The sequence below is a fragment of the Rhizobium sp. BK619 genome (assembly GCF_014195245.1).
GTDB classification, from domain to species: domain Bacteria; phylum Pseudomonadota; class Alphaproteobacteria; order Rhizobiales; family Rhizobiaceae; genus Rhizobium; species Rhizobium acidisoli.
Map to the genome: position 1 here is coordinate 171033 of NZ_JACIBH010000014.1, position 90232 is coordinate 261264.

Sequence of the window (90232 nt, forward strand, 5' to 3'; positions counted from 1 at the left end):
TATCCTCGAACGCGTCGGCGAATTCACCGCGGCGCTGAAGGCCTCGGCCGCTCTTGCCGACAATGCGGCAGCGGCCGTGCAGGCCGGTCTCGACCGCGGCCGCGACGTGACGGCGCGCGAGCGCGGCGAGGCGGCGGCCGAAGCCTATGCCGCCAAGGTCCATGCCACCCATGTCTCGCTCGACATCACCTCGCGCGTCTTCGAACTGACGGGCGCGCGCTCGACGGCCGACAAATACCGCTTCGACCGGTTCTGGCGCAATGTCCGCACCCACACGCTGCACGACCCGGTCTTCTACAAGGCCAAGGAAGTCGGCGAGTTCGTGCTGAACGACAGGATACCGGAGGTCAGTCTCTACAGCTGAGGCTGGTGTGCCATATCGAAAGCAAAACCCCACAGCCGGGCCCGGCAGCGGGGTTTTCGTTTGGAACGAGGCGCAGCCTCAGAGCGCGCCGTTCTTCGGCGGCGTCACGCCGTTCAGATGATAGTTGCCGACGACGTGGTATTTCCAGCGCACCGGATCATGCAGTGTGTGGGTGCGGGCGTTGCGCCAATGGCGGTCGAGATTGAGGCCTGTTTGTACCGACGAGGTTCCGGCAAGCTCGAAGAGCGTATTCGACGCCTCGAGCGCCACCTCCGTCGTCAGCACCTTGGCGGCGGCGACCGCAAGCGTTGCCTCGATCACTTTCTGCTCGGTCGTCTCGACCTGCGCGGCATCGACCTTGTGGCCGGCGCGCTCGACAAGGGCGGTTGCCGCTTCGAGCCGGATGGCGATCTGGCCAACCTTGGCGATCGTCAGCGGATCGTCGGAGGCGCGGTCGAGGCCGCTATCCATCCAGGGGCGCGATTTCGTCCTGACGAACTCCAGCGTTTCGGCGAAGGCCGCCCGAGCAATGCCGAGATCGACGCCCGCATGGATGATCTGGCCGACGGAGCCGATCGTCGTCGGCCGCTCGAAGCCCTTGTGATGGAAGACGACGGAATCGGCGCTGACATAGACATTGTCGAGAACAGTCGTGCCGCTGCCGGAGGTGCGCTGGCCGAAGCCGTCCCAGTCGTCGACGATCTCGACACCCTCGGTGCCCTTCGGGACGAAGGCCATGGTCAGCCGCTCCTCGGCATCGAGCGCGAAGACGGTGATCCAGTCAGCGAAGAGCACGCCTGTGGAATAGAATTTGCGGCCGTTGATCCGGTAGCCCGGGCCGTCACGGGTGATACGCGTGTTGTAATGGCCGACCGTCTTCGTGCCGCGCTCGGAAAGCGCATTGCCGAAACGGTCGCCGGCAAGCACCCGGCCGAAGAAATAGCGCTGCTGCTCCTCGCTGCCGTCGGTTCTGAGCGCCTCGAGAATATAGAAATGGTTCTGCGGGATCTGGCCGATCGAGCCGTCCGCCTGCGACAGGATCGCCGTGATCTCGGCAAGCACCGCGTTCGAGACGTCGAGCCCGCCATATTGCGCCGGCACGGTGATCGCCAGAAGACCGGACCGCGCGAGGAGATCGAGTTCGCTGAAAGGCAGGATCCGATCGGCGTCGCGCGCGGCAGCGCGCGCGGCAAATTGCGCCGCCAGCTTTCGGGCGGTTTCAACCGCCTCCTCATCGCTGCCGATACGGTCGGCCACGGGCCGGATCTGATCTGCTTGCCTCAGCACGGTATTCATCGATGTCTCCAATTCTGACGATCCTATCGGTGAAAGAAATCGAACGCCGAGATAAGAGTACAAATTCTATAGATGTGATAGAAAATAAAAAGTGTTTGCTTATTCCCTTCGACGGCCGTGGTTAGGGTTGCGCTCCAACCTTCGCGCGGCGACGCGCCCGGGGGACGATGAAATTTCCACCTTCTAATATTCTGCAAATGGAGAAGACTGAGGTATTTGAGAAGCATCAGATGCTCCCGCGTCGCGCGCCAGCTTAATCGAGTGATGCGAGATCACGCCTGCCGTGAAGGACGCGCACGATATTGACGGTTTGGATGGGTCCTTCGTCCGTGTCCGGAACGGTCTCATAGAGCACAACAAACGGCGCTTCGACCAACATGCGCGCGCCCGGCCGGATTTCCGGTCGGCGCCTGCCGATACGCGGCTGCTCGATCAGCAACTTCGCCTTCCGCTCGAAGTTATCAAAAAGCCGCTCGGCTGCCTGCGGCTGTTCCAGACCGACCTGGACATAGATGTCACGAACGTCGGCCAGGGCCTGGGGCAACCAAACGAGATCAACGGGCATTGTTCAGGGCAGCGCTCAGTTCCTGACGAGCCTCTTCGCGGAGTTTGTCGAAATCGACCCGCACGGGGTCGCCGCTGGCCTTGCCTTCGTCCCAAAGTTCCCGCAAGCGTTTGGCATCAGCCTGCCGAGCTTCCCATTTGGCCTCCCAGTCGCGGACTGCTTCGCGCACGATTTCACTTGTGGTGGCGTAGGCGCCGGTCTTGACCGCGTCGCGAAGCAGGGCCGCCTGATGCGTGGTAACGGCCACGCTCACTTTCTCGACATTCGGCATTTCACGTCTCCTGGACCTTATAGTAGTAAAGTTTACTACCGTCTCGACACTCTGCCAAGTACCCATCTCAATTCGATTCCGGAGATTTTCCAACCGTAGTCGCCGGTCGCTCAGCGCCGCGTGCCGGCAAAACGTCAGGGCCGGATGCATTCGACGCCAAGCAGGATGAAATACGCGACATTGCGGGTCACGAGTTTCAGCCCATGTTCCAGCGCCGCGGCGGCGATCCGCTTCATAAGATCGGCAAAGAGCGATCAGGCCATGGCTCCCACGTGAAAGGCATCGCTTTCGCCCGGCACCAGTTCAAGCGGCCAGACAATATTGCGCCCCCCTTCAGGATAGAACGCGCGATAGGCCGGCATGTTGGCGAGAAGCATTTGGCCGAGCGCGACGCCAAGATCGTAGAGCGACATGCGGAAGCAACTGAGCGAGGGTTCCAGGAACCGCGCACGCGGCGCGTCACGGAAACCGATCACCGCAAGGTCGCGGCCGGGCATGACGCCCGATTCCATCAGGCGGCGATAAAGACCGATCGCCATCAGTTCGTAGATCAGGATCACCGCCGTCGGCCGTCCTTCAAGCAGAAGCAGTTCATGCGCCGCCTGATAGCCGCCCTGTTCGCTCGACTTGACGCGGATGACGAGCGACGGATCGAAAGCAATATTGTGGCGTTCGAGTGCGCGGCGATAACTCTCGAGAAAGAGATAGCCGAGGTTGACCTCGCTCGACGGCGCCGTGATTGCAATCCGGCGGTGGCCGCGCGCGACCAGCCGGTCGACGGCGCGCTCGGCCACGCCTTCGAAATCGAGATCGATCCAGGGGAAATTGCCTGGGGAAAGGCTGCGGCCGACCGCAACGAAGGGGATCTTTGCCCGCGACAGAAGATCGATGCGCCGGTCGATGCGCTGCGTATTCGAGATGATCATTGCATCGACGATGTGGCGCGCCACAATGCGCTTCAGATATTCGTGCGGATCCTCGTCGCTCGGGCAGGGCAGCATGATCAGGTCGAGTTTGTGGCGGGCAAAGACGCTTTGCAGGCCGCTGGTGACGCCGAGGAAGAAGTTGTCGGCATTTTCGACCGACTCCATGCTGGATTCGATCATCAGCCCGATGACCTTTGTCTCTCCTTGTCTGAGACTCCGTCCCGACTGGTTGGCGACGTAACCGAGTTCCTCGGCCGCCGCCAGCACGCGCTGCCGGGTTTCCTCATTGACATCGGGCTTGCCATTCAGCGCCCGGGAGACCGTGCCGATCGAAATATCCAGGTGTTCGGCAAGCTGGCGAATCCCCTTCATCGGCCGCTTTTTCCTGGAGCATGATGTCGTCCTAAAACTGCGCGGTTTTCGGACGACATCATGCTCCTCCTTCTCTGATTTAGATCCATCCGGATCCGGGTCCGCAATTTCGTATTTGGCGTCTCTTGACATCGCAAAGTCTTTCCGCCAACATTCGTAAACGTTTACGGAGTGCGTGTCACCAGGAGAGTTGGCGCCATTCCCCGGAGGAAATCGTGAAATTCAGTGCCATTCTGTGCGGGTGCGGAGCTATGTCCAAAGGTTGGTTGCGCGCCATCGCGTCCAACCCTCAACTGGCTGACTCCATTGCCATTGTCGGCCTCGTCGACCTCAACCGCGAGACGGCGGAAAAGCTTGCCGCCGAGTTCGGCCTCGAGAGCGCCGTCATCGGTTCGGATCTCTCCGAGGTCATCGCTGCCACCAAGGCCGACCTGGTCTTCGACATCGTCATTCCGGCCGCCCGTTACGATGTCGTTTCGACGGCGCTCGAGGCCGGCTGCCATGTGCTCAGCGAAAAGCCGATGGCCGCCTCGCTCACCGAGGGCGCCGCGCTGGTCGATCTCGCCGCGCAAACCGGCCGCATCCACGCCGTCATCCAGAACCGTCGCTTCATATCCGGCATCCGCCGCCTGCGCCGTTTCGTCGACAGCGGCGCCATCGGCGAACTCACCGGCATCCATTGCGACTTTTTCCTCGCACCGCATTTCGGCGGTTTCCGCGAGGAGATGGACAATGTCCTGCTGCTCGATATGGCGATTCACACCTTCGATGCCGCCCGCTATGTCGCCGACTGCAAGCCGCTTGCCGTCTATTGCGTCGAGCGCAATCCGAAGGGGTCGTGGTACCGGCACGGTGCTTCGGCCAATGCCATCTTCGAGTTTTCCGACGATATCGTCTTCACCTATCGCGGCTCCTGGTGCGCCGAGGGTGAGCGCACTAGTTGGGAAAGCCGGTGGCGCCTCGTCGGCTCGAAGGGCATGCTCACCTGGGACGGCGAGGAGAAATTCAACGCGACCGTTGCCGGCAAGGAACCCGGCCTTTTGCGCGGCTCTACTTCCGTAAACGTTCCCGGCCCGGAACATGACGCGGAAACCCACGGCCACGCCAGCGTCATTGCCGATTTCATCGCGGCGATCCGCACCGGCAAACAGCCCGAGACGGTCAATTCCGACAATATCAGAAGCCTCGCCATGGTCTTCGGCGCGATCGAAAGCGCCAAGACCGGCAAGCGTATCGAAATTTCAGCATAGGATGACGTGACGTGAGCAACCCTGCAAAATCCATTCGCATCGGCACCATGGTCAGCGGCAACAAGGGCGATGCCGCCACGCGCATCGGCGAGATCGCCGACATGGGCTTCGAAAGCTTCGAACCCTTCTTCTGGCAGACGACCAAGGGCCAGAACCTTGCCGAGCTCGGCAAGCGTTGCCTCGACGCGATCGGCGACCGCGACATCACCATCTCGACGCTCGGCATGTTCGGCAATCCGCTGGAAGAGAGCGCCATCGACCTCGAGACCCTGCAGGGCTGGAAGGACTGCATCGACAATGCCCATCATTTCGGCGCGACCTGCGTTGCCGGCTTCACCGGCCGCGTCCGCGGCAAGCCGCTGACCGACAGCCTGGCCCGCTACAAGCAGATCTGGAGCGAGCTTGCCAAGCGCGCCGCCGACAAGGGCATCAAGATCGCCTTCGAAAATTGCGCCATGGACGGCAACTGGCAAAGCGGCGATTGGAACATCGCCCATAATCCAGATGCCTGGGAACTGATCTTCAACGAGACGCCGGATGATCATATCGGGCTGGAATGGGAGCCGTGCCATCAGATGGTCTATCTGATCGACCCGATGCCGCAGATCCGCAAATGGGCGCATAAATTCTTCCACGTTCACGGCAAGGACGCGACCATCCGCTGGGAGGTCATCAAGGAACACGGCATTTTCGGCAAGGAAAAATTCGTCTTCATGCGCACGCCGGGCTTCGGCGACAGTAACTGGACCGACATTATTTCCGAGCTGCGGCTTGCCGGCTGGTCCGGCTCGATCGACATCGAAGGCTGGCACGATCCGGTCTATCGCGACGAACTCGAAATGACCGGCCAGGTCTATGCGCTCAACCATCTCAAGCATGCCCGGGGCGGCGAATTCGTCGCCGATCCGGCCTAATGAAATCGGTTCCGGCAAGGAGGAATCGCCGGAACCGGGGATAACCACAAAGGAGGAGAACCATGGCTATCCGCAAATATGCAATTCTCGGCGCTCTGGCGCTTGCAGGCGTTTCACTCTTCGGCCTTTCGGCCAAAGCCGAGGACGTCACGCTGACGCTCTGGTCGCTGGACAAGGACACCCAGCCGGCGCCCAATCTCGTCAAGGAATTCAACGCCCAGAACAACGGCATCAAGATCGAATATCGGCTGATCCAGTTCGACGACGTCGTCACCGAGGCGATGCGCGCCTATGCCACCGGCCAGGCGCCCGACATCATCGCCGTCGACAATCCCGAGCATGCGATGTTCTCATCGCGCGGCGCCTTCCTCGACCTCACCGACATGATCGCCAAGTCGACCGTCATCAAGCCGGACAATTATTTCCCCGGCCCGCTGAAATCGGTGGAATGGGACGGCAAATATTACGGCGTGCCGAAGGCGACGAACACGATCGCGCTCTACTACAACAAGGACATGTTCAAGGCCAAGGGCCTCGATCCGAACAAGCCGCCGCAGACCTGGGACGAACTGGTCGAGGATGCGCGCAAGCTGACCGACCCCGCCAAGAACGTCTACGGCCTGGCTTTTTCGGCCAAGGCCAACGAGGAGGGCACCTTCCAGTTCCTGCCCTGGGCGCAGATGGGCGGCGGCAGCTATGAGCATATCAATGCCGACGGCGCGGTGAAGGCGCTCGGGATCTGGAAGACGATCATGGACGAGAAGCTCGCTTCTCCGGATACGCTGACACGCGGCCAGTGGGATTCCACCGGCACGTTCAACTCCGGCAATGCGGCCATGGCGATCTCCGGTCCCTGGGAACTCGACCGCATGACGCAGGAAGCGAAATTCGACTGGGGCGTCACCCTGCTTCCGGTTCCGAAGGAAGGGGCTGAGCGCTCCTCGGCCATGGGCGACTTCAACTGGGCGATCTTCGCCAGCAGCAAACATCCGGCCGAAGCCTTCAAGGCGCTCGAATATTTCGCCTCGCAGGACGACAAGATGTTCAAGAACTTCGGTCAGCTTCCGGCCCGTTCCGACATCTCCATCCCCGAGAGCGGCCAGCCGCTGAAGGACGCCGCCCTCAAGGTCTTCCTCGAACAGCTGAAATACGCCAAGCCGCGCGGGCCGCACCCGCAATGGCCGAAGATCTCCAAGGCGATCCAGGACGCCATCCAGGCGGCGCTGACCGGCCAGATGAGCCCGAAGGACGCGCTCGACCAGGCCGCGGATAAGATCAAGTCTGTATTGGGCTAGCTAGCGTCGAGCCAGCCGTTCGCTCCCTCTTCTCCCCGGCGGGGGTCCGAAGGACGGGGCGAGACACGTGGCTCGACCCAGGTACGGATGCCCGAAGGGCAGATGAGGGGGGTGAGGGACGCCAGCGACGAACGTTCTGAACGCAAGTGAAGAACAATTGCCGCCGAACTCGCCGCCCCCTCATCCGACCCTTCGGGCCACCTTCTCCCCGCTGGGGAGAAGAGACAGATCAACCATTTCCTCCCGGCAGGGGCCGTCTATCGCATCATGCGCCAGGCGGCCCCGATCGGAGCATCGGAGGACGCATGAAGAGGATCCTGATGAGCGTCAGGGACGGCCGCGGTTTCGATATCGTGCTCGTCGCTTTCCCGCTCGGCTTTCTGTTCCTGATGGCGGGGCTTCCGCTCATCTACAATGTGGTGATGAGTTTCCAGGAGGTCGACATGTTCAGCCTCGGGACCTTCTCGCGTCCCTTTGTCGGCTTCAAGAATTATACCGACCTCTTCGCGCAGCCGGAAACGCTGCCGATCCTCTACAACACCGTCATCTTCGTCACCGGCTCGATCGCCGGACAGTTCCTGATCGGCTTCGGCCTGGCGCTGTTCTTCTGGGTCAATTTTCCCGGCGCCTCGTGGATGCGCGGCCTGTTCCTCGTCTCCTGGGTGATGCCCGGCCTCGTCGTCGGCGCCATCTGGAACTGGATTCTCTCAGGCGATTTCGGCGTGCTGAATTTCATCCTGAGGGAAAGCGGCATCATCTCCGGCAATATCTTCTGGCGCTCGGACCCGCATTATTCGCTCTATGCGGTGATCATCGCCAATATCTGGCTCGGCACCTCGTTCAACATGATCCTGCTGTCCGTCGGCCTCGCCGGCATTCCCGCCGATCTTTATGAAGCGGCCGAACTCGACGGCGCCAATGTCTGGCAGCGCTTCTGGACGATCACGCTGCCGATGATGCGCTCGACCATCGGCGCCATCATCGCGCTCGGCCTGATCTTCACCCTGCAGCAGTTCGATCTTTTCGCCGCCATCACCTCGGGCGGGCCGAACAATTCGTCGAACGTCACGCAATATTGGGCCTGGGATCTTTCCTTCCGGCAATATGATTTCGCCAAGGGGGCGACGATCTCCGTCATCATGATCGTCTTCGTCATGTTCGCATCGGTAGTCTATGTCCGGTCCACACGCCATGAGGTGCGCGGATGAGCACGACGACGAACCGCGACCGCCTGATGCTGGCAATATCGATCATCATGGCGGCGATCTACCTCTTCCCCCTCTACTGGATGTACATCACCGCGCTGAAAAGCGGCTCGGAAATGTTCGCGACGCCACCCAGCTTCTGGCCGGCCGCCCCGCAATGGGGCACCTACACCACTGTCTGGGAAAGCCGCGACATGGGCCGCTATCTCTGGAACTCGCTGGTCATCGCTCTCGGCTCCATGGCGCTTATCACCGTGCTCGGCGTCGGCTGCGCCTATGTGCTCGCCAGATACCGCAATGTCTGGGTGGATATCGGTCTGTTCCTGATCCTGATGCTGCAGGTTCTGCCGGCCTCGCTGATGATCACGCCGATCTTCGTCGGCTTCTCGCAGATCGGCATGCTCTCCTATCCGCGGCTCGCCGTCATCATCGCGGTCGCGGCCAAGAGCATGCCCTTCTTCGTCATCCTGGTGCGCGCCACCTTCATGAGCGTTCCCCAGGAACTGGAGGAAGCGGCCCTCGTTGATGGCAATTCGCGCGTCGGCGCCTTCTTCAACATCGTGCTGCCGCTCGCCCGCAACGGCATTCTTGTCAGCGCCATCCTCATCTTCATGCAGGCCTTCGGCGAATTCGTCTATTCGAAGTCGATGATCCAGGCGGTCGACCTTCAGCCGGCAAGCGTCGGTCTCAACTCCTTCATGGGACCGAACACTAATGAGTGGAACAACATCATGGCCTACGCCACGATGTATGTGACGCCGATCCTTGCCATCTTCGTTCTCTTGCAGCGCCGCATCGTATCCGGCCTCACCTCTGGAGCCCTCAAATGACCACACAGATCGAGCTCAGAGGCGTCAACAAATATTACGGCGCCTTCCACGCCCTGAAGAACATCGACCTTTCTATTGCCAAGGGCACCTTCGTCGCACTCGTCGGCCCCTCGGGCTGCGGCAAGTCCACGCTGCTGCGTTCGCTTGCCGGCCTCGAAAGCATCTCGACCGGCGACCTCCGGATTGCCGGCGAATTGATGAACGGCGTGCCGCCGCGCAAGCGTGACGTCGCCATGGTGTTTCAGTCCTATGCGCTCTATCCGCATATGACGGTCGAGGAAAACCTGACCTACAGCCTGCGTATCCGCGGCATTGCCAAGGCGGAGGCCAAAAAGGCGGCGGAAGAGGTGGCGGCGACAACGGGTCTTTCGCATCTCCTCAAGCGTTATCCGCGCGAGCTCTCCGGCGGCCAGCGCCAACGTGTGGCCATGAGCCGCGCCATCATCCGCCATCCCAAGGCCTTCCTGTTCGACGAGCCGCTTTCCAACCTCGATGCGGCGCTGCGCGTTCATATGCGCAAGGAAATCCGGTCGCTGCACGACCGGCTGAACGCGACCTTCGTTTACGTGACCCACGACCAGGTCGAGGCCATGACGATGGCCGACCATGTGGTGGTGATGCGCGACGGCATCATCGAACAGCAGGGCGCGCCGCTCGAACTTTACGACCGGCCGGCAAACCGGTTCGTCGCCGGCTTCATCGGCTCGCCAGCGATGAATTTCATCCCCGCGATCGTCGCCGAGGATGGAAAGAGCCTGATCCTGGATTTCGGTGCGGTGAAAGAGACGCTTGCGATATCGCGCGCCGTCGAGCCCGGGCGCAAGCTCGTCGCCGGCATCCGGCCGGAACATATCGGCGTCGTCGAAGCCGGGCATGGCAGCTTCGACGTGCCGATCGCCTTCGTCGAATCGACCGGCTCGTCGACCTTCATCGTCGCGGAAACCCAGCCGGAATTGACGATCGTCGAGACGCGCCGCGACAGGGTCAAGACCGGAGACAGGATCGGACTTTCGATCGATCCGGGGCAGATCCATCTGTTCGACGCATCGACGGACCGTGTGATATAACATCGCCGACGCAGAGACGCTGACGGCTTCATTAAACCATCATCAGCCTCTGCGAAGGGATTGCTCCCGCGCGAGTCACTCCGTCACATCTGCAGCATCCGGATCTTCATCATGACATCCTCCCCGATTTCAGCGCGCCTTTCCCCAACGGCGTCGTCCCGTCTCGTCGTGCTTGCCGAAGCGGTGGTGAAGGCCGGCGAAACCGCTCGCGGCTCGCTGCGGCGGCGAACCTCTCGGGAAATGCTCGCCAAGGCGCCGCGCGACTATCAGACCGAGATCGATGTCGCCGTCGAGCGGATCATCGTCGACGAAATGACCAAGGCCTTCCCGGACTATGCCATTCAGGGCGAGGAAGCCGTCGGCAACCGCACGGCGGGGCCGGAAACGCCGATCATCTATATCGATCCGATCGACGGCACCACCAATTACGCCTGGGGCCTCCCGCATTTCGGCATGACGATCGCGATCGCCGAGGGCGGTAGGCTCGTCGCCGGCGTCGTCTATGACGCCATGCAGGACGAGCTGTTCAGCGCCGAGCGCGGCGGCGGCGCCTATCTCGACGGTGAGCGCATCCGCTGCGCCGATGTCGGCGACATCGAAAACGTGCTCATCGGCGCCGGCCTGCCGATCCCCGGCCAGGTCAAGGCAGTTGCCGAAGAGACCTATTTCGACGCCATCAAACGGCTGATGGCCAATACGGCAGGCGTGCGCCGGCTCGGCTCGGCGGCCCTGTCGATCGCCTATGTCGCCTGCGGCCGGCTGGACGGATTTTTCGAGGACGGGCTTTCGATCCATGATTTCGGCGCCTCGGCGCTGATGGTCGAAGAGGCGGGCGGCATCGTCACCCGGTTTTCCGGCGCAGACGTCAAAGGTCCGGGCGATATCCTCGCCGCCAGCAAGGCGCTGTATCCCTGGCTCAGGGAAGGCTTCCTGGCGAAGGCGTAATTGCTTTATACCGGCAGCAACCGTCCGAGCTCCGCACTGGTCCTTGCCGGCGCTCCCTGGTGAACGAGCGTATTGTCGCGGAAGACGAAGAAGCTCGTAAAACGCGGCTCGACCTTCATCCCAGCCTCTATCCGATCGTCGGGCGCCACCATTGCCTTCAGGCGGCTGCCATCGGCAAGATCGACATCGACCATCTTGTGCGTGCCGAAATCGACGATGCGATGGACGCTGGCCGCGTCCGCTCGGTCCGAAGGACGGATGGTCAGCGCTTCCGGGCGGGTGGCCAGCGTCACCGGCCCGTCCTCGACGGGAACGGCAAGCGGGAAGAGCGGATGGTCGCAGACGCCGTTTCGGGTGCGGCTCTGGACGAAATTCATCGAGCCGATGAAACCGGCGACGAAGGCCGTCTGCGGCTGCCGGTAGATGGTGCTCGGCGGCGCGATCTGCTCGGTGCGTCCGTCGCGCATGACGACGATGCGGTCGGCAAGCGCCAGGGCCTCGTCCTGGCCATGGGTAACGAAGAGCGTGGTTATGCCGAGGCGCTGCTGGATATCGCGCACTTCTTCCCGCAGCCTTTCGCGCAGGTGCTGGTCGAGGCTGGCGAAGGGCTCGTCGAGCAGCAGGATCTTCGGCTCGAGCACCAGCGAACGCGCAAGCGCCACGCGCTGCTGCTGCCCGCCCGACAGCTGCGTCGTCATCCGCCGCCCGTAATCGGCAAGGCCGACCATATCAAGTGCGTTCTCGACGCGCGCACGGATTTCGGATTTCGGCAGCCGCCGCAGCTTCAGGCCGAAGGCGATATTGTTGAAGACATCCATATGCGTCCAGAGCGCGTGGCTCTGAAACACCATGCCGGTCGGACGTCGCTCGGGCGGCAGGTTCGTCACATCCCTGGCATCGATGCGGATCGTTCCGCCGCTCGGACGCTCGAAGCCGCCGATCATTCTGAGAAGCGTCGACTTACCGGAGCCGGAGGGGCCGAGCAGACAGACAAGTTCGCCGTCGCCGACTTCGAGCGAAAAGTCGTTCACGGCAAAGGTGGTTCCGAACAGCTTCGAAACGCTCTCAATCGCCAGATGTGCCATTCTCAAACCTTTCCTCAATTGAGGCTTCTCAGGCGCCAAAACCTCTGGCAAAGGCGCCGGTGCCGATAACGCGGCGGGCAAACGTCAGCGCGATGAACGACGGCACCCACAGCATGACGGAAAGCACGGCGCCGTATTGCACGACGATCTGATTGTTGATGAAGCTGATCATCAGCACCGGCATGGTGCGGATCCCCGGCGCGCCGATCAGCCAGGCGCCTTCGGTCTCGTAGAAGGTGCCGACGAAGGTCAAGAGCAAGGCGGCTGATATCGTCGGTGCGGCCTGCGGCAGGGTGATCGACCAAAAGACGCGCAGCGGTGCAGCACCGGCATCGCGGGCCGCCTCTTCCATGCGCCGGTCGACATTCTGGAAGGCTGCGACCGGGATCCAGATCATCAGCATCAGCGTGCCGACGAGCTGGATCAGCACGACGCCCCAGAAGGTGCTGATCAGGCCGAGCTGCAGGAAGATGCCGGCAATGGCGACCAGCAGACCGAATTTCGGGAAGGCATGCGATGCGAGAAATGACAGGAACAGGATGTTCCGGCCGGGAAAACGCAGGCGCGCAAAAGCATAGGCCGCGGGAAGGCAGATGACGGCGGACAGGAGCGTCACCGTCGTCGTCAGCCGCAGGCTGAGAAACAGGGCATCCCAGACATCCGGTCGCGCCAGCGTCTGGCCCCAGAAGCGCAGACCGAACTGCTGCGGGATCACCGACGGGTAGCGCCAGATCTCGGTGAAGGCCCAGGTGCCGACGACGATCAGCGGCAGCGCGATGAACAGCGTCAGCAGGCAGGCGAAGATGAGGCCGAGCCAGTCGAAGCGGAGGCTGATGCGCGATCTGCCGGCACTCATGGCCGGGCCTCGCGGTTGCGGGCGATCGACCGGATGTAGAAAATGCCGAAGACCAGGCAGAAGCCGAATGTGATGACGGCCTGGGTCATGGCATCAAGCGGATCGTTCATGTCGGCGAAGGTGCGCTGCATGAACGGCCCCATCATTTCAGGCGATGCCGGGCCGAGCACATAGGGAAGGGTGAAGGCGGAGAAGATGCCGAGTACGGCGAAGGACGCGGTGACCAGCAGCGAATTGCCCATGCGCGGCAGGATGATCGAGATGAAGACCCGAAGCGGCCTTGCGCCGACGTCGCGGGCGGCCTCGATGGCGCTGTTCGAAACGGAGGAGAGGCCGGCCGTCAGCATCAGCACCGTCAGCGGAAGATTGTCCCAGACGAGGCCGATGACCGGTCCCCATGGCGTCAGATAGGGCGTGCGCAGCTTGGGCAGGCCGACGGAATTCAGCAACAGGTCGACGGTGCCGTTCGGCCCGACGGTCCTGATCAGCGCATAGGCGAGGATGATCGACGGCACGAACATCGGAAAGATCGCCAGGCCCTGCACGTAAGCCGCAAGGCGCCCTTGCGAGAAACGGAGGTAAAGCGCGATCGGAAAGCCGATCGCCAGCAGCAGGACGCCGCAGACGGCGGTGGTCCAGAGCGTCAGCCACAGATTGCCGAGGCTGTAGCCATCGGTAAAGAAGAAGCGGTAGGAGGCAAGTGAGAAGGCCGTCGCGCCATCTGGGCCTCGAACAAGAATCGTGCCGAAAACCGCCGAAAAGATCGGAAAGACGATCAGCCAGGCAAGCAGGAAGACCGGCAGGGCGACGAGGAGGAGCCCGATCGAGCTCCCCCTGCTGACGGATTGGTGACGGCGCGGTGCCGCCAGCGCGGTCTCGGCGGACATCAGGTGCGGCTGATACCGGGAGCGACGCTGCGGTACCAGCCGTCGTTGATCGCCTTTTCCCAATCGCCGCTCGGGAAGGTCGGAATGGTCGACGGAATGACGTCGGCATATTTCTTGCGCAGATCGTCGGAAATATGGTCCCAGGAGATGGCGGGGAAGCCGCCGATCTGGGTGATGATTGCTTCCTGCATCTCCTTCGTCAGCATGAAGGCGGCAAGCTTCAGCGCCGCATCCTTGTTGGCGCCGTTCGAGAAGACCGTGATGCTGGAGAAGCCGCCGCAAAGGGCGAGATCGCCAAGCTGCACCAGGCCGGTCGTCTCAGGCAGCACGCCCTGGGCGATCGCCTGCAGCACCTGGTCCGACCAGACCGGCACCATGGTGACGACACCCTGGGCAAGCAGCTGGATCGACTGGGTATTGCCCGATGTATAGGCGCCCTTGTCGTAGAGCGAAGGGGCGAGGTCATTGAGGATCTTCCAGGCCGGCGTCAGCGCCTCGGTGCCGTAGTCCGCCGTGTAATTGTCGACCTTGAATTTCTTCGGATCGCGGCCGTTCACCTCATGAATGGCGCGGCGGACGAAGTTGCTGCCCGAACCGCCCTTGTCCGGACGGTTGTAGATGAACTGGCCCGGATTGGCCTTGATCCAGGTGGTGAGCTGCTCCCAGCTCTTCGGAGCATCCTTCGGATCGAGCTTGGTCGTGTCGTAGGCAAGCAGAACCTGCGAGCCGCGATAGGGAAGCGAGTAGGGAGTGTCGAGGGCAAGCGGATTGATATGGTCGTAGCCTTCGATGTTCTCGGAGGACAGTTTCACCCAGAGGCCGGCATCGATGCCGCCCGCCGGCAGGCGCGGATCGAACTGCTCGAAAAGATCGGCCTGCGGATCGGTTTTGGTCTTGAGCGCCGCGAGCGCGCGGTCGGCGATGGCGCGCAGGCCGTTATTGTCGCCGGCATCGGTCACCTTCAGGGCGACTTCAGGATGGGCCTTTTGGAAGGCCGGGCGGATGATGTTGTTCCAGAGGTCGATGATATTGGCGTCCGAACCGCTGTAGAGATCGATCGTGCCGGCCGCCGCCGATGCGAAGCGCGGAAGGGCCAGAAGACCGGCCGCAGCCGACGATGTGATCAGAAATTCACGCCTGTTCATAATCCATCTCCATCAGGTATCGAGGCTCTGCCTCCGCAGGATTGTTCAGGACTTTGCTAGCGCCGGCGCGTAACATCGACATGACAGGATTGGCGCTATTCGGAGAGAATTGCACAGCTGTGCTGATTTCCGCCCATATGGAAATCGGCGGCTGCAGACACTATCTCTGGGCAAACAAGGAGACACCCAATGACCGAAGAACGTGCAGTGCTCGCCGGTGGCTGCTTCTGGGGCATGCAGGACCTCATCCGCCGGTACAAAGGCGTGATTTCGACCCGCGTCGGCTATACCGGCGGCGACGTGCCGAACGCCACCTACCGCAACCACGGAACCCATGCCGAGGCGATCGAGATCATCTTCGACCCCGCAAGGATCAGCTATCGCGAAATCCTCGAATTCTTCTTCCAGATCCACGATCCGAGCACGCGCAACCGCCAGGGCAACGACGTCGGCGCGAGCTACCGCTCGGCAATCTTCTACACCAGCCCCGAGCAGGAGCGCGTCGCAAAGGATACGATCGCCGATGTCGACGCATCCGGCCTCTGGCCCGGCAAGGTCGTCACCAAAGTCGTGCCGGTGAGCGATTTCTGGGAAGCAGAGCCCGAGCACCAGGATTATCTGGAGCGGATCCCCAACGGCTATACCTGCCACTTCGTCCGGCCCGGCTGGAAACTGCCGATCCGCCAGAAGATCGCCTGACGCAATCATGCGTGCATGCCGGAAGCGACGCCGGCATGCACGGCACGTCCCGTCGGGTCAGAACCAGTATAATCGGCCAATGACGCACCATCTCATCGATGTCGTGCCCTCCACCGGCAATCGCAGATTGCAGCGGATCTTCACCTTGCTAAACTGATCCTAACATGCAACCTGTTTGCGTAACGGGTCCTCGGACTGGCCCATCGAATAAAGTAGAGTGAGTGTTATGGCGTTGGATCGTGCCGACTTTTATGATGCGGAATTGGCAAGACATAATCGGCATCTGCAAATTGCCGCCGGCGTTGGCGCGGATGATCGCGTGCTCGATATCGGCTGCGGTGCAGGGCAAACGACGCGCGAGGCCGCCCGCGCCGCAGCGCAAGGAGAAGCGCTCGGTGTGGACGTTTCGGCTGAGATGCTCGAGGTCGCAAGGCGGCGGAGTGCCGCGGAGGGTTTGCGAAATGTGGCTTTCGAGCAGGCAGACGCGCAGTCCCACATCTTCCTGCCGGCCAGTTTCGACCTTTGCATCAGCCGGTTCGGGGTAATGTTTTTTGCCGATCCGGCGGCCGCCTTTGCCAATATCGGCCGGGCGCTGCGGCCGGGCGCGCGCCTTGTGTGGATGGTGTGGCAGAGCCGGGAGCGCAACGCATGGTCCGGCGCCATCCGCCAAGCCCTCGGGACCGAAACTGCCGTTTCCGCAGGTGCTCCCGATCCGTATTCGCTCGGCGATCCCAGCGTTGCCACGGAGCTACTGAGGACGGCCGGCTTTACCTCGATCGACTTTGTCGACGTGCGGGAGCCGGTCTTCTATGGACCGGACGCCGATGCCGCATCCAATGCACTTGCCGGCCTCTATCTTGTCACGGACGCGCTCGACCGCACGAACGAACAGCCTGACAGGCCATTGCAGCGGCTGCGCGATTTAATGGAGGCGCATATGACCCCGGAGGGCGTGTTGTTCGATTCGCAGGCATGGATCATCACGGCTCGCCGGGCGCCGGGATAACGGACAGCGCGCCAATCTCACCGACAGTCAGCGCCATCCCCTGTCAATAGCGAGGAATATAGTCCAGGCCGCCATCGATCCGGGCAGGGCGCCCGTCCAGGAAAAGCTCGCCGATGCGCGGCGCCGAGCGGGCGACGACCTTGCCGCGCCGGATCACCGCCAGCCGGTTCGGCTTCAGCCGCAGCGCTTCCAGCGTGTCGCTCGCCTGGAGGATGACGAGGTCGGCGTTGCATCCCTTTTCCAGGCCATAGCCTGCAAGCCCCATCGTCCTCGCCGAATTGACGGTCAGCGCCTCGAAGATCCTCTTCTTGTCGTCGATGCCGGCCATCTGCGCGACATGGATCGCCATATGGCCGACCTCAAGCATGTCGCCCGATCCCATCGAGTACCAGGGGTCCATGACGCAATCGTGCCCGAAGGAAACATTAAGCCCCGCATCCATCAATTCGCGCACGCGGGTCATGCCGCGGCGTTTCGGATAGGTGTCGTGCCGGCCCTGGAGCATGATGTTGATCAGCGGATTGGGGATGACGTTGATCTCAGCCTCCGCCATCAGCGGAATGAGCTTGGAGACATAATAATTGTCCATCGAATGCATCGAGGTCAGATGCGAGCCGGCAACGCGCCCCTTGAGCCCGAAGCGAATGGTTTCCGCAGCCAGCGTCTCGATATGGCGCGAGTGCGGATCATCGGTTTCGTCGCAATGCATGTCGACCGGCAGGCCACGGTCGGCAGCGATGCGGCAGAGCGCCTCGACCGACGCCGTGCCTTCGCCCATCGTCCGTTCGAAGTGGGGAATGCCGCCAACGATGTCGACGCCCATGTCGAGAGCGCGGTTGAGGGTGTCGATCGCGCCGGGCGAGCGGTAATAGCCATCCTGAGGAAAGGCGACCAATTGCAGGTCGATATAGGGGGCGACCTTTTCGCGAACCTCGATCATCGCCTCGACGGTCACCAGTCTCGGATCGCTGGTGTCGACATGGCTGCGAATGAAGAGCAGCCCCTGGGTGACAGCCAGGTCGCAATAGCGCAACGCACGATCGACCAGCTCTTCTTTTGTCACGATCGGGCGAAGCTCGCCCCAGAGCGCGATTCCTTCAAGCAGCGTGCCGGATACATTCATGCGCGGCAAGCCGAGAGACAGGGTGGCATCCATATGGAAATGCGGATCGACGAAGGGTGGACTGACCAGCCGACCGGTCGCGTCGATCTCTTCACCCACCTGCGCCTGGAGATTGCGCTGAAGAGCGATGATCTTGCCGCCCTGGATGCCGATATCGACGTTCTTTCGGCCATCGGGGAGATTTGCATTTCTGACGATCAGATCGAACATCGGAACCTCGTTGGATGTGAGCGGTTTCAGCGTTCGCCGCGTCGATAGGGCTGCATCAGCGCCTGCGGAACGCGGGCGCGGCGGGCCATGACGGCAAGGGCGGCGATGGACAGGATATAGGGGGTCATCAGGAACAGCTGATAGGGCACAAGCCCGCTCAGCGCGGTTTGCAGACGAAGCTGAAAGGCGTCGAAAAAGGCAAAGAGCAGGGCGCCGAAAAGCGCGCGGCCGGGGCGCCAGGAGGCGAACACGACGAGTGCGATGCAGATCCAGCCGCGTCCCTGCACCATGGTCGGGAAGAAACTGTTGAACGCCGACAATGTCAGGAAGGCCCCGCCGATTGCCATCAGCGCGCTTCCCGCGATCACCGCGCCATAACGCACCTTCATTGGATTGACACCCTGTGCTTCCGCCGCATGCGGATTTTCACCGGTCATGCGGATCGCAAGCCCCACCGGTGTGCGAAAGATGATGTAGGCCATCAGCAGGGCGATGATGATCGCGAGATAGGTCGGCGCCGTCTGCGTGAAGAAGGCCGGCCCGATGAAAGGCAGGGTCGAAAGCCCAGGAATGGCGATCGGCTGGAACGGCACGATGGTGGGTGGCGTATTGGCAAGCGGCACGATCAGCCGGAAGACATAATAGCTGAAGCTGGAGGCAAACAGCGTGACGCCGAGACCGGAGACATGCTGGGAGAGACCGAGCGTCACGGTCAGCGACGCGTGCAGCAGGCCGAAGACGCCGCCGGCGATGCCGGCGATCAGAAGGCCGGTCCAGAGATCGGCGCCGTGATAAACGGAAAGCCAGCCGATCATCGCGCCGAAAGTCATGATGCCTTCTATGCCGAGATTGAGCACGCCGGCCCGTTCGCAGAGCAACGCGCCAAGCGTGCCGAAAATCAGCGGCGTGGCGATGCGCAGGATTGCCGCCCAGAGCCCCGCGGAACCGATGATGTCTAACAGTTGCATCATCGCCGGATCCTGTATTGGGTGAAGAACAGTGCGATCAGCATCGTCAACAGCGACAGCGCCACCGTGACATCGGCGATATAGGTGGGGATACCGAGGCCCCGGCTCATGCCGTCCGCGCCCACGAACATGGTGGCCGTGAAAATGGCGGCGAAGACGACCCCCAGCGGATTGAGGTTGGCAAGCATCGCGACAACAATGCCGGAATAGCCGAAACCCGGCGACAGATCGGTCGTCACGTAGCCCTTGACCCCCATCACCTCGATCGCTCCGGCCAGCCCCGCAAGCCCGCCGGACAGGCAGGCGACTTTCACCAAGGTCTTGCCGAGCGGGACGCCGGCGAAGATCGCGCCGGTGGGATTGAGGCCGGCGGCGCGCGACTGCATGCCGAACACGGTGCGGGACTGAAAAAAATGGACGACGACGGCCAGCCCGATGGCGATCGCAAAGCCGATATGCAGGCGTGAGCGGGCAATCAGCTTCGGCAGCATGGCGTGATCGCTGACCGATTGCGACTGCGGCCAGCCGAAGGCGAGGGGGTCCTTAAGAACGCCATCGATCAGCATCGAGACGAAAAGCACGGCAATGAAGTTCAGCAGGAGGCTGGTGACGACCTCATCGACCGAGAAGCGCAGCCTGAGCCAGAGGGGAATGAGAATGAGCACCATGCCGGCAATGGCGCCAATCAGCAGCAGCAGCGGAATCAGAATCGGGGCCGGAAGATTACCCAGCAGTTTCGAGCTCGCCGCGGCAACGGCGATAGCGCCGAGATAAAATTGGCCCTCGGCGCCGATATTCCAGAGCCGCGCCCGAAAAGCAACGGCGGCGGCAAGCCCCGTCAGCATCAGCGGCGTTGCCCGCGTCAGGGTTTCGGTTGCCGACAGCCGCGAGCCGAAGGCGCCGATCAGGATACGCCAATAGGCATCGAGCACCGGCGCGCCGGCAATGGCGATCAATATGCCCGCCAGCGCCAGCGCTGCGATCACCGCGATAACGGGCGTGACGATCAGCAGATAAAGCGGACGATGTTCGCGGCGTTCAAATCGCATGGCTGGTCTCGCGGGTCTCTTGCCATTCGCCGGCCATCATCAGCCCCAGCCTGCGGGCATCCGCGTCGTCGGCCTCGACGGGCGGCGACAGGCGGCCACCGACGATTGCCTGTATGCGATCGGCGAGCGCGATCACCTCGTCGAGATCTTCGGAAATCAGCAGTACGGCGGCCCCCTGCCGGCGGGCTTCGAGCAGGCGCGCGTGCACGGCCGCCACGGCCCCTTCGTCGAGTCCACGTGCGGGCTGCGCGGCGATCAGGATACGCGGCCGCCGATGCAGGTTGCGGCCGAGGATGAGCTTCTGCATATTGCCGCCGGAGAGCACCCGGGTACGCACGGCCGGCCCGCCGCCGCGAACATCGAATTCGTCGATGATCGCCCTTGCGAAGGCCATGCCGGCCTTGCGGTTGACAAGACCGCGGCGCGAGAAGGCCGGTGAGGCAAGGCGCTCCAGGACGGCATTCTCCCAGACCGCCATCTCGCCGATCACTCCCTCCGCGTTGCGGTCTTCAGGAATGCGGCCGATACCGGCGTCGACGACCTCAGCGACGCCGAGATTGCCGACGGCTTCGCCGAACAGCCGAAGGTCGCCGCCGCTGCGTGCCAGCGTGCCGGAGAGAAGGTGCGCCAACGCCGCCTGACCGTTGCCCGAAACGCCGATGATGCCGAGGATCTCGCCCTGGTGCAGCCGAAAGCTGATCGCTTTCAACCGATCGATGCCGTTCATGCGCACTGTGACATCGGCAGCTTCGAGCGCAACCGCGCCGGGCGTCGACGGCTCTCGCACCGGCCGCGTCACGCGGCGGCCGACCATCAGTTCGGCGAGTTCTGCCTTGCTGGTTTCGGACGCCTTGCGTTCGGCGACCATCTTGCCGCCACGCAGCACGACGATGCGGTCGGCTGCCGCCATCACCTCGTCGAGCTTGTGGGAAATGAAGATCAGCGACAGGCCCTGGCGGGCCATCTCCTTCAAGGTCGTAAACAGCCGTTCGGCCTCGATATTGGTCAGCACTGCCGTCGGCTCGTCGAGGATCAGGATGCGGGCTTCGTTATAGAGTGCCTTGAGGATCTCGACCCGTTGCTGCTCGCCGACCGACAAGTCGCCAACACGGGCATCCGGATCGACCTTGAGGCCGAAGCGCCCGGAAATCGCCAGGAGCTTCTTTCGCGCCGCTGCTGTTCCCGAGCGCCAGACCCACAGGCTTTCGGTGCCGGTCAAGACATTTTCGAGAACGGTCAGATTGGGTGCGAGCGAGAAGTGCTGATGCACCATGCCGACGCCGGCGCGGATCGCCGCACGCGGCTTGCCCTGCGGCACCTCCAGACCCTCGATCAGAATCCGGCCGGCATCGGGCATGTAATGGCCGAAAAGGATGCTCATCAGCGTGGTCTTGCCGGCGCCGTTTTCGCCGAGCAGAGCGACGACCTCACCCCGGGCAAGGGTCATGGAGATATCATCATTGGCAAGATTGTCGCCGAAGCGTTTGCTGACCCCGATAATCTCCAGCACAGGTCCAGTCATGACGGTAGTCCTGCGACTGGAAAAAGGTGCTGCCATCGCTCCTCGGCCTCCAGGCGTGCGGCAAGCAACAGTAACCGCGGCTCGTGAGCCATCGGCGCCATGATCTGCACCGGCAGCGGCATGCCATGCTCATCCTGTCCGAAAGGCAGCGTCAAAGCAGGAAAACCCGAAATATTACCGAGGCAGGCAAGCGGCGCGAATGCCGTCATCCGCTCGAGATGCAGATCCGTGTCGCCATGATCGGACGGAAAGGTGCCGATCGCAAGAGGCGCAGACGAGAGCATCGGCATCACGATGCAATCAACCCTGTCGAACAGCGCCCAGAGGTTATGGCTCACCAGGACGGCCTCGTTCAGCGTATCCCAGAGCATGGTGGCGGGAAGCGCCCGTCCGCGCGCCGCGAAGGCCTGCGTCAGAGGCTCGGCCCTGCTTTCATCGAGAGCTAGCGCCTTGATCAGCGCCGCGAGGTTGACGGAAACGATATCGGCGAAGGCGCGGCCGCTTGACGTGGCACTCCGTTCGAACTCGGCCCAGCTCAGCGGAACGAGCTCGTGTCCGTCGCTCTCGAAGGCGCGCGCCGCAGCCTCAACGGCTGCGAGCCGATCGCCCTCGGTCGGATAGACCGATCCGGTATCTGCCAGCAAGCCGATCCGCAAACGGCCGTTGCCGATGTCGACAGGAGAAGGATCCGGAAAGGGCCCTCGTGAATTGCCGCTCAGCCTGTCGAATATCCGCGCGGTATCCCGCACCGAGCGGCAAACCGCCAGTTCGCTGGCGATCCCGGCGAGGTGATTTCCAAAGGATGGTCCGCCCGGCATGGCGCCGCGTGTCGGCTTCATTCCGACAAGGCCGCAGCAGGCTGCGGGCACGCGGATCGAGCCGCCGGCATCGGTCGCGTGCGCAATGGCGACGATGCCTGCCGCAACCGCCGCTGCCGCACCGCCGGATGAGCCGCCTGGCGTCCGTGCCGGATCGAGTGGATTGCGGCAGATTGGCCCGACCGCCGGTTCGCTGGCAAGCGACAGTCCGAATTCCGGGCTCGTCGTCAAGCCGAACAGACAGAAGCCGGCGTCGCGGAACCGGGAAGCGAGGTCGGAATCGGCTTCGCCGCCTTTTCTTTCGAAGAGGCAGGACCCGGCCGCGACCGGCAGGCCGGCGAAAGGCCCGCCAAGATCCTTCGCCAAGGTCGGCACGCCGGCAAACGGCCTGGCGGCAAACTGTTCGGGCTCGCTCTGCCGTTCCCGGTCGCGGCCCTCCGCCGAGGCGAGGCCCATCGCTGCATCGAGATAGGCGATCGCGCCGAGCTGCTCTTGCCGCCGAGCGGCGTCAAGAGAAGCCCGCATCGCCTCTGCGGCGCTCAGCCTGCCATGCCTGATCGCTGCCGCCAGGTCTGTTGCATCGCCCTGCATGAGCCGAATTACTTCGGCTCTTCCATCATCTTCGGGACTTCGAAGGTGCCGGCCTTGATTTCCGCCCGCTTGGCTTCCATCGCAGCCTCGGCTTCAGCGGGCGCGACACCCTTGACGAAGACGATATCGCTGCCGCCTTCCTTCATCAGGCCGTAAGACGTGTAGTTTCTGCCGACCGGCTTTCCGGCAGCGACATCGGCAATTGCCGCATTCAGGATCGGGCGGAAGTACCACATGGCGTTGGCGAAGACTGTATCCGGGTAGCGCGGCGTATAGTCGATCAGCGAGCCGACCGACTTGATACCGCGCTCCTTGGCGGCATCGGCAGTGCCGATGCGCTCGCCGAACAGGATGTCGGCGCCGGCATCGATCTGGGCAAGACCAGCTTCCCGTGCCTTCGGCGGATCGAAGAAGGTGCCGATGAATGAGACCAGGTGCTTGGCGTCCGGATTGACGGCCTTGACGCCGGCAGCAAACGCATTGATCAGCATGTTGACCTCGGGGATCGGGATGGCGCCGACGGAGCCGACAACATTCGACTTGGTCATTTTGCCGGCCAGCATGCCGGCAAGATAGGCGCCGTCATGGTTCCAGGTGCCGAAGACACCAAAATTGTCGCCGGCCTGTTCGCCGCTCGAACCCAGCACGAAAGCGGTATCGGGATAATCGGCTGCGACCTGTCTGGCCTCTTTCTCCACCGCATAGGCTTCGCCAATGATCAGCTTGTTGCCCTGTTCGGCATATTCGCGCATGGCGCGCGGATAATCGGTGCCGGAGACGCCTTCGGAGAAGACATATTCGATGGCACCGTCCTTGGCTGCGTCCTGCAGGGCCTTATGCAGACAGGAGTTCCAGGCATTTTCGACCGGCGATGCATGGATGCCCGCAACCTTCAGCGGTGCGGCAGCTCTCGCCAGCGGGACAAAGCCGCTGACGCCAAGCGCAAGGCCCGACGCGATCACTGCCCGGCGTGAAATAAGGATGTCTTTGGTCATTGACTGCTCCCCTTTTTTTACCGTTTGGTTCAAAAATCATAGGTAGCGCCCAAAAATGTGTCAAGCGTCGAATGGGCTTAAAAATCAGGCTGTTCGATCCATCGCCCGGGTCCTTCAGTCGATTTTCTGAACTCGTATCGCGTCGGGATTCGGCCGAAAGAACGGGGCATGGCGCGAGAGTGACCTCGAGCCGAATTTACAGAGCGCGACGGCTTGGCGCGACGACATCGGCAGGATATGCAAGGAGATCGGGTTTGGGGAAATGAAAATGGGGGAAGAAGAGGACGCCTCACGGCGACCGATCGCGAGCCGGTCGTCGCGCTGGGCGATCGGCATGAGCGCGTGGCTGGCGCGCACCGGCGTCACGCCGAACGGCATTTCACTGCTGTCGATCCTCTTTGCCGGCATCGGCGCGGCGCTGATCCTGCTCACAACGCACCCGATCGCCATGATCGGCGCCGCGATCTCCGTGCAGCTGCGGCTCGTCTGCAACCTGCTCGACGGCATGGTCGCAATCGAAGGCGGCAAGAAAACCAAGAGCGGGCCGATCTATAACGAATTCCCCGACCGGATCGCCGACAGCCTGCTGCTCGTCGCGGCCGGTTATGCCTGCGGCTTTCCCTGGCTTGGCTGGCTTGCTGCGCTGCTTGCCGCACTCACCGCCTATATCAGGGTCTTCGGAGGATCGGTTGGTCTTGCCCAGGACTTCAGCGGCATCATGGCCAAGCAGCGCCGCATGGCGGTGCTGACGGCCGGCCTCGTTGCCCAGAGTGTCGAGACACTGGTCTTCGCCAGCCATCGGTCGCTGATCCTGACCTCCGCCATCATCGCGGCCGGCAGCCTCGTCACCTGCGTCACGCGCACGATAACGCTTGCCCGTTCGCTGGAGAGACCATGATCCCTGTTATCCGTCGTCTTCTCGTGCTGTTCGTCCGTATCATGGTCGGCGCCCGAAGCGAGTGGCGGGGCTGTTCGCCCGACACGCGCCGCCGCATCTATTTCGCCAATCACAACAGCCATGTCGATACCGTCGCCGTCATGGCCGCCCTGCCGTATCAGGTACGGCGGCTGACCCATCCGGTGGCGGCGCGCGACTATTGGGGAACCAGCGCCTTTCGCCGCTTCATCGCCGAGAAAGGCTTGCGCGCCGTGCTGATCGACCGCAAGCCTCTGCCGGACAGCAACCCGCTGGAGCCCCTCGAGCGCCTGCTCGAAGAGGGGCGTTCGATCCTGATTTTTCCCGAAGGCACGAGAAGCGCCACCGAAGAGATCGCCCCGTTCCGCAGCGGCATTTATCGCCTGGCCTGCCGTTTTCCCGATGTCGATCTCATACCGATCCATCTCGACAATCTGCAGCGCATCCTGCCGAAAGGAAGCTGGCTCATCGTGCCGATCACCTGCACGGCGCGTTTCGGCAAGCCGCTGCGCGTCGAACCCGGCGAGGAAAAGAATGCCTTCCTGGCCCGCGCCCGGGCCGCGGTCATCGAGCTCGCAGACGGAGGGGCCGCCAGATGACCAGCCTGTTTGCCCTGGTGCTTGCCGCCATCCTCGGCCTGCTTGCCGTCGCCTCGGCCATCGGCTTCATCCTGCAGCGGCGCGCGACCGAGCCCGGCTCCGTCGCCACCGTCCACAACCTCAACGCCCGTATCCGTTCCTGGTGGATAATGGTCGCCATATTCGGCGGCGCGATCCTGCTCGGCGATACGGCGGTGGTCATCCTGTTCGCCTTCCTCTCCTTCATGGCGCTTCGCGAATTCTGGACGCTGACACCGTCGCGGCGCGGCGACCACCTAGCATTGTTCCTCTCCTTCTTCGTCGTCCTGCCGGTGCACTATGTGCTGCTCGGAACGCTATGGTACGGCCTTTTTGCGATCTTCATCCCGGTTTACGCCTTCCTGATCCTGCCGGCGGTGGCGACCCTGACCGGCGATGTCAACGAATTCCTGGCGCGCAGCGCCAGGGTGCAATGGGGCCTGATGCTGACGGTCTATTCGATCAGCCACGCGCCGGCGCTGCTGATGCTGCAGACCGGCACACCGTCGGCACTTCTTCTCGTCTATCTCGTCATCGTCGTGCAGCTCAGCGACGTCTTCCAGTATGTCTGGGGCAAGCTTCTCGGAAAGCACCGCTTCTCGCCGAACATCAGCCCGTCGAAGACGCTCGAAGGCCTGATCGGCGGCGGTGCCTCGGCCATCCTTGTAGGAACGCTGCTCTATCGCCTGACGCCGTTCCCGCCGCTGCAGGCTGCGGCCGTCAGCACCGTCATCGTCGTCGCCGGCTTCTTCGGCGGCTTCGTGCTGTCGGCGATCAAGCGCGATCTCAACGCCAAGGACTGGGGCTATGTAATCGAAGGCCATGGCGGCGTGCTCGACCGGCTGGATTCCATCACCTTCGCCGCACCGCTGTTCTTCCACATCGTCCGCTACTGGTTCACCGCCTGAGGTGAGGCCTGCGGGCGATCGTTCAAAACCGGTCGATATCCTCGAGACTCTCGAGCAGCCGGCGCTGAACATCCCGCTCCTGTCTGTTGATGGCGGTCACCAGCCTGTCCATCGTTCCCCGCAAGCCGTGCAACTGGTCGACCAGGTCCATGACGACATCGACGCCGGCTTCGTTGACGCCCATGTCGCCCATCAGGTCCAGGATGAGCCGGGCGCGTGCGACGTCGGCGTCGTGAAACTGACGCCCTTCGTCCGACATCTCCGGGATCAGCCAACCCTGTTCGATCCAGAGATCGAGCTGGACGACATCGATTTTCAAGCAAAGACGGAATTCGAGATCATCCATGATCAGGCCTCCATGTTCTTCCTCGGATCGTATGGATTTGCCGTCGCCCATTCTTTCATCAGGGCCGTCAGCCGTTCGTCGGGCTTGTCGGGCAACATGATCTTCAGGGCGACATAGACGTCGCCATGCCCGCCGCCGCGGGTGGCAGCCCCCTTACCTTTGAGACGCAGGACCTTGCCGGTATTCGAGTGCGGGGGCAGCGTCAGATTGACGGGACCCGACGGTGTCGGCACGCGGACCTTGCCGCCGAGCACCGCCTCGCCAAGCGAGATCGGCAGTTCCAGGCGGATATCGTCGCCGTCGCGGGTGAAGAAGCGGTGAGGGCTCACGCGGATTTCGATGAGGGCATCGCCCGGCGGCCCGCCTCCAATGCCCGGCTCGCCCTTGCCGCGCAGTCGCAATGTCTGGCCATCGCGAGTTCCGGGCGGGATCTGCACATCGAGCTGCGGTCCGTCCGGCAGCTTGATCTCGGTCCGGGTGCCGTTGACGGCCTCGAGAAAATCGACGTCCATGGAGAAACGCCGATCCTGGCCTTGACTGCGCATCCTGCCGCCGCCAGCGCGGCGCGAAAAGAAATTGGCAAAGGAATTGTCGGCATCGGCGAAATCGGCAAAGCCGGAACTGTTGCGGTAGGGATTGCCGGCATCACTCGCCGAGGCATAGTCGCGGTAATAGCTCCGCTGCGCCCGCTCGGCGCCGGTCATATCGATCTCGCCGCGATCGAAGCGCCCGCGTTTTTCCTCATCGCTCAGGATCTCGTAGGCGGTCGAAATTTCCTTGAACCGTTCCTCGGCCTTTTTGTCACCGGGGTTAAGGTCGGGGTGAAGTTTCTTGGCGAGCTTGCGGAATGCGCTTTGAATATCCTTCTGCGTCGCATCCCGTTTCACGCCCAGAAGCTCATAGGGATCCTGGCTCATGCATATCTCCGGTCAAGGCAGTCGGTACTGCCGGTTGGCTTACCAGAGATATAGGCTCTTCGGCCGCCGCAGGGGAGGGGAGGCCGCATTGGATTAGAGCAGCGCTGTGTCTTCCGCTTGCGCCTCCGAGCCGGAGTGCCTGCGATCGACCCGCCGATCGATGAGAACCGAGCATCCGGCGTGGCGTACGACCTTGTCGACGATCGAGGAGAAGACGTAGTCGGTGATATCGCTCACATGCGATGACAACAGAATTAGATCGGCCGACATCTCCCTGGCGACTGCAACGAGCAGGGAGGCGGCAACGCCGACGCGAACCTCGATCGTCGCCGGAATCCCGAGTTCTTTGCAGAGCGCTGCAAGTTTCCTTTCCGCCTCGGCGATGGCTGTCGTTTCGAATTCCTCGGGAAGCTCCGTCAGATGCCGGTGCGGGATATTTTCGATGACGTGCATGACGACGATGTTTCCGCCGTCCTCCACCAGCGCCGCCGCCCGGCGCAGGAGACGGTTTGCGGTTTGTCTGGAACCCATGCCGATGCCGCAGATGATCGTTCGATACATTGAAATCTCTATCCTGGAATACAATGGCCGACCCGATCATACCCCTATCGACCGTGTCTGCTTTGACCAAAATCAACCGGAAATACGCAGGACCCATCGGCGGGCCGGACGGAAACGCCCCTTCAAGACCAGAGTTCTGCCGGTTTGTCGCAGTTGACGTCGGCCCGATCGGCGATAGCTCTCATGCAATACCGTCACACCACGAGGTTCAAATGCCGGATTTTGCGATTATCGGAGCGGGCGCGATGGGGAGCGCTGTCGCCAAACGGCTGATCGACCATGGCGCCACGGTACTGACCTGTCTCGAAGGCCGCAGCGAGCGGACGATCGCACGGGCTGCGGCAGCCGGCATGGTGCCGGTCGACAGGCAGGATCTGGCGAAGGCCGCGCTCATCCTGTCGATCGTTCCGCCGGCGGAAGCGATCGACGTTGCCGAGCGCGTCGCGGAGATATCGTCGGGGCTGCAAACGCCGCCACCCTTCATCGACCTCAACGCGATTGCGCCGAAAACCATGCAGGCATTGGCGGCACGGTTCGGCGGCAGCACTGTGGAAGTGTTGGACGGCGCCATCATCGGCGGACCGCCGGTTGCCGGCAAATCAGGTCCGACCCTCTATGTCAGCGGCGATAGCGCGGAGCGAAGCGGGCTGCTCGAAGATTACGGGTTGCGGGTCCGCAGGCTCGATCGACCGCTCGGCGCGGCTTCGGCGCTGAAGATGTGTTATGCCGGCATCAACAAGGGCTTTATCGGCCTCGGCGCCGCGATGCTGCTTGCCGCATCCCGCTCGGGCGCGGCCGAAAGCCTGAAGGCCGAACTCGCCGAAAGCCTTCCAGACGTCGACCGCAAGTTCTCGAAATCCATTCCCGACATGTATCCGAAAGCCTATCGCTGGGTTGCCGAAATGCAGGAAATCGCCGATTTCCTCGGGGAGGATGATCCGGCGGCAACGATCTTCCGGGGCATGGCCGAGGTCTTCTCCAGGCTGGCCGACGACGTCGCGGGCGACCACGCGCTGGTCAGGCAGTTGGACGAGATCCTTGGCTCCCCGGAAACCGGCGGCGCAATGGTCGTGCCATAGCTCCTCGTCGCTCCCGGCGCCCCGTAGCGAAGGCGGCGACTGACCGCAATAGTCAAACAATCCCCGCAACAGCCCTACAAGTGTTTGGCTACATCCATTCTTTGATGAAGGATGCGTACAACGATGATTTGGCCCGCATCATTACTTTTGAAATACAGAAAATGAGAGCCAACGGAGAGCTTTCTGTACCCTTTCCGAATGTCTGAGGGACGGCTCATCCGTGTTCTCTGCGCCAGTTCGTGACAGGCGTCTCTTATGTCCTGAATGTAACGCTCTGCCTGGTCGACATTCCAACTCGTCGCTGTGTAATCCCAAATCCTGTCAATATCGGTCTGCGCGGCGGGGGAAAATATGATCCCTGTCATTTCGCCTCGAACGTCGCCCGTTTGCGAGCGTTGAACGCATCGAAATCGAAGGGTGTGGCAGGGCCGGATTCCTCGCCTTCTATCAAGGCGTCCTGTAATGCCTTCACTTTGGCTTCGTGTTCTTCAAGGAGGCGAAGGCCGGCCCGAACAACGTCAGTGGCTGAACCATAGCGGCCAGCCTGAACTTGCGTATCGATGAAGCTGACGAAATGGTCGCTGAGCGATATGGACGTATTTCTGGCCATGCTGAATCTCCTTTAAGCCCAATATACCAATTTTTGGCACATAACAAAGCCCAGTCTTCACGCCGTGAATCTGATCCCTGGCCAGCTTTGACGATTGTGTGAAGCCGCCCCGACCCCTCTGACAAACCGCATCGCCTCTGCTATGTCAGGAAAAATGCGGCGGCCCGACCGGGCGCCGTGCTCTATCCGACCAATGCCAGGAGTTTGAAAGATGAGCGGTTCTCCCGATTACGTACCCCCGAAGGTCTGGACCTGGAACAAGGCGAATGGCGGCCAGTTCGCCAGCATCAATCGCCCGATCGCAGGGCCGACGCATGAGAAGGAGCTTCCGATCGGCCGTCACCCGCTGCAGCTTTATTCGCTCGGAACACCGAACGGCCAGAAGGTCACGATCATGCTCGAGGAACTGCTGGCGCTCGGCCATAGCGGTGCTGAGTATGACGCCTGGCTGATCAGGATCGGCGATGGCGATCAGTTCGGAAGCGGCTTCGTTGCGGTCAATCCCAACTCGAAGATCCCGGCGCTGATGGACCGCAGCGGCGAAAAGCCGATCCGCGTCTTCGAGTCCGGCGCCATCCTCACCTATCTCGCCGAGAAATTCGGCGCCTTCCTGCCGACCGAGCCGGCCGCCCGCGCCGAATGCCTGTCATGGCTGTTCTGGCAGATGGGCAGCGCCCCCTATCTCGGAGGCGGCTTCGGCCATTTCTATGCCTATGCGCCGACGAAAATCGAATATGCGATCGACCGCTTCGCCATGGAGGTGAAGCGCCAGCTCGACGTGCTCGATCGCCGCCTTGCCGAAAGCGAGTATCTGGCGGGCAGCGACTACACGATCGCTGATATTGCCGTCTGGCCGTGGTATGGCGGCCTGGTGAAGGGCTGGACCTATGGTGCGGCCGAATTCCTGCAGGTCGAGGACTATAAGAACGTCCAGCGCTGGGCCGACGCGATCTTCAGCCGCCCGGCCGTGCAGCGCGGACGCATGGTCAACCGCACCTCCGGCGAGCCGGCGAACCAGCTGCACGAACGTCACGACGCCAGCGATTTCGAAACCAAAACGCAGGACAAGCTCGCGGCCGCCGAGTAAGCGGGCGGCCCAGCCACGTTTTGCAGTCATAAACGATGCTCCGCCGCCTTTACGGCGACGGAGCATTTGCATGCTGCCGGACTTAGTTCTTCACCGTGTCTTCCAGGAAGAAGCGGCCGAGCGGGTTCTGGTAGAAGTTCTCGATATTCTTGCGCGTGACGTTGATATAGGGGCTGTAATAGAGGTCGATCCAGTTGACGTCGTCCTTGGCCATCTTCTGCAGATCGACATACATCGCTTCGCGCTTCTTCGGGTCGAGCTCGAGGCGCGCCTTGGCGACCAGTTCCTTCACGGCCTCGTTCTTGTAGTTGGTCGCATAGTTGTTGTTGGAATCGTGGCCGAGCACGAAGGTGGTCTTCTGGTCCGGATCGAGAATGTCGTTAGTCCAGTAGTTGACCGAGACGTCATAGTCGCCGGCGACGATCATGTCCCATTCCTGGCTCGGATCGACCTTCTGCAGATTGGCGGTGATGCCGGCCTTCTGCAGCTGCTGCTGGACCAGCACCGCCGTCTGTTCGTCGACTTCGTCGCCAGCGCGCACCAGGTAATTCAGCGTCAGGTCGGAAGCGCCGGCCGCGGCCAGCATCTCCTTGGCCTTCGCGGGATCGTAGGGCCGCTGCAGATTGTCGGCGTAATAATAGAGGGCGCCCTTCGGAATATAGGAATTGGCGACCGTGCCCTGGCCGAAGGTGACGGTATCGACGATCGCCTTCTTGTCGATCGCCAGATCCAGCGCCTGGCGGACTTCCTTCTTGCCGAGCGCACCATGCGCATGGTTGATCAGCAGATGATCCTCACGGGTCGACGCGTCGATATCGACGTTGAGGTTCGGGTCCTTCTTCAGCTCCTCGACGCGGGAAAAGGGCACGAAGATCGCCGCATCCAGTTCGCCGGCCTGGACGTTCAGCATGCGGGTATTGTCGTCGGGCACCGAGATCCACTCGACGCCGTCGAGCTTAACGCGGTCGGCCTGCCAGAAATTCGGGTTCTTCTTCAAAATGACCCGGTCGCCGCGCCGCCACTCCTCGACGGTGAACGCGCCGGATGCGATCGGCTTTTCGCCATAAGCGTCGGAGCCCAGCGATTCCATGCCCTTCTTGGAGATGACGGAGGCATTCGGCAGCGCCAGCGTCGACAGGAACGGTGCGGACGGGTTCTTCAGCTTGATCGTCAGCGTATGCGCGTCGGTGGCGACCGCCGTGTCGATCACCTTGTAGGAATCGCTCCACAGCGAGGCGGCATCGTCGCGGATGCGCAGCAGGCTGTAGGCGGCGTCCTCCGCCGTCAGCGGCGAACCGTCCGAGAATTTCGCGTCACGGATCTTGAGCGTATAGGTCAACCCGTCATCCGAGGCGGCCCAGCTTTCGGCAAGGCCCGGCTCCAGCTTGGTGCCTGTCTTGTCGACGCGGATCAGCACGTCGTAGACGTTTGAGAATACCCAGTTGTCGATGTTCTGGGCTGTTTTGATCGGATCGAACGTCGTCGAATCCTCGCGGCGGCCGATGGTGAGCACGCCGGCGGCCTCGGCATAGCTTACGCTGAGCGTCAGGCCGGCGAGCAAGGCTGCGAGCCCGATTGATTTCCACCTATTTGTCATGAATTCGTTCCCTTCGTTGTTATGGCATGCGTTTGATGGGTTGAATCGGTATCGATTGCCGATCGTCCTTGCCGCCGGCGTCTTGCAGCAGCGGCTTGTCAGGATCGATGTCGGGAATGGCGGCGATCAGCGACGCCGTATAAGCATGGCTCGGCCGCGCGAAGACCTCTTCGGAACGGCCTTGCTCGACGATCTCGCCGCGATACATCACGACGACGCGTTCGCAGAGATTGCGGACAATCGCCAGATCGTGGGCGATGAAGATCAGCGTCAGGTTCATCTTCGCCGTCAGTTCGCGGAAGAGCTCGATGATCTGCGCCTGGATGGTGACGTCGAGGGCGGCAACGCATTCGTCGGCGATGATCAGCTTCGGGTCGACGGCGAGCGCCCGGGCGATGCCGGCCCGCTGGCACTGGCCGCCGCTCATGCTGCGCGGTTTGCGGCCGGCGAATTCGCGTTCGAGGCCGACGAGATCGAGCAGTTCGTCGATCCGCGCCGGGATGTCGGCCTTCGCTACCTTGCCCTGCACCTTCAACACCTCAGCCAGCATCTGCCCGATCGTCAGCCGCGGATTAAGCGCATTATAGGGGTCCTGGAAGACCATCGCCGTCTCGCGTCTGAGCTTTGCCAGGCCGGCACTTTTCTGTTGGGCCAGATCGACGCCGTCGAAGGTGACGTGACCGGACGAAATCCGTGTGAGGCCGAGTACGGCGCGGGCAAGCGTGCTCTTGCCGCTGCCGGATTCGCCGACGATGCCGACCGTCTCGCCGGGCATGATCCGCAGGCTGACGCCGGCAACGGCGCTGACATTCCTGGCACCGCCCTTGAACAGGCTGCCGCCGGCTTTGAAGCGCACGTGGAGATCGTCGATTTCAAGCAATGGCCTCGCCGGCTGGCCGGCTTCGGCAATGTCCGGCAGCGGCGCTGCCGTCTCGGCCGGCAGGGAAGGGTGGCTGTTGATCAGGTCGATCGTATAGGGATGCTGCGGCCGCGCCAGGATCGCCCGCTTCGGCCCCTCTTCGATGAGCTTGCCGCCGCGCAGCACGGCGATGCGGTCGCAGGTCTGAGCGACGATGCCGAGATCGTGGGTAATCAGAATGATCGACAGCCCGCGCTGGTCGCGAATCTCCATCAGCAGCCGCAGGATCTGTGCCTGGATGGTGACGTCGAGCGCCGTTGTCGGTTCGTCGGCGATCAGGATCTTCGGGTTGCAGGACAGCGCCACGCCGATCATCGCCCGCTGCCGCATGCCGCCGGAAAATTCGTGCGGATAGCTGTCATACTGGCGCACGGGATCGGGGAAGCCGACTTGCGCCAGGATTTCCGTCGCGGCAGTCCGGGCTTCGCGGGCGCCGAGGCCTTGGTGATAGCGGATGCCCTCGGCGATCTGGTTGCCGATCCGCATCACCGGGTCGAGATGGCTGGTCGGGTTCTGGAAGATCATGCCGATCTCGCCGCCGCGCACCTCCAGCATCTCGCCGTCGCCGATCCGCATGAGGTCGCGCCCGTCGAGCAGCACCGAGCCGCTTTCGATCTTCAGCAGCGGGGAGGGCAGCAGGCGCACCAGCGAACGGCAGAACAGGCTCTTGCCGGAGCCGCTCTCGCCGACGAGACCGAGGATCTCGCCCTTGCCGAGATCGAGCGAGACCGCATCGAGCAGTGTGCGCCGGCCGGAATCCAAATGGGCGCTGACTGTGAGATCGTGGACGGACAGCACGGAGCCGCTCATTCATGCACTCCCAGCAGTTCGCCGAGCGCATCGCCCAGCATACTGAAGCCGAAGGCGAGGCAGACGATCGAGAGGCCGGGAAACAGCGTGATCCACCAGGCAGTGGTGATGAAACTCTGTCCTTCCGCGACCATGACGCCCCATTCGGCGATCGGCGGCTGAACGCCGAGGCCGAGATAGCTGACGGCGGCGCCGCTGAGCAGCACCAGCGTCGCATCGGACATCGAAAAGACGATCGAACCGGCGACCGCGTTCGGCAGCAGGTGGCGGAACATGATGCGCGAGCGGCTGAAGCCGAGGCTGACGGCGGCAACGGCGTAGTCGCTGCTTTTCAGCACCAGCATCTGCGCCCGGATCAGCCGCGCGTAGGAAACCCAACCGACCAGCGCCATGGCGATATAGAAGCTGCCGAGGCCCGGGCCGAGGATTGCGATGATCGACAGCATCAGCACGAGGAAAGGGAAGGCGAGAATGATATCGACGAGGCGCATGAATATGTCATCGACGATGCCGCCGAAGAAGCCGGCAATCGTGCCCACGATCGTGCCGATCAGGAAGGGGAAGATGATGCCGATCAGCGCCATCTGCAGGTCGAGGCGCGTGCCCCAGATGACGCGCGAGAGGATATCGCGGCCGAAATTGTCGGTGCCGAACGGGTGCAGTAGGGAAGGCGCCTGCAGGCGCACTTCGGCGTTTTGCATGATCGGGTCGTAGGGCGCGATAACAGGCGCGGCGATCGCCAGCAGGACGAAGAACAGCAGCAGGCCGGCACCGACGGCAAGCATCGGCCGCCGGCCGAAGAGCCGGCGCCAGGCGGAGGTAGGGGCGATCGCCTCGATGCTCATAGCGTCACTCGCGGATCGACGGTGACGGTGACGATGTCGGCGATGAAATTGATGAGCACGGTGGCGCAGGCAAAGACCATGGCGACGCCCTGGACCACCATGTAGTCGCGTGAAAAGATCGCCCTGACGAGCAGTTGCCCCATGCCGGGCAGCGCAAAGACGGTCTCGACCACGACGCTGCCGCCGATCAGCCAGCCGATGTTGACGGCAAGCAGATTGATCGTCGGCACCAGCGAATTCGGCAGCACATGCCGCCAGAAGACGATGCCTTCGGGCATGCCGCGGGCGCGCGCCGCCGTCGCCACATCCGATTTCAGCTGCTCGATCATCGCCGCCCGCAGACTGCGCGTCAGCACGGTCGAGAGCGACAGTGCGACCGTCAGGCTCGGCAGCGCGAGATGCGACAGCTTCTCGCCGATCGTCGCACCATAGCCCGAAACCGGCAGCACGCCGAGCTCGACGCTGAACAGAATGATCAGCATCAGCCCCAGCCAGAAGGGCGGGAAGCCGATGCCGAGGGTCGAGACGATGCGCACCGCATGATCCGGCGCCCGGCCGGCATTGCGCGCGGCGATCGAAGCCATCGTCACCGCGATCAGGACCGACAGCACGACGCTGGTAACGACGAGCGCCAGCGTCGGCTCGATGCGGGTGACGATCAGCTTCAGCACGTCGATCTTGTAGAGGATCGATTTGCCCATCTCGCCGTTGGCGAGGTTCTTGAGGAAATAAACATATTGCAGCCACATCGGCTGATCGAGGCCGTACTGGGCGCGGATGCTGGCAAGCGCTGCCGGCGTCGCGCGCGTGCCGAGGATATTGCGGGCCGGATCGCCGGGGATCAGCCGGACCAGAATGAAAGTGATGACGCTGATGCCGAAAATGACCGGCAGGAATTGCAGCGGTCGCGTCAGAACGAATTTATAGCGATGCATGACGGCGATCGCCCCTCTGTCTTCGTCGGGTTGGAGCCGCTTTCATTTGCATCAGTCAGCCTTGTGCCGGGCTAGAAAATCGAGAAGCGCCGGATAGTAATCCTGCGGGTTCTCATAAAACGGCATGTGGCTGGCATTGGCAAATACCTTGAGCTCCGCCTTCGGCAGCGCAAGCTTCATCCTCAGCGCGCAGGCCGGGGTCAGCTCGTCATGCTCTCCGGTCGTGATCAGCACCGGCAGCGTCAGCCGCGGCAGATCGGGGATGCGGTTCCAGTCCTTGAGGTTGCCGATATAGAGAAACTCGTTCGGCCCCTGCATGGTCTCATAGGGCGCCATGTTCCAATCGTCGAGCGAGCGGCGCACCGGCGCCGGCCATTCAGGCAGACGGCAGACATGCCGGTAGTTGAGAATGGTGACGGCTGCGAGATATTCCGGGTGATTGTAGGTGCCCTGCGCCTCATGCTTCTGCATCATCGAAACGGTTTCGGGACCGAGTGCCGCCCGCAGCCGCTCCAGCTCCGAGATCAGATGCGGCATGTCGGCGACGGTATCCTCGAGGATCAGCGTCTTCAAATTCTCCGGATAGGTCAGCGCGTATTCGATCGCCAGCCACCCGCCCCAGGAGTGCCCGAGCATATGGACCTTGCCGAGCCCCAGCGCCTTGCGCACGGTCTCCGTCTCCTCGACGTAGCGGTCGATCGTCCAAAGCGAGAGATCGTCGGGCCGATCGGAGGCGCCGGTGCCGAGCTGATCGAAGGCGATGACGCGGTAGCCCTTGTCGATCAGGCAGGAATGCGCCTCGCGCAGGTAATCGCAAGGCAGACCCGGTCCGCCGTTCAGGCAGAAAACCGTCTCGCTGCCGGCCCCGAAGCTATAGGCAACGACTCGATGGCCATCGACATCGATCTCGAACCGCTGGTCCGGCCGTATTTCACGCCACATTGATCGCTCCGCAAAAGATTTCGCTTGCTCAATATTTGGGCATGGTTAATTTTTTATCGAAAATCGCGCGCCATGCCAGCTATAAGAAGTGATAGGGTGGGGCGCATGGTGTATCGCGGAGCCGCCCATGATTGACGACATCGGAACGATCAGACGGCAGTTTACGGCGCACGAAACGCTGGATGGCCGGATCGACCAGGCTTTCGAGGCGATGAAGCAAATCGGCTTCGAGGCGCTGATCTACGACTATACGCCGGTGCCCTACGATCTCGACGGCGCGATCATGATACCGTCGCTGCTCAAGCTCCGGAACATCGCCGACGACATGCACGACTATTGGTTCGACCGCGGTTATTTCCGCATCGATCCGGTCCAGCAGGTGGCGCTGCGCAGCACGGCGCCGTTCTTCTGGAACTACGACACCGATGCCGACACGCTGATCAACCGCTTCATGAGCGACGACACCGCGCCGGTAGCGCGCTACTTGAACGAACGCGACATGTCGACCGGCGTCACCGTGCCGGTCCATATGCCGGGCGGCGACTATGCGACGGTGACCGGCATCCGCTTCGGTGGGAACAGTGAGTTCGAACGGCATGCGCTGCGTTATATCGCCGACTTCAACCTGCTGGCCCATGTCTTCCACGAGACGGCGTATTCGCTTTTCGACAAGAAGGCGTTGAGCGTCGGCACGGTCCGCTTGACCGAGCGGGAACGCGAGTGCCTGCGCCATTCCGCGGAAGGTTTTTCCGCCAAGGAAATCTCCCGCATCATCGGCCGTTCGGTGCCGACCGTCGTGATGCATCTCAATGCCGCAGCAAAGAAACTTGGTGCGCGCAACCGCACCCAGGCCGTGGTGCGCGCCACCCATTACCGCCTACTCGAGGAACGGCCGGCCGATTAATGGCACCCTATAAGTTGTGATAGCTGCCTTCGCCGGAGCCGCCGCGTTATGGTTTCCGATATGCCAAGAGATGGAGACGCCGGTGTCCGAAATCGTGACGAATGAAGCCTATTTGCCTTTTCACGACTATCGCACCTGGTATCGTGTCACCGGATCGCTGGAAAGCGACAAGCTGCCGCTCGTCGTCGCCCATGGAGGGCCCGGCTGCACCCATGATTACGTCGATTCCTTCAAGGACATCGCCGCGCTCGACGGCCGCCCGGTCATTCATTACGACCAGCTCGGCAATGGCAACTCCACCCGCCTTCCCGACAAAGGACCGGATTTCTGGACGGTCGGCCTGTTTCTCGAAGAGCTGGACGCGCTGCTTGCCCATCTCGGCATCCAGCATCGTTATGCCTTTCTCGGCCAGTCCTGGGGCGGCATGCTCGGCGCCGAACATGCGGTGCGCCGGCCGCAAGGCCTGAAGGCGCTCGTCATCGCCAACTCGCCGGCCAACATGCACACCTGGGTTTCGGAAGCGAACCGGCTGAGGCGGGAACTGCCGAAGGAGGTGCAGGACACGCTGCTGAAGCATGAGCTGGCGGGAAGCCTCACCGATCCGGATTATATCGCCGCCTCGCGCGTCTTTTATGACCGCCATGTCTGCCGCGTGGTGCCGTGGCCAGCCGAAGTGGCGCGGACCTTCGCGATCATGGACGAGGACAACACTGTTTACCGCAACATGAACGGACCGACCGAATTTCACGTCATCGGCACGATGAAGGACTGGACGATCGAAAACAGGCTCGACCGCATCGAAGCCCCGACGCTGCTGATCTCCGGCCAATATGACGAGGCGACACCCCTGGTGGTAAGGCCCTATCTCGACCATGTTCCCGGCTGCGAATGGGTGCTCTTCGAAAATTCCAGCCACATGCCGCATGTCGAGGAAAAGCAGCTTTGCCTGGCGACCGTTTCCGCTTTCCTGTCACGGCACGATTGAGAAAAGCGCTGCCGGTCCATGGCGATCATTGATCGCCAGCTGGCGGTGGCCTATCGACGAACCAGCCATTTCTTGGCGACGCGGCAGGCCATCGTATAGGCCGGATCGAAGACGTTGCCGACGTCGTAGCGCACGACCTGGCCGAGCAGATGGCTGGCCGCCGTCCTGTCCAGCCCATAATCCGACGCCAGCCAATTCAGCATTTCGGTGGTGGCATGCTGGAGCGCCTGGTCGAGGGGCCGGGCGTTGCCGATCGTGAAGATGTCTTCGGCGGTTTCTCCGCGTGGCCAGACCAGCCCGGCCTTCTTTTCCACCGTCAGCCGCACAGTGACTTCGAAGGTGGTCTCGATGCCGGTTCCGACAATCTCGCCATCCCCCTGCACGGCATGGCAATCGCCGAGAAAGAACAGGGCGCCGGGAGCCGATACCGGAAAGCGAACCGTGGCGCCGGGACCGAACAGCCGATAGTCCATGTTGCCGCCATATTCGCCGCTGGTCGCGGTCGAGATCGCCTGGCCGAGACCCGGCGCCACGCCGAAACAGCCGATCATCGGGGCGAGCGGCAGAACGAAATTTTCAAGGCCTGCGACCGGCTCGGACAGCCGGACGGTCAAGGCCTCGCGGTCGATGGCCCAGATGGCGATATCGCGCGGCGGCAGGTCGCGCACCGTCTCGGCATCGACCACGCTGGCGGCGACGACGCTTCGGGTGAACCCCGTGTCCCTGGTCGGGATCATGCTGATGATCTCGACCTTCAGCGCATCCCCGGGCTCGGCGCCTTCCACGAAGATCGGACCGTTCATCGGATTGCCGCCGGCTGCCTGCTTGATGCCGTCCTCGTCATGTCCGGCGGCGTCGAGCGTCTCGGTCACGACGGTGTCGCCCTCGGCGATGCGCAGCGCCGGCGGAAGGGAGCCGATGACATTGTGAAAGCTTGTCGGAATGAAGCGGTGCGTGGTCATGAGAATACAGCTCTCGCTCGTTTCGAATATCATGAGGCCTGCGGCTCAACTGCCGGGCAGACTAGATCAGAGATCCCCAGCAATGCCAATATCCACCGCGACGTTCTGACGGGAGGAAGATAATCGGCAAGCGGCAACAGACCCGCACAAGCTTCAATTGGAAGGATCGGCAATGGGATGGTTTGAGATGGACCATTCCGATCTAAAACCGCTTCCGAAAGATGCAAACTAGTCCGATGATCAATACAAGCTTCGAGGAGTCCTGCGCGCGGATTCGTCGTATAATCGTCGAAACCGCGTTTCGGTGCGGACAGTCCGCGCATATCGGCGGCAGCCTGAGCATGGTAGAATTGCTGAATACGCTCTTCAGTGACGTGCTTACGCATCGCCCACACGAGCCTCAATGGGACGGCCGCGACATCTTCATTCTTAGCAAGGGCCATGCAGTGCTCGGCTATCTCGCAGTGCTGCATCACTTCGGATACTTCGATGCCGAAAAGCTTGCGACCTTTCAGACGAACGGCAGCGATCTGATCGCTCACCCGGTCAAGAAGGTCGCGCTCGGCATCGAAAGCTCCAACGGCAGCTTGGGCCAGGGCCTTGCCTATGGCATGGGCATCGCACTCGGCATGCGCAAGCGCAAACAAGACCGTCGTGTTTATGTGCTTCTCGGCGACGGCGAGTGCAATGAAGGATCCGTTTGGGAGAGCGCCGCTTCCGCCTCGGAAATGGGCGTCGGCAACCTTACCGCGATCATTGATGAGAACGGATTCCGCAACGACGGGCCGAATGCCACCTATACCAATAGAATTGCATTGACGAACATCTGGAGAGCTTTCGGCTGGAACGTCATCAATGTCGATGGCCACGATCACCAGCAGATCCTGTCGGCCCTCCAGCAGGCAAAGCAGGTCGCGGATATGCCGACCGCCATCGTCGCCCGTACCGTGAAGGGCAAGGGATTGCCATTCATGGAGAATAACAACGATTGGCATCACAATCGCATCACGGGAACCATCTATGAAGAGTGCCTGAAGGCGCTCGGCGAGAGCACTGGGCCGGAGCTGGAAACGGAAGGAGAATTCCGTGGTTGAGCTGTCGAGCCGCAATGCCCGCACATGGTCGCGCCTCGGGCCGCGGGCTGTTTATGGCCAGGCGCTGACAGCGCTTGCGGCCGAAAACGAGAACATTATCGCCATGAGCGCCGATCTCGGCCGGTCTTCCGGTCTTGACCGCTTCTCCAAGGAATATCCGGACCAATTCCTGAATACCGGCATTGCCGAGCAGAACATGGTGGGCTGCGCTGCCGGTCTCGCTCGCATGGGGTTCGATGTGTTCGCCTCGACTTTTGCGCCCTTTGCTTCAATGCGGGCAAGCGAACAGGTCCGCATGAACATGGGTTATATGGGCGAGCCGGTGAAGCTCGTTGCACTTGGCAGCGGTCTGGCGATGGCTTATCTCGGCAACTCCCATTTCGGGCTGGAGGATGTCGCGGTCATGCGCACTGTGCCGGGCCTGACGATCATATCGCCTGCCGACTGCTCGGAAATTTACAAGACGTTGGAGGCTTGTGTCGGCTTCGACCAACCGGTCTATATCCGCCTGACCGGCACGCCCAATGCGCCGGTCGTCTATACGGAAGACTACACTTTCGAAATCGGCAAGGCCGTTTGGCTGACGCCGCCACGCGAGGTGATGCTGATCTCGAGCGGCACCACGGTCGGGCATTGCCTTCTGGCCGCTGAAAAGGTGAAAGAAACCGGTCTGGATGTCGGCGTTCTTAACATGCATACGATCAAGCCGCTGGATGCGGTCGCACTGGCTGACGTCGCCCGCCATGCCAGCACAGTTTTCGTCATCGAGGAACACACGACGGTCGGTGGTCTCGGCAGCGCAATTCTTGATCACTACAATGCCTTGGGAATGCCGTTTCCGCGCATCGTTACGCACGGCATTCCGGATCGCTTCGTCGAAGCTGGCGACTATGCCTTCATGCTGAAGGCTGCCCGCTTGGATGGCGAGAGCATCGCCGGTTTCCTGCAGGAAAAGTTATCGCAACAGGCAATCGAAGCATGAGTATGGATCATTGGTACATCTACGGGGCAGGGGGCCTCGGCATTGAAACCATGGACATACTGCAATCGGCAATCCGACGAGGCCAGCAGAAACCTCACCATTGTGCATTCATCGTCGATCATCCGACGGCGACGGAAGTGCTCGGGTTTCCGGTCGTCGCCGTGGGGGATCACGTTCCCGGCGCCAAAGTAACGATCGCGGTCGGTGAACCTTTTGCCCGGAAAGCTCTTCTCGAGAAGGTGGAAGGGCTGGGCCTCGTGCTTCAATCGATCTTCTCCCCCGATGCCTTCATTTCCGGGTACGCGGAGATTGCCGACGGCGTGATCGTCGCGCCGCATGTCTCCATTCAGGCGACGGCAAAGATCGGTCGAAACGTTGCCGTCAATACGGCTTCGATCCTTGGCCACGACATTGTGGTAGAAGAAAACTGCGTCGTCTCATCCATGGTCAATCTGGGCGGCGGCACGCAAGTCGGGATGTTGAGTTATCTGGGCATGGGCGCACTCGTCAAGGAACGCGTGCGGATCGGACACTCTTCGATTGTCGGCATGGGCTCGGTTGTGCACACCGACATTCCGGATGAAGTCATTGCGCTGGGCAATCCCGCGCGCGTCGTTCGCAGGAACGAAGACAAAAAAGTGTTCAAGTAGGAGCAAGACATGAGCAACAAAGAAAAATACGATGCCGCTTTCATCGAAACTTTCGGCATTGGCACCGCGGATTTGAGCGACGGCCTCCAGTATCAGAGCATCCGCGCTTGGGACTCGGTTGGTCACATGGCGCTTATCGCATCTCTTGAGGATACGTTCGACATCATGCTGGACATGGACGATGTGGTCGATTTCGGTTCCTACAAGACCGGCCTGAAGACGCTCGAGAAATACGGCGTGTCGTTCTGAATGTTCTGGCAAAGTCTCTCGGATGGCGCCGATGACAGGACGTTCCTGATCGCCGATGGACGCCGCTATAGCTACAACGACGTTTTCGGACTTGGAGATGCGCTATTCGCAGAGGCCGACAGGGCGATCGTACTCATTCTGTGCGATCGGTCGCCCGAAACCGTTGCGGCCTATCTGGGAGCCTTGCGGAAAGGCCTCGTGCCCATGTTGGTCGACGGTGAATTGACCCGTCACTCGCTGGAACGTACCATTGGAGCCTATACCCCCCGTTACATCGTCGCCCCCGCAGAGATGACGCTGGAAGACTACGCGCCAAACGGGCGATTGGGCACAAAGGCTCTGTTCGAGCGATCGTCGCTCGTCAACACACCGCTGCATCAAGATCTTGCCTTGCTCATTCCCACCTCGGGTTCGACGGGCGACCCCAAATGTGTGCGACTAACTGCCAAGAATATCGATGCCTGCACGCGTTCGATCGTCGAGTATCTCGGCATGACCGGAGAACGCATTACGGTCAGCCTTCTGCCATTTCATTACTCCTACGGGCTTTCCGTTCTCCACAACACGATATTCGCGCGCGCCTGCATGGTGTTGACTGATAAGTCCATCCTCGACAGGAGCATTTGGCAAATGATCGAAGAGGAGAGGGTTACCGATCTTGCCGGAGTGCCCTTCACGTTCGAAACATTGCGGCGCATTCGCCTGAGCGAGGCCTGTCTTGGCAATCTCGTCTGCGTGACCCAGGCCGGCGGGCGCCTGGCACCGGAACTGACCCGCCATTTCTGGCAGTATTTCGCCGACTATGACGTGCGCTATTTCACCATGTATGGCCAGACCGAGGCTGCCCCGCGCATTTCCTACGTTCCTCCCAGCCAGGCGATGGAGAAGCTTGGAAGCGTCGGGATTCCGCTGCCCGCCGGTCGAGCTTTGATCGCGGAGACCGGCGAGCCGATCGGCGAAGGTGAGCTGCTGTATGTCGGCCCGAACGTGTCGATGGGGTATGCAAGCTCCGATCGAGACCTTGAAAAGGGCGACGAATTCCAGGGCAAACTTTATACCGGAGACTATGCCAAAATCGATGAGGACGGGTTCATCACGATCGTCGGCCGTAAGAAACGCTTCATCAAGCTGCACGGAATTTCAGTCAATCTCGATCATGCGGAGTCAGTGCTGAAGTCCGGCGGGCTCGATTGCATCGTCATCGGCGCCGAAAACCGGCTGATTGTCTGCATCAGAGAGCCGGACGCAGAGCGCGCGCAGACGGCGTTGAAGGACAACTTCAATTTCCACCCGTCTGTCGCAAAGGTTGTTGTCTCCGAAAACTTGCCGCTCACCTCCGCCGGAAAGCCGGACTACGTTACGCTGTCGGAGCGTTTCCTGTAGAATCTCTGCGAAATCAAAGGCAGCAGAGCCGCCGCCGCTTTAGCTCCTTGCATGCCAGTATCCCGGATACCCTGCACACTTCCAGGCGATAGGTATTAGCCTATCGGCAATGATCAGAGCTTCGCCAGCATGGCCTGCACTTCGACGATCCGAGCCCTCAACTGCGGATAAGCGTTCTGCCAGTAGCCGTAGTGGTCGAGCAGACGGCGCATTGAGATCGGCAGGTCTTCTCTCGACATATAGCCCTTTTCGAAGGCCATCTTCATCACTTCCTCATAGTAAAGAATGCCGTTGATGAAGAGCGGATTGATCTCGTGATTGGAGGTCGAATTGGCATGCTGGCGGAAATAGGAAAGCGGATGCGGATGTCCGATGATCGGGCCGCGTTTGGCGAGATCGATCCATGCCGATAGATCAAGGATGCCGCGGAAGATCCCGTCCTCATCGACCCGAAACAGGCGGAATTCACCGTTCTCGTCGAAGCAATCTTCCTTTCGGAACATTACGCTTGAGAACTCGCCGATCAGGTTCATGTGATTGACAGCCGTCACACGGATGAAGGCGCCGCCGTCGATGACCTTTGTCTCGTCGGCGATGCCGAAGTGATTGACCAGCGACGTGATGCGGTTTGTCTCATTGATCAGATAACGCGGCGAGAAGGCGAGCCTCGTGCCGAGATGACGGCTCCCTTCCAATGTCTCCAACAGGAACTGAACGCAGAATGGGTTGAGAATGTCATCATCGAACAGAAACTTGATGTATTCGCCGTTCGCAAGATTGGCCAGCCGGATGACATTGGAAAACTCGCTCGGCTTGGGATTGCGACTATAAGAGAGATGTTGCTGATATCGCTCACAGATATTTGCGATTGCATCCGTTGGACAATCGTCTGAAACGATAATCTCCATATCGCCATAGCTTTGCCCGATGGCACTCTTCAAGGCTTGCTCGAAGAAATCCGGCTTGTAGGCGGGGATGCAGATCGATACTCGCGGCATTGCTACGTCCTTTTTGCGGTTGTCTCGCCCGTGAGCGTAAAAGTGGCAGGATGCCGGCGCTGCAGGTTTCGCGCTCGCAATTCCACAGCAAGAGATTCAATGTCTGATGAAATCGACACCTGGCGACTGTCGATGGGGCGGGAGGGCCAGCACGTTCAAATGCCCTGATTTTCTGCAATCGTCGCCGGCTCAACGCGCTTGAAGAGCAGCTAGCTGCGGCATTTTCCGCGGGCGCCTCATTGACGACGATACGGCGACCACTCGAGGCGTGTGAGATCATCAGGTGGGCTGCATCTTTCGGAAGCGGTTTCTGTGCGGAAACGGCCCATCTCAAACCATCTCGCCGCCGATTTTTCCAATTCAACCTTGTGCGAGTCTTTTGGCCTCTTCCTCGCCGTCGCGCACCCCGCGCGCAAGCCACGAGAAAGCTAAACCATCTAGTCTGCGGAGACAATCGAGGCCCGGTTTCCGCCTTGTGGCATGGCCACGGCAGCATGGGACGAAGAGGCTGAAACGCGATGACTATGGACGACCAACGCGCCAACAATCCTGTTGTGTTCCTGAACGAAATCAATTCGTTGACTGAGCACCACAAGGCGTATTGCGATCTTTACAGCCATTATGTGTCCACGATGTTCGGCGACCGCGCGGCGACTTCGCTCGCCGAAACGCCCTATCTGCCAGTCCGTGCCTTCAAGAATTTCATCCTGAAAAGCGTCCCCGATAGTGAGGTCGTCAAAATCATGACCTCCTCCGGCACGACTGGACAGGTCTCCAGGATCTATCTCGACAAGGAAACCTCACACGCGCAATCGCGCAAGCTCGTCGAGGTTTTCTCGATCGCCTTCTCGAAAAGCCGCTTTCCGATGCTTGTCATCGATGCGGAGAACACTGTTGCCGATCGTCAGAAATTTTCCGCGCGCACGGCAGCGATCAATGGTTTCAGCATGTTCTCAAGAGGACGCGATTTCGCGCTCGACGACGAACTTTCCGTCGACATCGATCGCGTGCAGGCCTTCGTCGAAAGCAATCGCGACAACCGCATCTTCATCTTCGGTTTCACCTCTATCGTCTGGCTGAACTTTGTTCAGATGCTGCGCCGCCAGAATGTGCGGCTCGATCTGTCAAACAGTTTCCTGCTGCACGGCGGCGGATGGAAGAAACTCGCCGACCAGAAGATCTCGGATGCGATGTTCAAGGACGAGGTCCGCGAATGGACCGGCTGTACCGACATACGGAATTATTACGGCATGGTCGAGCAAACGGGTACGATCTTCATGGAGTGCGAACACGGCAATATGCATGCCGCACCCGGCTCGGACGCTCTCATTCGGGATACTTCGTCGCTCGATGCGCTCCCGCACGGCCGGGAAGGGCTGATCCAGGTCTTCTCCTCCATTCAAAAGAGCTATCCGGGTCACTCGTTGCTGACCGAGGATGTCGGCTTCACGCTCGACGGCGCATCCTGTTCCTGTGGCAATCGAAACACGATTGTCAAAATCAACGGCCGGCTACAGAAGGCGGAAATTCGAGGATGCAGCGATGCCTATAATTCGTGACGACAGGTTCGAAGCGGGCGACTGGCTGAAGCAATTCGATCTTTCGTCACGCCACGCTTTCTTCGATGAGCTGGTTGTCGATTTTCTGCATGAGCTTTCCCGCCGTCTGATGAAGGACAACGATGCCCGACACTATCCGGACCTCGTTACCTTCGCCTATTTCTGCCGCAAGGCGAATCTGGGGACACTCTCGCAGCAATATCGAGATGCAGGATATCGCAGTGGATGGGGTACTGTGGCCCATATCGCGCCATCCAATATTCCCGTCAATTTCGCCTTCTCGTTGGTCTTCGGCATGCTGTCGGGCAATTCGAACATCGTGCGCATGCCGAGCAAGGCGTTTCCACAGACCGATATCTTCCTGCGGGCATTCGACGGCGCTGCAGCGTCGGAAACATTCCGATCGATCGCAGTTGGCAATGTATTCATCCAGACGATGCGGGGAAGTGCCAGGCTCAAGGAGATCGTCGCCGCGGTTGATGGCCTGACAGTTTGGGGAGGCGACGCGACCGTCGCCGAATTCCGCTCGCTGCCGAAGAAGCCTAGATCCGTCGAGCTTTATTTTCCGGACCGGACATCATCGGCCGCGATCGACGCCAGCGCCTATCGCGCGCTTGAGGCGGAAGAGAAGACGAAACTGGCGCGAGATTTCTTCAACGACACCTATCTGGTCGACCAGAATGCCTGCTCCTCGCCAAGTCTGATCTTCTGGCTCGGCGAGCCGGCGACGATCGCAAAAGCCAAGGTCGATTTCTGGCATCATCTCGACGAAGAGCTCCACCGCCAGGATTTCCATTTGGATACGGTCGCACGACTGGACAAGTTTCTCGACCTGATGGATGCAATACGCACGACCGGGGGAACCCTGGCTCTCAGCCGCTATTCGCCTGATATCTGGTGTATCGGCCAACCCCTGCCGAAGGAAACACGGCTGCGCTTCGGCCAGTTTGCAGAAATTGAAGTCCGGGCGCCTTGCGATATCGCAGCGTTTCTTCGTCCGCAGGAACAGACCCTGACCTATTTCGGACTGCAACCGCAGACGCTCTTCCTCGCTCTCCGGTCGGGTTCTGCCAATCACGCAATCGACCGTATCGTCCCTATCGGCAAGGCGCTCGATATCAACCCCTTCTGGGACGGCAAGGATGTTCTGTCGCTTCTATCCCGACGTGTCGAAATAGTTGAAGGGCGCGCGAGAACCCAGTAACATCCGCACCGGCCTCGGCGAGTTCCAAGAACTGAGCGGTTCAGCTCAATGCAGCCCTCTGTCCAGCCGGAGGATCTGTCCGGTCATCTTCGATGACGCGTCGGACACCAGATAGGCGACAAGTTCAGCCACGTCGGCCACTACGACCACTCCCTGCAATGACGAACGCTCATCCAACGCTGTTCTTGCTTTTTCATCCATCTGGACAGCCATGTCGGTCTCGACCACCGCGGGCGCAATGGCATTGACGCGAATTCCGAATGGCCCCAGCTCGGTCGCCATCACCTTTGTGGCGTGGATCAGCGCAGCTTTGCTGCCACCATAAGCGAGCGTTCCCGCGTCTGAAAGCAGTCCGGCGGTCGATGCGATATTGACGATGGAGCCCGCCTTCGCCCGCACCATTCTCTTCGCCACATATTGAGAAAACAGAATCTGGTTGAAGTAATTGACGTCGAATACCCGTTTCAAATCCTGGATCCGAGCCATCGAAAACAGTCCGCCGGCAGCGACACCGGCGCAATTCACCAGCGCATCGATGCGCTGGTATTGCCGGTGAATTGCCTGTGCACATTCCTTCACCGAATCCGGGTCGGCAAGATCGAGCTGGAAGAAGCGGACATTGCCTTCATTCCCGGTCGGAAGCGCGGGAGACGGATGGCGACTGCAGGCGGCGACTGAGAACCCGTCCCCGACCAGTTTCCGAACAACGGCGAGACCTATACCTCTGCTGCCGCCTGTTACGACCGCAACGCGTTCAGGATCGTTCGGCATCTGCAAGCCCTCCGCAATTGGCGATCACCGGTTCCAGGAGATCATAGTCGATATCGTCCATTACGGTCCGGTTCGGGAAAAGCGGAACCGGTTTGCCGGTGAGCGCCCTCGTGACGGCCGGCGTCGAAAAATAGACGACCACCGATTGCTCTATGAAATGGTCGACCAAATCCGGTGCACCACTACGCAGCGCCTTGAGCAGGACATTGACGTCCTCAGGCCATGCAACCTCCGTCTCCTTCAGAATCAAGGCATCAATCTCGTCGAGACCCGCAAACCGTTCTCCCAGGCGCACGGCCGCAATTGCATCGAATGCCGGGACCGATCTTTCGCGCTCACCGGGAAACATTCTTGCCAGCAGTTTATAGGATGGTCTGTCTGACACGTTCATCGATGCGATCCGAAAGGAGAAGGGCGACTGCCTGGATGGTATTGGCAGGATTAACGCAGGAACCGGTAACGAAGACGCTGGAGTCGATGACGTAGAGGTTGTCGGTATCGTGAACTTTTCCCGATGGATCGACGACGGAGTGCCGCGGATCGTCGCCCATCCGCGCGGTTCCGAGCAAATGCCAGCCGGTGTTGCGGACCGGGCCATAGGCCGAGCTTCTCACGGCTCCCGCCGCCGCCATGAGTTCGCGCCCGCGGGTCATGCCGCGCACCATCATCTTTTTCGTATTTTCGTGCAGCTTGTAGTAAACCTTGATACCCGGATCTCCGAAACGATCCTGTCGTGTTTCGTCCAGCTCGATTCTGTTCTCCACTTCCGGCAGATCTTCGCAGATGATCGCCACAACGAGCTGCTTGCCATAGAGCGCATCGAAATCGCCATAGATATCGCTCCCGAAACGCAGCTTGCGTTTGCCGAGCGCAGACATCGCCGTCTCGACAGGCCCGGTGCCCCGCAACGCGTGCATCATATAACCAAGCTTGTATCCCGTGTCTTGCGAACGGTAAAACTGCAGGCTGTAAAGCATGCACCCCTGCGGGCCGGCGTCCGTGTCCATCCGCTCGGCAAAGATGCCTTCCACGTAACCAAGCGGATGGATCATCAGATTGCGGCCAACGAGACCCATCATATTGCCAATCCCTGTCGGGCGCTCGGCATTCCTCGAATTGAGGAGAATGCGCGGCGTACCGACAGCACTCGAAGCAAGGATGACGTTGTCAGCGAAAAACGCATGGCGCTCGCCGCTCGCATCAAAACCCTCGACGCCGTAAGCCACACCATCCTTGACAAGGACGCGCGACACAGCGAATTCGGGAACAACCGTTAGTCCTTGCCTCAAGGCATCCGTGAGATAGGTATTGTCGGCACTCGCCTTGGCCCCTTGCGGGCACCCCGTGTTGCAAGGGCCAAGATTGAGACAGGCGCTGCGCCCGCCTTTATCCCGCGTGGCGATTGCGGCAAAGCTTGGCCACCAGTGCCAGCCTTTTTCATTGAATGCCCGAGCGAGCCGGGCACCCGCCACGCCCAGCGGCACAGGAGGAAGCGCCTCCTCGATGTCCGGATAATAGGGATCGCCGACGAGACCGGACATGCCTATCTGCCGTTCGTTCAATGCGAAATACGGCATCAGTTCGGCATAGCTTAGCGGCCAGTCCTCCCCTAGGCCTTCATTGGTCTTCAACGCGAAATCCGGCTCAAGAAACCGTGGAAAATGACCGGAATACAACACCGTTGAACCACCAACGGCGTTGAAGTTGCATACGGCAATCGGGGAATCTGCGTCATCAACCGGGTAATCGAAACGGTTTTGCCGTTCTGCAATTGCTGGATTAAACTCCGCCTTCTTTCGGATCTCCCAGTCCGGGCCCGTGGATGGGTAGCTGGAGGCCTCCATTCGCGGGCCGCGATCAAGGCACAACACCCGATATCCCTTCGACGTCAACCGCCAGGCCGCTGCCGCTCCCGCTGCCCCGGCTCCGACAATGATGAAGTGGAAACGGTCCATTACTTCGGAAGAAACTGTTCTAGGATTTCCGGTATCGTAATCAACATATCGGCCTCGCAGGCGACAGTGCCGTTGGTATAACCCGCCGCGTGACCCTTACATATGCCGCGTCGCCAGCTGTCCACATAAGCCTCGATCTGCAGGCACTCTCCCGGCAGAACTTCCTTGCGAAAGCGCACCGTATGCTGAAGCGCATGAGTGATCATTCCCTTCAACCCTTCCTGCGTGGTGATCGCGACCGTGAGCATCTGCGCCATCGCCTCCAGCTGCAGCGCGCCGGGCATGTTCGGACGACCGGGAAAGTGAATGGGAAAATACCACTCGTTGTTGGAGAGGTTCTTGTAGCCCTTTGCATGTTTACCTGGCTCGACGTCGGTAACGCAGTCGATCATCAGGAAAGGATATCGATTTGGCTGATAATCCTTCAGCGCCTCACCGTTCAACATGAATCCCAATGTTCTTACTCCTGCTCTTTGTCGGACAGCTAAAGCATATTCGGGCGCGCGATCCCGGAAACACAATGTCCATCGATCTGACTCGCGAAATTAAGGCGTACTGGGACTTAACAAGCCAACCCTGCCGCAGCCTTGCGCAGAAACCCGCCCAACTTGCGCGGCAAAAGCGCCTGGCGAGCGACCAACATCGGAACCCCGCCGCTATCAGCTCGATAGCTTTCATGACCCGGACGGCACCCGGCAGATGACCACGGTGGAATGGTCGCACCTACTAACACATCCGCCCGAAAATCGGAATCGATTTTCGGGCGGATGTGTAGATTCAAAGTGTTAGGAGCGTCCTGCGTGCGTCCGAAAGGCTAACCGTCCCTTGCTAAGGCAACTCACGAAAGCTGGCCGAGGGTAAAGACAGAATGCTCGCCAGCGTTCGAGAAGCGGGAAACTTCACGCGCCCTTTCGCTTTCGCAGGACATAGCTGCTCTCGTACTCCGGCAATTGACCCAAAACATCATAACCTTCGAACAAGCCCGCTGCATTTATCCTATCTACGGCGGGTCCTACTTCCGGGGAATGGGCAAAATCGCCGTAGTCGTCGAAGACGACATACCCGCCAGGTACAACAAATCGCTCATAAAGAAGGAAATCTGCCCATACGTTCTCGCTCGCATGGCCGCCATCGATATGCAAAATCTTGAACTGTTTGGAAGCCTGAAGCGTGCGCTCGATGGCATTCTGCGAGTAGCCTCTTACCAAAATGCTGGTTCTATAGAGAGCGTTGCGAAAATAATCGACTTCTTGAAGCTGCCCTGGCAATTCGAATGGATCGATTCCAACGAGTTTTGTTGACGGTGACGAAAGCCTTTGCATGAAGGCGAGAGACTTGCCTTTCCAGACGCCGATCTCGACGATGTCTCCCTCGATCGAGGCCACGTCGATACTGAGAAATCCCAAAAGCTTGACGTAAGAATGAAAGGACAATTCTGTGCGCGACATGTATTTGACTGGCATCGCAGCATAAGCTGCGGCAAAATCTGTCCCCAGCTGATCCCATTCATTGTCGATACGTGCCCGTATTGCAGGATCCGTCATCAGCGTTTTTAGACTGTCCATTGCCCCGTCCATGATTGGCCTGCCAGATTTTGTTGTCTTTCCCTATCGACCAAGGGACCCAACCCACCCTCCCTTCGATGTGTTATTGCTCTGATTCTGTCAATATGGAGTGGCCCCATTTCGCCGGACAGATCGGCTGTCGGGAGCAGGCCTCGTAATCATAGCGTGCGCCGAAATTACGGGCCGCCCTGACAAGCTGTCGTCTAAACATGGCTTGGCCTCCGTGCGAAAATCGCAAGCGGCAGCAGCGCCGGGCCCACGATCAGTGCACGATCGTGCGCGATTTGGTCGAGTTCGGGCCCATGCATGCCAATCTCGGTGAGATGCGGCCAATCATGGCAGTTGGTGGATAGTCACGTTCGGAACGACGTCCCGTGCGATCTCGCAGAGATGCCAGTGATGCGTGAGGTAGATGACCTGTCCGACCTTTGCCATGTCGCCGAGCAGGCGGAAAACCTCTTCGGAGCGAGGATTGTCGAAGCTCTCCATAATGTCGTCGGCGACGAAGGGCACGGGCCTGCGAAGCGCTGCGAATTCCTCATAACCTGCCAGCCGAAGCGCGAGATAGAGCTGGAACTGCGTGCCCGTCGACATCGCGTCCGCAAGCTTCGAGCCACCATCGCGTGACACGCCGATCAGTATTTCCCTGTCCCGGTCGGGCTGAGTCGTCAGGCCGGAATAATTGCCGCCGGTGATCAGGCGGAAGGCTTCCGATGCGCGGTTCATCATCGAGCTGCGATGTTTTTCGCGATAGATATGCAGCGCCTGCTCGGCCGCAAGCGTGCCGGCACGAAGCGTCAGATGCCGTACGGCCAGTTCCTCGATCTCGAGGAAGATGGTTCGGCGCTTGGCCTCGATGCGTGCCACCGCGTCGTCCCCGCCGACGGCCTCGAGCTTCTGCCGCGCCAGCGACACATCGGAATAAAGAAGCTTCGCCCGCTCGGTGAGATCCTCGATCCGGGCGTCGAGCTCCATTGCATCGCGCTCGACGGCATCGGCGTCGACATGGGCAAGGCGCCGTTCGGCCTCGGCAAAACTCGTCGCGCGCAATGCTTCAGTGATCTGGTCGCGCAAGGTGGCGGCCCGCGCCTCCAGCCGGTCCCGATCCCGGGCCTGGCTCAGGAATGCATCGACTGAGGCAAGCGAGTCCGTGCCGAAATAACTGGTCAATTCGTTCCTGCGGGCATTGTGAACGGCCAGTTCTTCCTCCAGCGCCCGCTGTTTCTCCAGATGTTTTTCGAGATCCGCCTGCCGGTCTGCCCGAAGCTGAGCCGCATGCCGGGCGGCCTCATGGCGTTCCACAAGTGCATTGGCGGAGGCGAGCGTATCGGCTGCCAACGGGCTGAGGCCGCAGTCTGCGAGAAGACCGGCAATATCCCCGCGGAATTGCGCCCGGTCGCGTTCCATAGCGGCAACGCGGCTTGCGAGGTCATCCCGTTCCTTGAGGATGGCAGGCAGTGTGCCGAGCGCATTCAGCATGGCGCGGACGGCTGCCATCGAGCCGGCCTTGTCGGCAAACCAGCTGCGCGACAGCGCCTCCGCCCATTCCCGGTTCCAGGCAGCCATGGTGTCTTCCGCCTCCTGCCGGTCGCGCTCGCGTTCCCTGAGATCGTGGCTGAGATCGCCGATGGCCTTCGCATGCGCCTGCCGCGCCGCCCGCTCGGCTTTGCCGGCGGCAAGCATATCATTTGCAGCCTGCATCAGCTCGGTGACCGGCAGATGGTTTGCGTCACCAAGACCGGCATCCGCAAGACTGGCCGCAAGCGTCGCGACATGCCCGTCCAGTTCGCCGCGAAGCGCGTCCACCGTCTCTTCGGCCCGCTGCAGATCGCCCCAGGCGGCCAGCGCTGCGGCCCGCTTGGTGCTCCAGGTCTCAAGTGTCGCAATACGCGCTGAAGCTTCAGCATCATATTCGATGGCGCCGGGCAGCAGACCACGGATGCGTTCGGCAAGCGCATCATGTTCGGCGCGCGCCTCGGCGAGCAGTTCCCGTTGCCGCTCGATCGCTGCTGCCGTTGCCGCTTCCGTCTGGCGGAGCTGGCGCAGTTCCGCCAGTTCTTGTGCCCGCGACAGCCGGCCGGCGGATACCATGTCGTCCTGCCGCATCCGATCCTCGAATGCCCGGGCCGTGGCGGCATCCAGACTGGCGAGATGCACCTGCCAGGCGGCATCGCGTTCATCGCGCAGCCTCACGGCCTCGGCGTCGTCTATCGAACCACCGGCGACGAAGGTTGCGATCCGGGCTCCGGTCAGCGCCTGTTCAGTGCCGAGATCGCGGAGCCGCGCCTCGTGATCCTCAATGCGCCTGTCGATAGCAGTCACCTGACCGCGCCAGGCCTCGATCTGTCGAGGCTCCGCCGCGCTTGTCAATTGCAGGGCCACGGCGTCGCCGGTCCAGGGTACGAGCTGTGCGAACTGGTTCGCCTGTATTCGTCGCGCCTGGACAAGGGCCCGTTCTTCCATGGTGAGCCGCACCGCGAGATCGGACCCGCTCAGCCGGCTCAGCGCCGCCTCGATGCGCCCAAGCCGCGCGGGATCGAGAACCGCAGCTCCGTTTTGCGAGCCGTCTTCCTTGCCCAGCCTTTCGAGATTCTCCCGCGCTCGCACCAGTTCGCGGCTCGCGGCGGCCAGCTTCGTCTCAACGCCGGAGCGTCGTTCGATGAGATCGCGGATGATGCCGATCAGCGAGGCGGGCAGCAGCAGCGCCTCGGGCATCGCATGGCCCGGCTGTTCGAGATCGGCCAGAAGCCGCACCAGCACAGCTTCCTGTTCGGCGAGCGCCAGCCGGCGTTTCGGCAGGTCGCTTTCGGCCGCGAGATAGCGCGCCCGGCCCTGATCCAGCATGTCCCTATGCGCGGCGACCGTCAGCGCCTTGTCGTCGATCGCGATCGCCTCGATCTCGTCCGTAAGCTGGCGCAGCGTGCGGTCGGCAGTTTCGAGAAGCGCCTGCAGCCGCGTCTCATCGCGGGAAAGCTGCGGCAGCAGCGTGAACCATTCGGATGGCGGCCGCGGCAGATCGCCCATGCCGGCTACATCCGCGTCCAGCCGCCGGAGCTCCAGCGCCGCGGGCAGGGCGCCGAGAAGGCGCGCCAGCTCCTGATGCCGGGCCTTGGCCCCGGCCAGTTCCCGCGCGGTCGCGGTATAGGCGACGTCAGCCTGCTCGTAGGTCGATTTCAGGGCCGAATAAGTGGAGACAAGTGTGTCGATGGCATTGCGCTCGACCTTCAGCGCCTCGAGCGAGCGTTTGAGTTCCGCGAGCTTCGTGCTCGACGACCGCTTCTTGTAGATCACATTGGCTTCGTCGGCGGCCGTCACCAGCGAACGGCTGAGGCCGGCGAGGCCCGAACTTGCCGAGAATAGCAACTCGCCGAGTTCGCCCTTGCTTTGTATGATGGCGTTTCCGCCTTCCTTGAGCGACTGGTCGTCGAGTGAGAACATGGTGCGATAGGCCTCGCGACCGATGCCGCCGAGCACGCCGGCGAGAAGCGCCTCGTTCACAGCCTGCCCCCGATCGTCGACGAGACTGCCGGTCCGGAGCTTGAGCCGCGCCAGCTCGTATTCCGTGCCATCGAATTCCAGCCGCGCGCCAACCTTCATCGTGTTGTAGGGATGCAGGAAATTATAGGTGCTGCGCTCCCCTATGCCGTAGAGCAGATCGAGGTAGGCGGCAAAGGTGGTCGATTTGCCCGCTTCGTTCAGGCCGTAGACGATGTGCAGGTCGGGCGAGCTCGGACGGGCCGCGCCGAAATCGATCGAGTGGTCGGTGAACTTGCCATAGCGGGTAAGGTCGAGGCGGCGCAGGCGCATCAGCTTTCCACCCGGTCCGCAGCCTTCATCCGGGCGGCGATGTCCTCGGCGCCGTCGGCGAGAAGGCCGTCGATGAAGCGTTCGAAGCCCGCCTCATCATGCCCGGCGAATGCCCGGCTCTCGGGCGGCAGGTCGGCGAGCAGGTCCCGGACCATCTCCCTGACATCGTCGCGAAACCCGCTGCGGGCGATGACCTCGTCTCGCATCAGCGCAGCCAGCCCCACGACGGGATCGGCGGCGGATTCGCCTGCCAGAGTCGACGGCGCTTCGAACGCGAGTTCCAGCTTCTCGATCCAGGTCCGGCCGATCAGATCGCCGCGCTGCTCGGCTTCCGCTTGCATCAGGTCGATATCGCGGCGAAGCTGCCAGGAGAGCGGCGAGCGGCCGGAAAGCCTGAGGCGGGCGACGAGATGCGGCGACACCGTCCGGTCGCGCTGTGCCGTCAGTGCCGCTTCGACCGCCATGGCCGCATCACGCCAATCATCGACACCCGTGAGATCGACGTCAACGCGCTCGAATTGCGCGATGCTGGTGCGCCGCTCCTCGACCGTCACCGTCCGGTCGTCCGCGAGGGTCACCAGCGATACGGTCTTGACGCCCGACTCGTTGATGTCGCGGCCCTGCGGCATGCCCGGCATGATGACCGTCGCCGCGCCGGGATGATGGCTGCGCTGATGGAGATGGCCGAGCGCCCAGTAATCGAATCCCGAGGCGTGAAGGTCGAGCACGTTGCAGGGCGCATAGACGTCATGGCCGGCGGAGCCGGCGAGGCTCGTATGCATGATGCCGATATTGACCGCGCCCGCCACCGGCGGCTTGAACTTCGGCAGAAGCGGGTCAGGCGCGTGCGGCTTGGCGAAGCTCAGGCCGTGGATCGCAACCGACAGGCTACCCTTGGTGGCCTCCACGATCTCGGCATGGCCGCCGAAGATCTTCACCGTATCGGGCATCACCAGTTCCCTGGCGATCTTCGACATCGCATCGTGATTGCCGCGGATCTTGAAGACGACAATTCCCGCCCGGTGCAGCCGTTCCAGCTGGCTTGCCAGGAAGCGTGCCGTCTTCATAGACGTCTGCTCGCCGTCATAGAGATCGCCGGCGATGACGAGCGCATCGACCTGTTCCTCAAGGCACAGGTCGACGATCGCAACCAGCGCCTGCCGGCTGGCGTCACTCACGAGATCGGCCAGATCGGCGTTGCGAAGCGCCAACGACCGCAGGGGAGAGTCGAGATGGAGATCGGCGGTGTGGACGAAACGATAAGCCATGAATGCCGAACGCGTTGCGATAGGATGATGAGCGGGGCCTCGGCCAGATAACCGCGCGGTCGCTGTCACCTGGCCGTAAACATTAGAATATGGAGCACGCGCCCAAGCGGCGCGAGCGAAATGGGCCTGGCAAACCGGCCCATCCACAATCAATATTGGTCGATCAGCGACGGCGCCGCAGCCGATCCACCCTGCTGCCATGCCGCCTTTGTTCCATAACATGCATTACGCCGCTTTGTTATGTTATAACGCCGGTCTCAGATGTTAAAGTGCCCTTGTCGAGAATCCCTGACATCTTCCCGCGGAACCGGATTTGAAGATTTGATGCAGCATGAAACTCATTGTATTTGTCGTGTCGACAAGAGGAGTTTTTATGTCCGACATCGATCCCAGCTCTTTTCCCGAACGCAAGCGCGGCTCCGGCGTGAAGCTGGTCTACGACCTGCTGCGCGACGAGATACTCGACCTGAAGCTCGCGCCCGGCAGCCCGATAGACGAGGTGCAGTTGGCGGAGCGGTTCAAGATGTCGCGGACACCGATCCGCGAAGCGCTGGTGCGCCTCGCCGGTGACGGGCTGATAGAAACATTGCCGAACCGCTCGACTATGGTGTCGAACATCGATTTTCTCAATCTCAGTACATTCTTCGACGCCCTCGTCCTGATGTATCGGGTCACGACGCGGCTGGCGGCGCAGAACCATCGCCGCGAGGACCTGCCCTCTATCCATCGTTTCCACGAGGACTATGCGGCTGCAATCGAAGCGCGCGACACGCTGGCGATGATCGCCACCAACGCCGCCTTCCACGCCGCCATCGCCGAGGCCGGGCGCAACCCTTATTTCACCGGGCTTTTTCGCCGGCTGCTCGATGAAGGCCGGCGCATTCTCCGCCTTTACTACCAGTCCTACGACGAACATTTTCCGCAGCAATTCGTCGACGAACATGCAGAGATCATTGCCGCGATCGAGGCGCGGGATGTCGAGGCGGCCGATCGTCTGGGCAAGGTCCACGCCGAACAGATTGTCGCCCAGGTGCAAGAGCTTTTCAGTCGCAGCGGCAAGCTCGACATCGCGCTATAAAAGGCTTTGTATTTTTCTTGTCGACAAGTAGAACGCAGGATGTTATCTCCATCCGCGAACAGGTCGGCGACCTTTGCCGATCAAGCCTCCCCCAGCGCTGAAGGAAATCGACATGAAGGCCACAATTTTTTCCGGCGTCATTCCTGCCTTGATGACGCCCTGCAAGGACGATCGTACACCTGACTTCGACGCACTGGTGCGCAAGGGCAAGGAACTGATCGAAAAGGGCATGTCCGCCGTCGTCTATTGCGGCTCGATGGGCGACTGGCCGCTGCTGACGGACGAACAGCGCATGCAGGGCGTTGAGCGCCTGGTGCAAGCCGGCATTCCGGTCATCGTCGGCACCGGCGCCGTCAACACAGCTTCGGCTGTTGCGTATGCTGCGCATGCCCAGAAGGTGGGTGCCCAGGGCCTGATGGTGATCCCGCGCGTCCTGTCGCGCGGCACGGTCGTCGCTGCCCAGAAGAACCACTTCAAGGCGATCCTTTCGGCCGCCCCGAACCTGCCGGCCGTCATCTACAACAGCCCCTATTACGGCTTTGCCACCCGCGCCGACCTGTTCTTCGCGCTGCGCCAGGACCACAAGAACCTCGTCGGCTTCAAGGAATTCGGCGGCGCGGCCGACATGCGTTATGCGGCCGAAAACATCACCAGCCGCGACGATGACGTCTCGCTGATGATCGGCGTCGACACCTGCGTCTTCCACGGCTTCGTCAACTGCGGTGCTGTCGGCGCGATCACCGGCATCGGCTGCGTGCTGCCGAAGGAAGTCATCCACATGTGCAAGCTCGCCCAGGCTGCGGCCGCCGGCGATCCTGATGCCCGCCAGCGTGCGCTGGAACTGGAATCGGCGCTTGCCGTGCTCTCCTCCTTCGACGAAGGCCCGGACCTCGTTCTCTACTTCAAACACATGATGGTGCTGAAGGGCGACAAGGAATACACGCTGCACTTCAACGAGACGGACGCGCTGTCCGAAAGCCAGCGCGGCTATGTCGAAGCCCAGCTGAAGCTGTTTGACACCTGGTACGCCGAGTGGAGCAAGCTGCCGGGCGCCGTGCAACAGTACAAAGCCGCTGCATAATTCATCGACTTAAAGGCTGAAGGCCCTCCTCGCGGAGGGCCTTTTTATTTGTACATCAGACAAAAAGGACGACGTCGTCACGAGACCGCTTCGAGACCTTTTTCGAAAAGACGGTCAAGCAGCTCCAACTCGGCGGCCGTCAGTACGACACCTTCCGCCTCGGATTTCTCGCGGGCGGCGAAGCGGCGCTGCGAAGGCAGGCGGGCGCCGCTGCCGACAATCGCCTCGAAAAGCAGCTCGGCGCGGGCGAAGGGATCGCCGGGGCGGCCGGCGGCAAAGGCCTGCGGTGACATCGCGATGATGAGTTCGCCGTGGAAGGGGGCAAGTGTCGTCGTGCCGAGATAGTCGAGCACTTCGGGGCTGGTCAGATCACCGATCATGATGCCGGCGAGCAGTTCGATCATCGTGCCGATGGCCGATCCCTTGTGTCCGCCGAAGGGCAGCATGGCGCCGGCAAGGGCGGCTTCCGGATCGGTCGTCGGATTGCCGTCGGCATCGATCGCCCAGCCCTCGGGAAGCTGCTTGCCGGCGCGGCGGTGCAGCTCGATTTCTCCGCGGGCGGCGACGGAGGTCGCAAAGTCGAAAACATATGGCGGGGCGTCCTGGCGCGGCCAACCGAAGGCGAAGGGGTTCGTGCCGAGCAACGGCTTGTTGCCGCCGGCGGGCGCGACGGTCGCATAGCTCGGGCACATGACGAGGCCGGCAAGGCCCTCTTTGGTGACCGCCTCCACTTCGGGCCAGAGCGCGGAGAAGTGGGTGCAATCATTGATGACGAGGGCGGCAATGCCGAGTTTGCGTGTGCGTTCGGCCAGCGCCGGCACGCCGAGTTCGAAGGCCGCATTGGCAAAGCCTCCGTCGGCATTGACCTTGACGATGGCGGACCCTTCATTGAGGTCCAGTTCCGGCACCGCGTCCGGCTTCACCTTCCCTGATTTGACGGTGCGCAGCGCGCCCTCGATGCGGTAGATGCCGTGCGACTTGCAGGCGTCTCGCTCACCGGCGACGATGACCCGAGCAAGCGCCCCGGCCTGCACGGCATTGAGGCCGGCCTTGAGGAAGATGGCTTCGACACGGCCATGCAGGTCGGCAATCGTCAGGGAGGTGTTCGTCATGCTGCGTTCTCCTCGGCCAAGTTTAAGGGACGTTTATCCTGCATACATATAGTATGCAAGATTTCAACTCTAGCAGTTCCACAACTTACGCGACCGCGCCTTGAGACAAAGCTCCAAGTGACCGAAAATTCCGATTCCACCGGATTGCCTTGCGATGTTCAATCACGAGGAACGCAGCACGGCACTGATCTCGGCGCGTGAAGGCATGGCTGGGCTGTGCCGACCGTGTTACGGCGATTGCAGCCGTCGCACAGCCGAAACGGATGGCCTCGATCGGCGGCTGTCCTGTCAGAAATCGCCGTCGCAAAACCAGGTGGGCGGGGTCAAAGGCCAGCAAGCGAATGCTTGCCGGACTCCCCCTTCGGCCTTTGCGCGGTCCTATTCCCGCACCTGCTCGTTCCGGTCGTCGGTCTGGTTGTTGGTGATAGATCTGCATGGTTGAGATCGGATTCGGCTACAACGGCTGGGCTTCAATCGGTTCGCCGATGTCCTCCAGGCGGCCCGCACCAAAATCACGCCGATCCACGGCACCTTCTACCGCCCGGGAGGCGATTTCTACAACTTCTTCCAAGGTGCGACGGTCGGGCGTTCCGAGCCAGCCGGCAACGAACTGCAGATCCGGGAGGCTGGGAGAGATTTCGAGATCCACCAACCTTTTGGCCGCCAGTTCAACTGTGACAATGGAAGGCGGTATGACGGCAATTCCCAGGCTGTCCAATGCCATGCGAATCAGCGTCGCCAGCGACGAACTCGCATATATTCTCGGCGTCGGCAGGGCCGGATCGGAAAAAAGCTCAGTGACCTGGACGTAGGGCTGCGTGTTGCGCGCAAAAGTCAGGATCGGCCAACGCGCGATTTGCTCCAGTGAGCCGTCTTTAAGATCCGCCTTGATTTTTGGGCTGGCGACAAAACTGATTGGAAACCGACAAAGCGGGCGTTGAATGACGGCCGGCGCGCTTAAAGGTCCGACGAGGAAGGCCAAGTCGATTTTCTGCTGGAGCAATCGTTCTCTCAAATGGGTGGAAATGTCGACTTCGATCTCCAGCGCAAGCTTTGGATAGGTGCTGCTCACCTGTTCGAGAAACCGCGGAAGCCATGTGTGAACGACCGTTTCTGCCACACCCAGCTTGAATGTGCCGCTGAGATGGGTTCGGTCGGCGACTGCGTGAATCATTTCCGCCCGGAGCCGAAGGAGCCGATCTGCATAAGCCAGCACCTGACGCCCGGCGGGCGTAACAGTCAATGCCCGGTTTGAGCGATCGAACAACTGCGTTCCGAGCTCGTCCTCCAACTGCGCCACACGCACGGAAATGGCTGGCTGGGTTGTATTCAGCTTGTCTGCGGCTGCGCGGAAGCTTTCGAGCTGTGCAATCCACAGCACTGTTTCGAGGCCCTTGAAGTCCACCATTCCTACATCTTCTTCAATAAACAGAATTTATCATTATTCATGAAAAACGACAATTTGCAATTATCACGGTTTCGAAGATGCTTGTACCCGGAGAAACGAGGTACTTTCATGAACATCTCTTCGACGCTTCAGAAACAGGCTTTTTCCGATCCGCTCGCGATCCGGGCGATCTGCAGGAATGGCAGCTGGAAACGAGAAACCAGTGGCGCAGCGCCTGGCTATGTCCAAGCTAATCTGGCAATCTTGCCGAGTGCTCTTGCGGATGATTTTCTGCGCTTCTGCGTGCGCAACCCCAAAGCATGTCCGGTGGTGGGAATCTCGGAGAAGGGATCACCTCGTATTCCGGAACTAGGTCTCGACCTCGATGTCCGAACGGACGTGCCGAGATATCGGGTCTGGAAAGACGGAGTGTTGGCGGACGAACCAACGAATATCAGGGATCTGTGGAGCGACGATCTGGTCGCCTTCGCCATCGGTTGTTCCTTTTCATTTGAAGAAGCGCTGATCTCAAACGGAATAAAGCTTCGCCACGTTGCAGAACGGCATAATGTCGCGATGTACCGGACCAATATCGAATGTGTCCCGGCAGGACCCTTTTCAGGTCCGATGGTCGTGTCCATGCGACCGCTCGTTCCAGCCGACGCTATCCGCGCGGTCCAGATCACGTCGAGAATGCCGGCGGTGCACGGCGCCCCCATCCACATCGGCTTGCCCGCGTCCATCGGGATCGTGGACATCGAGCAGCCAGACTACGGCGATCCAACACGCATCATGCCCGATGAACTGCCCGTTTTCTGGGCATGCGGGGTAACGCCGCAAGCCATCATCGAGGCTGCGCGCCTGAAATTTGCGATCACGCACGCGCCCGGCTGCATGCTGGTGACGGACAAGCCGAACGCCGCTCTCGTCGCCTTCTAGATGGAGCAATGACACCCGCCAATAAAAACTGGGAAAACCGCGGGATAATGACAGACTCAAGAACGAAAAGGGGAATAGCATGACAGACAATTTCGCAGTCTCCACGCGCCACGAGCAGCGCGGTTGGTATGGTGAACTGACGCAACCGGGGAGGCGCACGTTTTGGGCTTGCTTTTCCGGATACGCGCTGGATGCCTTCGACGTCCAGATTTACAGTCTCGCAATACCGGCGATCATTGCCACGCTGGCGATTTCCAACACTGATGTCGGCATCATCGCCACGGTGACGCTTCTTGCGTCCGCGCTGGGTGGATGGTTTGCCGGCATTCTCGCCGACCGGTTCGGGCGGGTGCGCACATTGCAGATCACCGTGATCTGGTTCGCCGTGTTCACCTTCTTCAGCGGTTTTGCACAGAATTTCGAGCAGCTTCTCGTATGCCGTGCACTGATGGGGCTTGGTTTCGGTGGCGAATGGTCGGCCGGCGCGGTGCTGATGGCCGAAGTCATTGCGGCAAAGCATCGCGGCAAAGCGGTCGGCATGGTCCAGAGTGCTTGGTCCGTCGGCTGGGGCGCAGCCGTTTTGCTGTCGACCGTCCTGTTCAGCCTGATGCCGCAGGAGGAGGCTTGGCGCGGGCTGTTCTGGGCTGGGCTCGCACCGGCCATTCTCGCCATCATCGTGCGCCGGTTCATCCAGGAACCCGAGGTGTACATCACCTCGCGGAAAAACCTGAAAGCCTCTGGCGAGGTTGTGCGCATTACCGAAATCTTCGCCCCCTCGATGATCGGCCGCACCATGCTGCTGTCGTTGATGACCACCGGTGCGCAAGGCGGCTATTATGCGATCGCTACCTGGCTCCCGAGCTTTCTGAAGTCAGAACGGCAATTGAGTGTCATAGGCAGCGGCGGCTATCTCGCCGTCATCATCGTCGGTTCATTCTTCGGTTATGTCACGGGCGCCTATTTGTCCGACATCATCGGCCGCCGCAAAAAGTTCATGTTGTTCGCCATCGGCGCGATGGTGACCGTCGTGGTCTACACCTACTTGCCGATCAACAATACGCTGATGCTGTTTCTCGGTTTTCCGCTAGGCTTCTTCGCTTCCGGCATCTTCGCCGGAATGGGAGCCTTTCTCACGGAGAATTTCCCAACCCGCACTCGCGCGGCGGGCCAGGGCTTCACCTATAATTTCGGTCGCGGCGTCGCCGCCTTAAACCCGACGCTGGTCGGCATTGCGACGGCTTCCATGCCGCTTGGCAAGGCGATAGCCATTTTCGCGGTTATCGCATACATGCTGGTCATCGTCGCAGCTTTCGCGCTGCCCGAAACGAAGGGCAAGGAACTGGCGGCCGACTGATCCTATCGGTGGACTGCGGCAAGCCGCTGCAGTCCACTCTTCTTCCACGATCAAAGAAACAAGGACCGTGCATTTCGCGCGGATGGATGAGTCATGAGTCAATCACATTGGGATTTCTGGATCGATCGCGGCGGCACGTTTACCGATGTCATCGGACGCGATCCCGCAGGCCAGTTGCACGCCCGCAAGATGCTTTCCGAAAATCCGAGTGCCTACCGGGACGCAGCTGTTGCCGGCATCAGAGCTTTGATGAAGCTCGATGCCAATGACCCGATACCAGTTGGTGCAATCGGCGAGGTCCGCATGGGAACCACGGTTGCGACCAATGCCCTGCTGGAGCGCAAAGGAGAGCCAACGGCTCTCATGACCACTCGCGGCTTCCGCGACGCGTTGGAGATCGGCTATCAGGCGCGACCCGATATTTTCGCCAAACATATCGTCAAACCCGACCTTCTCTATGGCTTCGTCGCCGAAATCGACGAGCGGGTTCTCGCCGACGGCGAGGTCGAGAAGGAGTTGAACGAAACGGAAGTCCGCAAAGCCCTCGAAGAGATCATCGCCCGCGGGTTCAAATCCCTCGCTATCGTCTTGATGCATGCCTATCGCTACCCTGCCCACGAGCGGGCAATTGCCGCGATCGCCCGCGGAATGGATTTTTCGCAGATTTCGGTCAGTCATGAGGTTTCGCCGCTGGTCAAATTCGTCGGTCGCGGAGACACGACGGTCGTCGACGCCTATCTGTCGCCGATCCTTCGCCGCTATGTGGCGCAGGTGGCTGAAGAACTGGATCTCGAGCGAACTGGAGCCCGGTTGATCTTCATGACATCCGCCGGCGGATTGACCGCCGCCAGTCTGTTCCAGGGCAAGGACGCCATTCTGTCGGGACCTGCCGGTGGCGTGGTCGCGCTAGCCCAGACCGGCGCGGAGGCCGGTTTCGCAAAAGTGATCGGCTTCGACATGGGGGGCACTTCGACGGACGTTGCGCATTTCGCTGGAGAATATGAGCGGACGTTCGAAACCCAGGTCGCCGGCGTGCGGATGCGTGCACCGATGATGCAGATCCATACCGTCGCTGCCGGCGGCGGCTCGCTTCTGCGCTACGACGGTGCGCGTTTCCGCGTCGGCCCTGAATCCGCCGGCGCCAACCCTGGACCGAAAGGCTATCGCAAAGGCGGCCCGCTTGCCGTCACGGATGCCAATATCATGGTCGGCAAACTCATTCCTGACATGTTCCCGGCGATCTTCGGCGAAAACCAGGATCAACCCCTGGACTATCCCGCGGTCAAGGCTGCCTTCGATGAACTCGCCGCGGAAATCGGCGATGGGCGCAGCGGCGAGGAAGTGGCCGACGGGTTCCTCAAGATCACCGTCGCGAACATGGCAGAAGCCGTGAAGAAGATCTCCATCGCGCGCGGATATGATGTCAGCGGTTATGCGTTGAATGCGTTTGGTGGGGCCAGCGGCCAGCACGCATGCATGGTCGCCGATGCGCTCGGCATGACCAAGGTGCTTGTCCACCCCTTTTCCGGCCTGCTTTCCGCCTACGGCATGGGGCTTGCCGAAATCCGCGCCATGCGCCAGGTCTCACTCGATCTCCCTCTGTCTGCGGACAACATTGACGCAATCGCTGCGGCTGCTCAGCCCTTGTCCGAGGAAGCAATCCGGGAGGTCGGCGAACAAGGGGTCGACGCCAAGGAAATCGCCGTCAATCTGCGGCTCCTTATCCGCTATGCCGGTGCCGACGCTGCGCTGGAAATCAGTGCTGCCCGCATCGAAGCAGAAAAAGGCGAGATCACCATCAGCGACTTCAACGGCGATACCCTGAAAAGGAGATTCGATGCCGCGCATGAATCTCGCTTCGGATTTGTCGACCACAACAAGCCGCTGATCGTCGAAACGCTCGTCACCGAGGCAGTCGGAGGCGGACGGCACGTCGAGTTGTTGGCAGACCCGGTCGCACACGCTATCGATCCACAGCCCTTAGCCCAAACACGGTTCTTTTCCGAGGGGGAATGGCACGACGCCCCCATCTATCGGCGTGAGAAGCTTTCCTCTGGTCAGAGGATCACCGGTCCGGCCCTGTTGATCGAACCCAATCAGACCATTACCGTCGAGAACGGATGGACGGCCACGCTGACAGCGCGGGACCACATCGTACTCGAACGCAGAGCCGCCAAATTGCGGTCGGCTGCTCTCGGGACTGGCGCCGATCCGGTCATGCTTGAGATATTCAACAACCTCTTCATGTCGATTGCGGAGCAGATGGGCTTCACGCTGCAGAACACGGCCTCCTCCGTCAACATCAAGGAGCGCCTCGACTTCTCCTGTGCGGTCTTCGATCGCCATGGCGCGCTTGTCGCCAATGCGCCTCACGTTCCCGTACATCTCGGATCGATGGACCGGTCGGTGGAAGCGATCATCGCGGGCAACCCGATCATCCACCCTGGAGACGTCTTTGCCATCAACGCGCCCTATAATGGTGGCACGCACCTGCCCGATATCACCGTCTGCACTCCGATCTTCGACCACGCGGTGCAGAACATCCTGTTCTGGGTCGCATCCCGTGGCCATCACGCCGATATTGGTGGCACCGCTCCGGGATCAATGTCGCCGAACGCCCGGACCATCGACGAGGAGGGCGTTTATATCGACAATTTCAAGCTCGTCGACCAGGGCCGGTTTCGGGAGACGGAACTGACCCAATTGCTGACGAAAGCACCCTACCCTGTTCGCAATCCCGATCAGAACGTCGCGGACCTCAGGGCCCAGATCGCCGCCAATCAGAAGGGTGCCGACGAATTGCGAAAGATGGTGGCGGAATTCGGCCTCGATGTCGTGGAGGCCTATATGGGATATGTGCAGGACAATGCTGCGGAAAGCGTCCGCCGGTTGATCGCCCGTCTCGATGATGCCGAGTTCACCTATCCGATGGACCAAGGATGCGCGATAAAGGTCCGCGTCAGCATCGATCGTGTAAAACGCGAGGCTACTGTTGACTTTACCGGGACATCGGGGCAGCAGCCGGACAATTTCAATGCGCCCGAACCGATCACGCGTGCGGCAGTCCTTTATGTCTTCCGTGTTCTGGTGGAAGACCGTATCCCGATGAATGCTGGCTGCTTGCGGCCAATCAGAATCATCGTCCCTGAAGGGTCGATGCTTGCTCCCCGCCGCCCTGCAGCGGTCGTCGCTGGAAACGTCGAGGTGAGCCAGGCCGTCACCAATTGTCTCTTCGGCGCGCTCGGGATGTTGTCCTCGTCGCAAGGCACGATGAACAATCTGACCTTCGGTGATGAGGCGCACCAGTATTACGAAACGCTTTGCTCGGGCGCGCCGGCGGGCGAAGGTTTTGCCGGCGCTGCCGGTGTCCATTCCCACATGACGAATTCACGCCTAACCGATCCGGAAATCCTCGAATTGCGCTTTCCCGTCGTGCTTGAGGATTTCCACATACGTGGAGGTTCGGGGGGCAGAGGTCGCTGGAATGGGGGAGACGGCACCAGCCGCACGATCCGTTTTCGGCGCGCGATGGACTGCGCGATCCTGTCCGGCCATCGTATCGTGAGGCCGTTTGGGCTCGCTGGCGGGGAAGCGGGAGAAACAGGCGAAAACCGTATTCGCCGCCTCGACCGACAAATCGAAATCCTTCCGGGGTGCGCACAGACGCGACTTCGCGACGGAGAGGCAATCACGATCATCACTCCGACAGGGGGGGGCTATGGAGTTCCCAGCAGCAGGTGAGGCTTGACACACACGAGGTGCGGGGTCCCGCGCCGATCGACCCGACGCCAGCTGACGAGGCTCGAATTCTTCCGCTTGCCCTCAAGCTATGGCAAACCAATACAGCCCTAACCGCTACGCACTCGATTTGGAGTAGAGGCCGAGGTTGCTGCCGATGGCGAACCCGCAGCGCTGATAAAATGTCGACAACGCACCTTCTCGCTGCGAGACCAACCAGACGCTGTTGCATCCCTCGGCCTTTGCTGTTTCGAAAACTGCTGATAGCAGCGCGGTCCCTATTCCCGCGCCTTGGGCTTCGGGCAGCACCGACAGCTCATCAAGATAAACGACCGGACCGGCATGGCGGCGCTGTCGTATGCCCAGCGCGATCCCCAGTACCTTGCCTTCGTCAAAGGCCGCAAGCGCAATGGATTTCGGCGTTTCAAGCACGGTGTTTACATTTTCAAACGCCGCTTCAAGCGACCAGTTCTCGTTCCACGGAGGTCCCGAATAGGCACTGACCAGCACACTGGCGGCGCCATGGAGATGTTCTAGCGTAAGACGTTCAATCCGAAACGACATAAATCCACCTGACGTTGAGTGAGTTGACATTTGCCGCAGTTCGATCGGTAACGCAACAGGCTCGAGACAGACGATCTACGGAAACGACAAAGCTGTAAGCTTGACACAACCAGCGACCGCGCTTTACGACTGTCGGCATTCACCAGGGGAGTCCCGCAAGGGGCTGAGATACTGCTGGACAATAAGGCTTAGCCTGTTGTGGCGCAGTGACCCGTTGAACCTGATCCAGTTCATACTGGCGTAGGGACGGTGCAAGCGCTCGAAGGCTGCGGATTCACGCGTGGAATCCGTGCCGGCGTCTTTCCATCATTCCGGCTGATTGACTGGGTCTCCAACTTACAACTTGGAGCCTCAAACCATGACCATTGCCGTAGAGAATCTCACCCCGACCGTCACCACCGGCCCGCTGCCGGCATCGCGGAAGATCCACATTCCGGGAGATATCCATGGCGATATCCGCGTGCCGATGCGCGAAATCAGCGTCCATCCGACCGCCGGCGAACCGCCTGTCATCGTCTATGATTCCTCCGGCCCTTACACGATCGAAGGTGCGGAGATCCGCATCGAGCAGGGCCTTTTCCCACTGCGCCGCGACTGGGTGCTGGCCCACGGCGACGTCGAAGCCTATGACGGCCGCCATGTCCGCCCCGAAGATAACGGCTTTGTCAGCGGCGACCGGCTGACGCCGGAATTTCCGGGGCGGCGCAGGCCGCTGCGCGCCAAGGACGGCAAAGCCGTCACCCAGCTCGCCTATGCACGGGCCGGCGTCATCACGCCGGAGATGGAGTTTGTGGCCATTCGCGAGAATCTCGGCCGCAAGGCGAAGGCCGAAGCCCTGGTGCGTGACGGCGAGAGCTTCGGCGCCGATATTCCCGATCACGTGACGCCGGAATTCGTCCGCCGGGAGGTCGCCGCCGGCCGGGCGATCATCCCGGCCAACATCAACCATCCCGAAAGCGAACCGATGATCATCGGCCGGAACTTTCTGGTGAAGATCAACGCCAATATCGGCAACTCCGCCGTCACCTCATCGATGGCTGAGGAAGTCGAGAAGATGGTCTGGGCTGCCCGCTGGGGCGCCGATACGGTGATGGATCTGTCGACCGGCCGCAACATCCACAATATCCGCGAATGGATCATCCGCAATTCGCCGCTGCCGATCGGCACGGTGCCGCTCTACCAGGCGCTGGAAAAGGTTGGCGGCATCGCCGAAGACCTCACCTGGGAGATCTATCGCGATACGCTGATCGAGCAGGCCGAACAGGGCATCGACTATTTCACCATCCATGCCGGTGTCCGGCTGCATTACATCCCGCTCACCGTCAATCGCGTCACCGGCATCGTCTCGCGCGGCGGTTCGATCATGGCCAAGTGGTGTCTGCATCATCACCGCGAAAGCTTCCTCTACGAGCATTTCGAGGAAATCTGCGATATCTGCCGGGCCTATGACGTCTCCTTCTCGCTCGGCGACGGCCTTCGCCCCGGCTCGATCGCCGATGCCAATGATGCGGCGCAATTTGCCGAACTCGAAACGCTGGGCGAGTTGACGAAAATCGCCTGGGCCAGGGATTGCCAGGTGATGATCGAGGGACCTGGCCATGTGCCGATGCATAAGATCAAGGAAAACATGGACAAGCAGCTCGCCGTCTGCGGCGAGGCGCCCTTCTACACGCTCGGACCGCTGACGACGGATATCGCGCCGGGCTACGATCACATCACCTCCGGCATCGGCGCGGCGATGATCGGCTGGTTCGGCACGGCCATGCTCTGCTACGTCACCCCGAAAGAACATCTTGGCCTGCCCGATCGCAACGACGTCAAGACCGGCGTCATCACCTACAAGATCGCCGCCCATGCCGCCGACCTTGCCAAGGGGCACCCGGCCGCCCGCCTGCGCGACGACGCCCTGTCGCGGGCGCGCTTCGAATTCCGTTGGGAAGACCAGTTCAACCTGTCGCTCGACCCCGACACCGCCCGCAGCTTCCATGACGAGACCCTGCCGAAGGAAGCGCACAAGGTGGCGCATTTCTGTTCGATGTGCGGCCCGAAATTCTGCTCGATGCGCATATCGCACGACATCCGCGCCGAAGTGCAAAAGGAAGGGCTGGATGCGATGGCGGCGAAATACCGTGAGGGCGGCGATCTCTATATGCCGATCGATACCCACGCCAACGGGGCGGAATGACATGCGCGTGCTTGTGAAAGGGGCCGGCGTCGCCGGCCTCACCGTCGCCCGCGAATTGCATGCCCGTGGTGCCGATGTGACGGTCTTCGATCCTCATCCGGACTTCGCTCATGCCGCCTCCTGGCTCGCCGGCGGCATGCTGGCGCCCTGGTGCGAGCGGGAAAGTGCCGATGAGGCGGTGCTGACGCGTGGTCTCGATGCCGCCGACCGCTGGGAAGCGATCCTGCCGGGCAGCGTCGTCCGCAACGGCACGCTGGTCGTTGCCTCGACGCGCGACCATGGCGAGCTGAAGCGGTTTGCCAGCCGCACGACCGGTTACGAATGGGTGGAAGAGGATGATATCGCCGCCCTCGAGCCCATGCTCGCCACCCGTTTCAGGCACGGCCTGTTCTTCCCACGCGAAGCGCATCTGGACCCGCGTCAGGCGTTGCGCGGATTGAAAGAACAACTGTCGGCAAACGGCATCACCTTTACCGACACGGATCCGAGCGAAGACGATTTCTCCGATATTGTCGACTGCACAGGTGCTGCCCGCATCGGGCAAGAGCGCGATCTGCGCGGCGTGCGGGGCGAAATGCTCTATCTCCATACCGATGAGGTCAGCCTCGCCCGACCCGTCCGCCTGCTGCATCCGCGTTTTCCCGTCTATATCGTCCCCCGCGGCAACGGGTTTTTCATGGTCGGCGCGACGATGATCGAAACCGATGCCGACGGCCCGATCACCGCACGTTCGCTGATGGAACTGCTGAACACGGCCTATGCGCTGCACCCGGCCTTTGCCGATGCCGCCGTCGTCGAAACCGGCGCGGGCATCCGCCCTGCCCTGCCCGACAATCTTCCGCGCGTCGTGCGGGAGGGGAAGGTCGTCGTTTTCAACGGTCTTTATCGCCACGGTTTTCTGCTGGCGCCAACCATGGCGGCCGAGGCCGCCGATCTCGTTTTTTCCAAATAGCCGAAGAAAGGAACACCGATGCAGCTGATCATCAATGGCGAGGCCCAGACAATCGCCGCCACCACGCTTTCGCAGCTTCTGGCCGCACTCGATTACGAGGGCGACTGGCTGGCGACCGCCGTCAACGGCGAACTGGTTCATCGCGAGGATCGCGACGAGCATATGCTGACCGACAATGACAGGATCGAAATCCTGACCCCGATGCAGGGAGGCTGAGCATGCTTGATCTTTACGGAAGCCAGATCGCCTCACGCCTTCTCCTTGGAACAGCGCGTTATCCCTCGCCGGCGATCCTGACCGAAGCCATCACGCGCTCCAAAACCGAGATCGTCACCGTGTCGCTGCGCCGCGAAATGGCCGGCGGGCGTAACGGCGGCGCTTTCTTCGACATGATCCGTGCGCTCGGCGTTCACGTTCTTCCCAACACGGCCGGCTGCCATGGCGTGTCCGAGGCGGTGCTGACGGCGAAGATGGCCCGCGAAGTGTTTCGCACCGATTGGATCAAGCTGGAGGTGATCGGCAATCACGACACGCTGCAGCCGGATGTCTTCGCGCTCGTGGAAGCAGCCCGCATCCTGACCGGCGAAGGCTTTCAGGTCTTTCCTTATACGACGGACGATCCGGTCGTCGCCGAGCGTCTCATCGACGCCGGATGCCAGGTGCTGATGCCCTGGTGCGCGCCGATCGGATCTGCGGCGGGACCACAAAATCTTTCAGCCCTTCGATCGATGCGGGCGCATTTTCCCGATGTGCCGCTGATCGTCGATGCCGGCATCGGCCGGCCTTCGCATGCGGCTATCGTCATGGAGCTCGGTTTCGATGCCGTACTGCTGAACACCGCGGTTGCCGGCGCCGGCGACCCGGCCGCAATGGCGGAAGCCTTTGCCAAAGCAATCGATGCCGGCAGGCAGGCGTTCGGCGCCGGCATGCTGGAGCCACGCGACATGGCCGTGCCTTCGACGCCCGTAATCGGAAAGGCGGTGTTTGCATGAAGGTCGAGCGCTTCTGATTGCTGGCGACATCGCTCGGCATCGAGATTGCTCCCGGCTCAAAGGCGATCGGGCAACCCGCCTGCAAGGCGGGCCGGAGTTAGAGAGCGCTCGCTGCGACATAGATTGCTGCGAGCGCCTCGAACCCGGCCTGATCCTCGGCATCGAAACGATGAGGCGTGGGGCTGTCGAGATCGAGCACCCCGACAATTCCGCCGTCCTTGACCAGCGGGATCACCAGCTCCGATCGGGAAGCGGCGTCACAGGCGATGTGCCCGGGAAATTCGTGTACATCCGGAACCAGCACGGAGCGCGCTTCCGCAACCGCTGTTCCGCAGACGCCCTTGCCGACGGCAATGCGCACACAAGCAACCCTGCCCTGGAACGGGCCGAGGACCAGCTCGTTTTCGGATCTCAGGAAATAGAAGCCCGCCCAGTTCAGATCGGCAACGAGTTCGAAGACAAGCGCCGAGAGGTTTGCGGCATTGGCGACGGCATCGCGTTCGCCTTGCAGAAGCCCCTGAAGCTGGTCTGCGAGTTCGCGATAGAAGCTGCGCTTGTCACCCTGCTCTATGTTCTTCGTGGCGTACATGATGGTTCCTCAACGACTGTTCGGGAGCTTCGGCGGCTATCCCTTTTTACAAAAATGCGCCGTTTCGCTTCCAACCTGAAAGTCTCCGGCCTGCGGCGGCGCGATCAGCTTGAACATGGTGCGATCGGGCTTGATGTCGAGGAGCGGCGTTCCATCAAGGCAATCGAGCCCTCGCACCAACAGACAGGCGTTCTCCACTCTTTCCAAAACAACGATCGACGTGCCGATCGGATTGGGCCGAACGGGCGATCGCAACGAAAATGTGCCGTGTACATCGCCGTCGGATGCCGGGCTCTGCAACACCAGATCGCGACGCGAACGATCGAGCCAATAGAGAACTTCCAACCGTTCGCACTTGTCGACACCGCGCAAGGCAGCCACCCACGGCTCGAAGATCTCGATCGTGCAGACCGGGCCGTCATGGCGTCCCTGCCGCGGCGTTTCCATGCGCGACGTCCAGGGCGTTCGAATTCGACCGATGAAGACCAGCCCCGCATCCCCGGCCGCCGGCGCCTCCACCGCAACTTCGTTTTTCGGATTTCGTTTTCACGCACCATGCGGCGTCCTCCTCGGCGTGGCTAGAACAGCCGGGGCGCAGACCCGCAAAGGGCTTCCTTCTATCCGCCCGATCGTCACCTCGATGGCATAGATGTCCCTGAGCGCCTCAGCTGTCAGAACGATATCGGTCGGTCCAAGCGCAATTAGACAGCCGTCCTTCAGCAGCGCAACGCGATCGGCGACCTACAAGGCGTGGCCGGGACTTGGGTGGAAAGCACAATGGCAAGACCCCGCTCCGCCAGCACCCGGGTATGCTCGAGCAGGCGAATCTGGTTGTCATAGTCGAGATTGGCTGTGGGTTCGTCCATGCTATGCCGGGGGATCCCACGGATTCACGAGTGCAATGCCCATGCCCTCGAAATCTCTGATATTGCGCGTGACCAGCGTCATACGGCGGGTGAAGGCTGTCGCCGCGATATAGGCGTCATTGATCGGTTTGGGATTGGGCACATGCCATTTCGCCGCCTGAACTGCCGCCGCCTCGTCCAGAGGCAGGATGCGGCCGGAAAACGCAGTGAGAACGGTATTTTCCAGCCATTTGCGCAGCACCTTCCCGGCGGCTGTATCATTATGCTCCACCAACCGAACGCCAATCTCCAGTTCATGCAGGACGACAGATGAAATGAAGGTCTCGGCCGGATCGGCGGTTTCATTCCAGACCACGACATTGGGATCAGCCTTGTCGCTCGCGACCTTGCGCAGTTCGGACACGACATTGGTATCGAGCAACAGCATCAGGACAGATCGACCGGCCGGGCACGTTCCGTGCGCTGCGGGAGCGGCAAGTCAACGTCTTCCGCCCCCGGCGCTGCCAGCATGTCACCAAGCGTCCGCATTTTGCCGGTAAGCCGCTTGTACTCGTCGAACGACAAAAGGACATGCGCAGGCCGTCCCCTGTCGGTGATGATGACAGGCCCGTCTTTGGTGGCTCGCTTTGCGCGGCCAAGGTCCTGATTGAGTTCTCGTCCTGAAAGCGTGGTGACGGTCATGACGAGCCTCCAAAATTTGTGGTTACGTAACCACATCTAACCCGCATAGACCGGAATTGCAAGATGCAACAGCGCGGCCAATTGGATCGGTTGCCTCGGGCACATCAGAGATTGACGCGTGGGCCAGGAGCTTGTCTTTGCGGCTGATGATGCCGCCGCTCTATCAGATCGACCGCCGGACATGTCGAGGTTCTTTGCCGGCATCGGGCGCGGGTCGAATGCGGACGGCGAGGTTGCCAGCTTCTTCTCCCGACCGCACGGGCCGGCTGCTCGGATGCAGCGACAGTTTCAAGCGGCGCGGACCCGATCGCGGCCGCCGAGTTTGGCGGCGTATAGTGCTTGATCGGCGCGTCTATAGAGTTCAGCCGCGGTATCCTCTCTGAGGGAGGCTGCAACACCTGCCGAACAGGTATAGGCAAAATCGGGGGATTCCGTCAGCGGGCGGGAAAAGCGGATCATCGTCAACATGTTTTCGATGATCTCGACGGCGTCCTCCAAAGCCGTGCCCGGCATCGCCAAAACAAACTCTTCTCCTCCGACGCGCCCGAAACAGTCGCTGCGCCGCACATGCTGGTGGATTCGTTGCGCAAAGTCCTTCAGCACGAGATCACCGGCGTGATGGCCAAGCCTGTCGTTGATGTGCTTGAAGTTGTCGATATCGAGCACGGCAAGACATCCCTCGCTACCGTCTTTGGCGGCAACGAGCATGTCCTCTATGCGCGCCATGACGAACCGCCTGTTTGCAACCCCGGTCAGCTCATCGGTCTGCGAAGCCTTGACCGCAAAGTCGCGGTCCTGCCGGACACTTCGCTCCTCTGCACGCAGGGTCGTGATATCGCTCGCAACACACAGCATCCAGCCGTTTTTCTGGACAGCCTCGGTCATCCAGAGCCAGCGGCCGTCCATCAGGTCGGTTTCGAACGCCCGATAGCCGATTTTCCCCCGGCGAGACTGCGTCGATCGCAGCCACTCGTCGAAATTTTTTGCGTGAATGACAGTGCCCTGGCCGCGTTCGAAATTGCGTCGCATGAGATCCGGCCAAAGCGGGGTCTCGTCCCGCTCGATGAAATACGCCGAACGGAACGCCAGGTTGGCGTAGCGCAGCCGGTCGCTAGAGTCATAGACCGCCATGAGCGTCGAGGTGTTCGCGGAGAGCTGCAGAAGCTGTTCAGCGATCTCGTCCATATCGGATCCCGTCTGGTTGCCGAATCCATACATATCGCGTCATTTCTACGTGAAAAGACCCGCGAGACAAAGGCCCCTCAGCCGGTTATCTCCCTCTGGATGCCGGGCGGGCACCAGAGATGTCCCGATAAGCGCTGGCTCCAAGTGCATGTTGCAGATATCGCCCCGCCGTCATTGCGCGCAACCGGCCGACATGGACGTGCCCAAGCTGTCCATCGGCCGCGGATCTGTTGTGGCTAGCCAGCGCTCTGTGGAAAAATATGTCTTCGTCCTCACCTGCGAATCTGACGTCGCCTTTAGACCAAGGACAAAATTATAGTTATTTCCGCTGCCGGCTTCGCGCGTGAAGCTGAGATAGGCGCCGAATCGCTCGTATTCGACATCTCGAAGGTTTTGGATCGATGCAAGAGTATCCTCGAAATCGCGCCAGCACGCCTGCTTCACGATGATCTCGAAAATGCGCAGGACGGCTGGGGCGAGATGCCCCTTCGCATCTGTCGCCGGCCCAATGATCTTGGCGCGGATATCGACGATATCGCCGATTTCATTTCCACGAACCTTGACGAAGGTGGAACTGAGGGGACGCACCTCGTCCCGTTCATAGATGCGCTGAAAATAACATTCATAACTGCGATTGCGCATCGATGCGGCTTTCCAGTCGCTCATCTCGATGCCGGCCTCTCGAAGAGCACCGCAAATATTCGGCCCCGAAACGCGCCACATCCGCAGAAACTGACTTGCCCATTCCGGCTTCGGCACCTCGATCAGCGGCAGCGATATAGACATCGGCGGGGGAGAAGGAGCCGCCGTATCGGGGCCGACGGCTACAGGCGCCGATCGGACAGCAGTGTCGAGAGCGCGATCGTCAGAGAGCCCGACCGGATCGTTGAGGTGGTGGAGGCCACGGTAAAAGACAACCATGCCTGCAAAAAGCGAACCGGATATCAAAAGCATCGACCAAAGCAGCCAGCGGCGGCGGCTCCGCAATCGGGAGTTCCAGCGCCGATGGGGGATGTCGGGAGGAGGATCGACTGCTGATAACATTTTATCCACGGCGACCTCACAAGCAAAATCGGAGCGGATGCGAGTTTGAACCCAATCAACCTCGATCCCGTTTGCGACCAGCCGCTATCGGTCGGCGCGTCAGCCAATGCCCCTGCTGAGCAACGCATGTGTAAAACGGTACAGTCTGTCCGACTCACCTTCGACACTTGGAATGTGAGGTCACCTGTGTGGAGCGTCAAGCAGCCAGCTCGGCGGACGGCGCTCACCCCTCAAAATTGATGGGACGAGCGCAATGGCGGCCTCAGGACAACATCGGACAACGTCACGACAACTGCGCTGTTCCAGCATCGTGACCAAGCCCATGGATCTTCTCACACTCGGGATCGCGTACAGGGCGGACTAGTCCCCTACGGTTCGCGTATCGCGTTATCCAGCCCCCGCAGCAACGGATACAGGAAATAGGAGATCACCGTGCGCTTGCCGACCTTGATTTCCGTGGACACGGTCATGCCGGGAAGCAGCCGCACCGGCACATCTGCGGCGTTCAGCCTTGTATCGGCAAGCAGGATTCGGGCCTTGAAGAAGGGCGCTGCGGGCTGGCTGGGAGTGGCGGTCTGCTCCTGTTGGCCGGTGACGAACGTGTCCTGGCTGATGGTTCTCACCTCGCCCGTGGCGGTGCCGTATTTCTGGAAAGGATAGGCGTCGAGCTTGACACGCGCGTCCTTGCCGACGGCCACCCGGCCGATATCGCGGGTGTTGATCGAGACTTCGGCTTCGAGCGGCACGTTGATGGGCACGAGTGTGACCACCGGCTCTGCCTCCCGCACCACCGAACCGACCGATCGTTGCGCCAGATCGAGCACGATGGCGTCGGCAGGTGCGGTCAGCGCCACCATGTTGCGGCGCAGCTTCATCTTTTTCAGTTCCTCGTCGGCCATGTCACGCTGGCCGCGCAGCTCCACCAATTGCTCCATTGCGGCGCGGCGGAAATCCTCGATGAAGGCCTGGCGGTCGGCTCGGAGCTTGGCATAGGAGTGGGCGGCCTCGTCGGCCCGACCGCGGACGGCAGTCAGATCGGATTCGACGTCGAGGCGGGCGTCGCGCGAGCCGAGCAGCGTGATCAGCGAACCGCTCTGGTTGTCATAGAGCCTCTCCCGGGCGGCTTCGATCTGCGAGAGCCCATCACGCCTGTCATTGAGAACCGCCTCCTGGTTCTTGCTCGCCACGAGAGCGGCCGATTGGCCGGCGATCTGCTGATCGAAATTCTGCAGCTGCGCCACGTAGAAGGCCCGTCGCTGGCCAAAGAGCTGCGCCTGCAGAATCTGGTCGGGCGTATCTCCCGCCATCTTTGTATAGTCGTCGCCGGCAAGCTCGGCCTCGATGCGTCTCACCTGGGCGTCGAGAGCGGAGGATTTCGCCTGCTGCTGGTCGACATCGGCCTGGCTGAAGGTTGCGTCGAGGGTCGCGAGCGTCTGACCGGTATGCACGACCTCGCCGGCCTTCACCTCGATCGTGCGGATGATCGAGGTTTCGAGCGGTTGGACGACGATGGTCGGCTGGGTGGTGACGAGCTTGCCGGGCGCAATCACCACCTCGTCGATCGAGGAGACCGAGGCCCAGGTGATCGCCGCGGCAAGCAGCGCCGTCACGCAGTAGAGCGTCATGCGCGCCACCCGCGGCGGCGCGCGCTCCTCGAGCTCGACGGCATCGGACTGGAATTCGGCAATTGCCGGCGGCAGCGGCGGGCGGGCCGTCAGTGCCCTTCCCTTCTCTGGCGGGGCCTTGTCCGAGGGGCCCTTGTCTGAAGGGACCGGCAGGTTTTCGCTGGGTTTTCTGGCGTGCGCGTTCATGCGACCTGCCTCATTTGCTGGGCCCACAGGTGGCGATAGGTCATGCAGCGCGATACAAGCTGATCGTGCCGGCCGATGTCGGCGACCTTGCCCCGGTCGACGACGAGAATGGCATCGGCATCGACGAGCGTCGAAAGCCGGTGCGAGACGATGATAACGGTGCGGCCGGCGGCGATGCGGCTCAGATTCTCGCGGATGATCGCCTCGCTGTCGGGGTCGAGCGCGCTCGTCGCCTCGTCGAAAATCAACAGCTTCGGATCGGTGATCAGCGCGCGAGCGATGGCCAACCGCTGCTTCTGGCCACCGGAGAGGTTGGAGCCATTTTCCTCCAGCATCGTGTCGAAGCCGCGCGGCAGGCGCTCGATGAACTCTTCGGCGCCGGCGATGCGGGCGACCTCCATGATCTCCTCGATACTGGCATCGGGCTTGGCGGCGGCGATATTCTCGCGAACCGAGCCGCGAAACAGGAAATTATCCTGCAGCACGACGCCGATGCTGGTTCTTAAGTGCACGAGGTCGATCTCGCGGCTGTCATAGCCGTCCATGCGCACCAGTCCTTCCTGGCTCTGATAGAGCCCCTGGATGAGCCTGGTGATCGTCGTCTTGCCCGAGCCGCTCTTGCCGACCACGCCGAAGACGCAGCCCGCCGGAACGGCGAAGGAGACATTGTCGAGCGCCGGCGCACTGTCCGGGGAGTAGCGGAAGGAGACCCTGTCGAATTCGATGCGGCCCTGCAGATGCGGCCGCACACCACGCCCGCGGCCTGCCTGCTCCGGCCGCTGGTTCATGATCTCGCCGAGCATGCGCACGGAGAGCGCCACTTCCTGATATTCATGCGCCATGGTGACGATCTGGACGAGCGGGCCGGAGACCCGGCCGGCGAGCATGTTGAAGGCGACAAGCGCGCCGATGGTCATCGCGCCGCTGAAGACGTCGAGCGCGCCGAGGCCGATGATCGCGACACTCATCAGCTTCTCCAGCAGCCCGGTCATCGCCTGGGCGATGGTCGAGATCTTGTCGACCCGGAACCGCACGGAAATCGACTGCGCCGAATAGTCGTCCCACACCTTGCGCTGGCGCGGCTCCAGCGCCAGCGATTTGACGGTGCGCATGCCGTGCACGGTTTCCACCAGCAAGGCCTGGCGGTCGCCTTCCGCCTGGTAAAGCGCCTGCAACCGGCGCTGGAACGGCCCGACGAGCATCATCACCACCAGCCCGACAAGCGCTGCAAAACCCAGCACCACCAGCGTCAGCTTGACGCTGTAGAGAAGCAGGATCGGCACGAAGACAAGCAGGGAAACGCCGTCCAGAAGTGTGAGGAACAGCCGCCCGGTCAGGAATTCACGGATGCGCCCCGTCTGCTGCATGTGCTTGACGAGAACGCCGGCCGAAGCCTGCTCGAAGAGCGCGATCGGCAGGTTCAGCAGATGGCCGAAGGTGCGTGTCGCGACGCGGATATCGATCCTGTTCGTCGCGTAGAGCAGCAGATAGCGCCGCAGGAAGGTGAAGGTCGCATCGAAGACGAGTGCGATCGCAATGCCCGCCGTCAAAACCGTCAGCGTCGCATAGCTCTGATGCACCAGCACCTTGTCGATGACGAGCTGAAAGAAAATCGGCGTCGTCAGTCCAAGGCCGTAAAGCACGATGGCTGCGAGCGCGACATCGCGGAAGAAGCTGCGCTGCTTAATGATTTCGGGGACGAACCAGCGGAAGCCGAAGGGCCGGTCCTCATCGGACATGCGATAATTGCGCTTCAGCAGAACGACCGATCCGAGCCAGGCCTTGGCGAATTGCTCTTCGCTGAGCATCATCACTTCGGCACGCGACGCCAGCGGATCGAGAACGCGAATTCTCTCATCCTCACCGCTCCCGACAGCGCCGGCGATGACCACCCAGTTGCCGTTCGTCAGTTCCGCCAGCGCCGGAAAGGCCTCGCCGAGTTGAAACAGCGATCGCCAGTCGAGCGTCAGATGCCGGGCCCTGAGGCCGGCATCCTTGGCCATGCGCAGCAGCTGCCGCACGGCAACGGGATCGTTGCCGACGGCATAGTCATGCTGCAATCGCTCCGGCGCAAGATCGACGCCATGATGACGCGCGACGAGCGCCAGACAGTGCAGGTTGGTATGCAGAAAACCACTCATGGCCCACCCGAAACAATACGAGACCGAGTCAATATTCGTTCTGTCAGTTGAAGTTCGGCGAAGCGTTCGACGCGCCGGCCTGCTGGATATCGGCCGCCGCCGCCGCTGACATATCGCCGATACGACGGACCGCACCCGCCTCGACCAAGCCGCCGAGCGCCTTCTGCATCAGATCGACCGCATTGGCGAAAGCATCGACAGGCATGATGATGCGCTGGCGGAAGACCGGCTTCGGGTTGTTGTTGTCGTCACGATCGGTTGCCGAAAGCGACATCAGGTCGATGCGCACGATCGTTCCCGTAATGGTGATTTCGCCGATGCCGTCTGCGTAAAGTTCGTTGCTCATTGTTCTCTCCTCCGTTGATAATCAATACGTCTTCACTTAAGGCGCTTTACGTTCCTAATGACAATCTAACTATTTGAATGCGCAGGGATATGGCCGTGCTGCCAGGCCGGAAACGGATCGCGAATGCCGACGGCGGTCTGCGGATCGAAACCCGTCTCCTCTCCGATCAGGCAATAACCGAGAGCGGCGCGGATCGCTTCCTCGTCGAAGCCGGAACCGATGAAGACGAGCTCCTGGCGGCGGTCTCCCCAGACATCGTCCCAATGCCGGTCGATGAGCTGGCGGAACTGCGGAAAGCGCGGCCATTGTACCCGCGGCACCGAGGCCCACCAGTAGCCCCTGGTCTCGATGCGGCACTGGGTGCCGGCAATCGATAGAAGGCCGATCTCATCCGGCCTCGTCGCCAGCCAGAAATGACCCTTTGCGCGGATGAGGCCCGCCCATTTCCGGTCGAGGAAATCCTTGAGCCTCAGGGGATGGAAGGGCCGGCGGCTGCGATAAACGAAACTTCTTATGCCGTATTCTTCGGTCTCCGGCACATGATCGCCCCAGCCGAAGAGTTCCTTGTGCCAGAGCGGATGGCGGGCAGCCTTCGCCTCGCTGAAGAGGCCGGTATCCAGGATCGCGCCAAGCGGCACCTGGCCGAAGACCGCCTCGACGACCTGAGCACCCGGATTGAGCGCCGCGACGACCCGGCGAACCTCGGCAAGGTCGGCGCACGGCACGTCGCCTGCCTTGTTGATGATGACGACATCGGAAAATTCGATCTGCTCGACGAGCAGTTCCACGAGCTTGCGCTCATCATGCCCGTCACGTCTTTCGCCGCGATCGGCAAGGAAATCGGCGCTCTGGTAGTCGGTGAGGAGATTGACCGCATCGACGACGCAGACCATCGTGTCGAGACGCGCCACGTCGCAGAGGGCCGCCCCGCTCTCGTCGCGGAAAGAGAAGGTGGCGGCGACCGGAAGCGGTTCGGCAATGCCTGTGCCCTCGATCAGCAGATAGTCGAAACGGCCGGCGGCTGCGAGCCGGCGAACTTCGCTCAGGAGATCGTCGCGCAGCGTGCAGCAGATGCAGCCGTTGGTGAGCTCTACCAGCGTCTCGTCGGTGCGCGAGAGATCTGCTCCCCCCTCGCGCACGAGCTCCGCATCGATGTTGACCTCGCTCATGTCATTGACGATGACGGCAACCCGGCGGCCCTCCCGATTGCTCAGGACATGATTGAGGACAGTCGTCTTGCCGGCGCCGAGAAACCCGGCGAGAACCGTTACTGGCAATCTGTTGTCTGCACCCATCATCGAAACTCTCACTCTTTACAGCATGCCTGGCCTTGCATCCTCGCGGGTTTACGCCGCGAGCTGTGGTTTGAAGGCCACATCCACATAGTAGTTCGTGCTGTTATAGCTGGCTGTAGGGAACAACCCGCCCGCCCCATAAGCATAGACGCCGTTGCTGCCGCCGAGCGCCTTGAGATCGCCGTTCATCACGTCGCTGGCAAAGTAATTGCCGGTCGCCGAATAATTGCCGTTGGTCGAGTAGGAGACGACGTAGGTCGTATCCGCCTGGATAGCGATCTGCTGGGTGAGCTGCGCAGTCTGCCAGCCGCTGGCCGTCTCGTTGTTGAATGTGACGCTGCCGAGCAGCGTGCCCGAGGCGGTCCAGAGATAGCCGTTATGCGAGCCGGTATTATCGGCACCCTTATAAAAGCGGATGCCGGTGATCCAGCCTGACGTGTCGGCCTGGAATTTCATGCCGAGATTGACCTGCTGGTTGTCGTTGACCGAGACGACCGAGGGCGTCGCGTTGGCGGCAAAAAGATTCTGTTCCGGACCGGCGGCCCCGTTGCTGATGGTAAGCGCCACCTGAGCCGAGGCCGTGCCGCCCTTGCCGTCCGAGATCGTGTAGCTGAAGCTTGCCGATCCCGAATATCCTGCCGTCGGCGTGAAGGTCACCGTCTGGGCTTGGGCGTTCCAGGCGACCGAGCCGTTGACCGCGGCGCTGACGCCAGTGATCGTCAGCGGATCGCCATCGCCATCACTATCGTTTGCTAGGAGTGCCGAAGCCTGGATAGTGATCGGCGTGCCGGTATTGGTCGTAAAGCCGCTGTCATTGGCGGCGACCGGAACCGCATTCTGCGCGCCGCCCTGCTGATAGACCACGTCGACCCAATAATTGCTCGCATTGTAGGAAGCCGTCGGAAACAGGCTGCCCGAGCCATAGGCATAAAGGCCGTTGCCGCCGCTCGTCGTACTCGACGGCGCCGTCAGCGCACCGTTCGTGTGGTCCGTCGTGAAGTAGTTCGCCGTTGCCGAATAGAAGCCGTTCGAATGATAGCTCGCCACATAGGTGCTGCCGCCTGTCACATTGATCGGCTGTGTGAAGGAAACCGTCTGCCAGCCGCTCGCCGTCTCGTTGATGAAGGTCGCCTGGGCCAGAAGCTGGCCGCCCGCCGTCCAGAGCGAGCCGACATGCGCGCCGGTATCCTGGGCGCTCCTGTAATAGGTGAGCCCGGTGATCTGACCGCTGGCCGAAGCGATGAACTTGACGCCGAGTTCGACCGAGTTGGGGTCATTGGCGGCGGCGACCCCCGACGTATCTGCGCCGGTAAACAGGCTCGACGTCGTGCCTCCGCCGGGCGGCGTGCCGACAGTGAGGCTGACCGTCGCCGAGGCTGTTCCGCCAAACCCATCCGAGATCGAATAGGAGAAGCTTGCCGCACCCGCATAACCCGCCGTCGGGGTGAAAGTGACTGATTTGGTCTGGCTGTTGAAGGTCACCGTTCCGTTGACCGCACCATTGACGCCGGTGATGCTGAGCGGATCGCCATCGGCATCGGTGTCGTTTGCAAGCAGGCTGGCTGCGGCAATCGACAGCGCCGTGTCGGAATAAGTCGTGTAGCCATTGTCATTGGCGGCGACGGGCAGCACGTTGCTTGTCTGATTGTAGACGACATCGACCCAGTAGTTCGACGACTGGTAGCTGGAGGTCGGGAAACCGGTGCCCTCGGCAAAGACGCCGTTGCTGCCGGCAAGCGCCGTCAGCGAGCCGTTGGTATGGGCTGAGGTGAAATAGTCCGATGTCGCCACATAGGAGCCTGTCGTGTGGTAGGAGGCGACATAGGTCGTGCCGGCCGAGATATGCACCGGATTGGTGAATGTCGCTGTCTGCCAGCCGCTCACCGATCCGCTGTCGGCGAAGGTGACGGTCGCGACCAACGTGCCGTCGGCCGACCAGAGGGAGCCGGTATGGGCGCCGGTATCGCCAACCACCTTGTAGTAGCGGATGCCGGAAATCATGCCGCTGGTGGAAGCGACGAACCTCATCCCGAGTTCCAGCGACTGACCTTCGTTGAAGCTTGCGCCCGTTGGCCCTTCGCTTGATGTAAACAGCGTTTCCCCCGCGGGGCCCGGGTTCACGGTGAAGCTGACGTTGCCCTGATCCGTGCCGCCGCGCCCGTCCGACAGCGTATAGGTGAAGCTTGCAGGCCCCGAATAATTGTTGGTCGGCGTGAAGACGACGGTGCCGTTCTGCTTGTTGAGCGTTACCGTGCCGTTGACGGCATTGCCGACGGCCGAAATCGTCATCGCATCGCCATTGGCGTCCGTATCGTTTCCGACAAGTGAGGCGATCGAGATGGTGACGCTGTCGTTGCGGGTGATGGTCAGACCGGTATCGTCGGTCGTAACCGGCGCGCTGTTGGGCCCGGCATCGAAGACCACGTCGACCCAGTAGTTGGTGCCGGTGCCGGGGCTCTGGCCCGGGAATGTGCCGGCATCGTCGCCATAGGCGTAGACACCGCCGCCGTCGACGGCCTTCAGCGCGCCGCTGGCATAGGTGCTGGCGAAATAATTGTTGGTGGCGGAATAGAAACCGTCGGTGTGATAGGAGGCGACATAGGTCGTGCCGGCCGCAATCTGGATCGGACTGGAAAACATCACCGTCTGCCAGCCGGAGAGCGACTCGCCGACCGAGACACCCGTTGCCAGCAGCGTTCCGTCGGCGCTCCAGAGGCTGACGGCATGGTTGCCGATATCATGGAAGCCCTTGTAGAAGCGGATGCCTTCCACAGAGCCTGCCGTCGTCGCCTGGAAACGCAGGCCGAGCTCGACGGAATTGGGATCGATCGCCATTTCGACAGCAGGCTTGTCCGCCAAAGTCCAGAGGCCCTGCGTGCTTGGCAGGGTGACGGTGACCTGCTTGCCGGCCGATGGCGCCTCCACGTTGACGCTGTCGTCGACGGCGCGCGACAGGATCGTATAGGTGCCGCTCGCCTGCACGACCCAGTTATAGCTCCAGCTCTCGCGGCCGGTGGCCTTGAACCAGTGCTGGCCGCCATCGGTGGAGACTTCCACGCCGGCAATGATGCCGCCGCCGAAATCCTGCGCCGTGCCTGATATCGTCACATGCTGGCCTTCGAGGAAGCTTGCACCGACGATCGGCGAGCTGATCGTCGAGGTCGGCTTCAGCGTATCGGTCGACTGGGTCGCCAGGATCAGGCTTGCATCGAGCGTCGTCGGCTGGATGCCCATGTCCGCAAACATGTTGACCATCGCCTGCTGCACGTTGCGATCGGTCGACGTGGCCGGGCCCTGGTGGTTGTCACTCAGGCCCCAGGACCAGAAGACGGTGCCGGCGCCAAAGACCAGCGCGCCGCTTTCCGCCCGGTACATGGTCAGGCTATGGGTCGCCACCGCGTCGCCGACCGTCGTGCCGTAATCGCGCAGATAGGTGCTCACGGCGATGGAGGAGAGCGACAGGTTGATCAGCCCATCCGGGCGGAAGCCGTTCTCGACATCAGAATCCCATTCATAGCCGAGCAGGTTCTGCACCAGATTGTAGGTATCGCCCTCCTGCAGCTCGGCGACATCGGTGTTGCGCCAGAAGCGCAGGTTGGAATAGTCGTAGGGGATGGAGATCGTATCCTGGCGGTAGCTGTCCACTTGGAACATCGTGCCGGTCAGCGAATTTTCCGGCTCCTGACCGGCGTCGGCATAACGCGGATCGCGCCAGGTGCCGGTGCCGACATTGCTCGGATCGGTGCTCGTGCCCCAGGTCTCCTTGTAGCAGACCATGGTGCGGTAGGCCTGGCCGCTGCCGTCGATGCTGCTTTCCCAGCGGACCTTCCAGTAGCACTCGTTGCCGCTCCAGAAGGCGAGGTTGACACCGGCATCGCGGGCCGCCTCGACATTGGCGCGCTGTTCGGCCGACCAGTATTCGTCATGCCCGACGGAGAGATAGGCATCGTGGTTGAGAAGCAGCGTGCCGCTGCGCGCCGCATCGACGCCGGATATATAGGAAACATCGTAGCCGTTCTGCTCCAGCCAGGAGATGGCGGAGGATTCGACGCCGAAGACGTAATCGTGCGAGCCGCCGATCGGGCTCGTATTGGTGATGATCGGGCGGTTATAACTGACCGCCGAGGCGCGGCCGATGGCGGTCAAGCCGCAGCTGCAGTTCGGCGGCAGGTAGCCGATCATGGCGGCCGGATCGACGGGTACTTCGCCGTAGTAGAGGCTGGCGCCGCCCCAGGCATTATAGGCCTGCCAGGTCGTGTCCGACGTCTGGAAGACGATATCGCTGGTCGAGGCATCGTCGCGCACGACGAAGGGGATGATGCTGGCATCCTCGGTGCCATCCTCGCGCACCAGCTTGGCGAAGTAGACGCCGGAGACCGCTTCCGTCGGAATCTGCCAGCTGGCAGAAACAGACCAGTTGCCGCAATCGATGAGGCCGAGCGACATGTCGACGATCGGATGCGGCTGGATCTGCGCCGTGGTCAGCTGCTGCTCGATCGAGTCGACCTTGCGGGCGCCGTCGCCGCCGTAATAGCCCATGCGGTAGATATCGATGCGGTAATGGGTGGAATCGGTGGCGATCTTGAAATCGACGGTCTGGCCGATATTGGTGCTGATTTCGGTGGCAAAGCCCTGGATGGTGCCGCCGCCGTCGCCCTCCAGACCCCACTCGCTGATCGGGTTGCCCTGTTTCAGGTTTTCGAGCGCGATCTTGTTGGGCGTCGCCGCAGCCGCTGAAGCCGCCGGCGCCGCCAATGCCGTCGGGGCCGCGGCTGTCTCAGCAGAAACGTCCTGGCTCGGCTCCACCGAGATCGATGCTATCGAGGCCTGAAGGCGCAACGAAGCCGTGCCGACGCTGGTCGGCGCCGCCGTTTTCGCGCTGCCGGTATCGGCATCGCTGGTAACACCGGTAAGGGCGGGGGCGGCAGGCAGTGTCGCAGCCTCCTCGGCCGGATCCGGGCCAAGCACGGTGCGCTCAGACGTCGAGGACGGCGTTTGGAAGACCTTCGCAGCCGACGCCGTCTTCATGGGCGTGTCCTGCGCGCCGCCATCGGCCGCAGGGGCCGGCATCGCCGTCGACGATGCCGGAGACGATTGCATGTTGCCGGATGATATCAGGGCAGATGTAACCGTGCCGGTGAAGGAGGATTGGACGGTTGCGCTGCCCTGATCGGCAAAGTTCGGAGCGCCATCGGTACTCCTCGACGACACGACCGTCGCGGAGGCAAGAACTGCGCTCCAGGCAGAGGATGCACGAAAGACACTCAACGCTCCACCAAATGTACTCAGATACTCACGATTACTGACATGAATTCTCCGCATCAGCGGCGTCCCCTTCCGCATCGGCCGGCCCTTCGACCGCTGTAGCAAGACGTTCATTCTGGCACCTTTGCGAAGGGAACGTACGACAGCAATCCGGGGTATGAGGGAGGTATATCCTACGCCAATATGATGACCCTCGCCGCATACCGGCCGACAAGGTCCCAAAGTTCCCGACGGCTTCTGCCAAGTGGCTGCCCCCGGTTGAAAAGGAATTCTGGTTCGGTCCGGCTGGCCCAGCCGGTTAACGCGAGAGTCGTCCTGAGCCGCGTGCTACCAGGCCGGAAACGGATCTTCGAGGGTAGCCCAGTCGCGCGGATCGGCGCTGGCGAGGCATCCGTCCAGCGCGGCCCGCACACCCTTCTCGTCCATATCAACGCCGATAAAAACCAATTCCTGCCGACGGTCGCCCCAAGCGCTATCCCACCGGCTCTCGAGATGCTGACGAAACTGCTGATGGCTCGGCCAGTCCTGCCGGGGCACGGCTGCCCACCAGAGCCCCATGGGTTCGCAGCGCCGCTGGATCCCGGCAGCCGACATCAGCCCCACATGACGCGGGCGCGTGGCAAGCCAGAAATGGCCCTTGGCGCGCAGCACTCCCGGCCAGGGCTCGTCCAGGAATGCCCGAAACCGCGTGGGATCGAAGGGGCGCCTGGTGCGATAGACAAAGCTCGAAACCCCGTATTCCTCCGTTTCCGGAACATGCTCATCCGGGCTGTACAATTCCTTGTGCCACAGGGGATGCGCAGCCGCCTTTGCTTCATCGAAGAGGGCTGTATCGAGGACGGTTGAAAGAGAAATCTTGCCGAAATCCGTCTCCACCTGGAGTGCATCCGGGTTGAGAGACGTCACGATCTTACTCACCTCTGCGCGGACCTCTTCGGTCGCGTCCGAGATCTTGTTGATGACGACGACATCGGCAAACTCGATCTGATCCACCAGCAGGTCGATGAGTGTGCGCCGGTCCTCACCGTCGCGCTGCAGGCCGCGGTCGGCAAGCAGATCGGTACTGCTGTAGTCTGCCAACAGGTTTGCAGCGTCGACCACGGTGACCATTGTGTCGAGCCTGGCGAAATCGGCGAGCGACACGCCGTTCTCGTCGCGGAAGGAAAAGGTTGCCGCAATGGGGCGTGGCTCGGCAATGCCGGTACCTTCGATCAACAGATAGTCGTATCGCTGCTCTTCGGCCAGCCGTCGTACTTCCGTCAGGAGGTCGTTGCGCAGGGTGCAGCATATGCAGCCGTTGCTGAGTTCTATCAATGTCTCCGTCGTATGCGACAGGTTGCAGCCGCCGTCTCGAATGAGACTGGCGTCTATGTTCACTTCGCTCATATCGTTGACGATGACGGCGACCCGCAGGCCCTGACGGTTATTCAGGACGTGGCTGAGGAGCGTCGTCTTGCCGGCGCCGAGGAAACCGGCCAGCACGGTTACCGGCAGCCGCTCGATCCTGTTCATCGGCATTCCTTGAGGGCGGTCGGTCGGAGCGCCCTTCGCCGTGGCCAGCATGTGCGTCGTATCAGCCTCATTCGAAAACCGGTCCATAGCCTTTGCTTCATCCGGCGAGCTGCGGGCGGAAGACCACGTCGGCATAGTAATTCGCAGAATCGTAGGAGTTGGTCGGGAAGAGACCTGTGGTGGCGGATCCGCCATACGCATAGACACCGTTGCCGCCGGCGACCGCGCTTGATTGGGCCGTCAAAGGACCGTTGGTGACGGCACTGGCGAAGAAGGCGTCAGTCGCCACGTAAGCGCCGGTCGTGTGATAAGACGCGATATAGTTGGTATTGGCGGCGATGGTGACCGGTGTTGTGAAGTTGACCGTCTGCCAGCCGCTGCCGGTGGTGCCGGCGAAGGTGGCGGTGGCGAGCTTAGTGCCCGTCGTGGTCCACAG

Annotated in this window: 82 protein-coding genes, 2 pseudogenes and 1 riboswitch (1 of these 85 running past the window's edge); of the genes and pseudogenes, 33 read left to right on the forward strand and 51 right to left on the reverse strand. The window is 61.3% G+C overall.

The features are described 5' to 3' along the window. Positions 1–364: the final stretch of an acyl-CoA dehydrogenase family protein gene (locus tag FHX14_RS25720; protein WP_003595656.1), read on the forward strand. Its footprint begins 845 nt before the window's first position; the window shows 364 of its 1209 coding nt (coding positions 846–1209); its start codon lies beyond the left edge, outside the window; its stop codon occupies positions 362–364. 78 nt (positions 365–442) lie between these two features. Here the strand turns inward: FHX14_RS25720 and FHX14_RS25725 are convergent, their stop codons facing one another. The 4 genes from FHX14_RS25725 to FHX14_RS25745 all read right to left on the reverse strand — a co-directional run bounded on the left by FHX14_RS25725 (position 443) and on the right by FHX14_RS25745 (position 3794). Beyond that, positions 443–1660, reverse strand: coding sequence for an SfnB family sulfur acquisition oxidoreductase (locus FHX14_RS25725; protein ID WP_184379584.1), 1218 nt, complete (start codon positions 1658–1660; stop codon positions 443–445). Positions 1661–1913: 253 nt separating this feature from the next. Beyond that, positions 1914–2225, reverse strand: coding sequence for a type II toxin-antitoxin system RelE/ParE family toxin (locus FHX14_RS25730; protein ID WP_003595653.1), 312 nt, complete (start codon positions 2223–2225; stop codon positions 1914–1916). Further along, positions 2215–2496 (reverse strand): type II toxin-antitoxin system ParD family antitoxin, encoded by a 282-nt coding sequence (locus FHX14_RS25735; RefSeq protein ID WP_003595651.1) that lies wholly within the window; start codon positions 2494–2496, stop codon positions 2215–2217. The genes FHX14_RS25730 and FHX14_RS25735 overlap by 11 nt, the downstream gene beginning before the upstream one ends. Positions 2497–2750: 254 nt before the next feature. Then, on the reverse strand, positions 2751–3794 hold the full coding sequence (locus FHX14_RS25745; protein ID WP_184379586.1) for a substrate-binding domain-containing protein: 1044 nt from the start codon (positions 3792–3794) through the stop codon (positions 2751–2753). Positions 3795–4009: 215 nt separating this feature from the next. Between FHX14_RS25745 and FHX14_RS25750 the strand changes: the two genes are divergently transcribed. The 7 genes from FHX14_RS25750 (at position 4010) to FHX14_RS25780 (ending at position 11300) form a co-directional block, all read left to right on the forward strand. After that, the gene (locus tag FHX14_RS25750) at positions 4010–5044 is read left to right on the forward strand and encodes a Gfo/Idh/MocA family oxidoreductase (RefSeq protein ID WP_184379588.1); all 1035 of its coding nucleotides are present in this window, start codon (positions 4010–4012) and stop codon (positions 5042–5044) included. Between the two features lie 11 nt (positions 5045–5055). After that, positions 5056–5958, forward strand: a complete 903-nt coding sequence (locus FHX14_RS25755; protein WP_184379590.1) for a sugar phosphate isomerase/epimerase — start codon at positions 5056–5058, stop codon at positions 5956–5958. A gap of 62 nt (positions 5959–6020) precedes the next feature. After that, the gene (locus FHX14_RS25760) at positions 6021–7253 is read left to right on the forward strand and encodes a sugar ABC transporter substrate-binding protein (protein ID WP_184379592.1); all 1233 of its coding nucleotides are present in this window, start codon (positions 6021–6023) and stop codon (positions 7251–7253) included. Between the two features lie 305 nt (positions 7254–7558). Continuing rightward, positions 7559–8461: a sugar ABC transporter permease gene (locus FHX14_RS25765; protein ID WP_003595640.1), complete on the forward strand. Its 903-nt coding sequence runs from the start codon at positions 7559–7561 to the stop codon at positions 8459–8461. Continuing rightward, positions 8458–9288 (forward strand): carbohydrate ABC transporter permease, encoded by an 831-nt coding sequence (locus tag FHX14_RS25770; protein WP_184379594.1) that lies wholly within the window; start codon positions 8458–8460, stop codon positions 9286–9288. The genes FHX14_RS25765 and FHX14_RS25770 overlap by 4 nt, the downstream gene beginning before the upstream one ends. Further along, complete coding sequence (locus FHX14_RS25775; protein ID WP_012560171.1) at positions 9285–10355, forward strand: ABC transporter ATP-binding protein; 1071 nt, start codon at positions 9285–9287, stop codon at positions 10353–10355. Before FHX14_RS25770 ends, FHX14_RS25775 begins: the two co-directional genes overlap by 4 nt. Before the next feature lie 111 nt (positions 10356–10466). Then, on the forward strand, positions 10467–11300 hold the full coding sequence (locus tag FHX14_RS25780; RefSeq protein ID WP_184379596.1) for an inositol monophosphatase family protein: 834 nt from the start codon (positions 10467–10469) through the stop codon (positions 11298–11300). Positions 11301–11305: 5 nt separating this feature from the next. Here the strand turns inward: FHX14_RS25780 and FHX14_RS25785 are convergent, their stop codons facing one another. From FHX14_RS25785 to FHX14_RS25800, 4 genes are read right to left on the reverse strand one after another with little or no spacing between them, the layout of a single operon-like run. Then, entirely contained in the window at positions 11306–12385 is a 1080-nt protein-coding gene (locus tag FHX14_RS25785) for an ABC transporter ATP-binding protein (protein ID WP_184379598.1), read from the reverse strand. A 28-nt stretch (positions 12386–12413) separates the two neighbouring features. Then, entirely contained in the window at positions 12414–13241 is an 828-nt protein-coding gene (locus tag FHX14_RS25790; protein ID WP_179613010.1) for an ABC transporter permease subunit, read from the reverse strand. Then, a complete protein-coding gene (locus FHX14_RS25795) occupies positions 13238–14128 on the reverse strand; it encodes an ABC transporter permease subunit (protein WP_184379600.1) in 891 nt (296 codons plus the stop codon). Before FHX14_RS25795 ends, FHX14_RS25790 begins: the two co-directional genes overlap by 4 nt. Then, positions 14128–15273, reverse strand: a complete 1146-nt coding sequence (locus FHX14_RS25800) for an extracellular solute-binding protein (RefSeq protein ID WP_184379602.1) — start codon at positions 15271–15273, stop codon at positions 14128–14130. The genes FHX14_RS25795 and FHX14_RS25800 overlap by 1 nt, the downstream gene beginning before the upstream one ends. A 189-nt stretch (positions 15274–15462) precedes the next feature. Here FHX14_RS25800 and msrA point away from each other — a divergent pair, with 189 nt between their 5' ends. Beyond that, complete coding sequence (msrA, locus tag FHX14_RS25805) at positions 15463–15972, forward strand: peptide-methionine (S)-S-oxide reductase MsrA (protein WP_184379604.1); 510 nt, start codon at positions 15463–15465, stop codon at positions 15970–15972. Positions 15973–16198: 226 nt separating this feature from the next. Beyond that, positions 16199–16978, forward strand: a complete 780-nt coding sequence (locus FHX14_RS25810) for a class I SAM-dependent methyltransferase (RefSeq protein WP_184379606.1) — start codon at positions 16199–16201, stop codon at positions 16976–16978. Positions 16979–17021: 43 nt separating this feature from the next. Here FHX14_RS25810 and FHX14_RS25815 read toward each other — a convergent pair whose 3' ends face one another. The 6 genes from FHX14_RS25815 to FHX14_RS25840 are packed head-to-tail and all read right to left on the reverse strand — an operon-like array spanning position 17022 to position 24254. Continuing rightward, complete coding sequence (locus FHX14_RS25815) at positions 17022–18311, reverse strand: amidohydrolase family protein (RefSeq protein ID WP_184379608.1); 1290 nt, start codon at positions 18309–18311, stop codon at positions 17022–17024. 26 nt (positions 18312–18337) lie between these two features. Next, complete coding sequence (locus FHX14_RS25820) at positions 18338–19282, reverse strand: ABC transporter permease (protein ID WP_184379610.1); 945 nt, start codon at positions 19280–19282, stop codon at positions 18338–18340. After that, the gene (locus FHX14_RS25825) at positions 19279–20328 is read right to left on the reverse strand and encodes an ABC transporter permease (protein ID WP_184379612.1); all 1050 of its coding nucleotides are present in this window, start codon (positions 20326–20328) and stop codon (positions 19279–19281) included. Before FHX14_RS25825 ends, FHX14_RS25820 begins: the two co-directional genes overlap by 4 nt. Beyond that, the gene (locus FHX14_RS25830; protein ID WP_003595616.1) at positions 20318–21850 is read right to left on the reverse strand and encodes an ABC transporter ATP-binding protein; all 1533 of its coding nucleotides are present in this window, start codon (positions 21848–21850) and stop codon (positions 20318–20320) included. Before FHX14_RS25830 ends, FHX14_RS25825 begins: the two co-directional genes overlap by 11 nt. Further along, positions 21847–23259: an amidase gene (locus tag FHX14_RS25835; RefSeq protein WP_184379614.1), complete on the reverse strand. Its 1413-nt coding sequence runs from the start codon at positions 23257–23259 to the stop codon at positions 21847–21849. The genes FHX14_RS25830 and FHX14_RS25835 overlap by 4 nt, the downstream gene beginning before the upstream one ends. An 8-nt stretch (positions 23260–23267) precedes the next feature. Then, the gene (locus tag FHX14_RS25840) at positions 23268–24254 is read right to left on the reverse strand and encodes a BMP family protein (protein ID WP_003595613.1); all 987 of its coding nucleotides are present in this window, start codon (positions 24252–24254) and stop codon (positions 23268–23270) included. A 268-nt stretch (positions 24255–24522) separates the two neighbouring features. Here FHX14_RS25840 and FHX14_RS25845 point away from each other — a divergent pair, with 268 nt between their 5' ends. The 3 genes from FHX14_RS25845 to FHX14_RS25855 are packed head-to-tail and all read left to right on the forward strand — an operon-like array spanning position 24523 to position 26695. After that, on the forward strand, positions 24523–25152 hold the full coding sequence (locus FHX14_RS25845) for a CDP-alcohol phosphatidyltransferase family protein (protein ID WP_184379616.1): 630 nt from the start codon (positions 24523–24525) through the stop codon (positions 25150–25152). Then, the gene (locus FHX14_RS25850) at positions 25149–25769 is read left to right on the forward strand and encodes a lysophospholipid acyltransferase family protein (protein WP_003595611.1); all 621 of its coding nucleotides are present in this window, start codon (positions 25149–25151) and stop codon (positions 25767–25769) included. Before FHX14_RS25845 ends, FHX14_RS25850 begins: the two co-directional genes overlap by 4 nt. Beyond that, positions 25766–26695 (forward strand): phosphatidate cytidylyltransferase, encoded by a 930-nt coding sequence (locus FHX14_RS25855; RefSeq protein ID WP_184379618.1) that lies wholly within the window; start codon positions 25766–25768, stop codon positions 26693–26695. Before FHX14_RS25850 ends, FHX14_RS25855 begins: the two co-directional genes overlap by 4 nt. A 22-nt stretch (positions 26696–26717) precedes the next feature. Here FHX14_RS25855 and FHX14_RS25860 read toward each other — a convergent pair whose 3' ends face one another. The 3 genes from FHX14_RS25860 to FHX14_RS25870 form a co-directional block, all read right to left on the reverse strand. Then, positions 26718–27041: a chaperone modulator CbpM gene (locus tag FHX14_RS25860; RefSeq protein WP_184379620.1), complete on the reverse strand. Its 324-nt coding sequence runs from the start codon at positions 27039–27041 to the stop codon at positions 26718–26720. A 2-nt stretch (positions 27042–27043) separates the two neighbouring features. Next, positions 27044–27958 (reverse strand): J domain-containing protein, encoded by a 915-nt coding sequence (locus FHX14_RS25865; protein WP_184379622.1) that lies wholly within the window; start codon positions 27956–27958, stop codon positions 27044–27046. Positions 27959–28051: 93 nt separating this feature from the next. Further along, positions 28052–28519: a universal stress protein gene (locus tag FHX14_RS25870; RefSeq protein WP_003595607.1), complete on the reverse strand. Its 468-nt coding sequence runs from the start codon at positions 28517–28519 to the stop codon at positions 28052–28054. Between the two features lie 212 nt (positions 28520–28731). Between FHX14_RS25870 and FHX14_RS25875 the strand changes: the two genes are divergently transcribed. Beyond that, positions 28732–29598, forward strand: coding sequence for an NAD(P)-dependent oxidoreductase (locus FHX14_RS25875; protein WP_184379624.1), 867 nt, complete (start codon positions 28732–28734; stop codon positions 29596–29598). 74 nt (positions 29599–29672) lie between these two features. Here the strand turns inward: FHX14_RS25875 and FHX14_RS25880 are convergent, their stop codons facing one another. After that, on the reverse strand, positions 29673–29963 hold the full coding sequence (locus tag FHX14_RS25880) for a type II toxin-antitoxin system RelE/ParE family toxin (protein ID WP_184379626.1): 291 nt from the start codon (positions 29961–29963) through the stop codon (positions 29673–29675). Continuing rightward, positions 29960–30208, reverse strand: coding sequence for a type II toxin-antitoxin system ParD family antitoxin (locus tag FHX14_RS25885; protein WP_012559996.1), 249 nt, complete (start codon positions 30206–30208; stop codon positions 29960–29962). The genes FHX14_RS25880 and FHX14_RS25885 overlap by 4 nt, the downstream gene beginning before the upstream one ends. Positions 30209–30419: 211 nt before the next feature. Between FHX14_RS25885 and yghU the strand changes: the two genes are divergently transcribed. Then, on the forward strand, positions 30420–31295 hold the full coding sequence (yghU, locus tag FHX14_RS25890) for a glutathione-dependent disulfide-bond oxidoreductase (protein WP_184379627.1): 876 nt from the start codon (positions 30420–30422) through the stop codon (positions 31293–31295). An 82-nt stretch (positions 31296–31377) separates the two neighbouring features. Here the strand turns inward: yghU and FHX14_RS25895 are convergent, their stop codons facing one another. From FHX14_RS25895 to FHX14_RS25915, 5 genes are read right to left on the reverse strand one after another with little or no spacing between them, the layout of a single operon-like run. Further along, positions 31378–32892 carry an ABC transporter substrate-binding protein gene (locus FHX14_RS25895; RefSeq protein ID WP_179613005.1) on the reverse strand — a complete coding sequence of 505 codons (1515 nt, stop codon included), beginning with the start codon at positions 32890–32892 and terminating at the stop codon, positions 31378–31380. A gap of 19 nt (positions 32893–32911) precedes the next feature. Continuing rightward, positions 32912–34621: an ABC transporter ATP-binding protein gene (locus FHX14_RS25900; protein WP_184379629.1), complete on the reverse strand. Its 1710-nt coding sequence runs from the start codon at positions 34619–34621 to the stop codon at positions 32912–32914. Continuing rightward, a complete protein-coding gene (locus FHX14_RS25905) occupies positions 34618–35466 on the reverse strand; it encodes an ABC transporter permease (protein WP_184379631.1) in 849 nt (282 codons plus the stop codon). Before FHX14_RS25905 ends, FHX14_RS25900 begins: the two co-directional genes overlap by 4 nt. After that, complete coding sequence (locus FHX14_RS25910) at positions 35463–36401, reverse strand: ABC transporter permease (RefSeq protein WP_184379633.1); 939 nt, start codon at positions 36399–36401, stop codon at positions 35463–35465. Before FHX14_RS25910 ends, FHX14_RS25905 begins: the two co-directional genes overlap by 4 nt. A gap of 51 nt (positions 36402–36452) precedes the next feature. Then, positions 36453–37343 (reverse strand): proline iminopeptidase-family hydrolase, encoded by an 891-nt coding sequence (locus FHX14_RS25915; RefSeq protein WP_184379635.1) that lies wholly within the window; start codon positions 37341–37343, stop codon positions 36453–36455. Between the two features lie 127 nt (positions 37344–37470). On the opposite strand from FHX14_RS25915, the gene FHX14_RS25920 reads away from it, so the two are divergent. Next, complete coding sequence (locus tag FHX14_RS25920) at positions 37471–38247, forward strand: LuxR family transcriptional regulator (protein WP_184379637.1); 777 nt, start codon at positions 37471–37473, stop codon at positions 38245–38247. Between the two features lie 82 nt (positions 38248–38329). Then, positions 38330–39232 carry a proline iminopeptidase-family hydrolase gene (locus FHX14_RS25925; RefSeq protein WP_184379639.1) on the forward strand — a complete coding sequence of 301 codons (903 nt, stop codon included), beginning with the start codon at positions 38330–38332 and terminating at the stop codon, positions 39230–39232. Between the two features lie 50 nt (positions 39233–39282). Here FHX14_RS25925 and FHX14_RS25930 read toward each other — a convergent pair whose 3' ends face one another. Continuing rightward, complete coding sequence (locus FHX14_RS25930; protein ID WP_184379640.1) at positions 39283–40194, reverse strand: acetamidase/formamidase family protein; 912 nt, start codon at positions 40192–40194, stop codon at positions 39283–39285. Between the two features lie 236 nt (positions 40195–40430). Between FHX14_RS25930 and FHX14_RS25935 the strand changes: the two genes are divergently transcribed. From FHX14_RS25935 to FHX14_RS25955, 5 genes are read left to right on the forward strand one after another with little or no spacing between them, the layout of a single operon-like run. Further along, positions 40431–41288: a transketolase gene (locus FHX14_RS25935; RefSeq protein ID WP_184379641.1), complete on the forward strand. Its 858-nt coding sequence runs from the start codon at positions 40431–40433 to the stop codon at positions 41286–41288. Then, the gene (locus FHX14_RS25940; protein ID WP_184379642.1) at positions 41281–42270 is read left to right on the forward strand and encodes a transketolase C-terminal domain-containing protein; all 990 of its coding nucleotides are present in this window, start codon (positions 41281–41283) and stop codon (positions 42268–42270) included. The genes FHX14_RS25935 and FHX14_RS25940 overlap by 8 nt, the downstream gene beginning before the upstream one ends. Next, positions 42267–42920 (forward strand): acyl-ACP--UDP-N- acetylglucosamine O-acyltransferase, encoded by a 654-nt coding sequence (locus tag FHX14_RS25945; RefSeq protein ID WP_184379643.1) that lies wholly within the window; start codon positions 42267–42269, stop codon positions 42918–42920. Before FHX14_RS25940 ends, FHX14_RS25945 begins: the two co-directional genes overlap by 4 nt. Before the next feature lie 9 nt (positions 42921–42929). After that, the gene (locus tag FHX14_RS25950; protein ID WP_184379644.1) at positions 42930–43169 is read left to right on the forward strand and encodes an acyl carrier protein; all 240 of its coding nucleotides are present in this window, start codon (positions 42930–42932) and stop codon (positions 43167–43169) included. After that, positions 43170–44552, forward strand: coding sequence for an AMP-binding protein (locus FHX14_RS25955; RefSeq protein WP_184379646.1), 1383 nt, complete (start codon positions 43170–43172; stop codon positions 44550–44552). A gap of 113 nt (positions 44553–44665) precedes the next feature. On the opposite strand, the gene FHX14_RS25960 is transcribed toward FHX14_RS25955, so the two are convergent. Beyond that, positions 44666–45550, reverse strand: a complete 885-nt coding sequence (locus FHX14_RS25960; protein ID WP_184379648.1) for a glycosyltransferase — start codon at positions 45548–45550, stop codon at positions 44666–44668. A 518-nt stretch (positions 45551–46068) separates the two neighbouring features. On the opposite strand from FHX14_RS25960, the gene FHX14_RS25965 reads away from it, so the two are divergent. Further along, entirely contained in the window at positions 46069–47109 is a 1041-nt protein-coding gene (locus tag FHX14_RS25965; protein WP_003595574.1) for a long-chain-fatty-acid--CoA ligase, read from the forward strand. Then, complete coding sequence (locus tag FHX14_RS25970; protein ID WP_246713450.1) at positions 47093–48313, forward strand: acyl-CoA reductase; 1221 nt, start codon at positions 47093–47095, stop codon at positions 48311–48313. The genes FHX14_RS25965 and FHX14_RS25970 overlap by 17 nt, the downstream gene beginning before the upstream one ends. 45 nt (positions 48314–48358) lie before the next feature. On the opposite strand, the gene FHX14_RS25975 is transcribed toward FHX14_RS25970, so the two are convergent. The 7 genes from FHX14_RS25975 to FHX14_RS26005 all read right to left on the reverse strand — a co-directional run bounded on the left by FHX14_RS25975 (position 48359) and on the right by FHX14_RS26005 (position 57679). Beyond that, positions 48359–49084 carry an SDR family oxidoreductase gene (locus tag FHX14_RS25975; RefSeq protein ID WP_003595569.1) on the reverse strand — a complete coding sequence of 242 codons (726 nt, stop codon included), beginning with the start codon at positions 49082–49084 and terminating at the stop codon, positions 48359–48361. Beyond that, positions 49068–49475, reverse strand: coding sequence for a hypothetical protein (locus FHX14_RS25980; protein WP_246713451.1), 408 nt, complete (start codon positions 49473–49475; stop codon positions 49068–49070). Before FHX14_RS25980 ends, FHX14_RS25975 begins: the two co-directional genes overlap by 17 nt. Continuing rightward, positions 49447–51039 carry a GMC family oxidoreductase gene (locus FHX14_RS25985; protein ID WP_184379650.1) on the reverse strand — a complete coding sequence of 531 codons (1593 nt, stop codon included), beginning with the start codon at positions 51037–51039 and terminating at the stop codon, positions 49447–49449. The genes FHX14_RS25980 and FHX14_RS25985 overlap by 29 nt, the downstream gene beginning before the upstream one ends. Next, a complete protein-coding gene (gene fabZ, locus FHX14_RS25990) occupies positions 51039–51485 on the reverse strand; it encodes a 3-hydroxyacyl-ACP dehydratase FabZ (protein WP_172643335.1) in 447 nt (148 codons plus the stop codon). Before fabZ ends, FHX14_RS25985 begins: the two co-directional genes overlap by 1 nt. A 453-nt stretch (positions 51486–51938) precedes the next feature. Next, positions 51939–52604, reverse strand: coding sequence for a class I SAM-dependent methyltransferase (locus FHX14_RS25995; protein ID WP_246713452.1), 666 nt, complete (start codon positions 52602–52604; stop codon positions 51939–51941). A 333-nt stretch (positions 52605–52937) separates the two neighbouring features. After that, positions 52938–56411: an AAA family ATPase gene (locus tag FHX14_RS26000; RefSeq protein ID WP_184379654.1), complete on the reverse strand. Its 3474-nt coding sequence runs from the start codon at positions 56409–56411 to the stop codon at positions 52938–52940. Continuing rightward, entirely contained in the window at positions 56411–57679 is a 1269-nt protein-coding gene (locus FHX14_RS26005; RefSeq protein WP_184379656.1) for a DNA repair exonuclease, read from the reverse strand. The genes FHX14_RS26000 and FHX14_RS26005 overlap by 1 nt, the downstream gene beginning before the upstream one ends. A 373-nt stretch (positions 57680–58052) precedes the next feature. Between FHX14_RS26005 and FHX14_RS26010 the strand changes: the two genes are divergently transcribed. Together FHX14_RS26010 and FHX14_RS26015 are read left to right on the forward strand one after the other, a co-directional pair. Then, positions 58053–58757 carry a GntR family transcriptional regulator gene (locus tag FHX14_RS26010; protein WP_184379658.1) on the forward strand — a complete coding sequence of 235 codons (705 nt, stop codon included), beginning with the start codon at positions 58053–58055 and terminating at the stop codon, positions 58755–58757. Between the two features lie 112 nt (positions 58758–58869). After that, positions 58870–59838 (forward strand): dihydrodipicolinate synthase family protein, encoded by a 969-nt coding sequence (locus FHX14_RS26015; protein WP_184379660.1) that lies wholly within the window; start codon positions 58870–58872, stop codon positions 59836–59838. 77 nt (positions 59839–59915) lie between these two features. Here FHX14_RS26015 and FHX14_RS26020 read toward each other — a convergent pair whose 3' ends face one another. The 3 genes and pseudogenes from FHX14_RS26020 to FHX14_RS26025 all read right to left on the reverse strand — a co-directional run bounded on the left by FHX14_RS26020 (position 59916) and on the right by FHX14_RS26025 (position 62358). Then, positions 59916–60950, reverse strand: coding sequence for an Ldh family oxidoreductase (locus tag FHX14_RS26020; RefSeq protein WP_184379662.1), 1035 nt, complete (start codon positions 60948–60950; stop codon positions 59916–59918). Positions 60951–61112: 162 nt separating this feature from the next. Next, a pseudogene (locus FHX14_RS33145) lies at positions 61113–61261 on the reverse strand (ribokinase); the annotation flags it as partial. Between the two features lie 143 nt (positions 61262–61404). Continuing rightward, positions 61405–62358: a LysR family transcriptional regulator gene (locus FHX14_RS26025; RefSeq protein ID WP_246713453.1), complete on the reverse strand. Its 954-nt coding sequence runs from the start codon at positions 62356–62358 to the stop codon at positions 61405–61407. 108 nt (positions 62359–62466) lie between these two features. Here FHX14_RS26025 and FHX14_RS26030 point away from each other — a divergent pair, with 108 nt between their 5' ends. The 3 genes from FHX14_RS26030 to FHX14_RS26040 all read left to right on the forward strand — a co-directional run bounded on the left by FHX14_RS26030 (position 62467) and on the right by FHX14_RS26040 (position 68371). Beyond that, on the forward strand, positions 62467–63276 hold the full coding sequence (locus tag FHX14_RS26030; protein ID WP_184379664.1) for a putative hydro-lyase: 810 nt from the start codon (positions 62467–62469) through the stop codon (positions 63274–63276). A 79-nt stretch (positions 63277–63355) separates the two neighbouring features. Then, positions 63356–64630 carry an MFS transporter gene (locus FHX14_RS26035; protein ID WP_184379666.1) on the forward strand — a complete coding sequence of 425 codons (1275 nt, stop codon included), beginning with the start codon at positions 63356–63358 and terminating at the stop codon, positions 64628–64630. A gap of 93 nt (positions 64631–64723) precedes the next feature. Continuing rightward, on the forward strand, positions 64724–68371 hold the full coding sequence (locus FHX14_RS26040) for a hydantoinase B/oxoprolinase family protein (protein WP_184379668.1): 3648 nt from the start codon (positions 64724–64726) through the stop codon (positions 68369–68371). A gap of 114 nt (positions 68372–68485) precedes the next feature. Here FHX14_RS26040 and FHX14_RS26045 read toward each other — a convergent pair whose 3' ends face one another. Beyond that, a complete protein-coding gene (locus tag FHX14_RS26045) occupies positions 68486–68932 on the reverse strand; it encodes a GNAT family N-acetyltransferase (RefSeq protein WP_184379670.1) in 447 nt (148 codons plus the stop codon). A 134-nt stretch (positions 68933–69066) separates the two neighbouring features. Continuing rightward, positions 69067–69197: riboswitch (TPP riboswitch) on the forward strand. A gap of 93 nt (positions 69198–69290) precedes the next feature. Between FHX14_RS26045 and thiC the strand changes: the two genes are divergently transcribed. The 4 genes from thiC to FHX14_RS26065 are packed head-to-tail and all read left to right on the forward strand — an operon-like array spanning position 69291 to position 73061. After that, entirely contained in the window at positions 69291–71117 is a 1827-nt protein-coding gene (gene thiC / locus FHX14_RS26050; protein WP_184379672.1) for a phosphomethylpyrimidine synthase ThiC, read from the forward strand. A 1-nt stretch (position 71118) separates the two neighbouring features. Next, positions 71119–72069, forward strand: a complete 951-nt coding sequence (gene thiO / locus FHX14_RS26055; RefSeq protein ID WP_184379675.1) for a glycine oxidase ThiO — start codon at positions 71119–71121, stop codon at positions 72067–72069. A gap of 18 nt (positions 72070–72087) precedes the next feature. After that, positions 72088–72285, forward strand: a complete 198-nt coding sequence (thiS, locus tag FHX14_RS26060; protein ID WP_012560021.1) for a sulfur carrier protein ThiS — start codon at positions 72088–72090, stop codon at positions 72283–72285. Positions 72286–72287: 2 nt separating this feature from the next. After that, positions 72288–73061 (forward strand): thiazole synthase, encoded by a 774-nt coding sequence (locus FHX14_RS26065; RefSeq protein WP_184379677.1) that lies wholly within the window; start codon positions 72288–72290, stop codon positions 73059–73061. A 97-nt stretch (positions 73062–73158) separates the two neighbouring features. On the opposite strand, the gene FHX14_RS26070 is transcribed toward FHX14_RS26065, so the two are convergent. From FHX14_RS26070 to FHX14_RS26135, 14 genes and pseudogenes are all read right to left on the reverse strand, one after another. Continuing rightward, a complete protein-coding gene (locus FHX14_RS26070; protein WP_184379679.1) occupies positions 73159–73650 on the reverse strand; it encodes a GAF domain-containing protein in 492 nt (163 codons plus the stop codon). A 36-nt stretch (positions 73651–73686) separates the two neighbouring features. After that, positions 73687–74207 (reverse strand): annotated as a pseudogene (tsaA, locus tag FHX14_RS26075) (tRNA (N6-threonylcarbamoyladenosine(37)-N6)-methyltransferase TrmO). A 159-nt stretch (positions 74208–74366) separates the two neighbouring features. Continuing rightward, positions 74367–74516 carry a hypothetical protein gene (locus FHX14_RS26080; RefSeq protein ID WP_184379681.1) on the reverse strand — a complete coding sequence of 50 codons (150 nt, stop codon included), beginning with the start codon at positions 74514–74516 and terminating at the stop codon, positions 74367–74369. 1 nt (position 74517) lies between these two features. Continuing rightward, positions 74518–74943: a type II toxin-antitoxin system VapC family toxin gene (locus FHX14_RS26085; RefSeq protein WP_003595526.1), complete on the reverse strand. Its 426-nt coding sequence runs from the start codon at positions 74941–74943 to the stop codon at positions 74518–74520. Further along, positions 74943–75197 carry a type II toxin-antitoxin system Phd/YefM family antitoxin gene (locus tag FHX14_RS26090; RefSeq protein WP_003595524.1) on the reverse strand — a complete coding sequence of 85 codons (255 nt, stop codon included), beginning with the start codon at positions 75195–75197 and terminating at the stop codon, positions 74943–74945. Before FHX14_RS26090 ends, FHX14_RS26085 begins: the two co-directional genes overlap by 1 nt. 288 nt (positions 75198–75485) lie before the next feature. Beyond that, the gene (locus tag FHX14_RS26095) at positions 75486–76382 is read right to left on the reverse strand and encodes a GGDEF domain-containing protein (RefSeq protein WP_003595523.1); all 897 of its coding nucleotides are present in this window, start codon (positions 76380–76382) and stop codon (positions 75486–75488) included. Between the two features lie 171 nt (positions 76383–76553). Next, the gene (locus tag FHX14_RS26100; protein WP_037074469.1) at positions 76554–77336 is read right to left on the reverse strand and encodes a DUF6030 family protein; all 783 of its coding nucleotides are present in this window, start codon (positions 77334–77336) and stop codon (positions 76554–76556) included. A gap of 458 nt (positions 77337–77794) precedes the next feature. Next, a complete protein-coding gene (locus tag FHX14_RS26105) occupies positions 77795–79237 on the reverse strand; it encodes an HlyD family type I secretion periplasmic adaptor subunit (protein WP_184379683.1) in 1443 nt (480 codons plus the stop codon). After that, positions 79234–81378, reverse strand: coding sequence for a peptidase domain-containing ABC transporter (locus tag FHX14_RS26110; RefSeq protein ID WP_003595517.1), 2145 nt, complete (start codon positions 81376–81378; stop codon positions 79234–79236). Before FHX14_RS26110 ends, FHX14_RS26105 begins: the two co-directional genes overlap by 4 nt. Positions 81379–81421: 43 nt before the next feature. Then, complete coding sequence (locus FHX14_RS26115) at positions 81422–81724, reverse strand: hypothetical protein (protein ID WP_003595516.1); 303 nt, start codon at positions 81722–81724, stop codon at positions 81422–81424. Between the two features lie 65 nt (positions 81725–81789). Next, positions 81790–83022, reverse strand: a complete 1233-nt coding sequence (locus FHX14_RS26120; RefSeq protein ID WP_054184343.1) for a GTP-binding protein — start codon at positions 83020–83022, stop codon at positions 81790–81792. A 48-nt stretch (positions 83023–83070) separates the two neighbouring features. Continuing rightward, the gene (locus tag FHX14_RS26125) at positions 83071–88398 is read right to left on the reverse strand and encodes a DUF4082 domain-containing protein (protein ID WP_184379685.1); all 5328 of its coding nucleotides are present in this window, start codon (positions 88396–88398) and stop codon (positions 83071–83073) included. A gap of 213 nt (positions 88399–88611) precedes the next feature. Further along, on the reverse strand, positions 88612–89796 hold the full coding sequence (locus FHX14_RS26130; protein ID WP_003595511.1) for a GTP-binding protein: 1185 nt from the start codon (positions 89794–89796) through the stop codon (positions 88612–88614). Positions 89797–89893: 97 nt separating this feature from the next. Beyond that, positions 89894–90232, reverse strand: a 339-nt coding sequence (locus FHX14_RS26135) for a DUF4082 domain-containing protein (protein ID WP_184379687.1), incomplete at its 5' end; no start/stop codon positions are given.

Bases quoted from the DNA above. Each gene is read 5' to 3' on its own strand.
- FHX14_RS26110 (WP_003595517.1), bottom strand. From the start codon at position 81,378: ATGAGTGGTTTTCTGCATACCAACCTGCACTGTCTGGCGCTCGTCGCG.
- FHX14_RS26085 (WP_003595526.1), bottom strand. From the start codon at position 74,943: ATGCTGTTGCTCGATACCAATGTCGTGTCCGAACTGCGCAAGGTCGCG.
- FHX14_RS25930 (WP_184379640.1), bottom strand. From the start codon at position 40,194: ATGACCACGCACCGCTTCATTCCGACAAGCTTTCACAATGTCATCGGC.
- thiS (WP_012560021.1), top strand. From the start codon at position 72,088: ATGCAGCTGATCATCAATGGCGAGGCCCAGACAATCGCCGCCACCACG.
- FHX14_RS25950 (WP_184379644.1), top strand. From the start codon at position 42,930: ATGAGCAACAAAGAAAAATACGATGCCGCTTTCATCGAAACTTTCGGC.
- FHX14_RS25800 (WP_184379602.1), bottom strand. From the start codon at position 15,273: ATGAACAGGCGTGAATTTCTGATCACATCGTCGGCTGCGGCCGGTCTT.
- FHX14_RS25900 (WP_184379629.1), bottom strand. From the start codon at position 34,621: ATGAGCGGCTCCGTGCTGTCCGTCCACGATCTCACAGTCAGCGCCCAT.
- FHX14_RS25790 (WP_179613010.1), bottom strand. From the start codon at position 13,241: ATGAGTGCCGGCAGATCGCGCATCAGCCTCCGCTTCGACTGGCTCGGC.
- FHX14_RS25815 (WP_184379608.1), bottom strand. From the start codon at position 18,311: ATGTTCGATCTGATCGTCAGAAATGCAAATCTCCCCGATGGCCGAAAG.
- FHX14_RS25830 (WP_003595616.1), bottom strand. From the start codon at position 21,850: ATGACTGGACCTGTGCTGGAGATTATCGGGGTCAGCAAACGCTTCGGC.
- FHX14_RS25850 (WP_003595611.1), top strand. From the start codon at position 25,149: ATGATCCCTGTTATCCGTCGTCTTCTCGTGCTGTTCGTCCGTATCATG.
- FHX14_RS25915 (WP_184379635.1), bottom strand. From the start codon at position 37,343: ATGTGGCGTGAAATACGGCCGGACCAGCGGTTCGAGATCGATGTCGAT.
- FHX14_RS26070 (WP_184379679.1), bottom strand. From the start codon at position 73,650: ATGTACGCCACGAAGAACATAGAGCAGGGTGACAAGCGCAGCTTCTAT.
- FHX14_RS26065 (WP_184379677.1), top strand. From the start codon at position 72,288: ATGCTTGATCTTTACGGAAGCCAGATCGCCTCACGCCTTCTCCTTGGA.
- yghU (WP_184379627.1), top strand. From the start codon at position 30,420: ATGAGCGGTTCTCCCGATTACGTACCCCCGAAGGTCTGGACCTGGAAC.
- FHX14_RS25960 (WP_184379648.1), bottom strand. From the start codon at position 45,550: ATGCCGCGAGTATCGATCTGCATCCCCGCCTACAAGCCGGATTTCTTC.
- FHX14_RS26105 (WP_184379683.1), bottom strand. From the start codon at position 79,237: ATGAACGCGCACGCCAGAAAACCCAGCGAAAACCTGCCGGTCCCTTCA.
- FHX14_RS25935 (WP_184379641.1), top strand. From the start codon at position 40,431: ATGATCAATACAAGCTTCGAGGAGTCCTGCGCGCGGATTCGTCGTATA.
- FHX14_RS25880 (WP_184379626.1), bottom strand. From the start codon at position 29,963: ATGACAGGGATCATATTTTCCCCCGCCGCGCAGACCGATATTGACAGG.
- FHX14_RS25865 (WP_184379622.1), bottom strand. From the start codon at position 27,958: ATGAGCCAGGATCCCTATGAGCTTCTGGGCGTGAAACGGGATGCGACG.
- FHX14_RS25945 (WP_184379643.1), top strand. From the start codon at position 42,267: ATGAGTATGGATCATTGGTACATCTACGGGGCAGGGGGCCTCGGCATT.
- FHX14_RS26100 (WP_037074469.1), bottom strand. From the start codon at position 77,336: ATGCTTTTGATATCCGGTTCGCTTTTTGCAGGCATGGTTGTCTTTTAC.
- FHX14_RS25825 (WP_184379612.1), bottom strand. From the start codon at position 20,328: ATGCGATTTGAACGCCGCGAACATCGTCCGCTTTATCTGCTGATCGTC.
- FHX14_RS26035 (WP_184379666.1), top strand. From the start codon at position 63,356: ATGACAGACAATTTCGCAGTCTCCACGCGCCACGAGCAGCGCGGTTGG.
- FHX14_RS25895 (WP_179613005.1), bottom strand. From the start codon at position 32,892: ATGACAAATAGGTGGAAATCAATCGGGCTCGCAGCCTTGCTCGCCGGC.
- FHX14_RS25835 (WP_184379614.1), bottom strand. From the start codon at position 23,259: ATGCAGGGCGATGCAACAGACCTGGCGGCAGCGATCAGGCATGGCAGG.
- FHX14_RS25965 (WP_003595574.1), top strand. From the start codon at position 46,069: ATGACTATGGACGACCAACGCGCCAACAATCCTGTTGTGTTCCTGAAC.
- msrA (WP_184379604.1), top strand. From the start codon at position 15,463: ATGACCGAAGAACGTGCAGTGCTCGCCGGTGGCTGCTTCTGGGGCATG.
- FHX14_RS26120 (WP_054184343.1), bottom strand. From the start codon at position 83,022: ATGATGGGTGCAGACAACAGATTGCCAGTAACGGTTCTCGCCGGGTTT.
- FHX14_RS25770 (WP_184379594.1), top strand. From the start codon at position 8,458: ATGAGCACGACGACGAACCGCGACCGCCTGATGCTGGCAATATCGATC.
- FHX14_RS26090 (WP_003595524.1), bottom strand. From the start codon at position 75,197: ATGACCGTCACCACGCTTTCAGGACGAGAACTCAATCAGGACCTTGGC.
- FHX14_RS25985 (WP_184379650.1), bottom strand. From the start codon at position 51,039: ATGGACCGTTTCCACTTCATCATTGTCGGAGCCGGGGCAGCGGGAGCG.
- FHX14_RS26005 (WP_184379656.1), bottom strand. From the start codon at position 57,679: ATGGCTTATCGTTTCGTCCACACCGCCGATCTCCATCTCGACTCTCCC.
- FHX14_RS25855 (WP_184379618.1), top strand. From the start codon at position 25,766: ATGACCAGCCTGTTTGCCCTGGTGCTTGCCGCCATCCTCGGCCTGCTT.
- FHX14_RS25885 (WP_012559996.1), bottom strand. From the start codon at position 30,208: ATGGCCAGAAATACGTCCATATCGCTCAGCGACCATTTCGTCAGCTTC.
- FHX14_RS26080 (WP_184379681.1), bottom strand. From the start codon at position 74,516: ATGGACGAACCCACAGCCAATCTCGACTATGACAACCAGATTCGCCTG.
- FHX14_RS25980 (WP_246713451.1), bottom strand. From the start codon at position 49,475: ATGAACGTGTCAGACAGACCATCCTATAAACTGCTGGCAAGAATGTTT.
- FHX14_RS25725 (WP_184379584.1), bottom strand. From the start codon at position 1,660: ATGAATACCGTGCTGAGGCAAGCAGATCAGATCCGGCCCGTGGCCGAC.
- FHX14_RS25970 (WP_246713450.1), top strand. From the start codon at position 47,093: ATGCCTATAATTCGTGACGACAGGTTCGAAGCGGGCGACTGGCTGAAG.
- FHX14_RS25845 (WP_184379616.1), top strand. From the start codon at position 24,523: ATGGGGGAAGAAGAGGACGCCTCACGGCGACCGATCGCGAGCCGGTCG.
- FHX14_RS25905 (WP_184379631.1), bottom strand. From the start codon at position 35,466: ATGAGCATCGAGGCGATCGCCCCTACCTCCGCCTGGCGCCGGCTCTTC.
- FHX14_RS26025 (WP_246713453.1), bottom strand. From the start codon at position 62,358: ATGGTGGACTTCAAGGGCCTCGAAACAGTGCTGTGGATTGCACAGCTC.
- FHX14_RS25955 (WP_184379646.1), top strand. From the start codon at position 43,170: ATGTTCTGGCAAAGTCTCTCGGATGGCGCCGATGACAGGACGTTCCTG.
- FHX14_RS25745 (WP_184379586.1), bottom strand. From the start codon at position 3,794: ATGAAGGGGATTCGCCAGCTTGCCGAACACCTGGATATTTCGATCGGC.
- FHX14_RS25760 (WP_184379592.1), top strand. From the start codon at position 6,021: ATGGCTATCCGCAAATATGCAATTCTCGGCGCTCTGGCGCTTGCAGGC.
- FHX14_RS25795 (WP_184379600.1), bottom strand. From the start codon at position 14,128: ATGTCCGCCGAGACCGCGCTGGCGGCACCGCGCCGTCACCAATCCGTC.
- FHX14_RS25995 (WP_246713452.1), bottom strand. From the start codon at position 52,604: ATGGACAGTCTAAAAACGCTGATGACGGATCCTGCAATACGGGCACGT.
- FHX14_RS26015 (WP_184379660.1), top strand. From the start codon at position 58,870: ATGAAGGCCACAATTTTTTCCGGCGTCATTCCTGCCTTGATGACGCCC.
- FHX14_RS26045 (WP_184379670.1), bottom strand. From the start codon at position 68,932: ATGTCGTTTCGGATTGAACGTCTTACGCTAGAACATCTCCATGGCGCC.
- FHX14_RS25785 (WP_184379598.1), bottom strand. From the start codon at position 12,385: ATGGCACATCTGGCGATTGAGAGCGTTTCGAAGCTGTTCGGAACCACC.
- FHX14_RS26115 (WP_003595516.1), bottom strand. From the start codon at position 81,724: ATGAGCAACGAACTTTACGCAGACGGCATCGGCGAAATCACCATTACG.
- thiO (WP_184379675.1), top strand. From the start codon at position 71,119: ATGCGCGTGCTTGTGAAAGGGGCCGGCGTCGCCGGCCTCACCGTCGCC.
- FHX14_RS25810 (WP_184379606.1), top strand. From the start codon at position 16,199: ATGGCGTTGGATCGTGCCGACTTTTATGATGCGGAATTGGCAAGACAT.
- FHX14_RS25735 (WP_003595651.1), bottom strand. From the start codon at position 2,496: ATGCCGAATGTCGAGAAAGTGAGCGTGGCCGTTACCACGCATCAGGCG.
- FHX14_RS25860 (WP_184379620.1), bottom strand. From the start codon at position 27,041: ATGGATGATCTCGAATTCCGTCTTTGCTTGAAAATCGATGTCGTCCAG.
- FHX14_RS25910 (WP_184379633.1), bottom strand. From the start codon at position 36,401: ATGCATCGCTATAAATTCGTTCTGACGCGACCGCTGCAATTCCTGCCG.
- FHX14_RS25820 (WP_184379610.1), bottom strand. From the start codon at position 19,282: ATGATGCAACTGTTAGACATCATCGGTTCCGCGGGGCTCTGGGCGGCA.
- FHX14_RS26030 (WP_184379664.1), top strand. From the start codon at position 62,467: ATGAACATCTCTTCGACGCTTCAGAAACAGGCTTTTTCCGATCCGCTC.
- FHX14_RS25840 (WP_003595613.1), bottom strand. From the start codon at position 24,254: ATGACCAAAGACATCCTTATTTCACGCCGGGCAGTGATCGCGTCGGGC.
- FHX14_RS25975 (WP_003595569.1), bottom strand. From the start codon at position 49,084: ATGCCGAACGATCCTGAACGCGTTGCGGTCGTAACAGGCGGCAGCAGA.
- thiC (WP_184379672.1), top strand. From the start codon at position 69,291: ATGACCATTGCCGTAGAGAATCTCACCCCGACCGTCACCACCGGCCCG.
- FHX14_RS25765 (WP_003595640.1), top strand. From the start codon at position 7,559: ATGAAGAGGATCCTGATGAGCGTCAGGGACGGCCGCGGTTTCGATATC.
- FHX14_RS25730 (WP_003595653.1), bottom strand. From the start codon at position 2,225: ATGCCCGTTGATCTCGTTTGGTTGCCCCAGGCCCTGGCCGACGTTCGT.
- FHX14_RS25775 (WP_012560171.1), top strand. From the start codon at position 9,285: ATGACCACACAGATCGAGCTCAGAGGCGTCAACAAATATTACGGCGCC.
- FHX14_RS26040 (WP_184379668.1), top strand. From the start codon at position 64,724: ATGAGTCAATCACATTGGGATTTCTGGATCGATCGCGGCGGCACGTTT.
- fabZ (WP_172643335.1), bottom strand. From the start codon at position 51,485: ATGTTGAACGGTGAGGCGCTGAAGGATTATCAGCCAAATCGATATCCT.
- FHX14_RS26125 (WP_184379685.1), bottom strand. From the start codon at position 88,398: ATGAACGTCTTGCTACAGCGGTCGAAGGGCCGGCCGATGCGGAAGGGG.
- FHX14_RS25920 (WP_184379637.1), top strand. From the start codon at position 37,471: ATGATTGACGACATCGGAACGATCAGACGGCAGTTTACGGCGCACGAA.
- FHX14_RS26010 (WP_184379658.1), top strand. From the start codon at position 58,053: ATGTCCGACATCGATCCCAGCTCTTTTCCCGAACGCAAGCGCGGCTCC.
- FHX14_RS25780 (WP_184379596.1), top strand. From the start codon at position 10,467: ATGACATCCTCCCCGATTTCAGCGCGCCTTTCCCCAACGGCGTCGTCC.
- FHX14_RS25870 (WP_003595607.1), bottom strand. From the start codon at position 28,519: ATGTATCGAACGATCATCTGCGGCATCGGCATGGGTTCCAGACAAACC.
- FHX14_RS25875 (WP_184379624.1), top strand. From the start codon at position 28,732: ATGCCGGATTTTGCGATTATCGGAGCGGGCGCGATGGGGAGCGCTGTC.
- FHX14_RS26095 (WP_003595523.1), bottom strand. From the start codon at position 76,382: ATGGACGAGATCGCTGAACAGCTTCTGCAGCTCTCCGCGAACACCTCG.
- FHX14_RS26020 (WP_184379662.1), bottom strand. From the start codon at position 60,950: ATGACGAACACCTCCCTGACGATTGCCGACCTGCATGGCCGTGTCGAA.
- FHX14_RS26000 (WP_184379654.1), bottom strand. From the start codon at position 56,411: ATGCGCCTGCGCCGCCTCGACCTTACCCGCTATGGCAAGTTCACCGAC.
- FHX14_RS26130 (WP_003595511.1), bottom strand. From the start codon at position 89,796: ATGAACAGGATCGAGCGGCTGCCGGTAACCGTGCTGGCCGGTTTCCTC.